The sequence below is a fragment of the Gloeocapsopsis crepidinum LEGE 06123 genome, from assembly GCF_015207655.1.
Lineage (GTDB): Bacteria > Cyanobacteriota > Cyanobacteriia > Cyanobacteriales > Chroococcidiopsidaceae > Gloeocapsopsis > Gloeocapsopsis crepidinum.
In genome coordinates this window covers 1-80817 of record NZ_JADEWN010000017.1, presented here as the reverse complement: position 1 = coordinate 80817, position 80817 = coordinate 1, and the positions used below count along the sequence as shown (strand labels likewise).

Here is an 80817-nt window from a genome sequence, read left to right as displayed (position 1 = left end):
CCCCAACTACTGCATTCAGGGTTGATCTTCTCATTGCCACTGCACTCGATTTAATTAATCCCGTGCATTTGAAAAACTGGTTTACTCACTGTTGCTACTGTGCCTCATAAAACTGCAATAGGCTGTAAGTACAAATAGATAGATAAGACTGTACTAATGGACAGGGAAAATGCCTATCCACATCTGAAATTTAATTTGGTTAATATACTCAGTAACTTAGTGGCTTAACAAATGATTCAAACTCAAATTACAAACAATATTTCGATTGGTGACAACTGTCCTCTTGCTTTAATTGGCGGTCCTTGTGTCATTGAATCTGGGGACTTTACGCTATTTATGGCAGAACAGATTGCCAAGGTGTGCGATCGCCTAGGGATTTCGTTCATCTTCAAATCTTCGTTTGACAAAGCTAACCGAACTTCAATCAATTCTTTTAGAGGACAAAGCTTAGAAACTGGACTGCAAATTCTGCAACGAGTTAAAGAAGAAGTCGGGGTTCCGGTTCTCACAGATATTCACGAAAGTTATCAAGCTACACTTGTCGCAGAAGTTGTTGATATCCTCCAAATTCCAGCTTTTTTATGTCGTCAAACTGATTTATTACTCGCCGCTGCTGCGACAGGTAAAGTTGTCAATGTGAAAAAAGGACAATTTTTAGGTCCTTGGGATATGAAAAACGTTGTTCGCAAGTTAGAGTCAGGAGGAACCAAGCGAATTCTGTTAACTGAACGCGGTACAAGTTTCGGCTACAACACACTAGTTGTTGATTTCCGATCGCTACCGCAAATGCGCGAGTTTGGCTATCCTGTTGTTTTTGATGCAACCCACAGCGTACAAATGCCAGGGGGACAAGGTGACAAATCAGGAGGACAGCGCCAGTTTGTCCCATACTTAGCCCGCGCTGCTGCTGCTATTGGAATTGATGCACTATTTATGGAAGTTCACGAGAATCCTGATAGTGCACCTAGCGATGGTCCGAATATGATTCCTTTAGCTGAACTAGAATCTGTTCTCAAGCAAGTACTCAACGTGCGTAATAGTTTGCAAGCTGTCCCCACAACTGTGTAATTGCCATGACAGATATTTCTACATCAGAACTGCGATCGCGTTTATCACAAGTTAAGCTTTTAGCTTTAGACGTTGATGGCGTACTCACCGATGGCGGACTTTTCTATACAGAAACTGGTCAAGTTCTGCGAAAATTCAATATTAAAGATGGTCAAGGAATTAAGCTGTTAAAGCAAGCTGGTGTAGAAGTTGCGATTATTACTGCGAAATCTGCATTATCAACACTCAATCGCGCTCAAGATTTAGGTATTACTCACACTTTCTTAGGTGTAAAAGACAAACTCTCTCAGTTAAAAACTCTTTGTCAAAAGTTAGATATCTCGCTTTCTCAAGTAGCTTATGTCGGCGATGATATTAACGATCTTGAGGTACTGCAAGCTGTCGGTTGTCCCATGACAGTTGCTGATGCTATGAGTGCAAATCGAAGTATTGCAATTTATATTACTAAACTCCCTGGCGGACAAGGGGCAGTTAGAGAAATTTGCGAGATGCTAATTGCTAGTTGTCAATAGTTTTGTAAGCCAATAAACATGTCACAAACAAAAACAATCAAGCGTTTGGTAGCTTGCTTTGGTAGTATTCAATTAGTTACAGCTTTGTCAGTTCTAAGCTATAGAGCAAAAGAACAGCAATTGAATTGTAATTATGAAGATTATCTTGTGATTACTCCTTTATTTGCCCCTCAAGGGCAAAACGAGGAGTTTGCTGCTTTTATTCAAAAGATGGCTAACTCCATCTACTCATGGAAAAAAATTGTTTATCTCTCATTAGAACAAACAAAGTTCTTAACAGAAAAAGTTAGTTCGTCTAGTCTGTCAGAAGTTGCTAAGTTAGTCCATAACCTTGTAGGAGTTGAGAGTCCTGACGAAATCTATTTTTCCAGAACATGGAATACAGAAAATCAACTCTTAATGAATGTTTATGAATCTGCTGAGAAAATTTGCTATGGAGATGGTATCGGAATTTACTTCTCCCACACAGCTTTTTTACCACAAAATACATCGCAGGAAGCTGCTCTCTCCTTAAGCAATTTATATAAAAATCTCAAAAAACAAATAAAAGGAGTTTTACCTAAAAAGAAAAAATTTCGTAAACAAGAGTTTGATATTGGTTATTTCTCGTTGCCCTATGCTTTTGGTGAAGTTCCGCCTATGGAAACAGTTGTTCTGGATAGGTCAGTGTACTTAAAAACTTTTCAAACTCTCAGAAAAGCATTAGATGACTTAATTGATGCTGATTACATTAACAAACTAAAAGCAGTAATACAAAATTATTCTGTATCAATTTTGCTGTCTTCCAATTTTTCTGAGGCTCATAGAATGCCTATAGAAAGGGAAGTCAAAGCATATAGAGAGTTCTTGTTAACACAAGGCATATCACCTAACTCAATCCTTTTGATTAAGCCGCATCCGCGAGACTCGAAACAAAAGATTTTACAACTGCAGGCTGAACTGAATGATCTTTATGCAAAAATTATTTTGCTTAACGAGGATTTCTTATTCTACTTGCCTTTTGAAGTTCTATTTATGGAGTTGTTTCTCAAATTTGATCTTACTCAGTTGCAAAGTCCCAAAATATTTACATTTAGTTCAGCATGCTTAACACTTGAGTTTTTGTTTGATACTGAATGTATTGTAGGATTTGGTAAAGAAGTTGTAGAAAAATACTTCTATCCAGAGCATATCGAAGGAAGAATTAAGCACGAAGTAGATTTGCAATCAACAATTAGTGAAGTTAGAGGATTGATTGCAGCTTAGTAGATAAATCGTGGTTCAATTTCTGATTGCAGTTAGTACTTGGAAAATTTAACAAAAATAATCATGATTATTGATGCATTAACCGTACCAGCAGAAACACTGTTAGAAACAGATATTTGTATAATCGGTGCTGGAGCCGCAGGAATTACGATTGCGCGGGAATTGAGTAACCAGCCATACGAAGTTTGTATTTTGGAAAGTGGTGGTTTAGGGTATGAGCCTGCAACACAATCACTATACGAAGGTGACAATGTAGGAACAAGATATTTTCCTTTAAAAGAAGCGCGTGCCCGTTATTTGGGTGGCTCTACGAATCTTTGGGGAGGATGGAGTCGTCCACTTGATGAAATTGATTTTGAACAACGATCTTGGATGCCATATAGTGGTTGGCCTATCACTAAATCTGAGTTAGATCCCTACTATCATCGCGCGCAGCAAGCTTGTCATTTAGGACCTTTTGAGTACGATTTAGCGTATTGGCAAGCAGGTTTAGCTCAACTTCAGATGGAAATACCATCGCTTGGAGAAGAGATTACTACGCATTTGTGGCAAGTTATTCCATCAACACACGTCCGCTTTGGTGAGGCTTATAGAACTGAACTTGAGCAAGCACGAAATATTAAAACTTATCTTCATGCTAACGTTATAGAGATTGAAACAAACGATACAGCACGTGCCGTGACTCGACTTCGAGTTGCAAGTATTGACGGTAAGCAGTTTTGTGTAAAAGCCAAAACTTATATTTTGGCAGTGGGTGGTATTGAAAATCCACGGTTGTTGTTGCTATCTAACAAAGATCAAACCTGTGGACTAGGAAATCAATACGACCTAGTTGGTAGATTTTTTATGGAACATCCGATTCTATGGTCAGGCAAAGTATCGTATTTTAATCAGGTAGCACCGCCTTACATTGAAGTCGATAACACCTTTATGGGAACAGGCTTTGGTTTGTCTAAACAAATGCAAGAGCGCGAGCAAGTTCTCAATTTTAGTCTGCGTGTTAAACCTATTGTTGAAGAGTGGCTTCTTGCGCTCAAGCGCTTACAGTATAAAATGCGCCAGTCAAAAGCTTCTCAAGAGTTGACTGCAATTGTTGAAGGTCACGAGTATGAGTTTGGTCTTCCCAAAAAAGAAACTTCTGCCATTGAGGATTTGGGTCAAGTCATTGCAAATTCTGATCGCGTCCTTGCTAAAGCTTATGCAAAATTATTCCGTAAACCTACAGAGCAATCTGTTGTTTACCGAACCCACCTAATATCAGAGCAAGCTCCAAATCCAGACAGTCGAATTACACTGAGTACAGAACGCGATTGCTTAGGACTAAATCGCGTGAACCTCGACTGGCGCTTGAGTCCAATAGACAAATATACTGTGAAGCGATCTCAACAGGTTATTGCCCAAAAATTTGAGCAGTTTGCGCTGGGTCAAATGCAAATCGAATTGACAGACGATGATGCTTCTTGGCAATCTATAAAAGGTTCGTACCATCACATCGGGACAACGCGCATGAGTACTAATCCTCGCCAAGGTGTTGTCAACGAACACTGTCAAGTTCATGGTGTAAGTAATTTGTATGTGGCTGGTAGCTCGGTCTTCCCCACAAGTGGACTGTCGAATCCTACCCTAACGATTGTGGCTTTAGCAATTAGGTTAGCTGACGAGATTAAACAGCAGATGAAGGACACACCTACAGTTAAAGCACGAACAACTTCTACTACCCTTGCTGCCTAAGTCAGTTTTCTAATAACCGTAACGCGATCGCGCGAACAACATTTAAAGTTGATTGACACGCGAACAATCTTAGAGGTCTAAAACAGTGAAAGTTCTTCACTTATGGACAAGTGATTCGGGTAAGCTGGGCGGAGGTGGTGCAGTTTCGATGCATCGCCTTCATATGGGGCTAAGATCCGCTGGAGTTGATTCTCAGATTTTGTGTGAAAACAAAACAACCGATTCTCCTTACGTGCAAGTCCTCGAACATTGGTCAAGATGGGAAACAGCCGGAACATATCTTAAAAAATTCACATCAAGACTTGGATTAAACGATATCCACCGAGTTAGTTCCTTCAAAATCAAACAGCATCAAGCTTACATTGACACTGAAATCCTCCACTTTCACGGTACTCACAGCGGCTTTATTAATTATTTAGCCCTGCCTTACCTGACACAAAACAAGCCTGCGGTATTTACGCTTTGTGATATGTGGGCTTTTACAGGACATTGCGCTTTTAGTTACGATTGCGATCGCTGGAAAACTGGTTGTGGTCACTGTCCTTATCCAGAATCGAATCCGTATATCCGCCGCGATGGTACGCGTATTGAGTGGAAACTCAAGGAATGGATCTACAATCGCTCTAACATCACATTTGTCACTAAAAGTAAGTGGTTAACTGAAGTTGCACAACAAAGTATCTTGAACCGTCACCCAATTTATGAAATTCCTAACGGAATTGATACTGAAATCTATCAACCCTTGGATCGCGAACAATGTCGCGCCCAACTAGGAATTCCCCAAGATAAAAACGTCCTCATGTTCGCAGCGGTGCGGTTGGATCACTTCCAAAAAGGTGGCGATCTCCTGCTGAAAGCTTTACAAACCCTCCCTGCATCACTCAAAGCAGAAACAGTACTAGTGATTATAGGACATGGCGGTGAAGCGATCGCTCAAACTGTCGGAATGCCTACACTCAATCTTGGTTATGTGAGTGACGATCGCCAGAAAGCGGTTTGTTATTCGGCTGCGGATTTGTTTTTGTTTCCGACTCGTGCTGAAACTTTTGGCAATGTAGCTTTAGAAAGTATGGCGTGTGGAACGCCTGTTGTTTCATTTAAAGTGGGTGGTGTTCCTGATTTAGTACAACATGGTATCACAGGATACCTCGCAACACCCGAAGATGCTCAAGACTTTAGTAAAGGTATTGCACAACTACTCGCGGAGCAATCTCCTAGTGACATGAGTCAACAATGTCGGGCGATCGCATCTCAAGAATACTCAATTGAGTTATGTGCGCAACGACATCTCCGGTTGTATAACCACATCCTCACAAATTCTTCAGAACGCTTGGCGAATGAATTCGCTGCCAAATAAACAAAGTCCACCTGCGTGGACTTACTAGTAAAAGTCTTATTTTAGTGTACGAAGGTACACTTGCTTTTAGTAGCCGCGACTTTAGTCAAAAGGCATCTTCTAGTTAATAATATACGCGCATGATTTGCTACTTTATTCAAAGCCATAAAAACCCTGAACAGATTCTGCGGCTAGTACGAGTAATTAAACAATCAAGTCCTCACTCTCAGGTTTTGATTAATCATGACTTTAGTACTTCCTACCTCGATTTGTCTAGTCTCAGTCATTACTCAGGAATTGACTTAATTCAACGAAAAAAAGCTGCTAAACGGGGTGACGCATCTTTATTAATGATGTATCTTGAAGCTGTTGATTGGCTATTTGCTAATCGTCCAAATTTTGAATGGCTTGTTTGTCTTTCTGGTCAAGATTATCCCACACAACCAATATCTACGATTGAGAGCTTTTTGACTCAAACTGAGTACGACGGTTTTATTCGTTATTGGGATGTTCTTTCACCCCAAAGTCTTTGGGGTAAAGCAGGAGAAAAACGCTTTTTTGGACAGTATATTAGCCTTCCCGAATGGACAAGTTGGTTTCTAAGAAAACTAGGAAGAATTGAACCTTTTACGCCACTTTTAGTTCAGTGGCGATTTTCACTTTTGGGGCTAAAAGCTAAATCTCATCCTTTTAATGAGCAATTTAAATGTTACGGTGGCTGGTATTGGAACACGCTATCAAGGAAGTGTGTTAAATACTTTAGAGAATATTTGATTGAACATCCTGAAGTTTTAAAGTACTATCAAAAAACTCTGGCTCCAGAAGAATCAATCATGCAAACTATTTTAGTCAACAGCGGACAATTTAATTTATGTAATGATGATAAACGTTTTGTCGAGTTTCCTGCCAATATTCGTAGTGGAAATGCTCGGTTATTAACAACTGAAGATTACACTAAAATTACTTATGGTGATTTTCACTTTGCGCGAAAGATTGATAGCCAACATGATAGTCAACTGCTAGATATTCTTGATGAAAGAGTATTGTATTGTACGATACATGGCTAGGAATGAGTTTAATTAGAATTTTAGAGGGCAAGATGCCTATCTCACATTTAAAACTAAATTAGATTGTATTAAAAAATATTTGGATTAATTTGTGTAATGGAAAGAACCTCTACAGCAAATTTATATAAAAAAGAATCATTAATCACTGCTTTAATTGAATGGATTCCCAGAGGACCAGGGATCGTTTTAAGAAACTCTATTTATCGCTCTATTTTTGCACGAATAGGTCATTCAGTACGGATTCAACCTGGTGTTGAATTTATCCAACCTCGTCATATAGAAATTGGTAATAATGTCAATATCAATCGCGGTGCTTTTATAAGTAGTGCTGTGCTCACTAACAAAACTCAAGCAAGTAATAACAAAATTTACATTGGCGATCGCGTACACATAGAATCAGGCGTACGAATTAACACAGCAGGAGAAAACTGTAGTATCTATCTTTACGAACAAGTCAATCTAGACTGTGGAGTCGATATCAAAGCGCACGATCGCGGGTTAATTGAAATCGGTGCAGCAACTTACATTGGACCTTACACTTGCATCGCCGGTCCAGGTTCGATTAAGATTGGCAAAAATTGTCTAATTGCATCACATTCAGGAATTTACGGTAATAATCATAAATTTGCCGATCCCAGTTGTAGTATTCAAGAGCAGGGATTGACTTGTAAGGGAGTTGTCATCGAAGATGACTGTTGGTTGGGTACTGGAGTCAAAGTCTTAGATGGCGTCACGATTGGTCAAGGTAGCGTCATCGGTGCGGGCGCAGTAGTCACAAAAGATATTCCTCCCTATTCAGTTGCTGTGGGCGTTCCAGCTAAAGTGATTTCAAAACGGCAGTTACATCAAGAATTGTTGTACCAAAATTAGGTCAGGTCATTATGGTATCTACTTCATCTCAAGTCTGGACTCGATTTGCGAACACCTGGCAATCTCGTGGAATACAGGGTGTTGCAACGACAACTTGGGCAGCATTTTGGATGCAATTTGCAGGGTTAAGCGGAATTGGACGCCTAGCAACATGGATTGCAACATGGTTCACTCCTCCCTATTATGCGCGTCGTCGGTTGGCAAGATTTAACTCTAAAGGCTACATTGCTCCCAGTGCAACAATTTATCACTCCCAGCTAGAACTCGGTAAACATATTTTTATTGGCGATCGCGTCACGATCTTTGAAGATAAAAAACCAAACATCATCAACAATGGTTCTGTCGAAATTGCCGATCGAGTTCATCTCTATGGCGATATTTGCATTCAGACAGGTGAAGGTGGCATTCTCAAGATCGATTCTGACACGCACATTCAGCCCCGCTGTCAGTTTTCTGCCTATAAAGCACCAATTCAAATCGGTCGTGGCGTTCAAATTGCCCCTAACTGTGCTTTTTACCCTTATGACCACGGTATTGCACCAGACGAATTAATGAGCAAGCAACCGCTGCAAACTAAAGGTGGTATCGTTGTCGAAGACGATGCCTGGTTAGGTTTTGGTGTGATTGTTCTAGATGGCGTCCGTATTGGTAAAGGTGCTGTTGTTGGTGCAGGTGCAGTTGTGAATCGAGATATTCCCGATGGTGCGATCGCTGTAGGTGTACCTGCCCGTGTTGTTGGTATGCGCAGTAACGATTAGTCGCTACAGATAATCTAAGATCTAAAATCAATTTTTCTAATATTTATGCCTGTTAAAATTCCAGCACCAATTCACCGCATCCTCCAAACTACAAGCTTTTGGCGAGAAAACTCTTTTCTCATCAGAGAATTTAAGTATTTTGGTAGAGCGGCAATCTTTGCATTTACATTTACTATCCTAGCAGCAGCTTTTGAAGGGTTTGGAATTGGTTTTATCCTCACTTTTCTGCAAAGCTTAACACATCCCGACACCGCACAATTTCAGACAGGAATAGAGTGGATTGATACTGTCATACTTGGAGTTAATGCTCCTGTCAACGAACGACTGTTTCGGATATCTGGTCTAATTCTCTTAACAACCTTCTTACGCCTCGGTTTTAGCTACTTAGGAAAGCTTTATACCAGAATTTCAGCTTCTAGTTTGGCATATCGGTTACGGCGTCTTCTCTTTGAACAGTTAATTTCGCTGCGAATCAGTTACTTTGCCAAAAAACGGTCGGGAGAAATCATTAACAGCCTCACCGCAGAAGTTATTCACTTGCAACATGCTTTTGATATCAGTTCTTCACTAATTACTAAAATAATTACGCTCTGGATATACTTATTTTCAATGTTCTTGCTGTCATGGCAGCTAACTTTAGTGTCAGGTATGCTGTTTAGCTTACTATCGATAGGCATCTCGACACTACTAGGACAAATTCGGGAAGCCAGTTTTGAGAAATCAAAAGCAAGTGGTAGGTATACCTCAGTTGCACTTGAATTAGTGAACGGTATTCGCACTGTCCATGCCTTTGCAGCAGAAGATTTTGAACGCAAACGCTTTTATGGTGCTAACCAAAATTTATTAAACGCAACACTGCAATCTATCTCCGCACAAGCACTCGTAGAACCGCTTAGAGAAGGCATTGCAACAACAATTCTCATTGGAATGTTAGTGGTAGCAGTAACCACTTTGATTCCCCAAGGGTTCTTAGAGTTAGCTTCTTTGCTCACTTTCTTGTTTGTGCTGTTCCGCATGATGCCAACTTTACGTCAAATTGACCATGCTAGAGTGCAAATGAGTGGTCTTCATGGTTCACTCAGAGACATCAAAGAATTGCTCCGTAAAGATGACAAAGCATACACGCGCAATGGTAAACAGAAGTTTACAAACCTCAAGCAAGCGATTGAGTACGTCGCAGTCGATTTTGGTTACGACGCAGATGAGCCTGTTTTACACAATATTTCACTTTCAATTAAAAAAGGTGAAATGACAGCTTTGGTAGGTTCTTCCGGCGCAGGTAAATCAACTTTAGCCGACTTAATTCCACGATTTTACGACCCAACTGCTGGTCAAATTCTTGTTGATGGCGTCGATTTACGCGAGTTTGAAATTAGTTCACTGCGGCGTAAATTAGCAGTTGTCAGTCAAGATACATTTATTTTTAATACTTCCGTACGTGACAATATTGCCTATGCACTGGAAGATGTTGACGAAGCAGCAGTTTGGGAAGCTGCTCGTCTGGCAAATGCTTTAGACTTCATTCAAGAATTACCTCAAGGATTTGATACTCAGTTAGGCGATCGCGGCGTTCGGTTATCTGGCGGACAAAGACAACGAATTGCGATCGCTCGTGCGTTGTTGCGTAATCCTGATATTCTCATCCTTGATGAAGCAACGAGTGCTTTAGATTCTGTTTCAGAACGATTGATTCAAGAATCTTTAGAAAAACTCGCTGTTGGTCGTACCGTAATTGCGATCGCCCACCGACTCTCAACAATTGTCCGTGCCGATAAAGTCGTTGTCCTTGAAGGAGGACGGATTATTGAACAAGGCGGTTATCAAGAGCTACTTGCTCAAAGAGGAAAATTGTGGAAGTATCACCAGCTACAGCATGAAATGAGTCGCGTATCCTAGTATTATTCATAAGGTAGCGTAATTATCGTCTACCACTTTCCTAATCTTTAATAGTCTGTTATCCTATATCGCAGGAACCTAGCGCTGAACCCACAGCGCTATGGATAGTTAGAGAAGGTACCACGAGTTAACTTTAGCTGTCCTGGAAGACAGGATAAGTGTGCCTACACCCCAAAATTTTCAGTAAGAGTTCTTAAAAGTAAATAAATTCGTTCTTTCGCGTGTTTGTAAATCAAGGACGCGAGATTGTCATATCATCAATTTTTATGAAAATTTTAATTCTTCTCAATATCGTCTCTTCGGATGGTGGTGGAGCAGAATGGAGTCTTCTTGACGTTTGTCGAGGATTAGCTGAAAGGGGGCACGAGTTACATTGTCTATATTGTAAAGAAGGAGATTTGCTACCACACTATCAACAGTTTTGTAAAACAGTAGTAAAAGCCTCTACTTATCGAATCCAAGGCTGTAAACCATCATCAAGCATCAGTTTTATTACTTCACTGTTAAAAGCAATTCATCATCAATTTGATCTCATCTACGCTAACTATTACTACCAAACATTTTTTGGTGGAATTTTAGCGCGAGTCAAAGGCATACCTTTAGTTTGTCACCTGCGTTCCTACCCACCGCAAAAACGTCATTTTCCTGCCCAAATTCAGATGGGATTAAATTTTTGTACCAACTTAATTGCTGTATCCCAAGCCGCACGTAGCTCATATTTAAAAGCAGGGTTTAGTCCCAATCTCATCAAAGTTGTGTACAACGGTATCGATTTAGAGCGTTTTGCAATACGCAGCGATCGCGATATCACTCGTCGGGCATTAGGTATCCCTCCTGACGCATTTGTCGTGCTTTATGCAGGGCGAATTACGCGACCGAAGAACATTGAAATGTTGATTGCGGCTTTTGCTCGTTTAGGTTTCAAACCCGATCAGGCGCGGCTCCTAATTACAGGTACTTCCTTTTCCTTTAGCTACAATCCTATCGCAGGAGATGTGTATCAGCAGGAACTCATAGATTTATGCCAGACATTAGGAATTAGCGATCGCGTTCATTGGTTAGGAAAGCGTACTGACGTACCAGAAATGTTTCGCGCTGCGGATGTGTCTGTACTGCCGAGTATGTTGCCAGAAACCTTTGGGCGAGTTATAGCAGAATCAATGGCTTGCGGTACTCCGGCAATTGGCTTGCGTTATGGTGGGATTCCTGAAGTCATTAGTGGTGAGTTTCAACGCTTTCAAGTTGAGCCAGGTGACATTGCAGGTTTAGCCCAGCAGCTACTAGCGCTCAAAGATTGGCAAAAGCACGATCCAACTCTAGGGCAACGGTGTCGTAGTTATGTTGAACAGCGTTTTTCTAAAGAAAGAATGATTGAAGAAGTTGAACAAACTATGCAAGAGGCGATCGCAACAGGAGTCAAGCGATTTCGTTTCTCATCCGTTAGCTTCCATCCTTGGTATCCTGACAGCCTTGGTGTTTAAACTAAAAGTCAATCTAAATTGCCATGCAATTAACCATCAAAACTCAAATCTTATTTCAACTATTGAGTATCTATGCTGCTACTCTAGGATTTTTAAGGAAAACTAAAGTCCGCAGTCAGATTGACGCATCAGCATTATTCTTACCACCTTCTGATCCTGGTAGCATTGGTGACGAAGCGATGCTAGCTGCTAGTATGGAACATCTTGCCGCTCAAGGTATTCAGCGGATCGGTATCATTACTTTGCAACCTACGGCTCGCTGGGAAAATCTCAAACTAGTCACTGATACAATCAATATTAAAGGTTTTTTTACTCGTGGCTCTTGGTGGGAGCGTTTTCGCTTGGTTGAGAAAATTAGTCGTTATGAGCATTTTTATTGCCTTGGGGCAGATGTTATGGATGGTTTTTACTCAGATAATGTCACCCTACTGCGGCTCAACCTTGTGGCGCTAGCTGCAAAGACAGGAGCCGACGCTACTATTCTCGGCTTTAGCTTTAATCACCAACCAACCGATGCTGCGGTGCAATCATTTTCTCAGTTGCCTGCTAGTGTGCGACTTTGCTGCCGCGATCCAATTTCTTACCAGCGGATTAAACAGTGTCTCCAACGCCCTGTTGAATTAGTAGCTGATTTAGCCTTTATGCTTCAACCTGCTGAAGATTCTGATTTAACAGTCCGTGTATCGAAGTGGGTTCGCGCTCAAAAAGCTCAAGGTCGGATTGTCCTCGGAGTTAATGCAAATGCATTGCACCTGACAAAGGTAACACGGTTAAAACGTGATGAATTCATTCAGTTTTATGCTAACGCCTTCATCAACCTTTGTTCTAGAAATCAGAAAATTAGCTTGCTGATGATTCCCCATGACTTTCGAGGGGATGATAGCGATGTCTCAATTGCTCAAGCTATCCTCGAAGCAATGCCATCAGCGATCAAGCCTTATTGTATGCAGGTGCCAACTCCGTGCAGTGCAGCAGAAATTAAATCAATATGTGCTGATCTTGACTTAGTTCTGACTGGGAGAATGCATCTGGCGATCGCTTGTTTAGGTCAAGGAATCCCTGTCGGAGGCGTTACCTACCAAGGTAAATTCGAGGGTCTTTTTCGCCACTTTGAGTTGCCAGGAATGACAATTGACCCAGAGAAAGCATTCCAACCTGGTGTTCTCACTGACTTTCTCATCGATCTCATTGCCAAGCGCGAAGATATACATCAGCAAATCCAGTCCCATCTGGCTAATGTGAAAGTTCTATCAGTCTCTAACTTTGAGCGCAAACCGAAAAATGCTCTTGCTGGCTAATTTTTTTGCTTCCATGCCGACAATTCACGCAATTTAAGTAATGCATAATGTCTACCTACTTAAATCTGATATGTCGGTCGGTCAAAGCTATGTTTGAGTTTGAGCGACACATTTATAAGAGTTTAGTTCATCTTCAAGACATTGAATTTACTAAGAATAGAGAACGCACTCTCAAAATGGATATTTTGCACCCCAAAATATCAACCAAATTAATGCCTGTATTAGTTTGGATTCATGGCGGTGCTTGGCGTTCAGGTGACAAAAAAGAAGGACTCAAACATTTAGTTTCATTTGCTCGTCAGGGCTTTTTTTGCGCCAGTATTGAATATCGTTTGAGCCACGAAGCTATTTTCCCTGCTCAAATTCAAGATTGTAAGTGCGCTATTCGCTTTCTCCGCGCTCATGCTCAAAAGTTTCATATTGATCCGCACCGTATTGGTGTTTGGGGTGTCTCTGCTGGTGGACATCTTGCTGCACTTTTGGGAACTACGGAAGACATTCAAGAATTTGAAGGAAGCGGAGGTTGGCAGAATTATTCTAGTTGTGTACAAGCTGTTTGTGATTGGTTTGGTCCAACTGATTTTTTGAGAATCAATGATTTTCTCCGCAACATCGATTTTACTCCGGCAAATTCACCAGAAGCGGCACTTATTGGTGGGCTAATCGAGGAAAATCAGGACACAGCAGCAAAAGCTAATCCAATTACTTACGTAAGTAAAGAAGTTCCTCCCTTTTTAATTGTGCATGGAGATAAGGATTTATTAGTACCACTCAATCAAAGCCAATTACTATTTAATGCTTTGCAAAAAGTAGAAGCAGAGGTGACATTTGAGATTATCAAAGGTGGTAAACACGGAGATAAAAAGAAATTTGGTTCGCGCGCTCTTTCTAAAAAAATGGAGAATTTCTTTAAAAAGCACCTTATTTAGCAAATTTATAATTTGTGTTCTTTTCAGGGATCGCTATTTAGCAATTTTGCTTTTATAATCTTTTGTTTTTAGTTTGATTTAAGTTTTTCATAGAAATTAAAAATTTCTTCAAAATTACCATGCGTATACTATTCATTGTCGGGTCTTTTCCCGCACTGTCAGAAACTTTTATTCTGAATCAAATTACAGGATTGATCGATCGGGGACACGAAGTCGATATCTATTCACTCAATAGACCAGAAAATGCTACTAAAGTTCACCCCGATGTAAAAAGTTACCACCTACTCGAACGAACCTATTATGCTCCAGAAAGAGCCAAAAATTCCTCAATAAGATTGCTCCAAGCTTGTGCAATGCTATTAGCTAGTGGGTGCAGGCATCCTATAGGACTGATGCGATCGCTCAGTCTTTTTAAATACAAAAAGCACCTAAAGCCCATAGAATGGTTTCACTTAATAGTACCGTTTTTAGGCAAACAATCTTATGATATTGTCCACTGTCAGTTTGGCATGTATGCCCTCAAAGGTATGCTGCTGCGTGACATTGGTGCTATTAAAGGTAAGCTTGTCACATCATTTCGGGGCTTTGATATTAGTTGGTATGTTCAAGAATACGGAGAGCACGTTTATAACGAACTCTTCAAAAAAGGAGATTTCTTTCTATCAAACTGCGAATATTTTAGGCAACGAGTTATTAAATTCGGCTGCAATCCTAAGAAAATTGTTGTGCTTGGTTCAGGAATCAACTGCGAACGATTTTTCTTTAAACCACGTTTCCCTGATGATGGTAAAATCCGCATTGCCACAACTGGTCGTCTTGTAGAAAAAAAAGGAATGGCTTACAGCATTCGTGCTGTGGCTAAGCTAGCCGAAAGTCACCCTAATATTGAGTACAACATTATTGGTGATGGAGTCTTAAAAACAGACTTACAGAACCTCATTCAAGAACTGAAAGTTGGTCACGTAGTTAAGTTACTAGGCTGGAAAAATCAGCAAGAGATTATTAAAATTCTCGATAAGTCACATATTTTTGTTGCTACTAGCGTGACAGCAAAAGACGGCAATCAGGATGCTCCAGTTAACACTTTAAAAGAAGCAATGGCGATGGGTTTACCTGTCATAGGTACTATCCACGGTGGCATTCCAGAATTAATTGAAGATGGCATTTCGGGTTTCTTAGTACCAGAACGTGACGTAGATACCTTAGCTGAAAAGATTGCTTATCTTTGCGATCGTCCAGAAATTTGGCAACAGATGGGTCAAGCTGGTCGAGCATACGTAGAACAACACTACGACACGAACAAACTTAACGATCAACTCGTCCAAATTTACGAGCAAGTCCTGATTGATCGGGATATTAATAATGCAATGAATCCAAAGTTAAAGCAAGCAATTGCATAAGTTGATTTCTCATAAATTACAGATGCCCTGCGATTGAAGTCGGGGTTTCATAAACCAAGTATGTTTCTGCATCAATAAAAATTTTATCACTACAGTACACGGAGGTGAACCACCCTGCGGGAAGCCCTTCGGGTTCGCAGTCGCTTCAAGTCGGCGCAGCCGCCCAACGCGCTGCTCACCGCTGTGCGTCTATATTTGTTTAGCTGCAAATTTATTCACCAAGCTTTGTTTGTTCAGCTCAAACCTTCAAAAGGGAATTTTCATCTATGGTAGAACCACAAGTTACAATTGTTGTTGCACCACGAGAGCGTTTTAGCTATAGTCACGAGTCACTTGAAAGTATTTACGAGCATACACAAACTCCTTTTAAGCTAGTCTACGTTGATGGTGGTTCGCCATCACAAATAAAGAACTATTTAGAAGCAAAAGCACGAGAGAAAAATTTTCAACTTATTAGGACTGAACACTATCTTTCGCCAAATCATGCACGAAATATAGGACTTGCTCAAGTAGATACTAAATATGTTGTCTTCATTGACAATGATGTAGTAGTTACACCTGGCTGGTTGCAAAAGCTCATTGAGTGTGCCGAGACAACTAACGCTACTATCGTGAGTCCCCTAATCTGCCAACATCTACCCTTACACGAAATAGTACATTGCGCAGGGGGAGAATCTGGCGTACGGGTGGAAACGAAAGACGGAAATGTCCGACGGCGGATGATTGAGAAAATCTATTTGCAGGGGCGTCAAGTTGCAGATGTCCGCCCGAAACTTCAACGCAGTGAAACAGGACTAGCTGAATTTCATTGCATGATGGTGCGTACCGATATCTTTACTCAAGTCGGAATGCTCGATGAACAGCTACTCAACACAAAAGAGCACGTAGATTTTTGTATTTTAGTCAATGAAGCTGGCGGTAGCGTTTACTTAGAGCCAGATTCTGTTGTCACTTACGTACCAAGTTCTACACTGACATGGTCAGATATGACTTTCTATATGTTGCGCTGGAGTGATGCTTGGGAATTGACTAGCTTACACCGCTTGCGCGATAAATGGAATTTAACTGAGGATGACTATTTTAAGAACAAATATAAAAAGTTAGGGTGGCGGCGATATATGTCAATTATCCAACCCTTAAGCGTAGAACTGAGCTTTGGGCAGCGCGGACGTATTCGTCGGATGGTAACAGATACTTTAATGTCTATAGACAAGAAACTCAACAAATATATTACGACTCGTTATGCTCAAAAACACCTGCGCCTGAAACAACAACCTGTATTAAAGGTGCAACAAAAACAGATGGCAGTAGCATCGCGTAATTGAACGTTATAGCTTGAATATAAGCGCGAATAAATTCGCAGCTAAACAAATAAAGTCCACCTCCGTGGACTTCAGTAATAAAATTCTTAATTCATAGTGTGCCTCCGCACACTTCGTTTATGTAGCCGCAACTTCAGTCGCAGGACATCTACCGTGGACTTACTGTCTAAACGCAGTACAGTCCATTTTTTGTTGGCGATTTTAAAAATCAAGAGAACCCTTTTGCGGAGAAATTCAAGCAATGATTGTTGTTTTGAGAGCAGGTACTCCAAAAGAAGAAATAGAACGAATTTGTCAAGAAATTCATAATCAGAATGTCATTACAGAAAAAAGTATTGGTCAACACAAAGTTGTTATTGGTTTACTAGGAGATACAGCAGCTCTCAATGGAGAACACATTCAACAAATTAGTCCTTTTATAGAGCAAGTTGTCCGAGTCAATAAACCTTATAAACGAGTAAGTCAAGAGTTTCGGCACGGACCAAGTACAGTTGTTGTCCCTACACCAAATGGCGATGTTGCTTTTGGACAAGAACATCCCATTGTGGTTGTTGCAGGACCTTGTTCGGTAGAAAACGAACAAATGATTGTTGAAACTGCGCAAAGAGTCAAAGCGGCAGGCGCAAAATTCCTCCGTGGAGGTGCCTACAAGCCTCGTACATCACCTTATGCATTTCAAGGACACGGTGAAAGCGCCCTAGAATTGCTTGATAAAGCGCGTCAAGCTTCGGGGTTAGGCATTATCACTGAAATTATGGATACTGCTGATATTGAGAAAGTTGCAGCAGTTGCAGATGTGTTGCAAGTCGGCGCGCGGAATATGCAGAATTTCTCGTTACTCAAGAAAGTAGGTGCTACAGGTAAGCCAATTTTATTGAAGCGGGGTATTTCGGCAACAGTAGAAGAATGGCTGATGGCAGCAGAGTATATTTTGGCAGCGGGGAATCCAAATGTGATTCTCTGCGAACGGGGAATTCGTGGGTTTGATCGTCAATATGCACGCAATACTCTAGATTTAGCTGTCGTACCAGTGTTGCGATCGCTCACGCACCTCCCGATTATGGTAGACCCCAGTCACGGTACTGGCAAAGCTGAATATGTCCCGCCCATGTGTTTAGCAGCGATCGCCGCAGGAACTGATTCACTGATGGTGGAAGTGCATCCTAACCCAGCCAAAGCATTATCTGATGGTCCGCAATCACTGACGCCAGAAAGTTTTGAGCAATTAATGCACGATGTTGCCGTTGTGAGCAAAACCTTTGGTCGCTGGGAGCAAACACCAGATGCACATTTACCAGTTATGCCTGCACTGGTAAGTGTTTAAGCAAGTTTATTTTCCTATGCGTTGCTGAATAAGAGTGTGATTTGCCCCCTTAGCCCTCCGTGGGGGAATCAAACCCTTCAAAGTCCCCAATGGTGGGGGATTTAGGGGGCGTGCAATTGATCCAGCAATGCTTTCTCCTGACGTTATACACCTTTGCAAGGAACTTCTAAATGAATACAGCAGCTTTACAACAGACACAAACTTCTGCAAAAACTGTGTCGATAGGCAATCGCAACATCACAATCGATGAAGTCGTTAATGTGGCACGTCATGGGGCTAAAGTCCAGATCAGCACAGCAGATGACGTTGCGCAGCGCGTTCAAGCATCTTGTGACTATATTGCCGATGCAGTGGCAACGGGTAGACCGATATACGGTGTCACGAGTGGTTTTGGTGGGATGGCAAATGTTGTTATTTCACGCGAGTATGCCGATTTATTACAGCATAATCTTGTCTGGTATCACAAAGTCGGTGCTGGGCGCAAGTTACCACTCACTGACGTCCGTGCTGCAATGTTGTTGCGTGTTAATTCACATTTACATGGTGCTTCAGGAATCCGCCGCGAGATCGTGCAACGGATGGAAACGTTTCTCAATGCTAGAGTGACACCCCACGTTCCTGAATATGGCTCGATTGGTGCAAGTGGCGATTTGACTCCATTGTCTTACATTACAGGTGCTTTGATTGGTTTAGACGAGCGCTACACTGTTGACTTTGATGGCGAAGAAATCGATGCGATTACTGCCCTAAATCGGTTGGGATTACCACAGTTGCAACTCCAAGCGAAAGAAGGGTTAGCCATGATGAATGGCACCTCTGTCATGACGGGAATTGCGGCTAACTGCGTGTACGATACGCGGCTGTTGATGGCGTTGACAATGGGAGCACACGCGCTAATTCTGCAAGGTTTAAACGGAACAAATCAATCATTCCATCCCTTTATTCACGAACTGAAACCGCACCCAGGACAAAAATGGGCAGCATACACAATGCTCGATCTTTTGGCAGGTTCGCGCTTGATTCGTGATGAATTAGATGGTACGCACGAGTATCGCGGTCAAGCCCCGATTCAAGATCGATACTCACTACGCTGCTTGGCGCAATATATGGGACCAATTGTTGATGGTGTATCGCAAGTTACCCAGCAAATCGAGGTCGAAATGAATTCGGCGACCGATAACCCGCTGATCGACGCCGAAAATCAAGCAAGCTACCACGGCGGTAATTTCTTAGGACAGTACGTAGGTATGGGAATGGATCACCTGCGCTACTACATCGGGATGATGGCAAAACACCTTGATGTACAAATTGCTTATCTTGTCGCCCCAGAGTTTAATAACGGCTTACCTGCATCTTTGGTTGGTAACAAAGAACGCATTGTCAATATGGGATTAAAAGGGTTGCAAATTACTGGTAACTCGATTATGCCGTTGTTGAGCTTCTACGGAAATTCAATTGCCGATCGCTATCCTACCCATGCCGAACAATACAATCAAAATATCAATAGCCAAGGATTTGCTGCTGCGAATTTAACGCGCAACGCTGTTGAGATCTTCCAGCAGTATATGGCGATCGCTCTCATGTTTGGCGTGCAAGCAGTCGATTTAAGAACGTATGCTTGTGTAGGACATTATGATGCTAGCGAGTGTCTCTCTCCGATTACTCGGCGCTTGTATCAAGCTGTGCGTGAAGTTGTGGGACAGCCACCATCAGCAACTCGCCCTTACATCTGGGACGATCGCGAACAACCTTTAGATGAACATATTGCTAAAGTTGCGGCTGATATTGCTACTGAAGGTGCGATCGCTGCAGCGGTAAAAGATCTCTTGACTAGCTTGAATAAGGACTCGTAGTGATGAATATTGCCCAACATATAGAACGCGGTCATCATTTATTTCCCGATAAGACTGCGCTCATTTTTGAAGAAAGATCTTACACGTACAAAGATCTCGACTTGCTGGCAAATCGCTTCGCCAATGGGTTACGCGATCGCAATATTCATCGCGGCGATCGCATTGCTTTATTTTTGCCAAATATTCCTGAATTCATCATTGCTTATCTCGGCATAGTGAAAATCGGTGCGGTTGCAGTATCGCTGAATGCCATGCTCAAAAGCACCGAAGTTAGCTTTATTCTCAATGATTCAGGTGCAAAGGCAATTGTTACTACCGCAGAACTTGTTGAGAATGTCCCTGAAGCCGACTTACCTGAGTTAAAACATATCTTGATCGCAGAAGGCGAAAGCAGCAAGGGACTAAGCTTGGCTGAGATGATGGCAAGTGCTTCACCAGATGCCAAGACGATTGAAATGGATCGTTACGCACCTGCTGCGATCGTCTATACTTCAGGAACCACAGGCTTTCCTAAAGGTGCGACTCTATCTCACGGTAATGTCATTTCCAACAGCTACTCGCAAAACCGTTGTTGTGGAATGAGTGCCGAAGATCGCATCTTACTTTACCTACCACTATTCCATTGCTTCGGGCAAAATGCCGTTCTCAATGCTGGATTAAACGCCTGTGCCACAATCGTTCTTCATCGTCATTTCGATTTAGAGAAAATTCTCAAGTCGGTCGTCACTGAGCAGATCACCATGTTCTTTAGTGTACCGACAGTCTACATCCTACTTCTGAACATGGGTACATTAGGCTATGACTTGAGTTCAATTCGCTACTACTTCTCAGCTGCTGCACCTCTTCCTGTAGAGGTTGCCCAAAAGTGGTTTGATAAATATCAATTAGAAATTCATCAAGGCTACGGTCTAACGGAAACATCTCCCTGTGCTAGCTACAACAATGACTTTAAATACAAAGTCGGATCAATAGGTACGCCGATTGAAAACGTCGAGATGAAAATTGTCCATGCGGATGGCAAAGACGCCCTACCAGGAGATCTCGGCGAGATTATTATTCGGGGTCCGAATGTAATGCTGGGCTATTGGAATCGTCCTTTTGAAACCGCAGAAGTGATCAAAAATGGGTGGTTTTATACTGGCGATATTGGTCAAATTGATGAAGACGGCTACTTCTACATTGTGGATCGTTCCAAAGACATGATTAATGTTGCTGGATTCAAGGTCTACCCAACTGAAGTAGAAAACGTTATGTATCAACACCCCGCAGTAGCCGAAGTTGCGGTTTACGGCGTTCCCAACTTGGAAACAACTGAAATCGTCAAAGCTAATATTGTTCTTAAACCAGATCAAACTGTAACAGAAAAACAAATGATTGCTTTTTGTTCTGAGCGCATGGCTGCGTATAAAGTACCCAAAGCAATTAAGTTTGTTGATTCTATTCCCAAAAACCCCACGGGAAAAGTCTTAAAACGGGTTCTGCGCGACGAGGCTGCAAATGAAGCCCTAGTCAAACCAAGAAGCTTTGCTGCCAAAACTGCCGTTGCCAAAACACCAGCGCCAGCCGCAACACCAGCTACAACTAATAATTCAAATAAAGGTGTTTTCAAAGCTTTAGGTAATTTGTTTAAGCACCGCAACTAGCTCAATCAGAACCAACGTAGCGAAGCAAAGCAGATGAATTTAGGGTGTGAAACGAGCTTTTGGCTCTTAGCAATTAATTGTCTTTACGCAAATTGAAGAGAAATCATGAAATCAGTAGAAGAAATGAGTGTCTCCCAAACAGAACTAAACTCAAAGCTAGAGCCAAACTCAGAAGGAGAAGTTTATATTGCGCCACGTAATTCTATAGAACTTCAACTTGCCCAAATATGGGAGCAAGTGCTGGAAATTCAGCCGATTAGCATTATAGACAACTATTTTGATCTCGGAGGAGACTCACTACGAGCGCTGCGACTCTTCGACCACATTGAGCAAACATTTGGCAAAAAGCTGTCTCTAGCAACTTTAATTCAAGCACCAACACTCGAACAACTCGCTGAAGTCATTGGTCAAGAATCTGAATCAGTATCTTTTAGATCGCTGGTTCCTATCCAACCGAGTGGCTCTAAACCACCTTTATTTTGTATGCATGGTAATGGTGCCCATGTTCTCGCTTTTCAGGATCTCGCTCAATATTTAGGTGCTGATCAGCCTTTTTATGGATTGCAAGCACGGGGAGTGGATGGATTCACAACTCCTTTGAACCGAATTGAGGATATGGCAGCTGCTTATATCGAAGAGATTCGCGCAGTTCAACCAGAGGGTCCTTATTACTTAGCAGGTTTCTCTTCTGGCGGTGTGGTGGCGTTTGAAATGGCAAAGCAGTTACACGCCATAGGTGAGAAAGTTGCTTTTGTAGGCTTACTCGATACGTTTGTTCCAGGTTGTTTCAAAAAAGTTACTGTACCTGAGTGGTTCTCGCGGCAGTGGCGTAACTTCTGGCGTTTCGGGCTGAAACACCCAGCAAAAATGGCTTACCGCAGTTTGGAAAGAAAATGGTACGTTGTTTACTGGAGCACTTATCTCAAACTAGCAGGGAGTTTGCCTTATTTTTGGCACAGAAAGTATGTAGGATATAGCATTAGAAAAGCAATGCGCACCTATACATTTCAACCTTATGCTGGTAAATTAACGCTGTTTCGTGCCACCGAAGTGCCAGGCAAAGGATGGTATTACTATCCATCAGGAATGCCTACTCCTGATGATTGGTACACAAAAGATCCTGAATACGGTTGGGGTAATCTTGCCGAAGGTGGATTAGAAGCCCACGATCTTCCTGGCAATCACTCGACAATTCTCAAAGAACCGCATATCCAGGTTCTGAGTAAAACATTAGAGACTTGTTTGGAAAAAGCACGTTCTGAAGTGACTGTCGAGGAGTTGACTCAAGCATAGTTTATACCTGTTGGGGAGTTTTACAGGGCTTTGATGTGGCAGAGAATTAACATAGAAAGCGATCGCCTAATTTCACTCAATGCTTTTTGCTTTCTCAAAAATTATGAACTCGCATAAAAACATCGCCAGTAATAATAACTACCTCCCCAATTCTTTAAACATTGCCTTAACTGAGTTAGAGGAGACTGCAACTCAAATTCAAGCAGAGGTAGCAGAAATAGCTGACTTACTTCCGCAGCCATTGAACGAAATACCAGTTCGTTCTTTACTACAAAATCTGCTTTATCCACTACTTGATTGCATTCGCCAAGTCTTTAAAGTAGATACAGTAGCAGTATTATTCTGCTCACAAGACAAACAACATTTGGTCGTACATTCTGCTTGTGGCTTGGAAGAAGAAGTCGCCGCAGGTATTCAAATTCCGATCGGATGTGGATTTGCAGGTAAGATTGCTGCTAAGCGTGAGATAACAATTGTTGATGACTTGTCTCAGGTAGACGTTTTTAGCCCAATTCTACGTCATAAAGGACTTCAGTCTATGTTAGGTATGCCTCTACTAATAAATAACCAAGTCGTTGGAGTCTTTCATGTCGGGACGTTTCACTCGCGCCGATTTAGCATAGACGAAGTACAGTTACTCAAAATTGTTGCTGCTCGTATTGGAATAGTGATTAATTCCATGCTATTACTACATGCATCAAGCAAACAAAAAAGTGAAAAAATACTGCACCAACAGAGTCATAAGGCTATTAACTTTCAACTTTACTTTGCAGTAGCGAAAGAGTTTTTTGTAGATCTTATTAGATTATTTAACTTAGAATGCTCTATTGCGTAAAGTTCTGAGTATAAACATAGGGATGATATCCACAGAAGGGAAGTATTACTGTTAGCACTACTCCTAACTTAATTTTGAGTATTTGACACTATTCACGATTTATGAGCAAAAAAATACTATATCGATTGCTCCAATATACTATTTTTACAAAAGTTATTTTTCTACTGTACTATAGTCATGTTATTAAAGTGACTATTATTAGTCTCTCTATTAAAAACAAACAAAGAAAAAGTAATTATAATCTCAGTCGTTTTTTTTTACCCCAGTAAAGGTTGACATATATGCTAATGATATTGATAGTGATTTCAGTGGTGATGTCCTAGCAAGTAGCAATGCGATCGCTGACTTAGAAGAAAAATGTGCGTTTATTCCTGAATACAACTCACCGCTAAAAATTATGCTTCTCGGTGACTCTGTTACCTACGGAGTGAAAGGAACAAGTGATAGAAATAGTGGTGGCTACCGCCCAGAACTCTGGCAGAAATTTGTTGCTGATGCCTTACCAGTTAAGTTCGTTGGCTCAAGAACCAGTGGACCTGACACACTTGGAGATAAAACTCATGAAGGTCATCCTGGGTGGACAATGAAGGAGATTACCGCATCAATTGATGACTGGCTTAATACAGCTCAACCAGACTTAATTTTATTAATGATTGGTACTAATGATACGCGCAAAAGTTCGCTCAGAACAATGATTGAAAATTTTAGTACTCTGATCGACAAAATTACTGCGTGTTGTCCTTACTCCCAACTACTTGTTGCTTCAATTCCACCTATTCATCCTGCAGCAAAGCCAGCAATTCGTAGTCTGCGCGCAATGTATTTCAATGCAGCAATTCCTAGTATTGTTGCCTCTAAAGTAGCTCAAGACAAAAAAATACACTTTGTAGATATGAGAGGTTTAAGTATTCAAGACTTAACAGCATCACTATCGCTTGATCTAGATATAGGACTGCATCCTAACGCCCAAGGCTATCATAAAATTGCCAACTTTTGGCACGATGCTGTGTTAAAAGTGATTAGCGATCGCCAAACTAACTTAGCTTTTTTACGTCCTCAACAATAATTTTTTAATAGTAGCATTTCTAGACTTTATGCAATTAAATACTACTTACAAAAACTCAATAGTGAAAGAAGATAGTAATTACCCACTTGTTAGCATTGGCTTACCCGTTTATAACGGAGATGATTTACTAGAAAAAGCTTTAAATTCAATTTTGACACAAACTCATTCAAATTTTGAACTGATTATCTCAGATAATGCATCAACCGATAAAACTAGGGAAATCTGTGAAGCTTATGTAGCTAAAGACAGCCGAATAAAATACTATCGAAACGAAAAAAACATTGGAGGACATAATAATTTCAACCGTGTCTTTGAATTAGCTACAGGTCAGTACTTTAAGTGGGCTGCTCACGATGATTTATGTGCTCCAGAATTTATAGAAAAATGTGTCAATATACTTGAAAATAATCCATCAGTTGTTGTATCTTATCCTAAGACTAAACTTATTAACGAACGCGAAGAGGTTTTACCAACTAATTGTGATGAGAATCCCTTACTAACACACTCATCAAAACCTCATATACGGTTTCGCAATCTTATTATTGACTCTTTTGCTAAACCGCATCGCTGTTTGCAATTATTTGGAGTCATGCGTCGAGATGTTTTGGCAAAAACTCCTTTATTAGGCAACTATCCAGGAGCAGATAAGGTTTTACTCGTCAAAATGGCACTTCTTGGTCAATATCACGAAGTTCCTGAGTACCTATTTTTTAATCGCAACCATGCTCAACGTGCAAGCAAAGCATTGTCAAATCCTTATTTACGTGCTACCTGGCTTGACCCAACTCTTAAGAACGGAAAACTCATATTTCCTCAAGGCAGAGTCTTTTTAGGATATATCAATTCTATCAATACAACTTCCTTAAGCTTATACCAGCAAATCCGTTGCTATTTCCACTTGTGTATTTGGTTTTTGAATTACAAAAATGCACTCATCAAGGAGTTAATTAAAGCAGCAATATGGCCTATTTACTTCTCAATACAACGTAGAAGAATTGTTAAATCGAATCCAGAAAATGTTCCTTCTAGCTAGTTCGGTAGCTCGTAGGTACTAATTGGAAATACAACAAATAGACCAAGATTTCTATTGGAGAAAATAATGCGATTTAGCGAAACCTCACTTAAAGGTGCATACATTATTGACATAGAAGAAAAACCCGATCATCGTGGTTTTTTTGCCCGCACCTACTGCGCCGAAGAATTTGCGGCACACGGACTAAAAGCAACAGTGGCACAATGCAACTTGTCGTTCAATCATCACAAAGGAACGCTACGCGGGATGCACTATCAAGTCGCGCCTGCGTGTGAAACCAAACTGGTACGTTGTATCGCTGGTGCAATTTACGACGTGATTGTCGATATGCGCCCAGAATCACCCACATACTTGCAACATATTGGTGTGGAGTTATCTGCTCAAAATCGCCGTGCGTTGTATGTACCAGAGATGTTTGCCCACGGGTATCAAGCACTGACGAATGGTGCGGAAGTTGTCTATCAAGTAGGTGAGTTTTACACTCCTGGCTATGAGCGGGGCTTGCGTTATGATGACCCTGTTTTGGGCATTGATTGGCCGATACCTGTCAGTGAGATTTCTGCTAAAGATGCTGCTTGGGCTTTGTTAGACTCTTTACTTGTGGGCAGCTATGCTTAATGCTTAAGCTTGGTTCTTTACAAAACTCCTGACCTAGATGGCGTCTAAAGTAGTTAGATGCTTCTGTATCGTTATTTCTGATTAAGTAGACTATTCACCTCTCGCAGGATACTGCTCCTATCTCCTCTTTCACAAGAGGCATATCGAATTTAGCTCAATAAGCAAAAGCCACTATGGGATTAGTGGCTCAAGTTCACCTTTTAAGGTCTGAATTTTTGTAGATGCTACTAAACTTGTTGCTGACTAGTCACTTTACCTAGGTTAGCTGGCAACAACAGGCAATTACGTCGAGCATTAAGAATACCTGTGTACATTCTAACACATTGACCGTGCATTTTTTTGGAGATAGGTATGTCCTCCCCAAATTTTATTCCTAGTCCAACTTCTGAAGTCAGTGTAAGCTCTTTGTATCAAGAGCCAATTCTACAAGTGCGATCGTGGCAATATACACTGCAATGTCTCGGTAAAAGACTTCTTGATTTTCTTGGTGCTGGATTAGGAGTACTTTTTTTAAGTCCACTTCTACTAGCGATCGCCTTATTTATTCGCCTAGATTCGGAAGGACCAATTTTCTTTCGTCAGCATCGCATAGGGCGAAATGGTAAAGCATTTGTCATTTGGAAGTTTCGCACAATGGAGGTGAATGCAGAAGAACGACTCAAAGAGCTTGAGCAGCATAACGAGTCTGAAGGTGGTGTTTTATTTAAAATGAAGGAAGATCCGCGTGTCACTCGTGTCGGTAAATTCCTACGCCGGACAAGTTTAGATGAGCTACCACAACTATTTAATGTATTACAAGGCAGTATGAGCTTGGTAGGTCCTCGTCCTTTGCAGTTGAGAGACTACTACTTAGCAATCCAAGACTACAACGATGATATGTCACAGCGAGCAACAATGTTACCTGGCGTAACAGGATTGTGGCAGGTTAGTGGACGTAGTGAAGTCACTTTCAACGATATGCTGCAAATGGATCTGTTCTATCAAGAAAACTGGTCTTTCTGGATAGACTTACGTATCCTTTGGCAAACAGTTTTGGTTGTTTTATTACGTAAAGGAGCTTATTAACTCAGTTGATTTAGTATTTAAGTTACTTAAGGAGGATTAAAATATCCCAAATCTATCTAATTTTACAGTTAGTAGCAATAATCATCTTTGTAGTCAAAACACTATAACATTACTTTTCAAAAGTCTATGTTATTAGTGTTTTGTTTATATTGTCATACAATCGTTTAGCTTTGAATTGTTTTTTTATTCTAAAGTTTTTCAAAAGAAAAAGGGTTTGCAAACCTATCATAGAGATAAAAACACTTTGATGTCAAGGGTAAAAAATGATTTTAACTAGTTTTAAAAAGGGAATAATACCATGAAAAACCAGGAGCACGTTAGAGTTTTCATTGGGTCAGGAGAAGCGAGCCTTTTAGAAAGAAAGACTTTGATTCACTCTCTACACAAGCACTCCCAAAGAGAACTTGATATATATGTATTAAATGGTACGCATAACTCCATTACTTTAAATGATGGAGAACCTTTTCTGGCTCCGATGTCATTAAAGATCAAGTGTCGTAATGCTACTGAATTTAGTCTTTATAGATTTATAATTCCTGAAGTTTGTAACTATCAAGGAAAGGCAATTTATGTAGATTCTGACATAGTTTGTCTGACTGATATAGGCAAGCTATTCGATACACCAATGAATGGTTGTGATTTCTTAGCAAAACAAGGAGCGTATACAGGATATCGTGGCGGTAGCAATTTCTGGGGTCTCAGCGTCATGTTAATCGACTGCGAGAAATCTCAATTTAATTTGGAAACAATTTTCGATGAAATTGATCGAATTTTGTATACTCAAACCGATTTCATGGTCATGAACCAGACCTTTCTAGCACATCATCCCTATACCATTGGAGAGCTAGATCCTGGTTGGAATATGCTTGATGTTTGCGATAAAAACACTAAGCTGATTCACTATACGGGACTTTTTAGTCAACCGTGGAAATATCATAATCATCCTTATGGAGAAGTGTGGTTTAACTACTTTAAAGAGGCTGTTGCATCTGGTTATATCACTAAAGAAGACATCTCTTTGAGCTTACACAGAGCTTATGTTAGAAAAGACTTGTTAAAGGGAAATTATTCTTTTTTGGGGCGCGAACAAAATTATATCAAGCAATTTGTGCGATCGCTCAAGCCATTAAAAACGAAAAAAGATATCAAACCCAGTCTAACGACTAAATCAGTCTAGTTGTTTAACTAAAAATGAGATAAGAATGCGTTATAGGGCAGGCTAGAAGCCTACCCCACAAAACAATCAAATCACTGTGGGACGGACTTTCCTGCCCATCCACTTTGTTTAGGTGCATCTACGAGAATCTTTTACTTCACTATACTATTTGAAACGCCTATTACAGTAAGGTGCAATAGAAGTTCAAACTAAAGTATAAACTTTAATTTTGTTGTTGAGTTGTCGTTGCTGATTGGGTCGTACTTGCAGCATTTGCACCAACAACTTGCAGTCGCTGAGTTACCATAGTCATACCATCTCCTCGAACTACGATTGCAGAGATCCAACGATGGTTTCCAGCAGCTGGTGCGCGACCTTGTTTAAAAATACCACCAGCGGGAAGTAATTCCAATTCAATTGGTACAGGATTTAGATAATTGCCTGATTGTACAGGTTCTTCAATTACTGCACCTAAGAGATAATCATCGCCAAGAGGTTCTTGGACGATCGCATCAAAATTAAATTGTTGCCCAGCTTTAACTTGTTGTGGTAATCTTACCTCAATTGTCGGTGGTTTAGCTCCGGCTCTTAATTGGCTGCGTTCCCATAAGATATCTTGGCGGACAATTTTTTCATTCTCAATTCGCTGTCGCGATCTAATCGTCGCATTAAACATTAAATTTCGATTGTCTTGTACTTGACTACCGCTAATATTGGTAATTGTTTCAGCAACAATCGCGCGTCCTTCTGGCTTCCACGATTCAACGCGTGTTGTGTATCTTAGTTGTGGGTAGCGTTGCCAAAGTTGATTTAGAGACTGCGCCATACTTTGCTGTGTCAAGCCGTCAGAATGCGTGAAGTTTGTTCCATAGTATTGCACGACTGCATTAGCATTGTGTGCGTTAGCAGCTGCATCAACACGTGCTAATAGATTTTTCAACGCGGGAGGGGCATCGGGTGTTGCTTGAGCTTGAACGCGGTGTGATTGCACTGATAAAGTAAGTGTCATCAGCAAAAGTGCTACCCAACTGCTAGCTGACAACTTATTTTGTTGAGGAAGCTTTCGGGAAGGGGTTAAAAAAAACATAAAGTTACGCATCGGTGATAGCTTGATATTTGATTACTATAAAACAGTTAATTGTTTAATCTTAAGCTAACCTGGGCGTTGACTTTGTAACTCAATGGTAATACCGACAAAATTATTAATTGCAGCGAGTGGTACTGGCGGACATCTGTTTCCAGCGATCGCATTGGCTGAACAATTACCAGATTACGAGATCGAGTGGTTGGGTGTTCCCAATCGCCTAGAAACACAGTTAGTTCCTGCACAATATCCACTTCATAAAATTTCGGTTGCGGGATTTCAAGAACCCTTAGGAATTGGTACGCTACGCAATCTCACTAAAATTGCCAGTTCAGTTTTTCAAGTCCGCCAGCTACTGCAACAAGGCTCATTTCAAGGTGTCTTTACCACAGGTGGGTACATCGCTGCCCCTGCTGTTATGGCGGCGCGATCGCTGGGAATTCCTGTCATTCTGCACGAATCTAATGCGATTCCTGGCAAAGTCACGCGCTTTTTTAGCTCATTTTGTACTGCTGTGGCACTGGGATTTGAACCTGCAGCCCAATATTTACCGCGTATTCAAACAATTTATACTGGCACACCCGTGCGATCGCAGTTTTTAAGTGAGAAATTATCTCCCCTCGATCTTCCCATTCCTGACAATGTTTTTCTCATCGTTGTTGTCGGTGGTAGTCAGGGTGCAGTTGCTGTCAATCAACTTATTCGTCAATGTGCACCAGCATGGTTTGATGGTGGGGTGTGGATTGTACATTTAACAGGAAACAACGATCCCGACGTTGCAAGTCTTCAGCATCCACAGTATTTTCCGCTACTTTTTTACGACAATATGGCAAGTTTGCTGCAAAGAGCAAATTTAGCGATCGGGCGATCGGGGGCTGGTACTGTCACCGAGTTAGCGATTACTCGTAAACCTGCGATTTTTATTCCACTGCCAACTGCTGCGGAAGATCATCAATTCTACAATGCCCAAGTCTTGGCTGCGTCCGGTGCAGCCATAGTATTTCGCCAAAAAGAATTAACTCCTGCTATGTTGCAAACTCAAGTGTTGGAGTTATTGCACTCACCTGAAGACTTGCAAAAAATGGCTGATGCTGCAGGAAAAATGGCAGTTTTTGATAGTGCTGAAAGATTGGCGAAGTTGGTGCGCGAGTTAGTACATTAGCAGATGCCTGCCGACTGAAGTCGGGGCTATCCAAACGAAGTTTCAAGAGTTTTGAATTTTAAGTTTTTAGTTTTGAATTAAAAAAGTTTTATAACTCAACACTCATAACTCATAACTCTAAATTGGTGGACTTTGTCTATCTAGTAGCGAATTCATTCGCAAGCTAAAATGTGGGATAACTATCCAACGTGTCAAAGCTGACAAGCTTTGCTTGAGAATTATGCAAACGCAACAGCGATACTACACTCCAGAAGAATACTTGAAGTTAGAGAAGGCTGCTGAATATAAAAGTGAATATCTTGATGGGCAAATAGTTCCAATGGCAGGCAGTTCAACAAATCATAATCGAATTGCATTAAATCTAAGTGCTGCAATGAATTTTGCTTTTAGACAGCAAAACTACGAAGTTTTTATGGGAGATGTCCGGTTGTGGATACCCGAAAAGCGGTTTTACACCTATCCAGATGTCATGGCGATCGCAGGAGAACCAGAGTATTACAATAACCGTACGGATACAGTTACCAATCCCCAAGTTATTGTCGAAGTACTATCAGAATTAACTCAAGGTTACGATCGCGAAGAAAACTGTGCTTATCGGACGATCGCTTCTTTTCAGGAATACCTATTAGTCGATCAAAATTCAATTCACATCGATCATTTTTCACAAACGGGAAAAAACGTTGGGAACTGCGCGAGTACGATCGAGAAGATAAAGCATTAGCTTTAACAACAGTTCCTTTTGAGATTTCCCTACTCGATTTATACAATAAAGTTAAGTTTGAACCTGCCACTGCACAATACAATAGTGCGGGTTCTGATGCATAAAGTCGAGTGCTGCAACTCACTCGCGCTTGACATTAAATTTTTCACAGTATTTTGCAAATCGACTATTAGCCCTTTCAGGATCTAGCCCAAACTGCTCTAAAGAGTACCGATGAACTCCATGCTTATGCTGGGGATTTTGTGCCAGCCAGGTTTTGATGTTTTCTGCCATTTGGGGATGAAAATCATAACCAAAATAGGCATAGATCTGACGTACTGTACCGATAGGATCTTGCACAAGGTTGTGGTAGTGTAGATCATAGAAACGAGAAGACGCTTCAGAATCGCGGAATTGCATTTCTCTTTCCAAAGCTTTAGCAATGCGATCGCTCCAGTAGTTTCCTAGAGCTTTTGGTTCAACGCGATCGCTATAAACTCCGCGAACTATTGCAGTTAAACTGCAGACCGAAGGAAGCACTTTGAGAGGATCGCGGTGTGTTTGCACAATGCAAGCATCAGGAAAAACTTTAATCAGTGCATCCAAGTAAAATATATGTGCAGGTGCTTTGAGTACCCAATGAGCGCCTGGATAGTGCCATGCTAAAAGTTGTAACTGCTGCCGATAAAATTGATATACTCTGACCATATCATAGGTTTCCATCCACTCGGTGTATCTCTTCACATTCGCCCGCAGTTCAAAAATCAAACTAGCAAATTCATGCTCAAACAAAGGATTACATTCTTCAGGTCCTTGAGGATTAAGATTGTGTGCTGTAGCCAGTTGTGGTGCTAAAGTGTTGTATCGTCTAACAAATTTCTCTACCTTTTGAATTCGAGGATCGCTGTTGCGGTTGCGGTACTCTGGTGGCGGGGAAGGACTTGCTAATTCCCATAGATGCAACCAACGACTTGTAGGATCTTGAGTTAATAAATTGTGCAGTAATGTAGTACCAGATCTCGGCATTCCTAAAATAAACAATGGTCGTGCGATCGGTACTTGTAAGATATCAGGATGACGTTTGATATCTGCTTGGATACGCAACCGATTGATCAGCAGTTGAATATACAATTTGCGCGTGAAATAGCGTCCAAATAAGTTGAGTTCAGCATCTTTTTCTAAAGATTCCAGCAGTATCCGTAGTGGTAGCCGAAAACTTTCGTCACCCCAATCAGATAAACCTGTTTGACTACTTGCAGCAGTCAGTAGTGATTCTTCCGAGAGGTTAACTAACGAAATTCCATTCTGCTTAAGAGTTTCTCCTGCCCAGTTTATCCCACGCAACCACAAAGGACGATAGGGGTTTTCAAATGTCAGGTTGTGTAAGGCTTGTGTCATAAGGATTTGTAAAGTTTTACTAGTTCATATTGTTACTACAAAAGAATTTTGCAAAAATCCTTACAGATCAGTCTCGATTGCATATAAAGTTTTGCATCAAAATGATATAACTATGCAATAGTCGTATTGCGATCGCCTCAATGTCAGAGCAAAAACCTATTAGTATCTGGAATTACAAGCCTTGGTGGTGTCAACCTTGGTCTATCTTACTGACTGGGGTTACACTAATTGCTAGTAGTTGGATTCTATTTAAAACTTTTTGGTTAACGAGTCTGATAGCAATTCCTGTATTAACGTGGATGGGATTTTTCCTATTAATTTATCCCCGATTAGTAGTAGGTGATGATTTGTTAGATAAGTAAGTAGATAAAAACATCAGTTCTGAATTTTAAGTTTGAATTAACTTTCTTAACTCAACAATCAACACTTAACACTTCACGACTCTCTATTGTCCACTTCCTGAATTTAACTTCCTGCTTTTAACCAACTAAATATTTGATTAACACTTAAGTTTAATTCTATATATTCTGGTACTGGTAATCTATCATCATTAGTCAATTCTATTGGTTGCTGCTCAGGAAAAAAAGCTAGCACCAAGCGGCTATCTGGCTCGATCAACCATCCTAGTTGAGTACCATGTCTTAAACAATGTAGGATATTACTAATAACTTTGGTAGCATTTTGATCAGAAGAGAGAATTTTAATTGCCCAATCGGGATGCAGAGCAAATACATTTTCTATTTCCCCGTCTCGATCAAAAGGAATTCTACTCCAAGTAAATATAGTAACATCAGGAACGAGCGATCTTCCACCAAATGTACAGCGTAACTCGGGAAATGCTAGAGCAACTTTTTTGGCTTCTGCTACTTGATTCACTGCATCACACAGCTTCAGTTGCAACCGCGAGTGTTTACCTTGAGGCATTGGTTTTTGATAAATCCTACCATTAACAAATTCACTAGCAGGATTGGTTTCAGGTAGTTTGAGAAACTTTTCAAGTGTAAGTTGCTGATGCAGTGTAGTTGTCATTTTTATGTTTGTAGATTAATTGCCAAGCGAAACTTAAGGTTTTTTCTTCGCAGATTTATTGCCAAAAATCCTAAACTGCAACATACGCTCGCGTTTTTTCCTAGCAATTTCTTGGAGATCTATAATGCGATCTGTTTCATCTACAATTTCTCCAGTGAGTACTTCTAGTACATCTTCTAAAGTGACAACTCCAGCAACGTTACCATATTCATCAACGACAACTACTAAATGTTCGCGTGCTTCAAGGAAGTTTTTTAGTAATTTATCAGCGCGGATTGTTTCAGGAACAAAGCGTACTTTACGCGCAAGGTTAGCAATCTTTTGGTCATTATTTCCCTCCACCATTGCTGCTAGCAATTTTTGTTTAAGCGCAAACCCTAAAACTTGATCAATAGATTCCCCTACTACAATAATTCTGGTGTGTTGCGAAGCAATAATCTCTTTTTTACACTCTCCAAGTGTCAAGTCTCCCGATAGATGCGTAATAATGGTTCGTGGAGTCATTAAATCGGCTGCTGTGAGGTCGTTTAACCGAAAAACTCGCTGAATCATTTCGGCTTCATCGTCTTCAATAATGCCTTCCTGATATCCAATATTTGCTAACAATTTAATTTCTGCTTCATTTGTTGTTGGTCTTCTTTTTCCTTTAGTAAAAGGTTGTGTCGCTTTCTCAACAATCCAAACTATAGGCTTTAATAAAAAAGTAAGTCCTCTAACAGGTATTGCTGCTAGCAAAGATATTTGTTCAGCATATCTTTCACCAACAGTCTTCGGCACAATCTCACCGAAAATAATGATTAAAAAAGTGAGAAGTGCTGAAAAAACACCTAACCACGCATCTCCTAAAACATTGGTTGCAACACTACCAATAACAATGCTACCGACGATGTTGAAGATATTGTTGAGAATGACAATCGTTGCAATGGGACGACTAATCTTCTCTTTAATTGATAACAGTGCAACCGCTGAAGGAATCTTGTTCTGCGCTAGCTGACGCACCCTAATCGTAGATATTGATAGTAATGCAGTTTCTATACCGGAGCAGAATGCTGAACCAGTAAGAATTATTAAGACAATGATAGCCAGAGTTATCATATTATTTAAATTTGTTGCAGACAATGTGAAGTTGCCTGCAAGAGTGTTTGAGATATTTTAATTGACTACTTGACTACTATGAAGTCGCGGATCGTCTGCGTTATCAGCAGGTGCTACAGGTGCTGTAAACTTGGAAACTTGACCGCTACTGCTTTGGGCATAAGGTAGGGGTGAGTCTGCAACTAAAGCATCTAAATTTGTTGCCATAACCATACGGGGTTGTTCGCCAATGCTTTGTGCGATCGCTTCCCCCTCTTTATTCAAGAACACAAAATGGGGAATTCCATCAACACGATAATTGAGAATTTCCGGCAACCACTTGCTGTTATCGACATTCAGCATGACAAAATTCACTGATTCGCCATATTCTTGCTTTAACTGTGCCATATCTGGTGCCATTGCTTGGCAACTAGTACACCAGTTAGCATAAAATTCCATGAGCGATGGTTTGCCATTAGTCAGTGCCACTTCTAGCGGAATAGATTCCTCATCTAAGTGCGTTAAGGAAACTGCACTCGTTTGGTTTCTCAAGCCTAAAACTAATGCAACGCTCAGCGCGATCGCAACCAAGACAATCAAAAAATTTCTAACGCGCTTGCCAGTATTTGCTTCTGATGTCACACTCATAAGGTTTCGATCAAAACTTGTTCAGCCCTAGTATTACTTAGTGTAACTGAATCGGCACGAACCTCTAATCTTCCATTGTTATCTCAATACACTAGAAGTTGGGGCAGTCATCGAGTGAACAGAGAATATTACTGTGAAAAAGCGAGTTACTCTTACCTTTCCTAAACGTGCGGTGCAAATGCCAGTCACTTATCGCCTGGCAAAAGACTTTAATGTTGCCGCGAATATCATTCGTGCGCAAGTCGCCCCGAATCAAATCGGTAAACTCGTTGTGGAACTATCCGGCGATATCGATCAACTAGATGCGGCAATTGAATGGATGCGATCGCTTCACATTACTGTTTCGCAAAGTGTAGCAGAGATTGCGATCAATCAAGATATTTGTGTTGATTGTGGCTTGTGTACAGGTGTTTGTCCAACTGAAGCCTTAACTCTCGATCCTGAAACTTATCGCCTGTCATTTACGCGATCGCGCTGCATTGTCTGCGAACAGTGTATTCCTACCTGCCCAGTAGAAGCTATTTCAATTAATCTTTAAGAATTTTATGAATAACCATTTCAACCTGCTTTAACTACTATTGTTAATTTGCGATCGCTTCTGAATAACTATTACAAGTATTAAGTTGTATACTCTGCATTAATTTTGACGTAATCATAACTCAAGTCACACCCCCACGCTTTACCAAAACCGGAGCCATGACCAATACTCACTGCAATAATCACAGGGTTATCAATTCTTTGCAATGAAGCATTGGCTCGATCAAATGGTAGTGATATTCCGGCTTTTACTACAGATAAATCATTACTTGTATTTGTCGCAACAACTTCTTTCGGTAATAAAGATTCTTCTGCAGTTTGCTTTAAATAAGCACTTGCACCTGCCCGATCAAAAGGCAACGGTTCGCCATTTTGCATTAACTCAAAATTACCCAGTTTAATTTGCAAGTTTTCTTGCTCAAAGGGAACTCCCGCCCGCCCTGCTGCTGCGGCAATTCTACCCCAGTTGGGATCGCGTCCAAAGATTGCAGACTTGACTAAAGATGAACCTGCGATTGTTCTTGCAACTTTCCTTGCAGACTCCTCATCTGTCGCGCCATTAACTTGTACTTCAATTAAACACGTTGCCCCTTCACCATCACGCGCAACAGCTTTTGCGAGGCGTTGACACACTTCAGTTAACATTGCTTCTAGCTTCTCGGCTTCAGCCCCCATTTCTGTAATGGCTGGAGTGCGCGATTGACCATTTGCTAAGGCAATAAGAGTATCATTTGTGCTGGTATCGCCATCCACAGTGATTTGATTAAAGCTTTTATCTGCGGCGCGGCTGAGCATTTGCTGCCACAAAGAAGGAGAAACCGCAGCATCACAGGTCACAAAAGCTAGCATTGTTGCCATATTCGGATGAATCATACCCGAACCTTTAGCGATTCCACCAATGCGCACAGGGCGATCGCCCATAGTCGTTTCTAAGGCAACTGACTTAGTGACTAAATCGGTTGTGACAATTGCTTGTGCAGCATCATCAGAACCTGTGTCGGAAGCAGCGGCGACGAGTTTAGGAATTCCACTTTTGAGTGCATCCATGCGGATTCGACGTCCGATTACCCCTGTAGAAGCGATCAGCACTGAGTCAGAAGGAATATTCAGTGCTTGCCCTAGTAACATGGCACTTTCTAAAGTATCTAGCCACCCTTGTGAACCTGTAGAAGCATTAGCTTGTCCAGCATTACATAATATTGCCCTAGCACTTGGTTTAGCTTGCAGGCGCTGGCGACAGTAATCGACACAGGCGGCGCGGACTTGGGATGTGGTAAAAACACCTGCGGCGATCGCTTCGACATCTGACACAATCAATGCCAAATCTGGAAGTCCTGAAGGTTTCAATCCCGCTGTTATTCCTGCTGCTTTATATCCTCTGGGGGCAGTCACGCCACCCTCAATTTCTTGCCATTGTGACATTCTTCCTGCCTTTGCCCGCACTTCCTGCTTACGGCGCTTTTTTGGTGTCCCCAATGACTCATTTCGCGCCATTATCAATAAAAAAGGAGAGTCTTTTGTGCGACTCTCCCGATCATCAGGGTGCATCTACTCTGCAAAGTATACCAGGTTAGATAGCATTGATTTACTCACGATTCTAGATTTTTTGTTAAGACCCCTTGAAGATTTAGGTGTTTATAGCTGAGAGCATTTTTTGATAAATTCCACTCACTAACCACTAGCCACTAGCCATTAAGCTTCTTTGCCAGTAATTGATTTGTCAACTTAGGATCAGCACGTCCGCCAGTTTCTTTGAGAACTTTTCCGACAAAAAAGCCAAGAAGTTTAGTTTTCCCGTTACGATACTGTTCTAGTTCTTTCGGATTAGCAGCGATGACTTGATCGATGACTTTTTCTAGTGCACCCGAATCTGAGATTTGACCTAGATTATCGCGTTCGACGATCGCTTTGGGCGAACCACCTTTTGTGAATAACTCTGGCAAGATGTCTTTGCCGATTTTACCGCTGATTGTGTTGTCTTCAATCAACGTCACAAGTTCTGCGAGGGCTTCTGGTTTGAGCGCGATTTCGTTAATACCCAGCTTATTTTTATTCAGGTATGCTGCAATATCACCCATAATCCAGTTTGCTGCTTGTTTAGCAGATGCACCGGATGCGATCGCTGCTTCAAAATACTCAGCTACAGTGCGATCGTCAGTGAGTACCCGCGCATCATAAGGTGAAAGTCCTAATTGGGTTTCATAACGATGGCGTTTTTGGGCTGGAAGTTCGGGAAGTTCGCTGCGCCATTTTTCGAGTTGTTCAGTTGTCACTTCAATTGGTGCGAGATCGGGTTCAGGGAAGTAGCGGTAATCACTCGAACCTTCTTTGACACGCATACTAATAGTACGTTGCGATCCTTCTTCCCACAAGCGAGTTTCTTGGATGATTCTTTCTCCCGCTTCAATCGCAGCAGTTTGACGTTCAATTTCGTATTCAATCGCGCGTTGAATCGCGTTGAACGAGTTCATATTTTTAATTTCGACTTTAGTGCCAAACTCTTTTTGTCCCACAGGGCGCACTGAGATATTGACATCGCACCGCAGCGAACCTTCTTGCATATTGCCGTCACTCACACCCAAATAGCGTAAAATGCGGCGGAGTTCTTGCGCATATTCAGCGGCTTCTTGTCCCGATCGCATATCTGGTTCCGAGACAATTTCAACTAATGGTACACCTGCACGGTTGTAGTCTACTAAAGAATATGTTGACCCTGAAAGGCGATCGCTTCCCGCATGAACTAGTTTTCCGGCATCTTCTTCCATATGCAAGCGCGTAATGCCAATACGTTTGCGTATTGGATTCCCATCACCATCAACAAGTTCAATTTCTAACCAGCCGTGTTCTGCGATCGGTAAGTCATATTGAGAGATTTGGTAGTTTTTCGGTAAATCAGGATAAAAATACTGTTTCCGGTCGAATTTGCTGTATTTAGCAATCTCGCAATTAAGTGCTAAACCTGCTTTCACAGCATATTCTAGAACTTTTTCATTTAAAACAGGTAATACCCCAGGTAAACCCATACAAATTGGGTCAATGTTAGTATTAGGGTCAGCACCAAACTCAGTCGAGCTACTAGAAAATATTTTAGTTTTTGTACTCAGCTGACAATGGGTTTCTAAACCAATAATCGCTTCGTACTCGGTTTTTACCGCAGTAGCAGTAGTCATAATCAAACCAAGCAGCTATATCTTTATTAGGCTACTATTGTAGACTGCGATTTACCGAATAGCATTTGAGTTCAGTGTTGATCGACCACTGAGAACTCATCATTGACAATTTGCGCAATGTGTGCATGGAGTGCGAAAGCAAGCACTTGATTAAACATTTCTTTAAGTAGTTTAGCGAGATGGCTTATAGATTTCTGAGTATGAAAGTCTCATTACTGAAGTAGTATTATGCACAGGCTTAATGCGTACGAGCAATCAGGTATGATTCAGATATGGAGTTTGAGTGGGATCAGTCGAAAGCAGCCGCTAATCTAAAAAAGCATGGTGTTAGCTTTGAAGAAGCCAAGACTGTATTCAACAATCCACTGGCAGTTATTTTTGATGATGAGGCTCATTCGGTAGATGAACGCAGAGAAATCATTATTGGTCATTCTCAACAAAATCAATTACTGTTAATCGCCTTTACTGAACGACCTGGTAGCATCCGTATTATTAGTGCCCGTCTAGCCACTCGCAAGGAACGTGAAGATTATGAGCAAAACGCCCTCTAAACGCACCCAGAACTCTGAAGAAGAGCTTCTTTTAGATGAATATCGCTTTGATTACCAGAAGGCAAAACCCAATCGCTTTGCTGCCCTTAGTGAGACGCAAAGGTTAACGGTTGTAGTTTTAGATGAAGATGTAGCTCAGGTTTTCACAACATCTGAATCAGTTAACAAAGTGCTAAGAGCGTTGATTGAGTCAATGCCGCACTCAGCAAATGGTGAGATAAGTTGATACTATCGCGATCGCCAACTTGCACTACAGTAGAACAACACATAATCTATCGTAATGGTTGGTTTGCTTTCCACTCACTCAAAGAAACAACTCCAAGTTCGGGACGTGGTACCTCTGGTAGCATGGCAAGGTATTCTAGTAAATGTCCATCTGGATCAGTAAAGTAGATTGACAACGCAGGCATCCAGCCAATAACTACCGGTTCTTCGACAGGTTCTCCATAAAAGCCTTTTGGGATAATTCCAGCAGCTTGCAATGTAGAGGGTGCAGCGAGTATATTTTCAATGGTGCTTGTGAATGCTAGATGTAATTGCATTGAGTTTGGAGCAAAGCCGATTTCCCATAAGCCAAGCATCGCTTGCCCATGCCCCCCAATCCAAAAGAAAGCAACATGACGTTCTGGCAACACGTAAGCTAGTTCAAGCCCAACTGTATCACGGTAGAACGCAATTGATGTATCGAGATGCTTTACTGTTAAGTGCGTTTCAAATAAACCTTGGATCGAGACTACCAATTCAACAGCCTCCTATAATTTACATTTTTGTACTCCACTGAAAATTGATTTTTAAAGCTATAACTGCCGCATAGGTGGAACGCTAATTATTTAGATCTGTAAATATGATATTTGCCATTGGTTGGACTAATAACTCCAACTGCTGTTGAGATACGTTTATCCACCCAGATTACAAATGTTCCAACTCTAATACTAGAAGGTACTCGAATTGATACTTCTCTGTAACCATTTTTTGCTCTATTTTCTTCTACTCGAATCTTAAATACCTTGCTTACTTTACTTGGGTATCCTTGATTGTTTAATCTTTCAATTTCAGATAATTCTAACTCAGGTATTCCTAACTTGTGAGCATTCTTAACAAGGACGTAATCCGATAAAATATCATCGAGAGCTTTAGTAAAAGTAAATCCGCCTATTTCCGTGGTTGCCATATCATATGGTTGTGACAAGTTTACTTTTTTAACAGATGATAAGTTTGTAACTTTCTCTGTTGCTACTTTCTTTGTATCTAAATCTGTTAGTTGTATATAAATATCATCATTCTGTTGTTGAATGAGTGTATAAGAAATAAACTCAAATTTTAATTTATGGTATTCGCGATCTACCCAGCTATGGTAATGAAAACTAGGCGCGATCGCAATCATTCGGATAGGAAGTTGATAATTGATATGCTGCTGAAGAGGTTTTTCCTCTAACACGCTGTGGTAGTAACGAGTGAGTTGTTGAACAATGTATCTATCTTGGGCATTTTTAAGTTCTATAATTACTAATCTATCATTTTCATCTAGCGCCAAGATATCGCAAACATCACCATAGACTCTATATTGCCGTTTTAATGGAGACAGCCTAAATAAGTTATTTAATTTACTCCACGTGAAATCTTCTAAATTGTTCTCACTTGCAAAACGCCAACTCCCATCTACTTTTTTCAACATGGGCTTGAAATAATAGACACTTTTTGCTTTTGTATATTATAGCACTAATAGTATAGTAAAAATACTGAAATAAAGTATATAGGTATAGCCTTTCCGTAGAGGTTGGAGAGGGCTAGAGGGCAAAGAAGATTTTGAAGTGAAGAAAAAGATGCGATCGCTGCTAATTCTGCATTAAAAATAGTTGAAAGACTTTTTTGTCTAGTGTGGTAGCAAGTTGTTCTGCTATGTCACTTCTTTTTACCCAGTAGATAGGCGCTGAGAAACCTAATTTTTGCAAAATCAGTGCAGAATCACTATTTTCTGTTAGTTGTACAATGAAAACTCTGCCAGAAATACGATGATGAGTAATAGTATGAGAAAAATTGTCAGTTGGTTTAGAAATTTGTATTGATAGCGAGTATAAGGTGCTTTCTAATTCTATTACTTCGTCTGTACTGACTAAGGGAAAACCAATAGTATCTTTTAAAAACCTTTTTGTTCTTTTGACCAGGGCAAATGTATTAGTTTCTTTGTGCCAAATAATCAATGCAAACAACTCAATATTAACTGAAGTGCGTCGCGGTTTTTTGGGTGGACACTGGGCAATGCAATTATTAGTAAATGCGAGACAATGTTTCTGTAAAGGACATTGATGACATAGTGGCTTTGATTTACGACAGATTGTCGCGCCTAATTCCATCATCGCTTGATTAAAATCGCCAGGGCGTTCCGCAGGAATGATATTGTTGACATAATCTTGAATTGCTGATTGTCCTGATTGACTCCACACATCAGATAATGCGAGTAAACGACTGACAACGCGGATGACGTTACCATCAACACACGCAACTTTTTCGTAATAACAAATACTAGCGATCGCAGCTGCGGTATAAGCACCACAACCAGGAATTTTTAACCATGCCTCATACGATTGCGGAAAATGACCGTTAAGCTGTTCTACAATCATTTTTGCGCCTTTTTGCAAGTTCCGCGCCCGCGCATAGTAGCCTAACCCTGACCAAAGTTGACGTAATGTTTCCTCATCACACGCGGCAAGGTCGTAAACTGTAGGTAACTGCTTAATAAATTCGGAAAATTTAGGAACGACTACAGCCAACACGGTTTGTTGACTCATCACTTCACTCACCCAAGTGTGATAAATATTAATTTCCTGACGCCAAGGTAAGAGTCGCTGGTGATTATCGTACCAATCTAGGAGATTTTCTACGCAAAAATGCATAAGCTATGTGTTAAGACTAGCGATCGCGATCCGCCCTTGGACTAAAGAACTGACTACAAGACACCTGTACAACGTCCTCAAAGCCTAAATCGTGCAAATGTGCAATCCATCCTGCTGGTGTGTCATCATGTTCTAATGTTCCTAAAATCAAGGCTACATCAGCAATTTCTGAGACAATGCATACACTGTAAAAGTAAGGATTTTTAGCTGCAAACGAAAATTCTACAGCTAGCCAATCAGGAATTGCGTTTAAATCAGGTTCGCCATTTGCTTTAAAGCACAGAGTCATGTCTACTTTTATTGAAGTTGTTTAAAATGAAAGCAGATATCATAAATTGCTCTTAAGATGCCTAGTTGCCTGTAATTAAGAGCGATTAGTATTTTAAGTCAAATACTATATTAAGTAATCGTGTTGGTGCTAGAACGTTGAAATTGCAGCTTAACAACTATCAAATCAAATTGCTAGCTGCGATTTTCATGGTAATTGACCATGTAGGTTTGGTTTTTTTTCCTCAAATCTTCGTTTTTCGAGTTATTGGTCGTCTAAGTTTTCCACTGTTTGCTTGGTTATTAGCCCAGGGAGAACGATATACTCGCAGCTTTCCCCAATATTTAAAAAGACTTGTACTCTTGGGTGTATTGAGTCAACCGCTACATACCCTTACTTTATCAGGAACGAGATTCAACATTCTGTTTACACTGTCGCTGGGGTTAGTTACCTTACGGTTAGGTCGGAGGTGGCGAGATTATAAATACTTAATTTGGATTTTGGGCATTGTATCAGCAGAATTACTCCGCGTTGAGTATGGTGCTTATGGTGTTGCTGCAATGTGCTTACTTTCATTATTTACACCAAGTATTCATTGGTGGTTAGCGTGGATTGGGTTACATCTATTTGATGCGATCGCTGTGCCGAATGTGTTTCAATTACCTGCTGTTGTTACCCCAGTCTTGATTCATCTTGCTAATCACCAAAAGGGATCTTCAGCGCGTTGGTTCTACAGCTTTTATCCGTTACACTTACTTGTGTTGTTCCTCATCTTTCGTTTAAACGAGGCGCGGTTCTGATTTAATATCCTGGTGGACGCTGATAAGTTTCTGTAACTTGAGTCATTTTTTCGGCAATGTGTAGTAGTTGCATATCGTGCCAACGCCGTGTCACCATCTGGATACCGATTGGTAGTGTGACTGTTTGTCCTATCGGTATCACGACGACAGGATGACCTGTAAGAGTGAATACTGCTGTGTATGCAACACCTCCTAGGAGATAGTTTACCTGTTGTCCATCAATGTTAATTGGTTGACCAACTGGTTGATGACCAAATGCAGGAAAAGCAACAGTAGGACAAATCCAAGCATCGTAGTTGCAGAGAAATTGTTCCATTTGTGTAGTGAAGGAACTGCGTCTCGCCATTGCCGATGCATACTGCTTTAAATTAAACCGAGTTCCGCGTAGGCTACTTTTGACGACACTTCCCCCTGAAATTAGTCTACGTACATTATCTCGAAGAAGTGGTAATTGCGGTATCAGTCTTGTGCTCATCCATGCGCCAATTAATTCACTACAAGTTTCTATTGCACCTGTAAAATCAAACGGTGAGGGATTTGCTTTTTCGACAATGCAACCATGACCTGCAATGGTATTTACTAGCTGTTCTATAGCGGTACGTACTTCAGTTGAAACGGGAACATCACCAAAGCCATCACTCCACGCAATCCGATATTCTTTTAAAGAACGTGCATCGACAGCTTCTGAATGTACAGGTGGTACTTGCCAAAAACGCCCGTCAGCACCTTCTACCAGAGATAACCACAATTTTAAGTCTGCGATAGATCGCGTCATTGCCCCTGCTGTATACATATACTGTAACCCGCGATCGCCTTCTAAGGGTGTAGCCCACGCCCCCGCCATCGAAACCCGATTTTCAGTTGGTTTCATCCCAAAAACTCCGCAAAAATGCGCCGGAATCCGCCCTGAACCTCCCATCCCAGAACATAAATCTAAAGGTGATAACCCCGCTGCAACAGCAGCCGCACTGCCACCACTACTTCCGCCAACGGTGTATGCTAAATTCCAAGGATTGTTAGTGCGTCCAAAATCCGAGTTTGTTTGCATATCTGAGGCGAGTAATGCCAAGTTGGTTTTGCCTAAAATTATTGCGCCAGCATTGCAAATACGAGAAACAACAGTCGCATTGTGTTGGGGAATATAATCTGATAAGCCTTTGTAACCACAAGTTGTCCGCATTCCTGCAGTTTCATAACAATCTTTTACAGTTACAGGTACGCCATGCAGTTTTCCCCAAATTTCTCCTTTAGCTAATGCTTCATCAGCTGTTTTGGCACGTTGTCTAGCGTTTTCTATATCGAGAGTAATAATTGCATTAATTGTCGGGTTGTATTGCGTAATTTGTTGCAAATAGGCTTCTAAAACTTCTAAAGATGAAACTTGGCGATCGCGAATCATTTTAGCGAGTTGATACGCTGGTAAGAAAACAATGTCGTTCACGGGTTAATCAAAATATGAGTTTTGATTGATAATAGCGATCGCATTTTCCCTTGTCTTGCCAATTCTTCCGAAAACTATCGCGATATTCATATCCGTTAATTAAATATGCTGTGTACTACACCTACAAGAATTCTTCATTCTCACAAGATATTGTATGTAATAACATTATGTAATAACATTTAATTGAGTAGTAGTTTTGATAATCACAATGTCAAAGAAACAAAGCAAACATTACGATGCGACTTGGGCACAAATTGGTAATGCATCCGGTTTTCGCCTTAGTGCAAGATTTTTTAAAGAAAACCCTCAATTTACTGGTGCAAAAGGTGCTGTAGAGGTCATTGGTCCTGATACCTTATTAGTACGTCTACAAACTCAATCATCCGAGGAAGCAGAAGATGAACTTATGCTGAGTTTGTTTCTAGATTTCTTGATGAAAAATGCGCTTGCTAATCCTGATAGTGAGTTAGAAGCTTATACTTCTGCTATGTCAGCTGAGGATGACGAGTTGTTAGCAGGAGTCGTAGTTGATAGTTAATGGCTGGCGAATCTACTTTATTAAACGGTTATTTGGTAAACAGCGCCGAGATTTACAAGCTGAAGTTCGCCATCTCAAGAAAAAGTTAACGTTTGAAGAATATCAGAGTCATGCCACAGTAAAACTCTATACGGCAATTATGGTTGCTATCAAGGAGAAAATACCTCTAGATCCTTTTGCATCGCACCTTGCACTTTCTGGTTCGCTTAAGAAGTACAGCCGAGTCAAAAAAATGGGGCTTCCTGATCGCTATCGTCTGTTCTTTCGTGCTTTGCAAACTCCAGAACATAAAGCAATTTTTATTCTTTGGCTAGGTTATCCAAGGAAGCAAGGAGATAAAAACGACTGCTACAAAGCGTTTACAAAAATGGTGCAAAAGGGAGAATTTCCAGAATCTATTGATGATTTGCTGCTGAATAGCGATCGCGACTAAAGTAGTTTTCGATAGACTTTTGGTGTAGTAGCGGTATATTTACGAAAGACTTTTGTAAAGTGGCTTTGGCTTTGAAAGCCGACTTGCTGGCAGATTTCTATAAGAGTGAGTTCTCGATTAGTTAACAACCTTTTGGCTTGTTCAATGCGACATTGAGTAATATACTGATGCGGTGCTAATCCTGTCGATTGCTTGAAAAGCGTAGCAAAGTAATGCGGACTCATCTGTAGTAAATCAGCAATTTCAGCTAAAGTTAACTTTTGTTCGAGATGCTCATTGATATAAGTAACTGCTTCTCTTAACTTATACTGCGGCAATCCACCTGTATAATTTTTAATAACTTGCTTGCGTGCTGAATATCTTTTCAACAAGTGAACAGATAACGCTGTTGCCATCGATTCTGCATAAAGTTGACTATCTAATTCATTCGATTCGAGTTCGTGCTTTAGTGCTAAACTCATTTGATAAATTAGCGGATCAAATCCCCGAATCTGTGACACAATTTCGAGTTTTTCTGTATTAACTGCTTCATAAGCAGTCTGTGCAAATTTAGTAGGATCTACTGTTAGTAAAATAAATTCGGCTTTACCATATGCTTGAGTTGATAAACTCTGATTTGCTGGACAAATACCAACATTACCCGCAACAAAGTCTTTGTGTACGCGCCCATTAACTTTAAATTCTTTTGCCCTATATCCGAGTCCAATACTCAGCGTGTGATATGGAATACAGTACTCTGGCATTTCGTGCGCGGGTTGACGATGATACTCTAAACTAATGCCATTCCATCCAGCATAATGACTTGAGATGATAGGCGATCGCGGCAAATGCATAAAAGAGTTTTTCTCAGTACAATCAACTGTTAGCCGTTAGTCTTGTTGTATTTTCTCAGGTTTTGCCTACCAATTAAATCGGCACAGATTTGCTCATAATGTACCGACGCTCAACTTCTTACTGCTTTAGTATTATTAATTGATTTTAAACTTGACAAATCATAATCATAATGAGTACGCTTTATGTATTACAATTTGTAAAGGAGGAGTAATTGATGTTGTCAAACCGAGAAGGACAAAGAGTTCCTAGTTGTACCTTTCGTACTCGTCAAGATAATGAGTGGGTTGATATTAAGACAGATGATTTGTTTAATGGTAAAACTGTTGTCGTGTTTGCCTTACCAGGCGCGTTTACGCCCACTTGTTCCTCAACTCACCTTCCTGGTTACAACCAAATGGCAAAGGCTTTTCATGAAAACGGTGTAGATGAGATCGTCTGCATGTCTGTCAATGATGCTTTTGTGATGAACGAATGGGCAAAACATCAAGAGGCAGATAACATTAAGATGATTCCTGATGGTAATGGATTATTTACCGAAGGAATGGGAATGCTGGTCGATAAGACAGATTTGGGGTTCGGTAAGCGTTCTTGGCGCTATTCAATGCTGGTGAAGGATGGCGTTGTTGAAAAAATGTTTATTGAGCCAGAAGAACCTGGAGATCCTTTTAAGGTATCCGACGCTGAAACAATGCTGAACTACATTAACCCAGAAGCAGCTAAACCTCAATTAGTTTCTCTATTTGCCAAAGTAGGTTGTCCTTACTGCGCTCGTGCTAAATCAATGCTACAAGAACGTGGCTTAGACTATGAAGAGATTGTACTGGGTAAAGATGTGACAACTCGTTCCTTACAAGCAGTTGCAGGTGCAACAACAGTACCACAAGTATTTATTGATGGCAAATTAATTGGTGGTTCGGAAGCATTAGAAGCTTATTTTGCTGCTTTGTAATAAGTTAGTTTTATATAAATTCGTAATTCGTGTGATTTAGTGCGAATTACGGATTTATTTTTGATAATGCTCAATTACCTTCTCGATAAATTGCTGCCAAGTTTCGTTAGGCTGCCAAATTTTTTGTAAATCTTGTTTTGCTTCTTCTGTATTGATGTGTTCGTGAATGATGCGATACAAATACATAAAAGCTGAAACTCTCATATTCATTGCACAGTGAACAAATATATTTTTATCTGCATTTGCTTGCATGATTTTGAAAAAACGCTCAATATCTTCTAGAGTAGGTTTTTCCCAAATTACTGGAATGTGTACATATTTCATTCCTAAGTCTTCTACTATTGTTTGCTCATTAGTTATTGCACTAGTTGAAGTTGGTACAAGGTTGACAACAACTTCGTATCCTGCTGCTTTAATATCAGTAAATTGTGACTCTACAGGTTGTCCTGCAGTTGCAATAGAGTCAGATAATCGAAGAAAATTGTAGATATTTTCAAGTTGTGTAGACATAACTACTTTGAATTATATTTTCTATTACAAACAGCTAGTTGCACTGTCATACTCTACTTGACCATAATCTAACTTGATTACTCGGTCTGCTAAGTGAAAATAGCGATCGTCATGACTAATAACTATGATCGTTTTACCGCGTTGCTTGAGGTTGAATAGTAGTTCTTTATAGAAAATATCTCGAAAGTAAGGATCTTGATCTGATGCCCATTCATCAAAGAGATATATAGGACGATCTTCTAAAAAGACTGTGAGTAATGCTAACCGTTTACGCTGTCCTTGTGATAGTGCTGTAGTGGAAAGTAAACCATCTTTGACTTGAACTTTTGTATTTAAATGAAGTTTTCGTAGATACTCTTGTGCTTGCTGATCGAGAGAATCTTTTTCTATACCCAGTAAGCGCTCAAATAAGAAGAAATCAGAAAAAATTACAGAAAAATGCTGTCGATACCATTCTAAATTTTCCTCATTGATGAGTTTGCTATCTAAGCAAATTTTGCCTGATTCTGGAATATATAGTCCAGTGATGATTTTAGCAAGCGTTGATTTACCACTACCATTACCGCCAACAATAAACACAAGTTGACCAGGATATAATGTTAAGTTGATTTCCCGTAGCACAAAACTGCTATCTTCGTATTCGCCTCGGTATGTGTGAGTGACTTGATCGAGTTCTAGCTTATTCCAGTTAGTCGTAGATATCTCTGTTGTGTTGTTGGTTTCTTTCTGACTTGCTAAAGCTAATTTCATTCTTTCAACTTTCTGTAAGGCGACATTAGCACGAAACAAAGCAGGAAGTCTTTCTAAAATGTTCTGAAAGGGAACAAGTAAGTAAGTAATTGTGAGAATATAGGCGGAGAGTACTGGAGTAGAAACTGTAGCTACTTGAGGGAGAACAAAGAGTAACAAACCAACAATCGTAAAGAAAAGCAGATTTCCCCAACCAGTGGCGATCGCAAAAGTCTTAAACGCTGTTAAATTGTAATCGCGAGATGTCGCCGCACTGATTTGTAATTCGTCTGACAAAAATGCTTGACGGCGTAAGGCGTGGAGTTTGAGTTCTTTGATTCCTTCTGTGATGGCGCGAAAGTGTTTGAATAACTTATCTTCTTCTTCACGGGCTAAGGAGAGAAATTTCCGCGCATGAGTCAGCATCAACTGCGTACTGGCGATCGCTATTCCCAAAAATACAATGACAATTAAAAAAACGACGCCCGAAAGCCAACCGAGATAAATTAAGCATCCTGCAATAATTGCGAGATCGATACACACAAAGGGGATGACAAATATTGTATTAGATAGCGTTTGGACATCTTCTGTCAGAGTTGCTAGTAAACGACTCGCACCCAGTTCTTCTAAATGTCGCAATGGAGAAGACAAAATTCCCCGACTCAAACGCAACCGCAAATGATAAACTGCTTCCTGAGCAAGGCTAATGAGTAAAACTTGAGAAACTACGCTGGTCAACAGCGCAACAAGTGCAAGTCCAATAAAGTACCATAGAAGGCTATTCGTTGATTGCTCATTAACAGCACTATTGATGAGTGCAATAAGACGGGCGCTACAACCACCGCTAATCAAACCTGTTAACACAGCGATCGCTACATTTACCCAAGAAGCCCGCAGTAATAACCAGATGAGGTTCATCGCCTTTTTATGTTAGTTAACAAATACTTTCCGACTCCCTTCGGGGCTACTGAAACAAAGTTGACAAGCGCACACATTAAAATAAAAGATTTAACAGTAAGTCCACCTCCGTGGATAAGGTTTGTTTAGCGGCGAATTCATTCGCACTCGCATATCTTAGATTGTCTTGGTTTTATTAGTAGCTATCAGGAATTTGGACACTGCTACGGGGGCGAAAAGAATCTTCATCACCTTCGTTGTTTTCGCTATCCAAAGTTATATTTTCTGAGTAGAGAACAAAACCATTACCAGCATCGACAATCACTCTTGTATCACCAACAATCACCTCATACACTAAACCGCCATTTCTATCTGCAAGATTTACACTACTAGCAGTACCTCCTACTGCAGATTCTGCTGTTTTCCTTGCTTGGGCTAATGAGATTTTGGCAAGCGATCGCCAGCGTGCGGCTTGGGCTACTTGAATGTTACTTTGAGAATGTGCAACCTGAGCAGTGAACGCTAATTCACTCAAACTTAACGCGGTGAGTAAAATAATAGCTAGTAAATTTTTCATGATTTGGGATGGTTGTTTTTATCAACTAGGGTTTGTTCGTTTCACCTGAACCATGAATGTGTTGTCATCAATTCTCGTACGACTTTTAGTTAAAATAGCAGGCTTTGACTTATATCAGCAATTACTGCTGTAGTTTGTCTGGATGACCTTCTACTTGTAGCCAAACACTCATCATCGTCTCCACAACTTTCTACCCTTACTAGCTGTACTAGTTTCAACAATAATGCACCCTAATTTTCAATATTCGCACAAGAGGTTTTCAAGAGGATTGCTGTTCTTCCAGCGGTAAGCACTGAAGTCCCTGCGAGCGACTGTTAGTAAACGTCCGTTGGTTCGGCGATTTTGGCTGAGCAGTTCCGCTTAGGTGTAGGTGCAATATCAGCGACGAATACTAATCAAAGGTTTATCTACAACCACCTAAATGGAGATCTGTTCTTTGATGCCGATGGCATGGGCGCGACAACCTCAAGTGGCGATCGCATTGCTTGTTGGTAAACCTACTATTACCAGTGCAGACATATCCATTCTTTAAGTAGATCCGCACCAATAAATATAACTACTGAGAACTATTCGTAGTTAATAGCTCATATCGCTTGAACCATAAACCACTCTAAAAGTATTGTGACGTAAGGTGATTAGATGCTTAACGGTAAATATGCATTGATTACAGGAAGTTCGCGCGGTATTGGCAGAGCGATCGCATTAAAATTAGCAGCGCATGGTGTCAATGTTGCCATTCATTACTACAACAATGAGGCAGCCGCTAACGATACTTTGTTGCAAGTACGGCAGCGAGGTGCAGATGGTTTGTTGCTGCAAGCAGATGTCACCAAGCCTCAAGATATCAGTCGCATGTTCAGCCAAATTCAAGACAAGTTTAGCAAGCTAGACATTTTCGTGAGTTGTGCTCGACCGGATATACAGACGTTTTATCGTTCGCCAATGGAGATAACTCTAGATCGCTGGCGTGCAGCCTTGGATTCTCAAGCATTCCTCATCGGAACTCAAAAAGCTACTAGCCTAATGCCGGAGGGCGGGCGAATTATTGCAATCACCTATTCGTCAAGTGGACGCACTGGCAGTTGGCAGCTATGGGCGGCAATGGGAACAGCTAAGGCTGCTTTAGACTCACTTTGTCGCTACTTTGCAGTTGCACTTGCACCTCGTGGTATTACCGTGAATGGTGTGAGTCCTGGATGTATCTTTGGCGAACCGAACATGGTAGAAGGTGGGGTGTTGCGTTCTTTACCGCAAGCATTCCAGGAAGCAACTCAAAACTGGCATGAAAGCGGATGGATACCAATGAGACGCTTGGGAACACCAGTAGATATTGCTAATGCCGTCATGCTGTTGTGCATGAATGAAGCTAGCTTGACGCAGGTCAAATAATTCACGTAGACGGTGGTGCATCCATCATGGATTCAGTGTATCCCCTCGACATTCAGCAGGGATAGTACGGGTAATCAAGTTGGAACGATCGCCTATCAGAGTTTTTCTGAGACTTCTTAGCTCAAGAGTCAGAGAATTTCTGTAACGAAAAATACAAAATTTTCAAATATATTCAAGACAGACTGCGATCGCTTGAATCTTGAGGATAAACCTCTCATGTTGAAATACAAAGAGAAACCAAACAATGGCTACGATCTTTCCTAACCCGAACAATGACCCTGTGTTTGGTACTGCTGAGGATGACATTCTGGTTGGGGATGCCAGGAACAACACGTTTTTTGGCTTTGCTGGCAATGATGAAATTCTCGGTGGAGATGGCAATGACACTCTCAATGGCGGGGTTTGTTTCTTTGATACTGCTGACTATTCCTCTGCGATCGCCGCTGTAACCGTCAATCTAGCTACAGGGACAGCTATTGGCGGAGATGGCAACGATGCCCTGGTTGGTATTGAAGCAGTTACTGGTTCCCAATTTAACGACAATCTCACGGTTGGAACTGGTAATGACGATCTTTTTGGGCAGCTTGGCAACGATACCCTCAAACAACACTAATGGGACACTGTTCTTTGACATTGATGGAACAGGCGCAACAGCACAAGTGCAGATAGCAACACGCTTGCACCTACGATGACCAATGCTGATATTTTCGTCATCGGATGAGTTTAACTAAGTCGGCTGAAAAGCGATCGAGAAGCACCAAATTGTCTAGTTTTACAATCGTTAGAAGGAGTTTACCCCATGCTACAACCCACTAATGAAGCCTACATTGCTGCCCTGTGGGAGCATCCCCAGCTATGTCTTGCCTTCTTCGGCGTTCAATTTCAAACACAAGCAGGACAACGCCTTTATGAAGAATCTGGAATTAGGGAAGAAATGTTTTCTGCTCTAAAGGCAGCTACCTCAGAAGGACTATTGCTAAACCGTATGCTGACCTCTCCGGAAGGACCGCTACTAATGCAGTATTGGCAGTCTTACAGTAGCCTAGAAACTTGGGCGCGGAAAATGCCCCATACTCGCTGGTGGAATTGGCTAGTTGAGAATACAGGCAAAGGGGTAGCCTTCTATCATGAAATTTACCAAGTCAAGACGGGTGAGGCTATTTATGAACCTGGAAGCAGCGCCGTCGGGCCTGCGCTGTTTTGTTCTACTCAAGTGGTGAAAAGTGGCGAAGGTCGCTCTAGAGAACGGCAGCAAAGATTTGTAAAAGATCTCCAAAATAAAGCTATCTAGCTTTCCATATGATACCAGTTTGTGGCATTGTCAAGTTAAATAGGGTTAACAGCAAAGCGTACAATCTGAACGTGCATGCCCTCCCTTGATCGAGCCACGGGTGGCTACATCTGGCTTAGAAAGTTCTTAAGCTCCGTTAAGCGTGTAAATTTGCTTGTTCTTGCAACCAAGGATCGACAGGTTGTCCATCTTTACGACGCAACTCGATTTCTATCGCAATGACTTCTTGGGAACCAGGAGGCGCAGGTTTTTGATGAAAAATAATGTCGTAGTCGGCTGGATTTTGATTGCGTTCTTTTAACCAGTCTTGTACTTTTGTTGTAGCGAAAAATGATTGCCCCTGCTCAAACATTCGGGTAATCTGCATTTGTAGGGTGTATGGATTTAGACGTCCCATTTTTGACTCTCTGTTTTTAGGTAAATGGTAATAGGTAATGGGTAAATGGAGAAGATAAATACTCAGAACTATAATTCTTCAGGATTAATCCCTAATGCTCTCGTTTGGCTGCAAGTTATTGAGAACGGGCTTTTTCTTGTTCTAATTCTTGTAAAGCTTGTTCTTTGGCTTGTTTTTCCTGTTCCCGCGAAGTTGCTAACTCAACACAAGTTCAGTGTCTGACATCTCAAATCGAATTCCAAGTCACGGACTCACCCAACCTAAGATCGGTTCACCATGTCTAGCCGATTTTCTCGACGCAACCAACCACTAAGATCGCCTTTATCGAGATCGTACAAGTAATAGTCTTCTACACTATACGAGTCATAAAATACCAGCTTTTTATCCATCTCTGTTTGGGTATTACCTGGCGATCGCACTTCAAACACCACTTCTGGTGCGATATTGGCTTCTTTCTATTGTTGATAAGAGCCTCTATCTCCTTTGGGTCTACCAAAGACTACCATGGCATCGGGTGCAGAGCGAGTCACGTTGTTTCCTTCAATGGAATACCAAAGTAAGTCACCCGCAACAAATACATCAGCATCGTCTTTACATAACCACTCTAATCCTTCTTTAATAGTGACAATCCAACGAAACTGTTGAGTATGATTTGCTAGCAGCTGACCGTCACTATCAGGATAAATAACCTCTGATAGTGTGGATTGTACTTGTGACATCAGCATATCTCCACATAAAGCGATTAGCTTCGGCTTTCTTCGGGGCTACCTTGAGAGTTTTGAGTGATAAGTTTTGAGTTTTGAATTAGAAGTGACTAGTGACTAGTAGCTAGTGTGTGAGTTTTGAATTAAAAGAATTTTCATAACTCAGCACTTCACGACTCATAACTCTAAATTGGTGGACTTGGTCTGTCTAGCAGCGAATTCATTCGCCCAGCTAGTTGTTATGAACTCAAAGACGATCGCAGTTGTTCGCGGGCGTTTTCTAAAGCTTCAGGAAGTTTACTGGCATCACGCCCACCAGCTTGGGCGAGGTTTGGACGTCCCCCCCCACCACCACCACACAACTTAGCGATCGCCCCGATAAATTTTCCTGCTTGTAAGCCTTGATTATTCACTTGCTTACTAAAAGCAGCAACTAAACTGACTTTTCCAGCTTCAGGAACTGAACCTAAAACAACTGCACCATTACCAAGTTTTTGCAACAAACGTTCAGCTGCAGTTTTGAGTGCTTCAGGATCGACACCTTCTAATTGCGCAACCAAGATTTTATATTCACCTACTGCTTCGGAGGAAGATGACAACAGCGTATCGGATTTAGCGATCGCGAGTTCTGCTTTGAGGCTTTCGAGTTGCTTTTGCGTGTTTTTCAGTTCGTTCTGTAATCCAGTGATGCGATCGCCCAGTTCTTCGGGTTTTGCTTTAAAGCGATCGCTCAGTTCGCGAACAACTTTATCGCGGACATTTAGATAATCTAATACTGCTGAACCTGCTACAGCTTCGATTCGTCGTACTCCAGAAGCAACACCTGATTCAGAAATAATTTTGAAAACGCCAATTTCTGCAGTGTTACTGACGTGTGTACCACCACATAACTCCATTGACAGCCCAGGGAAATCTAAAACACGCACTTGTTCGCCGTATTTTTCCCCGAACATCGCGATCGCACCTTTTGCTTTTGCTTCAGCTAATGACATAATCGCAACATCAGCTTGGACTGCCCGTGTAATCCAATCATTCACTTGTTCTTCAACTTTTTGTACTTCCTCTGGTATCAGCGCCCGCGGACAGTTAAAATCGAACCGCAGGCGATCAAACGCTACTAAAGAACCTGCTTGCGAAATCGAATCATCAACAATTTTCTTTAAAGCTGCTTGCAACAAATGAGTTGCGGTATGATGCGCTTGCACGCGACGGCGACACGCACTATCAATTTGTGCGTTGACTTGATCTCCCACACGTAACGTTCCCCGCACAATACGCCCAATATGGATATAAAAGTCAGATTCGCGCTGTACGTCTGTCACTTCTACTAATGCATGCTCACTGCTGATATACCCGCGATCGCCGATTTGTCCTCCCGATTCAGCATAAAATGGCGTTGTATCAAGAACAACTTGGACATCAGTTCCCACTTCGGCTGATTCTATAGTTTCACCGTTAAGTAAAATCGCTTCAACAACTCCTTGGCTGGAGAACTGCGTATAACCAACAAACTCCGTAACCTTGATCTCTTCTGCAAGTTTGTCTAGCGAACCTTGAACCGTTAAATCAATTGTTTCGTGGGCTTCTTGCGATCGCGTTTGTTGTTCTTCCATCGCCGCATTGTACCCAGCTTCATCCACTGTGAGATTGTGTTCTGCTGCAATTTCTTGCGTCAGTTCGAGTGGAAAGCCGTAGGTATCATATAAAGTAAACGCATCGCGTCCGTCAATTTGAGTTTTTTCTTGTTTCTTGACTTTTTCAATAATTTCTGCTAGCAAATCTTCACCCCGCGCCAAAGTTTTCAAGAAGCGCGATTCTTCGCGTTGTAGTTCTGCTTTAATTGCATCTTCTTGTTGACGCACTTCGGGGTAAGCCGATTCAGCAAGCGCGATCGCACTTTCTGCAACTTGTGTTGTAAATTCACCCTCAATCCCAATTAATCTGCCATGACGCACAATACGCCGAATCAAGCGTCGTAAGACATAACCGCGTCCTACATTAGAAGCATGAATTTCATCAGAGATCATGTGGACAACTGCACGAATGTGATCTCCAATTACCTTGAGAGATACTTGCGTCTTTTCATCACTCTTGGCGTAGTTAATTCCGGCAATTTCTGCTGCGGTTTTAATAATTGGGAAAATCAAGTCAGTTTCGTAGTTATTTGGAACCTGTTGCAAAATCTGCGCCATGCGTTCCAAACCCAATCCTGTATCAATATTTTTATTTTGGAGTGGTGTTAAGTTACCATCAGCATCGCGGTTGTATTGCATGAACACTAGGTTGTAAAACTCAATAAACCGCGTGTCGTTTTCTAAATCAATGTCATTACCCTGTTTTGGATGAAAATCATAGTATATTTCTGAACATGGACCACATGGACCTGTAGGACCTGATGCCCAGAAGTTATCATCCTCTCCCATGCGTTTGATGTGAGTTTCCCGAACGCCAATTTTATCGCGCCAAATCGCATAAGCTTCATCGTCATCTTCAAAGACACTGACAACGAGACGTTCAGCAGGTAAGCCAAAGACTTCGGTAGAGATTTCCCAACCCCAGGCGATCGCTTGTTCTTTAAAATAATCGCCAAAGCTAAAATTCCCTAGCATCTCAAAAAACGTGTGATGCCGTTTAGTCCGCCCAACATTTTCGATATCATTGGTACGAATACACTTCTGGGATGTTGTGGCTCTTTTAAATTCAGGCGATCGCTGTCCGAGAAATATCGGTTTAAATGGTAGCATTCCCGCGATCGTCAGCAGCACGGTGGGATCTTCAGGTACTAGAGAAGCACTAGGCAAAACGGTATGTCCTCGTTGTGCGTAAAAATCGAGGAATTTTTGCCGAATGTCGTTACCGCTGAGATACTGGGGAGAAAACATGGGTTCTTTCGAGTGGCTAGTGGCTAATGGCTAGAGATAATGGCAGTCTAGCGTATCAGTTGATTTAACTTAACTTTTATATATTTTTGCATTTTGGTTGTTGTTGTAGCCACCCGTAGTGGATGTATCTCAAATAATCTAGCTAAGGGTTCATGAACTCAACATGCTCCGAACTGTAGAATAATCATTTGGAAAATTCTGAATTCGATCAATTTTATTTAGTTATGGCTCTTAAACTCAACGTTCCAAGTATTGTCTGTGATGGTTGTGCGCAAACGATTACTGAATCTATCAATACAATGGAACCCGACGCGCAAGTCAATGTCGATGTCAAAGCAAAGACAGTGACAGTAGAATCTGAAGCTTCTGAAGAAACCATCAAACAAGCGATCGTTGCTGCTGGTCACACAGTTGAAGGTTATCAAGCAGGTTAAGATTTGATGATGTAACTGGCTTACCACGCAACAAGCCAAAACCAACTAAAAATAAGTGATGAGTGGAAAATCACTCATCACATTAATAGCACTAAGTTGTATAGATTTATGACAAAATTACTTCTTCGGAGCTATTAGCATCATCATATTTTTACCTTCTTTTTTTGGCGCTTGCTGGACTTCTCCTACTTGCTCTAAATCCGTTGCCATCCGTTTTAGCAAAGTTTCCGCTAGGTCGCTGTGTTGGATTTCACGACCTCGGAACATTACAGTAGCTTTCACTTTATCGCCATCTTTAAGAAAGCGTTGTGCTTGGTTAACCCGTACTTTGTAGTCGTGTTCCTCAATCTTGTAGCGCATCTTAACTTCTTTGACGTCAGCAGTATGCTGCTTTTTTCGAGCTTCCCGTGCTTTTTTCTCTTGCTCGAATTTATACTTGCCGTAGTCCATAATTCGACAAACAGGGGGATCGGCTTTGTCGCTGAGGAGGACGAGATCAAGCTCTTTCTCTTCTGCTATTTGCAAAGCTTCTCGTGGCGATAGAAGTCCAAGTTGCGCTCCATCGGTGTCTATGACCCGAATTTTAGGAAAGCGAATTTGTTCGTTAGTTAAGGTGAGATCGCGATTTTTTCTTTTGTCAATCACAGGCGTTAATAATCAAGAGCAACTGTTTGGAAAAACCAGCCTTACTTTTAGCTTAAATAAGCGAAGAATAATGCTTGTGGCACTATATCAATTAAAGTTTAGCTAAACTCAGTAAGAAGTGGGATTGAGTGTCATTAATCTTTAGCAAACAGAAGACTATGTTTGGTACTCGAACAACACTTTAGCAAATTTTTAAGCTGAGTGGGGGTAGGGTAAATCCTACATTTTAGGACGGGCAGACAGTATTAGCTAAAATAGATGCAATGTTTGCTTGCCTTTCGCTAAAATTTAAATAAAATCTTAAGAGATTTTTGTAAATTTATTTTAAACAGAATGAGTGCGATCGGTTCTGATTGTTGGCAACAAAGAATTGGCAGTCAAAGAGACTGGGTTTGGCGGGGATGGCAAACTCGATATACCTATATTCGACCAAAAAAGCAACTCCCCGAAACGAAACCAATTCTTTTACTTCATGGTTTTGGCACTTCAATTGGGCACTGGAGGCAAAATCTTAGCGTACTTGGAGAATTGCATACTGTTTATGCAATTGACATGCTAGGTTTTGGCGCTTCTGAGAAAGCTGCAGCAAATTATCAGATTACGCTTTGGGTTGAGCAGGTTTACGACTTTTGGCGAACGTTTATTCGCCATCCGGTTGTTCTAGTCGGTAATTCAATTGGTTCACTCGTGTCGCTGGCTGCTGCTGCGAGTCATCCAGAGATGGTACAAGGAGTTGTGATGTTAAGTTTACCCGATCCATCTTTGGAAGAAGAAGTGATTCCTACTGCTTTAAGACCGGTTGTGCAAACAATCAAATCGCTGGTTGCTTCACCACCAATCCTAAAAACTGCATTTCGCTTAATCAACAGACCATCAATCGTCCGGCGATGGGCATCAATTGCCTATGCTAACCCTACTGCAGTCACTGATGAATTGGTAGATATACTAATAGGTCCAGCACAAGACCGAGGTTCCGCGCAAGCATTTTATGCAACTATTAAAGCAATATCAAGTGCTAACGGCATTAGCGTTAAAAAATTATTACCTTCTGTTGAGGTACCAATGTTACTAATCTGGGGAGAACAAGACCGGATGGTTCCCCCAAAATTAGCACAAAAGTTCATAGCATATAATCCGCAGGTGCAGCTTTTACAACTAAAGAATGCAGGACACTGCCCACACGATGAATGCCCTGAGGAAGTCAACCTAGCAATCTTAAATTGGATAAATAGTTTTTTACAGCCAGCAAGCGACTCAAAGTCTACTTTTGCTTCTATTACATAAAAATCACTACTAACTAATAGTAACTAATTTATGAAACAACTCTCTACAATAATTATTATAGAGAGTTATATAAAGTGGAAGATTTATTGCCACATACTTTGGCATTTACATCACTTAGCTATCCAATCCAATAAATTTAAAACAATTTAGCCAATTGTTACTTGGTTAGTTTCTACAGAGGTTGCGCCGTGAACTCCTCGTGCGACTGAAACCATCTTGTTAAGAATTTCTTGATTGGGAACTCTACCTTTTAATACAACTGTGCTACCTGTTTGTGCTACATACAGAGTATCAATATCATCGATGGCTGAGTCTTGATCAAATGCTAAAGCGACTCGTTTTGCTAAACCGCTTTGATCGTATTCTCCATTTAATCCCATGCGCTCAGCCGGAACTTGTTGGGTAGTAGCTCCTGCTTGAGGTTGCGGTTTTGTACTAAAAGACGGTGCGTTCTTTGGTCTATCAAGTCCAAAAAGTCTTTTTAGCCAACTCATAATCTTTTGTGTAAATAAACTATTCAACAACTTTTATTAAACCAAGTTTTGGCATTTGTAGCATCTACCTACGAAAAGATCTTATGGTAAGTATTGAATAACCCAGTAGATATATGTTAATAAATACACGAAATAAGAATAGTTGCTGAAAAAGTTAGAAATTTTAGGTATCAGAATAGCCATATGATTTGGTAAGATGACCAAAGTTTTGATTGCAGTGATTGTTAGGTTGTGAAACTATTCATTTACCACACTCCCGAACTGACTCCAGAGGATAAAGTACCAGACTGTGCGATCGCAGTCGATGTACTACGTGCAACAACGACAATTGCTACTGTATTGGCAGCTGGCGCTGAAGCAGTGCAAGTGTTCAGCGATTTAGATCAGTTGATACAGGTAAGTGAAGCTTGGTCAGCCGACAAAAGACTACGAGCAGGAGAACGTGGCGGCGCTAAAGTAGCAGGCTTTGATATGGGCAACTCTCCTCTTGATTGTACACCAGAGCGCGTCCAAGGACGCCGATTATTTATTAGTACAACGAATGGAACCCGCGCACTACAACGAGTACAAAACGCTGCTGCTGTAACGGCTGCTGCTTTTATCAACCGTGCGGCTGTTGTGAAGTATATTATGGCTCAGCAACCAGAAATATTATGGATTGTGGGTTCTGGTTGGGAAGGAAGTTTTTCACTTGAAGATACAGCATGTGCTGGAGCGATCGCCCATAGTATTTGGCAACAAACCGAATTACCTTTAGCAGAGTTAGCCGGAAATGATGAGGTGATGGGAGCGATCGCGCTTTATGCTCAATGGCAAAATAATTTATTAGACTTATTTCATCATGCCAGTCATGGCAAGCGCTTACTACGCCTTGATTGCTATGAAGATTTAAAATACTGTGCTCAAACAGACATTGTTGATGTGCTGCCTTTACAACAAGAGCCAGGAGTTTTAAAAGTGTAAATAGGATATCCTGCGTGCTACCACTGTGCTAATCATCCGTAGGGGTATAAATTAATATAATAGAGAGTGATTAACAAGTACGTAATATTTTCAATCTCCCTGTGGGTATTCATCCTCTAGACACGTTTCGATTGCTCTGGCTGATGATTCGAGGTTGGGGAAGTTTTTTGGACATTACTGATGGTTATCCGGTGTATCCTTGTTTCATCATTTGTGTACCAGTAGTACATAAATTATCCTGCAAGTGCTGGTTGTGGTAGTGCTTTACCTTGGTCTTGATAATGCAAGCACATTGTTTCTAAAAGTTCCTCCGCACTTTCTAAGGCATCTTTATAAGTATTGCCATGAGTACGAACGTATGGACCAAACTCAGGTAACGAAGCGATGTATACTTGGTCTTCGTCACTCCACTGAATAAGAATACTATAGTGTGGTGTCATCTTCCCCTCCAGGCTGTTTCACTTCTTGCAAAGCATTACGAACATCTTTTTCTTGATAACGCTGTGCATCGTCTCCGTCATTACCAGCTAAGGTAATGTTGTATGGCAGCAACGGATGTTGCCATACTGAATGGCTTCCTTTACCCCGTTTTGGCAAACAGATAAAGCCTGCCTTCCTCAACATTGCCTTAAGTTCTCTAATCTTTTTGGGCATATATTCTAAAGTACAAGATAGGAAAAGAAGTTTAGATTTATTCCTGTGGATACTCATCCCATAAAGTTGTTATTTCGCGCAGACTTTGATGATTACCGTCACCCAAAATGAGATGATCTAGTAAAGGAACGTCTAAAAATTGCGCTCCAGCTAAAAGTTGTCGTGTCAATTCAATGTCTTGAGGACTCGGTTCTACATTTCCTGAAGGATGATTATGAGCAACAATCACTCTTGTTGCACCCTGACGAATGACTTCTCGAAAAATTTCTCTGGGAGAGGCTAAGGTTTCCGTTGCTGTACCGATTGTAATCACCTGAGTACCAATGAGTCGGTTTTTAACATCTAAAAGCAACACAGCAAAACGTTCTTGTGCTTGCCACATTAAATCTTGACTTAAAGTCGCTGCAGCTGCTGCTGGACTATCAATGACAGTGCGTTCCAGAGGGCGAGATTGAAATGCTCGTTTACCCAGTTCAATAGCAGCAACAATTGTTGCCGCTTTAGCTGATTTGATCCCGTGAATTTGCATAAGTTCTTGAGGAGTTATTTCCCTGAGAACAGCCAGCGGATCGCGTTGATTTTTACCTAGTTCTTGTAAAATATACTGCCCTAAACCTACTGCTGAAAGCTTTCCCTGTCCTTGACCTGTACCTAGTAAAATAGCAATTAGTTCTGCTGTTGCTAAATTGTTAGCACCATGAGCTAACAATCGCTCGCGCGGTCTTTCAGTTGTTGGTATATCTGCAATTCTCAAACAATAGGTCATAGCAATTAGGCAATCAATACTTACAGTGAGACTACCTTTATTTATGCCCTCTTTTGTCTAAAAAGTTACATTCAATAGTATAAATATGAGTCGGCACCTTGCCACTAGTATCGCTCTAACAAGAGTTTGACTTCTGCCGCTAAATCGAAATTCTGCATCGCTTCCCATTCAGCTTGTCGCACTGATAAGAAGGCTTGAGCTAACTGTGGATTTAAGGCACTTAGAAGAGTGTTATTTTGTTTGAGGTGAGCGATCGCATCTCCTAAATTTTTTGGTAGTCGGTCAATACCACGTTTTTGTAATTCTGTTGGTGATAAGAGTCCTGGATCGACATTGATTGATTCTCCAAGCGTCGAATTGTGGCGTACTCCATCAATTCCAGCAGCAATGACAGCACCCAAAGCCAAGTAAGGATTAGAGGTAGCATCCACAGTTTTTAACTCAAAATGGGTTGGATACTCATGTTCTGGATCGCTAGGGACTCTAACAGCAGCTTCGCGATTATCAATTCCCCAACAACGAAAAGCACCACTCCAATAATGAGGACGTAAGCGACGATAAGAATTAGGACTAGGAGTTGCGATCGCCATCAGTGCGGGAAGATGATGTAAAATTCCGGCAATGAATGCCCTTGCGACAGAAGATAGTCCTTCTCTACCTTCTGATGGAACTAAATTTTTACCGTCACGCCATAAGCTTAAGTGGAGATGACAACCACTACCCGCAGCATCAGGAAAGATTTTAGGTAAGAACGATGCTTTAAGACGGTGTTTGAAGGCGATCGCCCGCACTGTGTTTCTAAAGATGATTTGCCGATCAGCAGCAACTAACGCTGAACTATAGCGCATGGAAATTTCCTGTTGTCCAAAACCTGATTCTGGATAATACTGTTCGACAGGAATTCCTTGTGCAATTAATGCCTCAGCAATTTCATCAATCACCTCGCGGTTAATATCGATCGCCACAGCAGCAGCAAAAAGTGTTTCGTCTACTGGAACAAGACTATCGGTTTGCTGTAGCAGATAAAACTCATTTTCAAACGCTGCTTGAATTTCTATCCCCTCACCAGCAGCTATATCAATCATTCGCTTGAGAAAATTCCGAGGACACAACACCCAAGGTTGTTTATTGTAGATCATGTCACCCATGACTTGAGCATGACCAGATGCATATGGTAGAAGTACCAAGTTAGACCAATCGGGAACTAAGCGAATTTCCCCAACAGGACTTAACCCACTATCTGGCATGACTGCATCATACATGACAGGCACACCTTGCTGCCCTGCACAGATACCGACACCGTGTTCGATGTAATGCGATAGCATTCCTCTGTGTACAGCTTTGCCACGAATAATATTAGCGTTGTCACACCACAAAATCCGCAAAAATCGGACATCATTAGCTTCAAGCGATGAGATGACTTCGTGACTTGTACTTTTAGGCATCGATACAACACAATAAGACTAAGTTTATTTCTTTGCTTCCCCTGCTTCCTTCACTGATGAACTGTACCATCAGGCATAATTGCTCCTGTGAGGCGAGCACCCGTCAGTTTTACTAAAATGCGATCGCCAACTTTCATCCGTGCCCCACGCAAGTCAGCGCCACTTAAGTCAGAACCACTTAAATCAGCACCTACTAAATTGGCTTCTCGGAGGTTAGCATGACTGAGATTAGCTTGCAAAAGATTGGCACGAAACAAATTTGCTTGAAATAAAATTGCTCCACTGAGATTGACTTTATGCATAAACGCATCACTCAGATTCGCGCCTGTAAAGTTAGCATTGCGAAAATCTCTTCCTGAGAGATCTTTTTCTTTTAAGTTGGCTCTTTTAAAATCTGCGCCCCAATATCGAGTATCACTTGAGTGTGAGTGAGGACGAGGTGGCGGTGGTGGTGAGGCGGTTGGTGGAGTAACTTTAGTTTTCTGTTGCAAATACGAGCGCAAGCGATCGCGTGCTGTATTGATTTCTTTGAGGAACTCGTTCGCTTTTTGTTGCAGTCGCGGATTATCGTTAGGAATGCGATCCGGATGCCAAATAAAAGCCAAATCTTTATAGGCTTGGTTAACTTCTTCGAGTGTTGCTCCTGGTTCTAATCCCAGAACTCTGTAGTATTGCTCGTTGGCACTCATCTGCGTTCTTTACCCTGCATGGCTACCATTTTATCTGCTATTTCAACTCAAAACTCAAAACTCTCAACTCTGTTTCTCCAACTCAAAACTCAAAACTCTCAAACTGCTCGCATTGCATAATAAAAGTGTGATACACAACAGTTTATGCAATCTCTTAACCGCGTTTTAGGAAGTCTCAAACCTTACTGGCTGATTGCCACAGGTGCGTTGGTTAGCTTGTTACTACTAACAGCTGCGAATGCGATTACTCCACAATTATTCCGCTGGGGTATTGATGACGGTATTGCCCGCTTTGACTATCAAGTGATTTTTAAAGTTGCTGGCGCAATGGTTTTAGTGGCGATCGGACGGGGTTTGTTTAATTTTGGACAGACTTTTTTGGCAGAAAAGGTGTCTCAAGGCGTCGCCTACGACTTACGCAACAGAATTTTTAGAAAGATTCAAAATCTCAGTTTTAGTTATCACGATCAAGCACAAACTTCGCAGTTATTAACGCGCATCACGAGTGATGTCGAGCAAATTCGCACGTTCGTGGGCACAAGCTTGATTCAGGTCGTTGGTGCTATTGTAACTTTAGTGACCATCGCAACAATTCTCATTTTGATGAATTGGCAACTAGCGTTGATTACCTTGGGCTTAGTTCCGATCGCTGCACTGATACTGGCGCGGTTTCTCAGAAAAAATCAAAAGCTGTTTGGTCAAGTGCAAGAACGACTGGGAGACCTTAACGCAATCTTACAAGAAAATATCTTTGGTGTTCGTGTTGTCAAAGCCTTTGTCCGCGAACCTGTAGAAATGACACGCTACACACAGTTGAACAACGAATTGATCAAAGTAAGTATGCGGACGATCGCAGCAATTCGCAATGCGTTTCCGTGGATCTTTTTACTCAGTAACCTGATTACAGTTGTTGTTGTTGGTGTGGGTGGAATTCAAGTCATTGGTGGTACATTCTCGATTGGGGAATTAGTCGCGTTTAACTCCTACCTATTATTTATTCTCCAACCTATTTTACTAATTGGTTTTGCTGCTCCAGCGATCGCCCAAGCCGCTGCTTCCGCCGAACGAGTTTATGAAGTTGTTGATGCAGAAATTGAAATTCGCGATCGCCCTGGTGCTGTACCGTTTGAAAAATGTGGGGGTCGTATTACCTTTGAAAATGTTCATTTCCGCTATCCAGGAGCGACAACAGAGGCTCTTAAAGGTATTTCTTTTGAAACCAAATCTCAAGAATTAATTGCCATCCTTGGCATGACTGGTTCGGGTAAAAGTACGATCATGAATTTGATTCCCCGTTTCTACGATGTCACCGCAGGTGCAGTCAGAATTGATGGACGTGATGTTCGCGATTTTTCTTTAGAAAGTTTGCGATCGCACATCGGCATTGTCTTTCAAGAAACAACACTCTTTTCTGGTACGCTCCGCGATAACATTGCCTATGCTGCACCTGATGCTCCCCTAGAAAAAGTGATCGATGTTGCTAAAACTGCCCAAATTCACGACTTTATCGCCAGTTTACCCGAAGGCTACGATACAAGTGTCGGCGAACGAGGTGTGGGGCTATCGGGAGGACAAAAACAAAGAATTGCGATCGCGCGCACTCTCCTGACCAATTACCGGATTTTAATTCTCGATGACAGTACCTCAGCAGTTGATGCAAAAACTGCTGCTGATATTCAAGATGCTTTAGATGACTTAATGCGACGCAAGACTTGCACGTCGTTTGTCATTGCCCAAAGAATCAGCACAATCCGCAACGCAGACCGCATTTTACTGATGGATAAAGGACATTTGGTCGCCCAGGGAACTCATGAGGATTTGATGCGTACCAGTAACCTTTATGGGTCAATTCTAGAATCACAAATGAAGCAACCAACAACAGCCTAATGAAGGGTGAGGAGTGATTAGTGGCGCTTTGGCTAGTTTTGAGACCTCAAGAGTTTTGAATTTTTAGTTTTGAGTTTTGGAAAGCGAAGAAAGGTGCCGGAGGCATTCATTAAAAGAATTGTCTCAACACTTCACGACTCAACACTCACAACTGAGAACTCATAAATCCTCTAACCTCTGACTCCTTCACCCAATTTGCCTGACTACTGTTAATGCAGAGTAACTGACACCTGCAGTTCCCTCCCCTGGATGTGTTGAATCACCGACTAACCATAAATGCTGGATTGGAGTTCGATTTGCAAAGCCAAAAGGACCAAAAGTTGGTATTCGTTGACCAATACCGCCTACAATACCTCGATCTCTTGCTGTGTATCGGGCAAAGGTGCGGGGTGTTGCTGCTTCTACATGAATAATCGTTTCTGATGTTAAATCAAAGAATTGACTCAGTTTAGTAATTGCCTCTTGGGTATACTTCGCTTTCATTGCTTCATAATCATGACAACGCCACCAAGGTAACGGATCGACAAACGAAGAAGCGATAATTGTTCTTTTACCTACAGGGGCACGACCATCGCCTGGACGACTAACAGATACAAACAGTGAATTATTATCTCCAATGGGACCATCGGCATCATACATAAATTGCAGATGCGGCGGACATTCAGCAGGAATCGCACTTTCTTCTACACCCAAGTAAATGACAAATGCACCTGACGATTGCGGTAATTTGTCTACTCGTTTGTTGTAACCATTTGGGGCATTTTCGCCCAATAATTGCATTAGGTTCTGTACAGTGACGTTAGCAACAACATGGTCGGTTACTTCTGTCCAAGTTTCACCTTTTTGATTGCGAATGACGACAGCAGTTGCCTTGTTGTTTTGTACTTGAATATGTTCTACAGTATGACGCATCAGGAGTTTACCGCCATCTCTTTCTAAAGCAGTTACGAGGCGATCGCTCAACACCTGCATACTACCTTCCAAATGATACAAACCCTGTGGTAGCTGCGATACACTCAACGCAGTCGCGGCATAAAGTAACGCGGTTTCTTCTGCATCCACCTGCGAGTAAAGCTTCAATTGCAAGTCTAAAAATGTTCTCAAGCGATCGTCATTTCCTAAGCCATAAGCCCGCAACGCATCGCCGACTGTCATCAAAGTAAACGGCAAAGTAATTAAAGTTCCAAGACGTACCGCCGTTGTCAGTTGCCATAAATCCCAAAGATTGCGCGGTGGTAACACTGGATCGCGTCCTTGAAATGCCCAGCTTGCTTTAAATAAAGTTGCGATTAATTGCCAAAACGGTTCGCTACCAGGAAATTGTCTCTGCCGTTCTGCTTGCCACTTTTGGGCGTTGCGCCAGACGTTAATTGGTTGTGCTTCACCTGGAAGATACACCGCACACGCTGGATCGCAAGGAGTTGCGCGTGGTAGATCAATTTCTAATTCAGAAAAGATGCGATGATGAATTCCTCCAGGTTCGAGTCCTGCTACTTGTGTTGCACCTACATCAAAAGTAAAACCTTTGCGCTTGAATGTAGAAGCACACCCTCCTGGAACTAAAGCTTGATCCACAACTAACACTTGATAGCCTCGATGTGCTAGCAATGCACCTGCGGTAAGTCCACCAATTCCAGCACCAATAATAACGATCCGAGATTTGCTACTGCCTTTCTGACGGCTTGGCATAGGTTAAGCAAAAGTAATAACTTACATTATTTTAATATTAAGTTATGTTAATAAGCTTAGTTTTTCGCTCATAAAGTTTGCTGCAGACTAGAATGCATTATTTCTTAGTGAGATTGCCCAAACTGTGAACTATAAATCATGCTATTATGAGGCAATCAATAATTCGGTTCTGGTGGGGGTCAGCCATCAGAGGTAACGGGGAAAGCTCGGTGTAAATCCGGCATTGTCCCGCAGCTGTGAAGAGATTTATGTCTCAAAGTCAGAATGCCCGCCGAAAAAAACTCTATCTATCTGCGAGGTACAGATAATTTTTAGCATAAGAATTTATCCAGTCTGCTTGAGAATATACTATCAACAAGAAGCTACGAACTACCGACCAAACAGCAATTGTTTGTTAATACTTAATTAATTGCAAGTGTCGAATCATTCAGTTTAACTAAAGTGACTGAATCAAAGTGCGTATCTTGAAGACACGCTACTAATTTAATTGTGGAGTTTAGCTGAAAAAGTGCTTATTTTTCTGATACAGCCGTAGTTTATGCTAACGTGCGATCGCATGAAACAAACAGTCGCAACACAACTACGATGAGTTGTCATGTCTGCGCTGCAAACTTCATTCTATATCTTTCAAAATCAATGAACAAACATACTTTATTTATCTGCACGACCTGTGCCAGCGTGTGGCAAGATGGCAATCGCGTTGGTGAGAGTGGGGGACAACAATTATTACAACAACTTCAGGAATTAGCACAAACTTGGGCATTGCAGAATAAATTTTCCATTCAAGCCGTAGAATGTATGAGTGCTTGCAATCGTGCTTGTGTTATTGCCTTTGCCGCCGAAGGAAAGTTAACCTATCTTTTTGGAGATTTACCAAAAGAGGGAAGTGCACCAGCAATCCTCGAATGTGCAACTCAATATTACACTAAATCTGATGGTTCTCTGCCTTGGTCGGAACGACCAGAACCCCTAAAAAAGAGTATCTTAGCAAAGATTCCACCCCTAAATATTGCTGCTAGTTCTAGTAGGAATTAACAAACAACGATTATGACTGCACAGTGAGGAAGCAAGTGCGATTATCTGATAGTGTCTGGCAAGGCAATTTTGGCTACTGGCAAAATAACTTTATTCATAATAATTTGCTAGTAATAGGTTATACAGCATGGCAGGGGTTTCACTCATTTGGGCGAGGAGTTGTCATTTGTGATGTGGACACCTCCGTTACTTACTCTACAATGACAAATCTTGATACAATTCCCTTCACACTTCAATTTATGCCTTCTAATCTGATTGAGTTTTACTTGCGATCGCAATCTACTAGTTCATCAATAATTGCTTCCATTCTTCCCGCAGTTGCAACATACAATCCCTATCAAGACATTGTTTTGATGCTAAAAGCTCATCCTCAAATTGAGGTCAATTTCTTACATCAGCTAAAGATTGCTCCACTCAATTGTTACGAACAAGTGTGCAAACGATGGGAAGAATTTCAACCAAGCCTAATCACCTAAAACTTACTGTGTGCCTTAATGACTAAGCCAAAAGCAACTAATATTCCCAAACCAACTCGCTACCAAAATGCAGCGATAGATTATTATATGGGACTCACAAATTCCTCCTATCTTCATTATGGGTATTGGGAACCACTACCGGAAAAAGGTGAGGAATTGACTTTAACTCGCCTGCGTGCAGCGCAAGAAGCCTATGCAGCGAAGCTTTTGACTTTCATTCCAGAGGAGACAAAAACTGTCCTCGACGTAGGTTGTGGTATCGGTGGTAACGCAACATATTTGTGCGATCGCGGTTTTATTGTCGAGGGATTAGCACCCGATGCACTTCAACAAGAAAGGTTTATCAAAAATACTAACGGTCAAGTACTTTTCTATTTAACAAGATTTGAAGATTTTCACACATCACACCCCTACGATCTACTTTTGTTCAGTGAAAGTAGCCAATATATTGCTGTTGAAGATTTAGCTCAAGGTGCGGTTCGTTTACTAAGTAATGATGGCTACCTGTTGCTTGCAGATATGATGCGTTCTGATGCGGAATATCGAGAGGGCATTTTTTCTAATTGTCATGTCGCTAGTGAACTTCACGCGGCTTTGATCCAAGCTGGATTTAAGTTAATCAAGTCTGAGGACATCTCAACTCAAGTTGCGCCAACAATTGACTTATGTATTGATAACTTCCGTACTTTTGGGCTGACTACTGTTAAATATATTGCTGATGTAGTGGCGATCGCAGTTCCGCCGTTACATGCACTGGGGCGTTGGGCGTCTAAACGTTGGTTAGAAAAGCCGATTGTTGAAGGGTTAGCAGCACGCACAATTTTTGAGCGCCATCTGTGTTATAAAATTCAACTTTGGCAGTTATCAATTCATCAAGTTACCTAACATCACAATACTTTTTTGACTTATGCTAATGACCAATCATCCAAGGACGCCCTTGGTGCTGGTTGCGATCGTGGGAGTGTGCGTGTGATTGACGCTGTTGAACTTTTGGTTCAGCACTTTGTTCAATTCGGCGACTCAAAGCCGAAGGTGTAAAAATTAAACCAGCGACTGAGTAGATTCTTTTTGCTAGAGTATCGCAACTTGGACACAACATCGGTTCGCTAGCTTGTGCCATACTCCGCCATGCATCAAAAGACCCACAGGTATTGCAACGGAATTCGTATAACGGCATGAATTCTTCTCTTTTGCTAATTGCTAACAGTTATGACGGCAAAACATTTCTTTCAAAAATTGCGGTAGGAATGGCGATCGTGCAGCAAGCGTTGGGAATATCAACAATCCCGCTAATTCTTCCTTCAACGGGTGCAGAACCTAAAAGTAAATAAATTTGCTCGCCAGTGTAGCCAAATTTCTTAAAATACTCAATCGCATTCAAACAAGCACGACGATAGGCAACATGGGCGTCAAGATAATACTGTTCGCCAGAAAATTCGTCAACAGAAATTCCTTCAAAGACTAAATACTCAGAATACCTTGGTTCAACTGGACCTGGTTTGAATATAGGATTTGTGAGTCCATATTTGGCAACACCACCTTTGATTAAATCAACATGAAGATCGAGATATCCTGCCATTTCAATCGCACCACAGAAGGTAATTTCTCCGTCTCCTTGCGAAAAGTGAATATCTCCCATCGAGAGTTTCGCACCCTCGACGTATACAGGGAAATAAATCCGCGAACCTTTTGATAAATTCTTGATATCGCAGTTACCGCCATGTTCGCGAGGTGGTACAGTTCTAGCAGCCTCTTGGGCAACGCGATCGTATTCTGCGCCTGTGAGGGAACCTAAAATTGCATTTTTCGGATTGGGTAGATTTGCTAACGGTGGAACTCGATTAGGATTTGTTGCCACTAAATCAGCTTCGCGTTTATTCCATTGTGCCAGTAATTCTGCTGAAGGGGCACATCCGATTAAACCAGGGTGGGGAATTCCTGCAAATTTGACATCGGGGATGTGGCGCGATCGCGTATAAATTCCTTGAATATCCCAAATCGCTTTTTGGGCGGTAGGAAAGTGTTCTGTTAAGAAACCACCGCCATTTTCTCTAGCGAAGATTCCTGTAAAACCCCATTCGTAATCAGGTAATGTTCCTACATCAAGCAAGTCAACGACGAGGATATCTCCAGGTTCCGCACCATTTACCCAAATAGGTCCACTCAAAACGTGAACCATACTTAAATCAACATCACGCACATCATTGGGGCTATCGTTGTTACTAATCTGTCCATCTGTCCAATCTTTACATTCGATCCGAAATACCGATCCTGGATTAACAGACACAATGGCAGGAATGTCAGGATGCCAGCGATTATGACCTACCAAGTCTTGTTCAGTAAATGGTTTATTTAGGTCAACTTTGAAGAGAACTTCTGGCATAGCATCCTCCACCACATACCGATGAAAACGTGATGGAGATAATACTGATGCAATTGACACTTGTAAACCGTAGCGTTAGTTACCAAGTACCAATAATCAAATTTTGGATTTGGGTGTGCGAAATCAACATTTATCAGGGAACTATAAATCTGAGTTCTTGTTTTTGCGTGCTAACCGTGGTGCTTACTTGTTTAAATTCGACTATATCTGCTGAGTGTACAGTGCAAATCCAGTACTACGTCCGAAGCTGTTATTCAATGCAGATTGAGAATCGATACTCAAACTTCTTTCATTTATTTCGATGTGACAAAAGAATTAGTTTGACGATCGCGAGTAAAGGTTCATGAAAGCACCACTACCTGATAACGAAGCCCAAAGAATTGAAGCACTTCTACAGTACAAAATTCTTGATACGCCTAACGAAGTTGCCTTTGATGAACTTACTCGCCTAGCTGCATATATTTGTGGAACTCCAATCGCCTTAGTCAGCCTAGTTGATACCAATCGGCAGTGGTTCAAGTCCAAGGTTGGGATAGAGGCGCTAGAAACACCACGAGACATTGCTTTTTGCGCTCATGCGATTCTGGAATCTGATGTTTTGGTCGTACCGGATACACTAGCCGATGAACGGTTTGCAAAAAATCCATATGTCACATCAAAACCTCCTGTCCGGTTTTATGCTGGTGTACCATTGATTAATCCTGAAGGATATGCCTTAGGAACACTCTGTGTAGTCGATCAAGTACCACGAAATCTTAGCCCTGAACAAGTAGAAGCACTTAGACTTCTCGGTCGCCAAGTTATCAAGCAACTTGAACTCCGGCGCAATTTAGCTACTTTACTACTGGTTCATACAGAAAAAACTCGTTCGCAGAAAACTCGCCAACAATTCTTTAAAAAAATTGCTGGAGGTTTCGGGTTGGCATCGTTATTATTAGTTTTGATTGGTACTGTTTCCTATCACAGCATCAGAGGACTTGTAGAAAGTAGCAACCAAGTTGCCAAAACTCAAGTTAAAATTTACACCCTAGAAGAATTACTCTCTTATGCAAAAGACGCTGAAACGGGTCAGCGAGGCTATATCCTGACAGGAGAAGAGGCTTATTTAGAGCCATATCATGCCGCAATACAAAACATACCTCAAAAACTTCAAGCACTTAAGCAACTAACAGCCGATCAACCTATTCAACAAGGGCAAATTTATCAAATTGAATCGTTAATTGGTACTAGACTCAATTTACTTAAATCAATTATTGACTTGCGAAAAAAACAAGGGTTTGAAGCTGCTTTACAGCTACTTTCAACCAATCAAGGCAAGTACCTCATGGATGTCATTCGTGAGAATATCTATGAAATAGAACAAGAGGCAAAAACACGACTACAGCAACAGTCAGCCGCCGAAAAAGCTAGTGTTCGCAACACCTTTGTTACACTAGCGATCGCTATTCTGATCATTTTTGTCATTCTGGCATATGTTTATTATTTAATTTATGACGAATTTACTCAACGCAAGCAGATCGAAGAGTCCCTCAAAAAAGAACGCAACTTTATTTCTGCAGTAGTTGATACGGCTAGCGCGTTAGTTTTTGTTCTGAATTCTCAAGGGCAAATTGTGCGGTTTAATACCTCCTGCGAACAGATCACAGGTTATTCCTTTGATGAAGTCAGAGATAGGTATTTCTGGAATTTATTTCTACTACCGGAAGAAGCAGAAGTAGTCAAAACTAACTTTACCGAACTCAAAGCTGATCAATTTCCCAAAGAGGAAGAAAGCTGCTGGAGAACAAAGAACGGTAATTACCGTTGGATTACTTGGTCAAAAAATGTGCTTGTGGATGACCAAAATGAAATTGAGTATATTGTAAACACTGGTATAGATATTACTGCACGTAAACGAGCCGAACAGCGATTAGTCACACAACATGCAATCACAAAAGTATTAGCAGAATCAGCAACACTGAGTATTGCTACTCCCAAAATTTTGCAAGCAGTTTGCGAAAGCTTAGAGTGGGAGTTTAGCGAACTGTGGAGTATTAATCCGCAAAATGTATTACATTGCGTACACACCTGGCATTTACCATTTGCTGCTGCTGAAGAATTTGAAGCGATCGCACAACAGACCACATTTACTCCTGGAGTTGGGCTACCTGGGCGTGTTTGGGCAAGTAGAGAACCACTTTGGATTGCTGACATTAGCCAAGATCCTGATTTTCACCGCACAGCAATTGCAACGAAAGTTGGATTACGCAGCGCTTTAGGTTTTCCCATTCACAGCGGTAATGAGAAACTGGGTGTCATCGTGTTCTTTAATCGCAAAAGTCAAGAACCCGACGCAGACTTGCTGCAAATGATGGCGGCGATTGGTAGCCAAATCGGTCAGTTTATCAAGCGTAAGCTGGCAGAGGAAACTTTGCAAAAAACAATGACGCTGCAACGCGCAATTTTAGACAGTGCCAACTACGCAATCATTTCTACTGATTTAGATGGTACGATTACAACTTTCAATCAGTGCGCGCGAAAATGGTTAAAGTACGCTCCAGCCGAAGTTATTGGTCAAACAACACCAATCATACTTCACGATATTTATGAAATTGCCCAAATAGTTGGCGAACCTCCTGAGTCAAGCAATGTCATGAGTTTGCTGTTTGATGAATTGGTGACAAGGGCACGCCACGGCGAAACTGAAGAACATAAATTATCTTACATTCGCAAAGATGGCAGTCGCTTTCCCGTTCTTTTGTCAGTTACACCATTGTGTGATTCTCAAAAAAATATTACTGGGTTTTTAACAATTGCTAGCGATATTACTGAACGCGAACAAGCTTTATCCGCACTGCGTGAAAGTGAAAATCGCTTCAAAACTTTTATGAACAATAGCCCAGTCATGGCGTTTATTAAGGATGCTAAAGGACGTCACATTTACATTAATGAACCAATGGAGCAGATGTTTGATGTAAAACTTGCTGATTTACAAGGTAAGGATGATGCTGCTTGGCTACCAGCAGAAACAGCAAAACAGTTGCGTGAAAACGATCTGGCAGTTCTAGCAACAGGTCAAACCATAGAGTTAATCGAGTGTGTTCCAACTCCTGATGGACGTGAGCGTTATTGGCTATCCTTTAAGTTTCCGATCAAAGATGCATCTGGACAACTCTTACTTGGTGGGGTAGCAATTGATATTACTGAACAAAAACAAGCAGAAGAAGAACTGCAACTGCAAACACAGCGATCGCAACTCTTCACTGAAATCACGCTCAAAATTCGTCAGTCGTTACAAATTGAAGACATTCTTCAAACTACCGTTACTGAAGTCCAAAATATTCTTCAAACTGACCGCGTTTTGATCTACCACGTCACACCTGATAGTATTGGCAGCATTGTTGCTGAAGCCGTTGTTCCTGGATTGCCTGCAATTCGCGGGCAACACCTCACTGATTCCTACTTCCAAGAAGAATATCACCAGCAGTATCGCCTCCAGCAATACCGTCAACTAAAAACACAAGACATTGCAAACATCGAAATCTTAGATGTTCAACCGCAACACATTGAAATACTCGAACAATTCGGTGTTAAAGCAAATTTAGTCGTTCCGATTCTCTTAAAAGAAGAATTGTGTGGCTTACTTATTGTTCATCAATGTTCCAATCTCAGGCAATGGAACCGCTTTGAAATTGATCTCCTCCGTCAACTTGCCGATCAAGTAGGTATTGCCTTAGTTCAAGCCCAGCTGCTTGAAGCTGAAACCCGTCAGCGTCAAGAACTCGAAGTTGCACATCACCAAGCCGAGTTAGCATCGCAAGCAAAAAGTTCCTTCCTGGCGAATATGAGTCATGAAATTCGCACTCCGATGAATGCAGTGTTAGGAATGACAGGTTTACTATTAGATACTTCTCTCACACCCGAACAGCGAGATTTTCTGAATATAATTCGCACAAGTGGAGATGCACTTCTATGCTTAATCAACGAGATTTTGGATCTATCAAAACTCGAAGCTGGAGAGATGGAGTTAGAAACTCTCAATTTTGATTTATCAACCTGTATCGACGAAGTATTAGAATTACTTGCTCCCCAAGCCCACACCAAGAACTTGGAAATTGCAGGACTTATCTACAGCAATGTTCCTACCTACCTCCAAGGAGATGCAGGAAGGCTGCGTCAAGTTTTGACTAACTTAATCAACAACGCCATCAAGTTTACTAGCACTGGAGAAGTTGTAGTACGGGCAGAATTGCAATCAGAATCTTCCAGCATTGCCATCATCCGCTTGACTGTTGCAGATACAGGGATTGGTATCAGCCTTGAAGATCAACACAAGCTTTTTGCACCATTTACTCAAGTCGATGCTTCGACGACTCGCAAGTATGGTGGTACTGGTTTGGGACTGGCAATCTGCAAGCAACTTGTCACTCTCATGGGCGGAGAGATTGGTATAGAAAGTCAATTGGGAATAGGTTCAAAGTTCTGGTTTGAAATTCCTTTTGTCAAACAACTCAACCCTACCCAACCAGGACGACTGAGTAATTTACGCAATCTGCGCTTGCTAGTTGTCGATGATAACGCAACCAATCGCAAAGTAGTTTACCATCAAGCGACGCGTTGGGGTATGCATGTTGATGAGGCTGATAGTGCTGCGGCTGCCCTGGAATGCATACAACAGGCTTACAAGCAGAACATACCTTATGATTTTGCTTTGGTTGACATGCAAATGCCCGAAATCGATGGCTTGATGTTAGGCGAACAAATTAAAGCAAATTCCCTACTGGCAGATTTACCGTTGATTATGCTCACTTCTACAAATCAACACGATGAAGTACAGCAGGCAAAAAAAATTGGATTTGCAGCTTACTTGGTTAAACCTGTCAAACCATCGCGGTTGCTTGACACAATGATGAACATTTTAAACAAAAGACTTGATATAACCAATATTGCAAATTCTTTCAACTCTCATCTTGCTACAACTGCTACTCATCACAATTATCCTGTAGCTGAACGTAACTCGCAGCAATTTCTCCAGCAACTCCGCAGCTTGAGTTATACCGCAGATATTGCTACAAATGGCAAAGAAGCTTTAGCTCTCCTCGAAAAAATTCCTTATAAATTACTCAATAAAGTAATGTCTTGCTTAGAAAACTACGTCGAGCCAAGTTCAAGTAGTCTAAGTCATAATCTCATCGTAAGTTCCCAGTTACCTCAGCGTGAATTATCAAATGGTACATCTAAACTCAAAATTCTACTTGCCGAAGACAATTTAGTTAATCAGAAAGTTGCTCTCAAACAACTTCAATCTTTGGGATATACCGCTGATGTTGCTGCCAATGGGCAGGAAGTTTTGGCACTCCTCGAAAAAATTCCCTATGACTTAATTTTAATGGATTGCCAAATGCCTATTCTCGATGGTATTGCAACAACGCAAGCAATTCGTCGTCAGTACACAGGTTTTGCTAATCAGCGTCAGCCCATCATTGTTGCCATGACTGCTAATGCGATGAAAGAAGACAAACAAATGTGTCTTGATGCTGGGATGAATGATTATCTTAGCAAGCCAGTCATAAAAGAAAAGTTAGCCGCGATCTTAGAGTACTGGAGTTGTCAATTAGACTCAGAAATAACTGTACAACTACCAAAAACTGATTCTTTTGATCTGATTGATTGGGAACAACTGCACCAACTTTCAGAAGGTAGCAAAGAATTTGAAATTGAACTATTGCAAATGTTTGTTGAAGATACTCAAGCCCGTTTAGAAGTATTGAAACTTGCGATCGCTTCTGCCAATTTTCTACAAGTAGAGCAACAAGCACATCATCTTAAAGGTGCGAGTGCTAACATTGGGGCAAAAACAATGCACGCATCTACTGTCATACTTGAACAAAAAGCTCGCGCCCAAAATTTGTCAGGAACGGATGAGTTATTAGCAGAGATTACCGCATCTCATATGCATATTCAAGCTTTCTTAAATAAACTATCAACTTAATTTGTACATAGTAATGGTCAATATAATTAGGAAATTAAATAAGCTCAGAACTATTGATAAAACTGACTTTTAATTCTAAATTCTGATCTCTGAATCCTGACCTCTACTATAGTATTTTTTTATATATAAACAATAGCGATCGCCTTCTGTACGCTTATAGCTGAGTTCATCCGCAAGCAATGACATAATTTTTAGCCCACGCCCTCTTTCACCCTCAATTTCTTCAATTTCAGGGGTTTCTTTTAGCTTCTGCTCTAAGTCAAAAGCTAAACCATATGACCAAATCAAGATTTCTATAAATTCGTTGCTTCTTATCGCTTCAAGTTCCACAGGAGTTTCTTGTGGTAGTCCTCTATGAGCATGTTCAACAATATTAATAAAGGCTTCTTGTAGCAATGTTTGACATTGCCACCAAATTACATTATTTAATGGAGGCTCATTTAACTGCTTAAACCACTCCATTACTTGAGATGAAGCAGTTAACTCAGTATTAACTTGAAAATTTATTTTGTGAATCAATTGTCAAATCCACTAAGTTTAATTAATATATAGACTATAGCAAACTATTTGTTGGTTTGAAGAATTTATTTCACTCAAAACTAACAAAACAACAATCAGTTAAAATAGTTAAGTAAGTAGCAATAAGATATTGAGTAAATTGTTATAAATATAAAAAATATATATTGTCTACTATCTTCTATGTGAACAGATTATCTGACAGCATACTCACACCCCAAAGCTCAAATTTTATGTAAGCAACACTTCTTAATTTTTAAATGGTTAAAATTCTCATTATTGATGACGATCCTACTATTCGGATGGTGCTGAAAAGAGCATTACAAAACCAAGGTTACACTGTTACAGTGGCTAGTAGTGGTGAAGAAGGAATTGCGCAAGCACAACAAATACATCCAGCATTAATTGTGTGCGATTGGATGATGTCTCCTATTAACGGACTTGACGTGTGTCGCTGCCTAAAAGCTAATTCAAAATTATCAACAACTTTCTTCATTCTACTAACTGCACGAGGAGAAGTTGAAGATCGAGTAATTGGGCTTGATGCTGGCGCTGATGATTTTCTTGCTAAACCAATTGATATTAATGAATTAAAAGCAAGAGTGAGAGCAGGATTGCGGTTATACCAACTCAATCAAGATTTACAACACCAAAAACAAGTACTAGAAGCTTTAAATCAAGATTTACAACACCAAAAACAACTTTTGGAAACAGAATTAGCCGACGCAGGTAGCTATGTGCGATCGCTTCTTCCTGCCCCACTCACAGGAACGGTAACAACTGAAACCTTATTTATTCCTTCAGCCCAACTCGGAGGCGATAGCTTTGACTACTACTGGATAGACGACGATCATTTAGTGCTTTATTTACTCGATGTATCGGGACACGGAGTCGGTTCAGCACTACTATCAGTCTCAGTACTTAATCTCTTGCGATCGCAATCTCTACCCAACACTAACTTTTGCCAACCCAGCGAAGTGCTCAAATCGCTCAACTATGCTTTTCAGATGAGCGAACATGACGATAAATACTTCACAATTTGGTATGGAGTTTACGATCGCTGTCGGCATCAAATTAGTTATGCTAGTGCTGGTCATCCACCAGCTATATTATTAGTAGGTGATACTACAACTCAAGTTCAACAATTAGGTTCTCCAGGTCTGCCAATCGGCTTTTTACCTGATGCTGATTTTGAGAACGAATCTGTATATCTTCAACAAAGAAGTACTTTATATATTTTTAGTGATGGCGCATACGAAATCTCTCAACCCAATGGTAGTATTTTGGGAAAAGAAGCTTTTGTGCAGTTGCTAGCTGACTCACACCAACAACATAATCATCTAAAGCAATTATTAAATTATCTTCAGAACTTGAACCAAGGTAGCAATTTTGAAGATGATTTATCTTTACTGAAAATTCAGTTTAACCTATCAGCATTAAATCCAGAATTATAATTTTATTGTAGATTAACAACTTCTTCTTGAAATTCTTGTAAGCTATTAAAAACTCGAAATATTTCATTCATCTTTGTCAAATCAAACAACATTTTAACTTGACCATGAATTGAGCAGAGAAACACTTTACTATTGGCTGTATGTACAACTCTTTGGATTGCAATCAATCCACCTAGTCCTGAGCTGTCTATTTGTTTAACGTTTTCAAAGTTAATTAATATACAGCCTATTGCAGTTTTATGAGGCACAGTAGCAACAGTGAGTAAACCAGTTTTTCAAATGCACGGGATTAATTAAATCGAGTGCAGTGGCAATGAGAAGATCAACCCTGAATGCAGTAGTTGGGG

At 41.1% G+C, this 80817-nt stretch carries 79 protein-coding genes and 1 riboswitch; of the genes, 47 read left to right on the top strand and 32 right to left on the bottom strand.

The genetic code is table 11. The features are described 5' to 3' along the window. Positions 1-231 precede the first annotated feature (231 nt). The 24 genes from kdsA (at position 232) to IQ230_RS08995 (ending at position 28820) form a co-directional block, all read left to right on the top strand. Complete coding sequence (gene kdsA / locus IQ230_RS09110; RefSeq protein ID WP_193931696.1) at positions 232-1068, top strand: 3-deoxy-8-phosphooctulonate synthase; 837 nt, start codon at positions 232-234, stop codon at positions 1066-1068. A gap of 5 nt (positions 1069-1073) precedes the next feature. Further along, complete coding sequence (locus tag IQ230_RS09105; protein ID WP_193931695.1) at positions 1074-1580, top strand: KdsC family phosphatase; 507 nt, start codon at positions 1074-1076, stop codon at positions 1578-1580. A gap of 18 nt (positions 1581-1598) precedes the next feature. Continuing rightward, positions 1599-2825 (top strand): polysialyltransferase family glycosyltransferase, encoded by a 1227-nt coding sequence (locus IQ230_RS09100; protein ID WP_193931694.1) that lies wholly within the window; start codon positions 1599-1601, stop codon positions 2823-2825. 63 nt (positions 2826-2888) lie between these two features. Then, positions 2889-4556, top strand: a complete 1668-nt coding sequence (locus tag IQ230_RS09095; RefSeq protein ID WP_193931693.1) for an FAD-dependent oxidoreductase — start codon at positions 2889-2891, stop codon at positions 4554-4556. Positions 4557-4641: 85 nt separating this feature from the next. Next, entirely contained in the window at positions 4642-5913 is a 1272-nt protein-coding gene (locus IQ230_RS09090) for a glycosyltransferase family 4 protein (RefSeq protein WP_193931692.1), read from the top strand. A gap of 119 nt (positions 5914-6032) precedes the next feature. After that, complete coding sequence (locus IQ230_RS09085) at positions 6033-6959, top strand: beta-1,6-N-acetylglucosaminyltransferase (RefSeq protein WP_193931691.1); 927 nt, start codon at positions 6033-6035, stop codon at positions 6957-6959. Positions 6960-7055: 96 nt separating this feature from the next. Continuing rightward, positions 7056-7829, top strand: a complete 774-nt coding sequence (locus tag IQ230_RS27345) for an acyltransferase (protein ID WP_193931690.1) — start codon at positions 7056-7058, stop codon at positions 7827-7829. A gap of 11 nt (positions 7830-7840) precedes the next feature. Beyond that, a complete protein-coding gene (locus tag IQ230_RS09075) occupies positions 7841-8587 on the top strand; it encodes an acyltransferase (protein WP_193931689.1) in 747 nt (248 codons plus the stop codon). A gap of 45 nt (positions 8588-8632) precedes the next feature. After that, on the top strand, positions 8633-10483 hold the full coding sequence (gene hepA, locus IQ230_RS09070; protein ID WP_193931688.1) for a heterocyst formation ABC transporter subunit HepA: 1851 nt from the start codon (positions 8633-8635) through the stop codon (positions 10481-10483). A gap of 266 nt (positions 10484-10749) precedes the next feature. Beyond that, positions 10750-11964, top strand: a complete 1215-nt coding sequence (locus tag IQ230_RS09065; protein ID WP_193931687.1) for a glycosyltransferase family 4 protein — start codon at positions 10750-10752, stop codon at positions 11962-11964. 23 nt (positions 11965-11987) lie between these two features. After that, positions 11988-13262, top strand: coding sequence for a polysaccharide pyruvyl transferase family protein (locus tag IQ230_RS09060; RefSeq protein WP_193931686.1), 1275 nt, complete (start codon positions 11988-11990; stop codon positions 13260-13262). A gap of 47 nt (positions 13263-13309) precedes the next feature. After that, on the top strand, positions 13310-14191 hold the full coding sequence (locus IQ230_RS09055) for an alpha/beta hydrolase (protein WP_193931685.1): 882 nt from the start codon (positions 13310-13312) through the stop codon (positions 14189-14191). Between the two features lie 119 nt (positions 14192-14310). After that, positions 14311-15591: a glycosyltransferase gene (locus IQ230_RS09050; protein WP_193931684.1), complete on the top strand. Its 1281-nt coding sequence runs from the start codon at positions 14311-14313 to the stop codon at positions 15589-15591. A gap of 266 nt (positions 15592-15857) precedes the next feature. Beyond that, positions 15858-16916, top strand: coding sequence for a glycosyltransferase family 2 protein (locus IQ230_RS09045; protein ID WP_193931683.1), 1059 nt, complete (start codon positions 15858-15860; stop codon positions 16914-16916). Between the two features lie 238 nt (positions 16917-17154). Next, positions 17155-18237 carry a 3-deoxy-7-phosphoheptulonate synthase gene (gene aroF, locus IQ230_RS09040; RefSeq protein WP_193931682.1) on the top strand — a complete coding sequence of 361 codons (1083 nt, stop codon included), beginning with the start codon at positions 17155-17157 and terminating at the stop codon, positions 18235-18237. Between the two features lie 170 nt (positions 18238-18407). After that, complete coding sequence (locus IQ230_RS09035) at positions 18408-20090, top strand: HAL/PAL/TAL family ammonia-lyase (RefSeq protein WP_193931681.1); 1683 nt, start codon at positions 18408-18410, stop codon at positions 20088-20090. Positions 20091-20092: 2 nt separating this feature from the next. Beyond that, a complete protein-coding gene (locus tag IQ230_RS09030; RefSeq protein ID WP_193931680.1) occupies positions 20093-21733 on the top strand; it encodes a class I adenylate-forming enzyme family protein in 1641 nt (546 codons plus the stop codon). A 105-nt stretch (positions 21734-21838) separates the two neighbouring features. Further along, positions 21839-23026: a thioesterase domain-containing protein gene (locus IQ230_RS09025; RefSeq protein ID WP_193931679.1), complete on the top strand. Its 1188-nt coding sequence runs from the start codon at positions 21839-21841 to the stop codon at positions 23024-23026. 103 nt (positions 23027-23129) lie between these two features. Then, complete coding sequence (locus IQ230_RS09020; protein WP_193931678.1) at positions 23130-23861, top strand: GAF domain-containing protein; 732 nt, start codon at positions 23130-23132, stop codon at positions 23859-23861. A gap of 397 nt (positions 23862-24258) precedes the next feature. After that, positions 24259-24927, top strand: a complete 669-nt coding sequence (locus IQ230_RS09015; RefSeq protein ID WP_193931677.1) for an SGNH/GDSL hydrolase family protein — start codon at positions 24259-24261, stop codon at positions 24925-24927. Between the two features lie 28 nt (positions 24928-24955). Then, entirely contained in the window at positions 24956-25960 is a 1005-nt protein-coding gene (locus tag IQ230_RS09010; RefSeq protein ID WP_193931676.1) for a glycosyltransferase family 2 protein, read from the top strand. A 66-nt stretch (positions 25961-26026) separates the two neighbouring features. Continuing rightward, positions 26027-26578, top strand: a complete 552-nt coding sequence (gene rfbC, locus IQ230_RS09005) for a dTDP-4-dehydrorhamnose 3,5-epimerase (protein WP_193931675.1) — start codon at positions 26027-26029, stop codon at positions 26576-26578. Between the two features lie 351 nt (positions 26579-26929). Continuing rightward, positions 26930-27643, top strand: a complete 714-nt coding sequence (locus IQ230_RS09000) for a sugar transferase (protein ID WP_193931674.1) — start codon at positions 26930-26932, stop codon at positions 27641-27643. A gap of 298 nt (positions 27644-27941) precedes the next feature. Beyond that, positions 27942-28820 carry a glycosyltransferase gene (locus IQ230_RS08995; protein ID WP_193931673.1) on the top strand — a complete coding sequence of 293 codons (879 nt, stop codon included), beginning with the start codon at positions 27942-27944 and terminating at the stop codon, positions 28818-28820. A 202-nt stretch (positions 28821-29022) separates the two neighbouring features. On the opposite strand, the gene IQ230_RS08990 is transcribed toward IQ230_RS08995, so the two are convergent. Next, positions 29023-29886, bottom strand: coding sequence for a nuclear transport factor 2 family protein (locus IQ230_RS08990; RefSeq protein WP_228054702.1), 864 nt, complete (start codon positions 29884-29886; stop codon positions 29023-29025). A 94-nt stretch (positions 29887-29980) separates the two neighbouring features. Between IQ230_RS08990 and murG the strand changes: the two genes are divergently transcribed. Beyond that, on the top strand, positions 29981-31045 hold the full coding sequence (gene murG / locus IQ230_RS08985; RefSeq protein ID WP_193931671.1) for an undecaprenyldiphospho-muramoylpentapeptide beta-N-acetylglucosaminyltransferase: 1065 nt from the start codon (positions 29981-29983) through the stop codon (positions 31043-31045). A 220-nt stretch (positions 31046-31265) separates the two neighbouring features. Further along, complete coding sequence (locus IQ230_RS08980) at positions 31266-31766, top strand: Uma2 family endonuclease (RefSeq protein WP_322742351.1); 501 nt, start codon at positions 31266-31268, stop codon at positions 31764-31766. 120 nt (positions 31767-31886) lie between these two features. On the opposite strand, the gene IQ230_RS08975 is transcribed toward IQ230_RS08980, so the two are convergent. Next, positions 31887-33143 (bottom strand): sulfotransferase family protein, encoded by a 1257-nt coding sequence (locus IQ230_RS08975; RefSeq protein WP_193931670.1) that lies wholly within the window; start codon positions 33141-33143, stop codon positions 31887-31889. A 140-nt stretch (positions 33144-33283) separates the two neighbouring features. Here IQ230_RS08975 and IQ230_RS08970 point away from each other — a divergent pair, with 140 nt between their 5' ends. Then, complete coding sequence (locus IQ230_RS08970) at positions 33284-33505, top strand: DUF6737 family protein (protein WP_193931669.1); 222 nt, start codon at positions 33284-33286, stop codon at positions 33503-33505. A 103-nt stretch (positions 33506-33608) separates the two neighbouring features. On the opposite strand, the gene IQ230_RS08965 is transcribed toward IQ230_RS08970, so the two are convergent. From IQ230_RS08965 to IQ230_RS08955, 3 genes are read right to left on the bottom strand one after another with little or no spacing between them, the layout of a single operon-like run. Continuing rightward, the gene (locus IQ230_RS08965) at positions 33609-34172 is read right to left on the bottom strand and encodes a Uma2 family endonuclease (RefSeq protein ID WP_193931668.1); all 564 of its coding nucleotides are present in this window, start codon (positions 34170-34172) and stop codon (positions 33609-33611) included. A gap of 33 nt (positions 34173-34205) precedes the next feature. Then, complete coding sequence (locus tag IQ230_RS08960; protein ID WP_193931667.1) at positions 34206-35267, bottom strand: hemolysin family protein; 1062 nt, start codon at positions 35265-35267, stop codon at positions 34206-34208. 57 nt (positions 35268-35324) lie between these two features. Next, the gene (locus IQ230_RS08955; RefSeq protein WP_193931666.1) at positions 35325-35894 is read right to left on the bottom strand and encodes a thioredoxin family protein; all 570 of its coding nucleotides are present in this window, start codon (positions 35892-35894) and stop codon (positions 35325-35327) included. Positions 35895-36027: 133 nt separating this feature from the next. Between IQ230_RS08955 and IQ230_RS08950 the strand changes: the two genes are divergently transcribed. Continuing rightward, positions 36028-36432 carry an NIL domain-containing protein gene (locus IQ230_RS08950; RefSeq protein ID WP_193931665.1) on the top strand — a complete coding sequence of 135 codons (405 nt, stop codon included), beginning with the start codon at positions 36028-36030 and terminating at the stop codon, positions 36430-36432. 80 nt (positions 36433-36512) lie between these two features. Here the strand turns inward: IQ230_RS08950 and argJ are convergent, their stop codons facing one another. Together argJ and gatB are read right to left on the bottom strand one after the other, a co-directional pair. Next, positions 36513-37853: a bifunctional ornithine acetyltransferase/N-acetylglutamate synthase gene (gene argJ, locus IQ230_RS08945; RefSeq protein WP_193931700.1), complete on the bottom strand. Its 1341-nt coding sequence runs from the start codon at positions 37851-37853 to the stop codon at positions 36513-36515. 263 nt (positions 37854-38116) lie between these two features. Continuing rightward, the gene (gatB, locus tag IQ230_RS08940; protein WP_193931664.1) at positions 38117-39601 is read right to left on the bottom strand and encodes an Asp-tRNA(Asn)/Glu-tRNA(Gln) amidotransferase subunit GatB; all 1485 of its coding nucleotides are present in this window, start codon (positions 39599-39601) and stop codon (positions 38117-38119) included. A 272-nt stretch (positions 39602-39873) separates the two neighbouring features. On the opposite strand from gatB, the gene IQ230_RS08935 reads away from it, so the two are divergent. Then, complete coding sequence (locus IQ230_RS08935; RefSeq protein WP_193931663.1) at positions 39874-40152, top strand: BrnT family toxin; 279 nt, start codon at positions 39874-39876, stop codon at positions 40150-40152. Continuing rightward, positions 40133-40378 carry a hypothetical protein gene (locus tag IQ230_RS08930; protein WP_193931662.1) on the top strand — a complete coding sequence of 82 codons (246 nt, stop codon included), beginning with the start codon at positions 40133-40135 and terminating at the stop codon, positions 40376-40378. The genes IQ230_RS08935 and IQ230_RS08930 overlap by 20 nt, the downstream gene beginning before the upstream one ends. A 46-nt stretch (positions 40379-40424) precedes the next feature. On the opposite strand, the gene IQ230_RS08925 is transcribed toward IQ230_RS08930, so the two are convergent. The 4 genes from IQ230_RS08925 to IQ230_RS08910 form a co-directional block, all read right to left on the bottom strand. Next, on the bottom strand, positions 40425-40892 hold the full coding sequence (locus tag IQ230_RS08925; RefSeq protein ID WP_193931661.1) for a VOC family protein: 468 nt from the start codon (positions 40890-40892) through the stop codon (positions 40425-40427). Positions 40893-40978: 86 nt separating this feature from the next. Further along, on the bottom strand, positions 40979-41827 hold the full coding sequence (locus IQ230_RS08920; RefSeq protein ID WP_193931660.1) for an endonuclease NucS domain-containing protein: 849 nt from the start codon (positions 41825-41827) through the stop codon (positions 40979-40981). Between the two features lie 160 nt (positions 41828-41987). Then, complete coding sequence (locus IQ230_RS08915; protein WP_193931659.1) at positions 41988-43046, bottom strand: A/G-specific adenine glycosylase; 1059 nt, start codon at positions 43044-43046, stop codon at positions 41988-41990. A gap of 16 nt (positions 43047-43062) precedes the next feature. Further along, positions 43063-43335: a hypothetical protein gene (locus IQ230_RS08910; RefSeq protein WP_193931658.1), complete on the bottom strand. Its 273-nt coding sequence runs from the start codon at positions 43333-43335 to the stop codon at positions 43063-43065. A 137-nt stretch (positions 43336-43472) separates the two neighbouring features. Between IQ230_RS08910 and IQ230_RS08905 the strand changes: the two genes are divergently transcribed. Next, positions 43473-44114, top strand: a complete 642-nt coding sequence (locus IQ230_RS08905) for a TraX family protein (protein WP_322742349.1) — start codon at positions 43473-43475, stop codon at positions 44112-44114. A gap of 1 nt (position 44115) precedes the next feature. Here IQ230_RS08905 and IQ230_RS08900 read toward each other — a convergent pair whose 3' ends face one another. Further along, positions 44116-45555, bottom strand: coding sequence for an amidase (locus tag IQ230_RS08900; protein ID WP_193931657.1), 1440 nt, complete (start codon positions 45553-45555; stop codon positions 44116-44118). Between the two features lie 208 nt (positions 45556-45763). Between IQ230_RS08900 and IQ230_RS08895 the strand changes: the two genes are divergently transcribed. Continuing rightward, positions 45764-46093 (top strand): hypothetical protein, encoded by a 330-nt coding sequence (locus IQ230_RS08895; RefSeq protein WP_193931656.1) that lies wholly within the window; start codon positions 45764-45766, stop codon positions 46091-46093. Beyond that, entirely contained in the window at positions 46083-46526 is a 444-nt protein-coding gene (locus tag IQ230_RS08890) for a type II toxin-antitoxin system YhaV family toxin (protein ID WP_193931655.1), read from the top strand. The genes IQ230_RS08895 and IQ230_RS08890 overlap by 11 nt, the downstream gene beginning before the upstream one ends. Here IQ230_RS08890 and IQ230_RS08885 read toward each other — a convergent pair. Further along, on the bottom strand, positions 46523-47359 hold the full coding sequence (locus IQ230_RS08885; protein ID WP_193931654.1) for a helix-turn-helix domain-containing protein: 837 nt from the start codon (positions 47357-47359) through the stop codon (positions 46523-46525). The genes IQ230_RS08890 and IQ230_RS08885 overlap by 4 nt on opposite strands. Before the next feature lie 215 nt (positions 47360-47574). On the opposite strand from IQ230_RS08885, the gene IQ230_RS08880 reads away from it, so the two are divergent. Then, complete coding sequence (locus IQ230_RS08880; RefSeq protein WP_193931653.1) at positions 47575-48309, top strand: glutathione peroxidase; 735 nt, start codon at positions 47575-47577, stop codon at positions 48307-48309. 54 nt (positions 48310-48363) lie between these two features. Here IQ230_RS08880 and IQ230_RS08875 read toward each other — a convergent pair whose 3' ends face one another. The 3 genes from IQ230_RS08875 to IQ230_RS08865 form a co-directional block, all read right to left on the bottom strand. After that, a complete protein-coding gene (locus IQ230_RS08875) occupies positions 48364-48819 on the bottom strand; it encodes a protein tyrosine phosphatase family protein (RefSeq protein WP_193931652.1) in 456 nt (151 codons plus the stop codon). A 24-nt stretch (positions 48820-48843) separates the two neighbouring features. Continuing rightward, positions 48844-50466, bottom strand: coding sequence for a cyclic peptide export ABC transporter (locus tag IQ230_RS08870; protein ID WP_193931651.1), 1623 nt, complete (start codon positions 50464-50466; stop codon positions 48844-48846). A 175-nt stretch (positions 50467-50641) separates the two neighbouring features. After that, positions 50642-51022, bottom strand: coding sequence for a PepSY domain-containing protein (locus IQ230_RS08865; protein WP_193931650.1), 381 nt, complete (start codon positions 51020-51022; stop codon positions 50642-50644). Positions 51023-51364: 342 nt separating this feature from the next. Between IQ230_RS08865 and IQ230_RS08860 the strand changes: the two genes are divergently transcribed. The 4 genes from IQ230_RS08860 to IQ230_RS08845 all read left to right on the top strand — a co-directional run bounded on the left by IQ230_RS08860 (position 51365) and on the right by IQ230_RS08845 (position 53702). Next, positions 51365-51517, top strand: coding sequence for a hypothetical protein (locus tag IQ230_RS08860; RefSeq protein ID WP_193931649.1), 153 nt, complete (start codon positions 51365-51367; stop codon positions 51515-51517). Between the two features lie 144 nt (positions 51518-51661). Beyond that, positions 51662-52411 carry an SDR family oxidoreductase gene (locus IQ230_RS08855; protein ID WP_228054701.1) on the top strand — a complete coding sequence of 250 codons (750 nt, stop codon included), beginning with the start codon at positions 51662-51664 and terminating at the stop codon, positions 52409-52411. Between the two features lie 244 nt (positions 52412-52655). Continuing rightward, entirely contained in the window at positions 52656-53024 is a 369-nt protein-coding gene (locus IQ230_RS08850; RefSeq protein WP_193931648.1) for a calcium-binding protein, read from the top strand. A 186-nt stretch (positions 53025-53210) separates the two neighbouring features. Continuing rightward, positions 53211-53702, top strand: a complete 492-nt coding sequence (locus IQ230_RS08845; RefSeq protein WP_193931647.1) for a monooxygenase family protein — start codon at positions 53211-53213, stop codon at positions 53700-53702. A 136-nt stretch (positions 53703-53838) separates the two neighbouring features. Here the strand turns inward: IQ230_RS08845 and IQ230_RS08840 are convergent, their stop codons facing one another. The 4 genes from IQ230_RS08840 to alaS all read right to left on the bottom strand — a co-directional run bounded on the left by IQ230_RS08840 (position 53839) and on the right by alaS (position 57685). Continuing rightward, positions 53839-54099, bottom strand: coding sequence for a hypothetical protein (locus tag IQ230_RS08840; protein ID WP_099700961.1), 261 nt, complete (start codon positions 54097-54099; stop codon positions 53839-53841). Between the two features lie 260 nt (positions 54100-54359). Continuing rightward, positions 54360-54530 carry a PDDEXK family nuclease gene (locus IQ230_RS27885; protein ID WP_407646633.1) on the bottom strand — a complete coding sequence of 57 codons (171 nt, stop codon included), beginning with the start codon at positions 54528-54530 and terminating at the stop codon, positions 54360-54362. A gap of 24 nt (positions 54531-54554) precedes the next feature. Continuing rightward, positions 54555-54818: a hypothetical protein gene (locus tag IQ230_RS27880; protein ID WP_407646632.1), complete on the bottom strand. Its 264-nt coding sequence runs from the start codon at positions 54816-54818 to the stop codon at positions 54555-54557. A 224-nt stretch (positions 54819-55042) separates the two neighbouring features. After that, positions 55043-57685, bottom strand: a complete 2643-nt coding sequence (gene alaS, locus IQ230_RS08830) for an alanine--tRNA ligase (protein ID WP_193931646.1) — start codon at positions 57683-57685, stop codon at positions 55043-55045. Positions 57686-57909: 224 nt separating this feature from the next. On the opposite strand from alaS, the gene IQ230_RS08825 reads away from it, so the two are divergent. Next, complete coding sequence (locus IQ230_RS08825; protein WP_193931645.1) at positions 57910-58119, top strand: heavy-metal-associated domain-containing protein; 210 nt, start codon at positions 57910-57912, stop codon at positions 58117-58119. Between the two features lie 117 nt (positions 58120-58236). On the opposite strand, the gene infC is transcribed toward IQ230_RS08825, so the two are convergent. Next, positions 58237-58764 (bottom strand): translation initiation factor IF-3, encoded by a 528-nt coding sequence (gene infC, locus IQ230_RS08820; protein ID WP_099700958.1) that lies wholly within the window; start codon positions 58762-58764, stop codon positions 58237-58239. A gap of 333 nt (positions 58765-59097) precedes the next feature. Between infC and IQ230_RS08815 the strand changes: the two genes are divergently transcribed. Further along, positions 59098-60048, top strand: coding sequence for an alpha/beta fold hydrolase (locus IQ230_RS08815; RefSeq protein WP_193931644.1), 951 nt, complete (start codon positions 59098-59100; stop codon positions 60046-60048). 146 nt (positions 60049-60194) lie between these two features. Here the strand turns inward: IQ230_RS08815 and IQ230_RS08810 are convergent, their stop codons facing one another. Then, on the bottom strand, positions 60195-60542 hold the full coding sequence (locus IQ230_RS08810; RefSeq protein WP_193931643.1) for a BON domain-containing protein: 348 nt from the start codon (positions 60540-60542) through the stop codon (positions 60195-60197). Positions 60543-60773: 231 nt separating this feature from the next. Between IQ230_RS08810 and IQ230_RS08805 the strand changes: the two genes are divergently transcribed. Continuing rightward, a complete protein-coding gene (locus IQ230_RS08805; protein ID WP_193931642.1) occupies positions 60774-61505 on the top strand; it encodes a 2-phosphosulfolactate phosphatase family protein in 732 nt (243 codons plus the stop codon). A gap of 233 nt (positions 61506-61738) precedes the next feature. On the opposite strand, the gene IQ230_RS08800 is transcribed toward IQ230_RS08805, so the two are convergent. The 5 genes from IQ230_RS08800 to IQ230_RS08780 all read right to left on the bottom strand — a co-directional run bounded on the left by IQ230_RS08800 (position 61739) and on the right by IQ230_RS08780 (position 65059). Beyond that, positions 61739-61945 (bottom strand): type II toxin-antitoxin system HicB family antitoxin, encoded by a 207-nt coding sequence (locus tag IQ230_RS08800; RefSeq protein WP_193931641.1) that lies wholly within the window; start codon positions 61943-61945, stop codon positions 61739-61741. Then, positions 61929-62159 (bottom strand): type II toxin-antitoxin system HicA family toxin, encoded by a 231-nt coding sequence (locus IQ230_RS08795; protein ID WP_193931640.1) that lies wholly within the window; start codon positions 62157-62159, stop codon positions 61929-61931. The genes IQ230_RS08800 and IQ230_RS08795 overlap by 17 nt, the downstream gene beginning before the upstream one ends. Before the next feature lie 37 nt (positions 62160-62196). Beyond that, a complete protein-coding gene (gene radC / locus IQ230_RS08790) occupies positions 62197-62925 on the bottom strand; it encodes a RadC family protein (protein ID WP_193931639.1) in 729 nt (242 codons plus the stop codon). A gap of 104 nt (positions 62926-63029) precedes the next feature. Beyond that, entirely contained in the window at positions 63030-64370 is a 1341-nt protein-coding gene (locus IQ230_RS08785; protein ID WP_193931638.1) for a glutamine synthetase family protein, read from the bottom strand. Positions 64371-64420: 50 nt separating this feature from the next. Continuing rightward, positions 64421-65059: a pentapeptide repeat-containing protein gene (locus tag IQ230_RS08780; protein ID WP_193931637.1), complete on the bottom strand. Its 639-nt coding sequence runs from the start codon at positions 65057-65059 to the stop codon at positions 64421-64423. A gap of 144 nt (positions 65060-65203) precedes the next feature. Between IQ230_RS08780 and IQ230_RS08775 the strand changes: the two genes are divergently transcribed. Then, on the top strand, positions 65204-66946 hold the full coding sequence (locus IQ230_RS08775; RefSeq protein ID WP_193931636.1) for an ABC transporter ATP-binding protein: 1743 nt from the start codon (positions 65204-65206) through the stop codon (positions 66944-66946). A gap of 186 nt (positions 66947-67132) precedes the next feature. Here IQ230_RS08775 and crtD read toward each other — a convergent pair whose 3' ends face one another. Then, positions 67133-68635, bottom strand: coding sequence for a C-3',4' desaturase CrtD (crtD, locus tag IQ230_RS08770; protein WP_193931635.1), 1503 nt, complete (start codon positions 68633-68635; stop codon positions 67133-67135). 149 nt (positions 68636-68784) lie between these two features. Beyond that, a riboswitch (cobalamin riboswitch) is annotated at positions 68785-68925 on the top strand. A gap of 346 nt (positions 68926-69271) precedes the next feature. Here crtD and IQ230_RS08765 point away from each other — a divergent pair. The 3 genes from IQ230_RS08765 to IQ230_RS08755 are packed head-to-tail and all read left to right on the top strand — an operon-like array spanning position 69272 to position 71031. After that, on the top strand, positions 69272-69670 hold the full coding sequence (locus tag IQ230_RS08765; protein WP_228054700.1) for a DUF1636 domain-containing protein: 399 nt from the start codon (positions 69272-69274) through the stop codon (positions 69668-69670). Positions 69671-69705: 35 nt separating this feature from the next. Then, positions 69706-70146 (top strand): hypothetical protein, encoded by a 441-nt coding sequence (locus IQ230_RS08760; RefSeq protein WP_193931634.1) that lies wholly within the window; start codon positions 69706-69708, stop codon positions 70144-70146. Positions 70147-70164: 18 nt separating this feature from the next. Continuing rightward, positions 70165-71031 (top strand): methyltransferase domain-containing protein, encoded by an 867-nt coding sequence (locus IQ230_RS08755; protein ID WP_193931633.1) that lies wholly within the window; start codon positions 70165-70167, stop codon positions 71029-71031. Positions 71032-71056: 25 nt separating this feature from the next. On the opposite strand, the gene IQ230_RS08750 is transcribed toward IQ230_RS08755, so the two are convergent. Both IQ230_RS08750 and fmdA read right to left on the bottom strand, forming a co-directional pair. Then, positions 71057-71323 (bottom strand): FmdB family zinc ribbon protein, encoded by a 267-nt coding sequence (locus tag IQ230_RS08750; protein WP_193931632.1) that lies wholly within the window; start codon positions 71321-71323, stop codon positions 71057-71059. A 30-nt stretch (positions 71324-71353) separates the two neighbouring features. Beyond that, the gene (gene fmdA, locus IQ230_RS08745) at positions 71354-72589 is read right to left on the bottom strand and encodes a formamidase (protein ID WP_322742347.1); all 1236 of its coding nucleotides are present in this window, start codon (positions 72587-72589) and stop codon (positions 71354-71356) included. Positions 72590-72872: 283 nt separating this feature from the next. Here fmdA and IQ230_RS08740 point away from each other — a divergent pair, with 283 nt between their 5' ends. Continuing rightward, positions 72873-78500 (top strand): PAS domain S-box protein, encoded by a 5628-nt coding sequence (locus IQ230_RS08740; protein ID WP_193931631.1) that lies wholly within the window; start codon positions 72873-72875, stop codon positions 78498-78500. Positions 78501-78575: 75 nt separating this feature from the next. Here IQ230_RS08740 and IQ230_RS08735 read toward each other — a convergent pair whose 3' ends face one another. Beyond that, entirely contained in the window at positions 78576-79019 is a 444-nt protein-coding gene (locus IQ230_RS08735; RefSeq protein WP_193931630.1) for an ATP-binding protein, read from the bottom strand. 257 nt (positions 79020-79276) lie between these two features. Here IQ230_RS08735 and IQ230_RS08730 point away from each other — a divergent pair, with 257 nt between their 5' ends. Continuing rightward, complete coding sequence (locus tag IQ230_RS08730) at positions 79277-80470, top strand: PP2C family protein-serine/threonine phosphatase (protein ID WP_193931629.1); 1194 nt, start codon at positions 79277-79279, stop codon at positions 80468-80470. Between the two features lie 2 nt (positions 80471-80472). Here IQ230_RS08730 and IQ230_RS27875 read toward each other — a convergent pair whose 3' ends face one another. Then, positions 80473-80718 carry an STAS domain-containing protein gene (locus IQ230_RS27875; RefSeq protein ID WP_193931628.1) on the bottom strand — a complete coding sequence of 82 codons (246 nt, stop codon included), beginning with the start codon at positions 80716-80718 and terminating at the stop codon, positions 80473-80475. Between the last annotated feature and the right edge of the window lie 99 nt (positions 80719-80817).

What these genes read in the sequence shown, in the direction of transcription:
- kdsA (WP_193931696.1), top strand. Translation starts at nt 232, where the DNA reads ATGATTCAAACTCAAATTACAAACAATATTTCGATTGGTGACAACTGT.
- IQ230_RS09105 (WP_193931695.1), top strand. Translation starts at nt 1,074, where the DNA reads ATGACAGATATTTCTACATCAGAACTGCGATCGCGTTTATCACAAGTT.
- IQ230_RS09100 (WP_193931694.1), top strand. Translation starts at nt 1,599, where the DNA reads ATGTCACAAACAAAAACAATCAAGCGTTTGGTAGCTTGCTTTGGTAGT.
- IQ230_RS09095 (WP_193931693.1), top strand. Translation starts at nt 2,889, where the DNA reads ATGATTATTGATGCATTAACCGTACCAGCAGAAACACTGTTAGAAACA.
- IQ230_RS09085 (WP_193931691.1), top strand. Translation starts at nt 6,033, where the DNA reads ATGATTTGCTACTTTATTCAAAGCCATAAAAACCCTGAACAGATTCTG.
- IQ230_RS27345 (WP_193931690.1), top strand. Translation starts at nt 7,056, where the DNA reads ATGGAAAGAACCTCTACAGCAAATTTATATAAAAAAGAATCATTAATC.
- IQ230_RS09075 (WP_193931689.1), top strand. Translation starts at nt 7,841, where the DNA reads ATGGTATCTACTTCATCTCAAGTCTGGACTCGATTTGCGAACACCTGG.
- hepA (WP_193931688.1), top strand. Translation starts at nt 8,633, where the DNA reads ATGCCTGTTAAAATTCCAGCACCAATTCACCGCATCCTCCAAACTACA.
- IQ230_RS09065 (WP_193931687.1), top strand. Translation starts at nt 10,750, where the DNA reads ATGAAAATTTTAATTCTTCTCAATATCGTCTCTTCGGATGGTGGTGGA.
- IQ230_RS09060 (WP_193931686.1), top strand. Translation starts at nt 11,988, where the DNA reads ATGCAATTAACCATCAAAACTCAAATCTTATTTCAACTATTGAGTATC.
- IQ230_RS09055 (WP_193931685.1), top strand. Translation starts at nt 13,310, where the DNA reads ATGTCTACCTACTTAAATCTGATATGTCGGTCGGTCAAAGCTATGTTT.
- IQ230_RS09050 (WP_193931684.1), top strand. Translation starts at nt 14,311, where the DNA reads ATGCGTATACTATTCATTGTCGGGTCTTTTCCCGCACTGTCAGAAACT.
- IQ230_RS09045 (WP_193931683.1), top strand. Translation starts at nt 15,858, where the DNA reads ATGGTAGAACCACAAGTTACAATTGTTGTTGCACCACGAGAGCGTTTT.
- aroF (WP_193931682.1), top strand. Translation starts at nt 17,155, where the DNA reads ATGATTGTTGTTTTGAGAGCAGGTACTCCAAAAGAAGAAATAGAACGA.
- IQ230_RS09035 (WP_193931681.1), top strand. Translation starts at nt 18,408, where the DNA reads ATGAATACAGCAGCTTTACAACAGACACAAACTTCTGCAAAAACTGTG.
- IQ230_RS09030 (WP_193931680.1), top strand. Translation starts at nt 20,093, where the DNA reads ATGAATATTGCCCAACATATAGAACGCGGTCATCATTTATTTCCCGAT.
- IQ230_RS09025 (WP_193931679.1), top strand. Translation starts at nt 21,839, where the DNA reads ATGAAATCAGTAGAAGAAATGAGTGTCTCCCAAACAGAACTAAACTCA.
- IQ230_RS09020 (WP_193931678.1), top strand. Translation starts at nt 23,130, where the DNA reads ATGAACTCGCATAAAAACATCGCCAGTAATAATAACTACCTCCCCAAT.
- IQ230_RS09015 (WP_193931677.1), top strand. Translation starts at nt 24,259, where the DNA reads ATGCTTCTCGGTGACTCTGTTACCTACGGAGTGAAAGGAACAAGTGAT.
- IQ230_RS09010 (WP_193931676.1), top strand. Translation starts at nt 24,956, where the DNA reads ATGCAATTAAATACTACTTACAAAAACTCAATAGTGAAAGAAGATAGT.
- rfbC (WP_193931675.1), top strand. Translation starts at nt 26,027, where the DNA reads ATGCGATTTAGCGAAACCTCACTTAAAGGTGCATACATTATTGACATA.
- IQ230_RS09000 (WP_193931674.1), top strand. Translation starts at nt 26,930, where the DNA reads ATGTCCTCCCCAAATTTTATTCCTAGTCCAACTTCTGAAGTCAGTGTA.
- IQ230_RS08995 (WP_193931673.1), top strand. Translation starts at nt 27,942, where the DNA reads ATGAAAAACCAGGAGCACGTTAGAGTTTTCATTGGGTCAGGAGAAGCG.
- IQ230_RS08990 (WP_228054702.1), bottom strand. Translation starts at nt 29,886, where the DNA reads ATGTTTTTTTTAACCCCTTCCCGAAAGCTTCCTCAACAAAATAAGTTG.
- murG (WP_193931671.1), top strand. Translation starts at nt 29,981, where the DNA reads ATGGTAATACCGACAAAATTATTAATTGCAGCGAGTGGTACTGGCGGA.
- IQ230_RS08980 (WP_322742351.1), top strand. Translation starts at nt 31,266, where the DNA reads ATGCAAACGCAACAGCGATACTACACTCCAGAAGAATACTTGAAGTTA.
- IQ230_RS08975 (WP_193931670.1), bottom strand. Translation starts at nt 33,143, where the DNA reads ATGACACAAGCCTTACACAACCTGACATTTGAAAACCCCTATCGTCCT.
- IQ230_RS08970 (WP_193931669.1), top strand. Translation starts at nt 33,284, where the DNA reads ATGTCAGAGCAAAAACCTATTAGTATCTGGAATTACAAGCCTTGGTGG.
- IQ230_RS08965 (WP_193931668.1), bottom strand. Translation starts at nt 34,172, where the DNA reads ATGACAACTACACTGCATCAGCAACTTACACTTGAAAAGTTTCTCAAA.
- IQ230_RS08960 (WP_193931667.1), bottom strand. Translation starts at nt 35,267, where the DNA reads ATGATAACTCTGGCTATCATTGTCTTAATAATTCTTACTGGTTCAGCA.
- IQ230_RS08955 (WP_193931666.1), bottom strand. Translation starts at nt 35,894, where the DNA reads ATGAGTGTGACATCAGAAGCAAATACTGGCAAGCGCGTTAGAAATTTT.
- argJ (WP_193931700.1), bottom strand. Translation starts at nt 37,853, where the DNA reads ATGTCACAATGGCAAGAAATTGAGGGTGGCGTGACTGCCCCCAGAGGA.
- gatB (WP_193931664.1), bottom strand. Translation starts at nt 39,601, where the DNA reads ATGACTACTGCTACTGCGGTAAAAACCGAGTACGAAGCGATTATTGGT.
- IQ230_RS08935 (WP_193931663.1), top strand. Translation starts at nt 39,874, where the DNA reads ATGGAGTTTGAGTGGGATCAGTCGAAAGCAGCCGCTAATCTAAAAAAG.
- IQ230_RS08930 (WP_193931662.1), top strand. Translation starts at nt 40,133, where the DNA reads ATGAGCAAAACGCCCTCTAAACGCACCCAGAACTCTGAAGAAGAGCTT.
- IQ230_RS08920 (WP_193931660.1), bottom strand. Translation starts at nt 41,827, where the DNA reads ATGTTGAAAAAAGTAGATGGGAGTTGGCGTTTTGCAAGTGAGAACAAT.
- IQ230_RS08915 (WP_193931659.1), bottom strand. Translation starts at nt 43,046, where the DNA reads ATGCATTTTTGCGTAGAAAATCTCCTAGATTGGTACGATAATCACCAG.
- IQ230_RS08910 (WP_193931658.1), bottom strand. Translation starts at nt 43,335, where the DNA reads ATGACTCTGTGCTTTAAAGCAAATGGCGAACCTGATTTAAACGCAATT.
- IQ230_RS08895 (WP_193931656.1), top strand. Translation starts at nt 45,764, where the DNA reads ATGTCAAAGAAACAAAGCAAACATTACGATGCGACTTGGGCACAAATT.
- IQ230_RS08885 (WP_193931654.1), bottom strand. Translation starts at nt 47,359, where the DNA reads ATGCATTTGCCGCGATCGCCTATCATCTCAAGTCATTATGCTGGATGG.
- IQ230_RS08880 (WP_193931653.1), top strand. Translation starts at nt 47,575, where the DNA reads ATGTTGTCAAACCGAGAAGGACAAAGAGTTCCTAGTTGTACCTTTCGT.
- IQ230_RS08875 (WP_193931652.1), bottom strand. Translation starts at nt 48,819, where the DNA reads ATGTCTACACAACTTGAAAATATCTACAATTTTCTTCGATTATCTGAC.
- IQ230_RS08870 (WP_193931651.1), bottom strand. Translation starts at nt 50,466, where the DNA reads ATGAACCTCATCTGGTTATTACTGCGGGCTTCTTGGGTAAATGTAGCG.
- IQ230_RS08865 (WP_193931650.1), bottom strand. Translation starts at nt 51,022, where the DNA reads ATGAAAAATTTACTAGCTATTATTTTACTCACCGCGTTAAGTTTGAGT.
- IQ230_RS08855 (WP_228054701.1), top strand. Translation starts at nt 51,662, where the DNA reads ATGCTTAACGGTAAATATGCATTGATTACAGGAAGTTCGCGCGGTATT.
- IQ230_RS08850 (WP_193931648.1), top strand. Translation starts at nt 52,656, where the DNA reads ATGGCTACGATCTTTCCTAACCCGAACAATGACCCTGTGTTTGGTACT.
- IQ230_RS08845 (WP_193931647.1), top strand. Translation starts at nt 53,211, where the DNA reads ATGCTACAACCCACTAATGAAGCCTACATTGCTGCCCTGTGGGAGCAT.
- IQ230_RS08840 (WP_099700961.1), bottom strand. Translation starts at nt 54,099, where the DNA reads ATGGGACGTCTAAATCCATACACCCTACAAATGCAGATTACCCGAATG.
- IQ230_RS27880 (WP_407646632.1), bottom strand. Translation starts at nt 54,818, where the DNA reads ATGTCACAAGTACAATCCACACTATCAGAGGTTATTTATCCTGATAGT.
- alaS (WP_193931646.1), bottom strand. Translation starts at nt 57,685, where the DNA reads ATGTTTTCTCCCCAGTATCTCAGCGGTAACGACATTCGGCAAAAATTC.
- IQ230_RS08825 (WP_193931645.1), top strand. Translation starts at nt 57,910, where the DNA reads ATGGCTCTTAAACTCAACGTTCCAAGTATTGTCTGTGATGGTTGTGCG.
- IQ230_RS08815 (WP_193931644.1), top strand. Translation starts at nt 59,098, where the DNA reads ATGAGTGCGATCGGTTCTGATTGTTGGCAACAAAGAATTGGCAGTCAA.
- IQ230_RS08810 (WP_193931643.1), bottom strand. Translation starts at nt 60,542, where the DNA reads ATGAGTTGGCTAAAAAGACTTTTTGGACTTGATAGACCAAAGAACGCA.
- IQ230_RS08800 (WP_193931641.1), bottom strand. Translation starts at nt 61,945, where the DNA reads ATGACACCACACTATAGTATTCTTATTCAGTGGAGTGACGAAGACCAA.
- IQ230_RS08795 (WP_193931640.1), bottom strand. Translation starts at nt 62,159, where the DNA reads ATGCCCAAAAAGATTAGAGAACTTAAGGCAATGTTGAGGAAGGCAGGC.
- radC (WP_193931639.1), bottom strand. Translation starts at nt 62,925, where the DNA reads ATGACCTATTGTTTGAGAATTGCAGATATACCAACAACTGAAAGACCG.
- IQ230_RS08785 (WP_193931638.1), bottom strand. Translation starts at nt 64,370, where the DNA reads ATGCCTAAAAGTACAAGTCACGAAGTCATCTCATCGCTTGAAGCTAAT.
- IQ230_RS08780 (WP_193931637.1), bottom strand. Translation starts at nt 65,059, where the DNA reads ATGAGTGCCAACGAGCAATACTACAGAGTTCTGGGATTAGAACCAGGA.
- IQ230_RS08775 (WP_193931636.1), top strand. Translation starts at nt 65,204, where the DNA reads ATGCAATCTCTTAACCGCGTTTTAGGAAGTCTCAAACCTTACTGGCTG.
- crtD (WP_193931635.1), bottom strand. Translation starts at nt 68,635, where the DNA reads ATGCCAAGCCGTCAGAAAGGCAGTAGCAAATCTCGGATCGTTATTATT.
- IQ230_RS08765 (WP_228054700.1), top strand. Translation starts at nt 69,272, where the DNA reads ATGAACAAACATACTTTATTTATCTGCACGACCTGTGCCAGCGTGTGG.
- IQ230_RS08755 (WP_193931633.1), top strand. Translation starts at nt 70,165, where the DNA reads ATGACTAAGCCAAAAGCAACTAATATTCCCAAACCAACTCGCTACCAA.
- IQ230_RS08750 (WP_193931632.1), bottom strand. Translation starts at nt 71,323, where the DNA reads ATGCCGTTATACGAATTCCGTTGCAATACCTGTGGGTCTTTTGATGCA.
- IQ230_RS08740 (WP_193931631.1), top strand. Translation starts at nt 72,873, where the DNA reads ATGAAAGCACCACTACCTGATAACGAAGCCCAAAGAATTGAAGCACTT.
- IQ230_RS08730 (WP_193931629.1), top strand. Translation starts at nt 79,277, where the DNA reads ATGGTTAAAATTCTCATTATTGATGACGATCCTACTATTCGGATGGTG.